95 protein-coding genes (2 of these 95 cut by a window edge) are annotated in these 115,343 nt (G+C 40.4%); 49 read left to right on the forward strand and 46 right to left on the reverse strand.

Annotation, left to right across the window (positions count from 1 at the left end; all coding sequences use genetic code 11):
- The 4 genes in view from IPZ59_RS05055 to IPZ59_RS05070 are tightly spaced (at most 19 nt apart) and all read left to right on the forward strand, a layout consistent with a single transcriptional unit that may run on beyond the window.
- Positions 1 to 479 carry the final stretch of a glycosyltransferase family 4 protein gene (locus IPZ59_RS05055; protein ID WP_236138794.1) on the forward strand. 643 nt of this gene lie to the left of the window's left edge, so 479 of the gene's 1,122 nt are visible here — the last part of the coding sequence; the start codon falls outside the window, past its left edge; its stop codon occupies positions 477 to 479.
- Between the two features lie 4 nt (positions 480 to 483).
- A complete protein-coding gene (locus IPZ59_RS05060) occupies positions 484 to 1,386 on the forward strand; it encodes a class I SAM-dependent methyltransferase (protein WP_236138795.1) in 903 nt (300 codons plus the stop codon).
- A 19-nt stretch (positions 1,387 to 1,405) separates the two neighbouring features.
- On the forward strand, positions 1,406 to 2,533 hold the full coding sequence (locus IPZ59_RS05065; protein WP_236138796.1) for a glycosyltransferase family 4 protein: 1,128 nt from the start codon (positions 1,406 to 1,408) through the stop codon (positions 2,531 to 2,533).
- On the forward strand, positions 2,515 to 3,639 hold the full coding sequence (locus tag IPZ59_RS05070) for a DUF1972 domain-containing protein (protein WP_236138797.1): 1,125 nt from the start codon (positions 2,515 to 2,517) through the stop codon (positions 3,637 to 3,639). Before IPZ59_RS05065 ends, IPZ59_RS05070 begins: the two co-directional genes overlap by 19 nt.
- Here IPZ59_RS05070 and IPZ59_RS05075 read toward each other — a convergent pair.
- Genes IPZ59_RS05075 through IPZ59_RS05085 form a run of 3 tightly spaced genes read right to left on the reverse strand, consistent with a single transcriptional unit; the run spans position 3,636 to position 6,153 of the window.
- Positions 3,636 to 4,424 carry an FkbM family methyltransferase gene (locus IPZ59_RS05075; protein WP_236138798.1) on the reverse strand — a complete coding sequence of 263 codons (789 nt, stop codon included), beginning with the start codon at positions 4,422 to 4,424 and terminating at the stop codon, positions 3,636 to 3,638. The two genes, IPZ59_RS05070 and IPZ59_RS05075, sit on opposite strands and share 4 nt — an antisense overlap.
- A gap of 5 nt (positions 4,425 to 4,429) precedes the next feature.
- Entirely contained in the window at positions 4,430 to 5,587 is a 1,158-nt protein-coding gene (locus tag IPZ59_RS05080) for a glycosyltransferase family 4 protein (protein ID WP_236138799.1), read from the reverse strand.
- The gene (locus tag IPZ59_RS05085; RefSeq protein ID WP_236138800.1) at positions 5,584 to 6,153 is read right to left on the reverse strand and encodes a 2'-5' RNA ligase family protein; all 570 of its coding nucleotides are present in this window, start codon (positions 6,151 to 6,153) and stop codon (positions 5,584 to 5,586) included. Before IPZ59_RS05085 ends, IPZ59_RS05080 begins: the two co-directional genes overlap by 4 nt.
- A gap of 127 nt (positions 6,154 to 6,280) precedes the next feature.
- Between IPZ59_RS05085 and IPZ59_RS05090 the strand changes: the two genes are divergently transcribed.
- Complete coding sequence (locus IPZ59_RS05090; RefSeq protein WP_236138801.1) at positions 6,281 to 7,192, forward strand: universal stress protein; 912 nt, start codon at positions 6,281 to 6,283, stop codon at positions 7,190 to 7,192.
- Positions 7,193 to 7,199: 7 nt separating this feature from the next.
- Here the strand turns inward: IPZ59_RS05090 and IPZ59_RS05095 are convergent, their stop codons facing one another.
- Positions 7,200 to 7,376: a hypothetical protein gene (locus tag IPZ59_RS05095; RefSeq protein WP_236138802.1), complete on the reverse strand. Its 177-nt coding sequence runs from the start codon at positions 7,374 to 7,376 to the stop codon at positions 7,200 to 7,202.
- 415 nt (positions 7,377 to 7,791) lie between these two features.
- The gene (locus IPZ59_RS05100) at positions 7,792 to 9,162 is read right to left on the reverse strand and encodes an exopolysaccharide biosynthesis polyprenyl glycosylphosphotransferase (protein ID WP_236138803.1); all 1,371 of its coding nucleotides are present in this window, start codon (positions 9,160 to 9,162) and stop codon (positions 7,792 to 7,794) included.
- 187 nt (positions 9,163 to 9,349) lie between these two features.
- Here IPZ59_RS05100 and IPZ59_RS05105 point away from each other — a divergent pair, with 187 nt between their 5' ends.
- From IPZ59_RS05105 to IPZ59_RS05125, 5 genes are all read left to right on the forward strand, one after another.
- On the forward strand, positions 9,350 to 10,021 hold the full coding sequence (locus tag IPZ59_RS05105) for a class I SAM-dependent methyltransferase (RefSeq protein WP_317208039.1): 672 nt from the start codon (positions 9,350 to 9,352) through the stop codon (positions 10,019 to 10,021).
- An 83-nt stretch (positions 10,022 to 10,104) separates the two neighbouring features.
- Complete coding sequence (locus IPZ59_RS05110) at positions 10,105 to 10,695, forward strand: YceI family protein (RefSeq protein ID WP_236138804.1); 591 nt, start codon at positions 10,105 to 10,107, stop codon at positions 10,693 to 10,695.
- Between the two features lie 136 nt (positions 10,696 to 10,831).
- Entirely contained in the window at positions 10,832 to 12,556 is a 1,725-nt protein-coding gene (gene recJ / locus IPZ59_RS05115) for a single-stranded-DNA-specific exonuclease RecJ (RefSeq protein WP_236138805.1), read from the forward strand.
- A 1-nt stretch (position 12,557) separates the two neighbouring features.
- Complete coding sequence (gene lptB, locus IPZ59_RS05120; RefSeq protein WP_236138806.1) at positions 12,558 to 13,295, forward strand: LPS export ABC transporter ATP-binding protein; 738 nt, start codon at positions 12,558 to 12,560, stop codon at positions 13,293 to 13,295.
- Complete coding sequence (locus tag IPZ59_RS05125) at positions 13,295 to 14,830, forward strand: GH3 auxin-responsive promoter family protein (protein ID WP_236138807.1); 1,536 nt, start codon at positions 13,295 to 13,297, stop codon at positions 14,828 to 14,830. The genes lptB and IPZ59_RS05125 overlap by 1 nt, the downstream gene beginning before the upstream one ends.
- A 165-nt stretch (positions 14,831 to 14,995) precedes the next feature.
- Here IPZ59_RS05125 and IPZ59_RS05130 read toward each other — a convergent pair whose 3' ends face one another.
- From IPZ59_RS05130 to IPZ59_RS05145, 4 genes are all read right to left on the reverse strand, one after another.
- Positions 14,996 to 16,819 (reverse strand): phosphoenolpyruvate carboxykinase (GTP), encoded by a 1,824-nt coding sequence (locus IPZ59_RS05130; RefSeq protein WP_236138808.1) that lies wholly within the window; start codon positions 16,817 to 16,819, stop codon positions 14,996 to 14,998.
- A gap of 196 nt (positions 16,820 to 17,015) precedes the next feature.
- Positions 17,016 to 18,188 carry an N-methyl-L-tryptophan oxidase gene (solA, locus tag IPZ59_RS05135; RefSeq protein WP_236138809.1) on the reverse strand — a complete coding sequence of 391 codons (1,173 nt, stop codon included), beginning with the start codon at positions 18,186 to 18,188 and terminating at the stop codon, positions 17,016 to 17,018.
- Between the two features lie 236 nt (positions 18,189 to 18,424).
- Positions 18,425 to 21,460: a histidine kinase gene (locus tag IPZ59_RS05140; protein WP_236138810.1), complete on the reverse strand. Its 3,036-nt coding sequence runs from the start codon at positions 21,458 to 21,460 to the stop codon at positions 18,425 to 18,427.
- Positions 21,453 to 22,163: a LytR/AlgR family response regulator transcription factor gene (locus IPZ59_RS05145; protein ID WP_236138811.1), complete on the reverse strand. Its 711-nt coding sequence runs from the start codon at positions 22,161 to 22,163 to the stop codon at positions 21,453 to 21,455. Before IPZ59_RS05145 ends, IPZ59_RS05140 begins: the two co-directional genes overlap by 8 nt.
- 394 nt (positions 22,164 to 22,557) lie before the next feature.
- On the opposite strand from IPZ59_RS05145, the gene IPZ59_RS05150 reads away from it, so the two are divergent.
- Complete coding sequence (locus IPZ59_RS05150) at positions 22,558 to 23,694, forward strand: DUF4221 family protein (protein ID WP_236138812.1); 1,137 nt, start codon at positions 22,558 to 22,560, stop codon at positions 23,692 to 23,694.
- A gap of 133 nt (positions 23,695 to 23,827) precedes the next feature.
- Entirely contained in the window at positions 23,828 to 24,985 is a 1,158-nt protein-coding gene (locus tag IPZ59_RS05155; RefSeq protein ID WP_236138813.1) for a DUF4221 family protein, read from the forward strand.
- Between the two features lie 163 nt (positions 24,986 to 25,148).
- On the opposite strand, the gene IPZ59_RS05160 is transcribed toward IPZ59_RS05155, so the two are convergent.
- Positions 25,149 to 26,162 carry a dipeptide epimerase gene (locus IPZ59_RS05160; protein WP_236138814.1) on the reverse strand — a complete coding sequence of 338 codons (1,014 nt, stop codon included), beginning with the start codon at positions 26,160 to 26,162 and terminating at the stop codon, positions 25,149 to 25,151.
- 43 nt (positions 26,163 to 26,205) lie between these two features.
- On the opposite strand from IPZ59_RS05160, the gene IPZ59_RS05165 reads away from it, so the two are divergent.
- Entirely contained in the window at positions 26,206 to 27,714 is a 1,509-nt protein-coding gene (locus IPZ59_RS05165; RefSeq protein WP_236138815.1) for a M14 family metallopeptidase, read from the forward strand.
- 50 nt (positions 27,715 to 27,764) lie between these two features.
- On the opposite strand, the gene IPZ59_RS05170 is transcribed toward IPZ59_RS05165, so the two are convergent.
- The 3 genes from IPZ59_RS05170 to IPZ59_RS05180 all read right to left on the reverse strand — a co-directional run bounded on the left by IPZ59_RS05170 (position 27,765) and on the right by IPZ59_RS05180 (position 31,552).
- Positions 27,765 to 29,939, reverse strand: a complete 2,175-nt coding sequence (locus IPZ59_RS05170) for a TonB-dependent receptor (RefSeq protein ID WP_236138816.1) — start codon at positions 29,937 to 29,939, stop codon at positions 27,765 to 27,767.
- Between the two features lie 112 nt (positions 29,940 to 30,051).
- A complete protein-coding gene (locus tag IPZ59_RS05175; RefSeq protein ID WP_236138817.1) occupies positions 30,052 to 30,372 on the reverse strand; it encodes a hypothetical protein in 321 nt (106 codons plus the stop codon).
- A 43-nt stretch (positions 30,373 to 30,415) separates the two neighbouring features.
- A complete protein-coding gene (locus IPZ59_RS05180; protein WP_236138818.1) occupies positions 30,416 to 31,552 on the reverse strand; it encodes an amidohydrolase in 1,137 nt (378 codons plus the stop codon).
- Between the two features lie 103 nt (positions 31,553 to 31,655).
- Here IPZ59_RS05180 and IPZ59_RS05185 point away from each other — a divergent pair, with 103 nt between their 5' ends.
- From IPZ59_RS05185 to IPZ59_RS05210, 6 genes are all read left to right on the forward strand, one after another.
- Positions 31,656 to 31,832, forward strand: coding sequence for a hypothetical protein (locus IPZ59_RS05185; protein ID WP_189582195.1), 177 nt, complete (start codon positions 31,656 to 31,658; stop codon positions 31,830 to 31,832).
- Positions 31,833 to 31,843: 11 nt separating this feature from the next.
- A complete protein-coding gene (locus IPZ59_RS05190; RefSeq protein ID WP_236138819.1) occupies positions 31,844 to 32,320 on the forward strand; it encodes a nucleotidyltransferase substrate binding protein in 477 nt (158 codons plus the stop codon).
- Positions 32,321 to 32,355: 35 nt separating this feature from the next.
- On the forward strand, positions 32,356 to 32,673 hold the full coding sequence (locus tag IPZ59_RS05195; RefSeq protein ID WP_236138820.1) for a nucleotidyltransferase domain-containing protein: 318 nt from the start codon (positions 32,356 to 32,358) through the stop codon (positions 32,671 to 32,673).
- A gap of 105 nt (positions 32,674 to 32,778) precedes the next feature.
- The gene (locus IPZ59_RS05200) at positions 32,779 to 34,971 is read left to right on the forward strand and encodes a TonB-dependent receptor (protein ID WP_236138821.1); all 2,193 of its coding nucleotides are present in this window, start codon (positions 32,779 to 32,781) and stop codon (positions 34,969 to 34,971) included.
- A gap of 72 nt (positions 34,972 to 35,043) precedes the next feature.
- A complete protein-coding gene (locus IPZ59_RS05205; RefSeq protein ID WP_236138822.1) occupies positions 35,044 to 37,230 on the forward strand; it encodes a TonB-dependent receptor in 2,187 nt (728 codons plus the stop codon).
- Positions 37,227 to 38,357, forward strand: a complete 1,131-nt coding sequence (locus IPZ59_RS05210) for a carboxypeptidase-like regulatory domain-containing protein (protein ID WP_236138823.1) — start codon at positions 37,227 to 37,229, stop codon at positions 38,355 to 38,357. Before IPZ59_RS05205 ends, IPZ59_RS05210 begins: the two co-directional genes overlap by 4 nt.
- 36 nt (positions 38,358 to 38,393) lie before the next feature.
- Here the strand turns inward: IPZ59_RS05210 and IPZ59_RS05215 are convergent, their stop codons facing one another.
- A complete protein-coding gene (locus IPZ59_RS05215; protein WP_236138824.1) occupies positions 38,394 to 40,727 on the reverse strand; it encodes a M1 family metallopeptidase in 2,334 nt (777 codons plus the stop codon).
- 93 nt (positions 40,728 to 40,820) lie between these two features.
- A complete protein-coding gene (locus tag IPZ59_RS05220) occupies positions 40,821 to 41,402 on the reverse strand; it encodes a HupE/UreJ family protein (protein WP_236138825.1) in 582 nt (193 codons plus the stop codon).
- A gap of 78 nt (positions 41,403 to 41,480) precedes the next feature.
- On the opposite strand from IPZ59_RS05220, the gene IPZ59_RS05225 reads away from it, so the two are divergent.
- Positions 41,481 to 41,969, forward strand: coding sequence for a DUF6702 family protein (locus IPZ59_RS05225; protein ID WP_236138826.1), 489 nt, complete (start codon positions 41,481 to 41,483; stop codon positions 41,967 to 41,969).
- Positions 41,970 to 42,803: 834 nt separating this feature from the next.
- Here the strand turns inward: IPZ59_RS05225 and IPZ59_RS05230 are convergent.
- The gene (locus IPZ59_RS05230; protein ID WP_236138827.1) at positions 42,804 to 43,316 is read right to left on the reverse strand and encodes a 3-hydroxyanthranilate 3,4-dioxygenase; all 513 of its coding nucleotides are present in this window, start codon (positions 43,314 to 43,316) and stop codon (positions 42,804 to 42,806) included.
- 103 nt (positions 43,317 to 43,419) lie between these two features.
- On the opposite strand from IPZ59_RS05230, the gene IPZ59_RS05235 reads away from it, so the two are divergent.
- Together IPZ59_RS05235 and IPZ59_RS05240 are read left to right on the forward strand one after the other, a co-directional pair.
- The gene (locus IPZ59_RS05235) at positions 43,420 to 44,409 is read left to right on the forward strand and encodes a dipeptidase (protein WP_236138828.1); all 990 of its coding nucleotides are present in this window, start codon (positions 43,420 to 43,422) and stop codon (positions 44,407 to 44,409) included.
- A gap of 10 nt (positions 44,410 to 44,419) precedes the next feature.
- On the forward strand, positions 44,420 to 45,031 hold the full coding sequence (locus tag IPZ59_RS05240; protein WP_236138829.1) for a thiamine pyrophosphokinase: 612 nt from the start codon (positions 44,420 to 44,422) through the stop codon (positions 45,029 to 45,031).
- A gap of 82 nt (positions 45,032 to 45,113) precedes the next feature.
- On the opposite strand, the gene prmC is transcribed toward IPZ59_RS05240, so the two are convergent.
- From prmC to IPZ59_RS05255, 3 genes are read right to left on the reverse strand one after another with little or no spacing between them, the layout of a single operon-like run.
- Positions 45,114 to 45,959, reverse strand: a complete 846-nt coding sequence (gene prmC, locus IPZ59_RS05245) for a peptide chain release factor N(5)-glutamine methyltransferase (RefSeq protein ID WP_236138830.1) — start codon at positions 45,957 to 45,959, stop codon at positions 45,114 to 45,116.
- The gene (locus IPZ59_RS05250) at positions 45,956 to 46,318 is read right to left on the reverse strand and encodes a magnesium citrate secondary transporter (RefSeq protein ID WP_236138831.1); all 363 of its coding nucleotides are present in this window, start codon (positions 46,316 to 46,318) and stop codon (positions 45,956 to 45,958) included. Before IPZ59_RS05250 ends, prmC begins: the two co-directional genes overlap by 4 nt.
- The gene (locus IPZ59_RS05255) at positions 46,318 to 46,602 is read right to left on the reverse strand and encodes a hypothetical protein (protein ID WP_236138832.1); all 285 of its coding nucleotides are present in this window, start codon (positions 46,600 to 46,602) and stop codon (positions 46,318 to 46,320) included. Before IPZ59_RS05255 ends, IPZ59_RS05250 begins: the two co-directional genes overlap by 1 nt.
- 75 nt (positions 46,603 to 46,677) lie before the next feature.
- On the opposite strand from IPZ59_RS05255, the gene IPZ59_RS05260 reads away from it, so the two are divergent.
- A complete protein-coding gene (locus IPZ59_RS05260; RefSeq protein ID WP_236139773.1) occupies positions 46,678 to 47,871 on the forward strand; it encodes an RsmB/NOP family class I SAM-dependent RNA methyltransferase in 1,194 nt (397 codons plus the stop codon).
- Here the strand turns inward: IPZ59_RS05260 and IPZ59_RS05265 are convergent.
- Complete coding sequence (locus IPZ59_RS05265) at positions 47,863 to 49,638, reverse strand: sodium:solute symporter family protein (RefSeq protein WP_236138833.1); 1,776 nt, start codon at positions 49,636 to 49,638, stop codon at positions 47,863 to 47,865. The two genes, IPZ59_RS05260 and IPZ59_RS05265, sit on opposite strands and share 9 nt — an antisense overlap.
- Positions 49,639 to 49,839: 201 nt before the next feature.
- Between IPZ59_RS05265 and IPZ59_RS05270 the strand changes: the two genes are divergently transcribed.
- Positions 49,840 to 50,871, forward strand: coding sequence for a phosphotransferase enzyme family protein (locus IPZ59_RS05270; RefSeq protein WP_236138834.1), 1,032 nt, complete (start codon positions 49,840 to 49,842; stop codon positions 50,869 to 50,871).
- Here IPZ59_RS05270 and IPZ59_RS05275 read toward each other — a convergent pair.
- Complete coding sequence (locus tag IPZ59_RS05275; RefSeq protein WP_236138835.1) at positions 50,855 to 51,232, reverse strand: nuclear transport factor 2 family protein; 378 nt, start codon at positions 51,230 to 51,232, stop codon at positions 50,855 to 50,857. The two genes, IPZ59_RS05270 and IPZ59_RS05275, sit on opposite strands and share 17 nt — an antisense overlap.
- A gap of 1,394 nt (positions 51,233 to 52,626) precedes the next feature.
- Here IPZ59_RS05275 and hflK point away from each other — a divergent pair.
- The gene (gene hflK / locus IPZ59_RS05280; RefSeq protein WP_236138836.1) at positions 52,627 to 53,604 is read left to right on the forward strand and encodes an FtsH protease activity modulator HflK; all 978 of its coding nucleotides are present in this window, start codon (positions 52,627 to 52,629) and stop codon (positions 53,602 to 53,604) included.
- Complete coding sequence (gene hflC, locus IPZ59_RS05285; RefSeq protein ID WP_236138837.1) at positions 53,601 to 54,539, forward strand: protease modulator HflC; 939 nt, start codon at positions 53,601 to 53,603, stop codon at positions 54,537 to 54,539. The genes hflK and hflC overlap by 4 nt, the downstream gene beginning before the upstream one ends.
- Before the next feature lie 39 nt (positions 54,540 to 54,578).
- Here hflC and guaB read toward each other — a convergent pair whose 3' ends face one another.
- From guaB to gldD, 3 genes are all read right to left on the reverse strand, one after another.
- The gene (guaB, locus tag IPZ59_RS05290) at positions 54,579 to 56,057 is read right to left on the reverse strand and encodes an IMP dehydrogenase (RefSeq protein WP_236138838.1); all 1,479 of its coding nucleotides are present in this window, start codon (positions 56,055 to 56,057) and stop codon (positions 54,579 to 54,581) included.
- 141 nt (positions 56,058 to 56,198) lie between these two features.
- Positions 56,199 to 56,642: an ABA4-like family protein gene (locus tag IPZ59_RS05295; protein WP_236138839.1), complete on the reverse strand. Its 444-nt coding sequence runs from the start codon at positions 56,640 to 56,642 to the stop codon at positions 56,199 to 56,201.
- A 130-nt stretch (positions 56,643 to 56,772) separates the two neighbouring features.
- The gene (gene gldD / locus IPZ59_RS05300; protein WP_236138840.1) at positions 56,773 to 57,354 is read right to left on the reverse strand and encodes a gliding motility lipoprotein GldD; all 582 of its coding nucleotides are present in this window, start codon (positions 57,352 to 57,354) and stop codon (positions 56,773 to 56,775) included.
- A 74-nt stretch (positions 57,355 to 57,428) separates the two neighbouring features.
- On the opposite strand from gldD, the gene IPZ59_RS05305 reads away from it, so the two are divergent.
- Complete coding sequence (locus IPZ59_RS05305; protein WP_236138841.1) at positions 57,429 to 57,956, forward strand: DinB family protein; 528 nt, start codon at positions 57,429 to 57,431, stop codon at positions 57,954 to 57,956.
- A gap of 475 nt (positions 57,957 to 58,431) precedes the next feature.
- On the opposite strand, the gene IPZ59_RS05310 is transcribed toward IPZ59_RS05305, so the two are convergent.
- On the reverse strand, positions 58,432 to 59,034 hold the full coding sequence (locus IPZ59_RS05310; protein ID WP_236138842.1) for a nitroreductase family protein: 603 nt from the start codon (positions 59,032 to 59,034) through the stop codon (positions 58,432 to 58,434).
- Between the two features lie 151 nt (positions 59,035 to 59,185).
- Positions 59,186 to 60,976 carry an ABC transporter ATP-binding protein gene (locus tag IPZ59_RS05315; RefSeq protein ID WP_236138843.1) on the reverse strand — a complete coding sequence of 597 codons (1,791 nt, stop codon included), beginning with the start codon at positions 60,974 to 60,976 and terminating at the stop codon, positions 59,186 to 59,188.
- A 106-nt stretch (positions 60,977 to 61,082) separates the two neighbouring features.
- Here IPZ59_RS05315 and IPZ59_RS05320 point away from each other — a divergent pair, with 106 nt between their 5' ends.
- Together IPZ59_RS05320 and IPZ59_RS05325 are read left to right on the forward strand one after the other, a co-directional pair.
- Positions 61,083 to 63,206: a prolyl oligopeptidase family serine peptidase gene (locus IPZ59_RS05320; protein ID WP_236138844.1), complete on the forward strand. Its 2,124-nt coding sequence runs from the start codon at positions 61,083 to 61,085 to the stop codon at positions 63,204 to 63,206.
- Positions 63,207 to 63,625: 419 nt separating this feature from the next.
- Positions 63,626 to 64,054 carry a nuclear transport factor 2 family protein gene (locus IPZ59_RS05325; RefSeq protein ID WP_236138845.1) on the forward strand — a complete coding sequence of 143 codons (429 nt, stop codon included), beginning with the start codon at positions 63,626 to 63,628 and terminating at the stop codon, positions 64,052 to 64,054.
- Positions 64,055 to 64,079: 25 nt separating this feature from the next.
- On the opposite strand, the gene IPZ59_RS05330 is transcribed toward IPZ59_RS05325, so the two are convergent.
- From IPZ59_RS05330 to IPZ59_RS05365, 8 genes are all read right to left on the reverse strand, one after another.
- Complete coding sequence (locus tag IPZ59_RS05330) at positions 64,080 to 65,741, reverse strand: fibronectin type III domain-containing protein (protein ID WP_236138846.1); 1,662 nt, start codon at positions 65,739 to 65,741, stop codon at positions 64,080 to 64,082.
- Between the two features lie 181 nt (positions 65,742 to 65,922).
- On the reverse strand, positions 65,923 to 67,191 hold the full coding sequence (locus tag IPZ59_RS05335) for a T9SS type A sorting domain-containing protein (RefSeq protein ID WP_236138847.1): 1,269 nt from the start codon (positions 67,189 to 67,191) through the stop codon (positions 65,923 to 65,925).
- A 116-nt stretch (positions 67,192 to 67,307) separates the two neighbouring features.
- The gene (locus IPZ59_RS20255) at positions 67,308 to 69,656 is read right to left on the reverse strand and encodes a T9SS type A sorting domain-containing protein (protein ID WP_262912256.1); all 2,349 of its coding nucleotides are present in this window, start codon (positions 69,654 to 69,656) and stop codon (positions 67,308 to 67,310) included.
- 522 nt (positions 69,657 to 70,178) lie between these two features.
- Positions 70,179 to 73,169: a T9SS type A sorting domain-containing protein gene (locus tag IPZ59_RS05345; RefSeq protein WP_236138848.1), complete on the reverse strand. Its 2,991-nt coding sequence runs from the start codon at positions 73,167 to 73,169 to the stop codon at positions 70,179 to 70,181.
- 160 nt (positions 73,170 to 73,329) lie between these two features.
- Positions 73,330 to 75,144: a transcription termination factor Rho gene (rho, locus tag IPZ59_RS05350; RefSeq protein WP_236138849.1), complete on the reverse strand. Its 1,815-nt coding sequence runs from the start codon at positions 75,142 to 75,144 to the stop codon at positions 73,330 to 73,332.
- A gap of 201 nt (positions 75,145 to 75,345) precedes the next feature.
- Entirely contained in the window at positions 75,346 to 76,041 is a 696-nt protein-coding gene (gene recO, locus IPZ59_RS05355; protein ID WP_236138850.1) for a DNA repair protein RecO, read from the reverse strand.
- Complete coding sequence (locus IPZ59_RS05360) at positions 76,041 to 76,625, reverse strand: thymidine kinase (protein WP_236138851.1); 585 nt, start codon at positions 76,623 to 76,625, stop codon at positions 76,041 to 76,043. The genes recO and IPZ59_RS05360 overlap by 1 nt, the downstream gene beginning before the upstream one ends.
- Positions 76,626 to 76,628: 3 nt before the next feature.
- Complete coding sequence (locus IPZ59_RS05365) at positions 76,629 to 76,955, reverse strand: 2Fe-2S iron-sulfur cluster-binding protein (RefSeq protein WP_236138852.1); 327 nt, start codon at positions 76,953 to 76,955, stop codon at positions 76,629 to 76,631.
- Between the two features lie 42 nt (positions 76,956 to 76,997).
- On the opposite strand from IPZ59_RS05365, the gene IPZ59_RS05370 reads away from it, so the two are divergent.
- Positions 76,998 to 78,137, forward strand: coding sequence for a hypothetical protein (locus IPZ59_RS05370; RefSeq protein WP_236138853.1), 1,140 nt, complete (start codon positions 76,998 to 77,000; stop codon positions 78,135 to 78,137).
- 104 nt (positions 78,138 to 78,241) lie between these two features.
- Positions 78,242 to 80,968, forward strand: a complete 2,727-nt coding sequence (locus tag IPZ59_RS05375; RefSeq protein WP_236138854.1) for a M14 family metallopeptidase — start codon at positions 78,242 to 78,244, stop codon at positions 80,966 to 80,968.
- Positions 80,969 to 81,057: 89 nt separating this feature from the next.
- On the opposite strand, the gene IPZ59_RS05380 is transcribed toward IPZ59_RS05375, so the two are convergent.
- Positions 81,058 to 81,690, reverse strand: coding sequence for a helix-turn-helix domain-containing protein (locus IPZ59_RS05380; protein WP_236138855.1), 633 nt, complete (start codon positions 81,688 to 81,690; stop codon positions 81,058 to 81,060).
- Positions 81,691 to 81,834: 144 nt separating this feature from the next.
- On the opposite strand from IPZ59_RS05380, the gene IPZ59_RS05385 reads away from it, so the two are divergent.
- The 5 genes from IPZ59_RS05385 to IPZ59_RS05405 all read left to right on the forward strand — a co-directional run bounded on the left by IPZ59_RS05385 (position 81,835) and on the right by IPZ59_RS05405 (position 90,721).
- Positions 81,835 to 82,224, forward strand: coding sequence for a YbjN domain-containing protein (locus tag IPZ59_RS05385; RefSeq protein WP_236138856.1), 390 nt, complete (start codon positions 81,835 to 81,837; stop codon positions 82,222 to 82,224).
- A 12-nt stretch (positions 82,225 to 82,236) separates the two neighbouring features.
- Positions 82,237 to 82,959, forward strand: coding sequence for a PspA/IM30 family protein (locus tag IPZ59_RS05390; RefSeq protein WP_236138857.1), 723 nt, complete (start codon positions 82,237 to 82,239; stop codon positions 82,957 to 82,959).
- A 68-nt stretch (positions 82,960 to 83,027) separates the two neighbouring features.
- Entirely contained in the window at positions 83,028 to 83,660 is a 633-nt protein-coding gene (locus IPZ59_RS05395; protein ID WP_236138858.1) for an OB-fold-containig protein, read from the forward strand.
- Positions 83,661 to 83,676: 16 nt separating this feature from the next.
- Positions 83,677 to 85,704 (forward strand): flotillin family protein, encoded by a 2,028-nt coding sequence (locus IPZ59_RS05400; protein ID WP_236138859.1) that lies wholly within the window; start codon positions 83,677 to 83,679, stop codon positions 85,702 to 85,704.
- 163 nt (positions 85,705 to 85,867) lie between these two features.
- On the forward strand, positions 85,868 to 90,721 hold the full coding sequence (locus tag IPZ59_RS05405) for a DNA repair ATPase (protein ID WP_236138860.1): 4,854 nt from the start codon (positions 85,868 to 85,870) through the stop codon (positions 90,719 to 90,721).
- Positions 90,722 to 90,780: 59 nt separating this feature from the next.
- Here IPZ59_RS05405 and IPZ59_RS05410 read toward each other — a convergent pair whose 3' ends face one another.
- Positions 90,781 to 91,158: an RDD family protein gene (locus IPZ59_RS05410; protein WP_236138861.1), complete on the reverse strand. Its 378-nt coding sequence runs from the start codon at positions 91,156 to 91,158 to the stop codon at positions 90,781 to 90,783.
- A 220-nt stretch (positions 91,159 to 91,378) separates the two neighbouring features.
- Between IPZ59_RS05410 and IPZ59_RS05415 the strand changes: the two genes are divergently transcribed.
- Positions 91,379 to 92,116, forward strand: coding sequence for a DUF58 domain-containing protein (locus IPZ59_RS05415; RefSeq protein ID WP_236138862.1), 738 nt, complete (start codon positions 91,379 to 91,381; stop codon positions 92,114 to 92,116).
- Between the two features lie 43 nt (positions 92,117 to 92,159).
- On the opposite strand, the gene rodA is transcribed toward IPZ59_RS05415, so the two are convergent.
- From rodA to IPZ59_RS05445, 6 genes are read right to left on the reverse strand one after another with little or no spacing between them, the layout of a single operon-like run.
- Positions 92,160 to 93,437 (reverse strand): rod shape-determining protein RodA, encoded by a 1,278-nt coding sequence (rodA, locus tag IPZ59_RS05420; RefSeq protein WP_236138863.1) that lies wholly within the window; start codon positions 93,435 to 93,437, stop codon positions 92,160 to 92,162.
- Between the two features lies 1 nt (position 93,438).
- Positions 93,439 to 95,238, reverse strand: coding sequence for a penicillin-binding protein 2 (gene mrdA, locus IPZ59_RS05425; protein WP_236138864.1), 1,800 nt, complete (start codon positions 95,236 to 95,238; stop codon positions 93,439 to 93,441).
- Complete coding sequence (locus IPZ59_RS05430) at positions 95,238 to 95,759, reverse strand: rod shape-determining protein MreD (RefSeq protein ID WP_236138865.1); 522 nt, start codon at positions 95,757 to 95,759, stop codon at positions 95,238 to 95,240. The genes mrdA and IPZ59_RS05430 overlap by 1 nt, the downstream gene beginning before the upstream one ends.
- A complete protein-coding gene (gene mreC / locus IPZ59_RS05435) occupies positions 95,752 to 96,585 on the reverse strand; it encodes a rod shape-determining protein MreC (RefSeq protein ID WP_236138866.1) in 834 nt (277 codons plus the stop codon). The genes IPZ59_RS05430 and mreC overlap by 8 nt, the downstream gene beginning before the upstream one ends.
- Positions 96,586 to 96,591: 6 nt before the next feature.
- Positions 96,592 to 97,620 (reverse strand): rod shape-determining protein, encoded by a 1,029-nt coding sequence (locus IPZ59_RS05440; RefSeq protein WP_236138867.1) that lies wholly within the window; start codon positions 97,618 to 97,620, stop codon positions 96,592 to 96,594.
- Positions 97,620 to 97,814 carry a hypothetical protein gene (locus IPZ59_RS05445; RefSeq protein ID WP_236138868.1) on the reverse strand — a complete coding sequence of 65 codons (195 nt, stop codon included), beginning with the start codon at positions 97,812 to 97,814 and terminating at the stop codon, positions 97,620 to 97,622. Before IPZ59_RS05445 ends, IPZ59_RS05440 begins: the two co-directional genes overlap by 1 nt.
- A 20-nt stretch (positions 97,815 to 97,834) precedes the next feature.
- Here IPZ59_RS05445 and IPZ59_RS05450 point away from each other — a divergent pair, with 20 nt between their 5' ends.
- From IPZ59_RS05450 to IPZ59_RS05465, 4 genes are all read left to right on the forward strand, one after another.
- A complete protein-coding gene (locus IPZ59_RS05450; RefSeq protein ID WP_236138869.1) occupies positions 97,835 to 98,305 on the forward strand; it encodes a ribosome maturation factor RimP in 471 nt (156 codons plus the stop codon).
- A gap of 5 nt (positions 98,306 to 98,310) precedes the next feature.
- Positions 98,311 to 99,555: a transcription termination factor NusA gene (gene nusA, locus IPZ59_RS05455; protein WP_236138870.1), complete on the forward strand. Its 1,245-nt coding sequence runs from the start codon at positions 98,311 to 98,313 to the stop codon at positions 99,553 to 99,555.
- 65 nt (positions 99,556 to 99,620) lie between these two features.
- Positions 99,621 to 102,683 (forward strand): translation initiation factor IF-2, encoded by a 3,063-nt coding sequence (infB, locus tag IPZ59_RS05460; protein WP_236138871.1) that lies wholly within the window; start codon positions 99,621 to 99,623, stop codon positions 102,681 to 102,683.
- Between the two features lie 58 nt (positions 102,684 to 102,741).
- Complete coding sequence (locus IPZ59_RS05465) at positions 102,742 to 102,933, forward strand: hypothetical protein (RefSeq protein WP_236138872.1); 192 nt, start codon at positions 102,742 to 102,744, stop codon at positions 102,931 to 102,933.
- 169 nt (positions 102,934 to 103,102) lie between these two features.
- On the opposite strand, the gene IPZ59_RS05470 is transcribed toward IPZ59_RS05465, so the two are convergent.
- From IPZ59_RS05470 to IPZ59_RS05480, 3 genes are all read right to left on the reverse strand, one after another.
- On the reverse strand, positions 103,103 to 104,059 hold the full coding sequence (locus tag IPZ59_RS05470) for a fatty acid desaturase family protein (protein WP_236138873.1): 957 nt from the start codon (positions 104,057 to 104,059) through the stop codon (positions 103,103 to 103,105).
- Between the two features lie 268 nt (positions 104,060 to 104,327).
- Complete coding sequence (locus tag IPZ59_RS05475) at positions 104,328 to 104,513, reverse strand: hypothetical protein (protein WP_236138874.1); 186 nt, start codon at positions 104,511 to 104,513, stop codon at positions 104,328 to 104,330.
- A gap of 160 nt (positions 104,514 to 104,673) precedes the next feature.
- On the reverse strand, positions 104,674 to 105,843 hold the full coding sequence (locus IPZ59_RS05480; protein WP_236138875.1) for a DUF4221 family protein: 1,170 nt from the start codon (positions 105,841 to 105,843) through the stop codon (positions 104,674 to 104,676).
- Between the two features lie 339 nt (positions 105,844 to 106,182).
- Between IPZ59_RS05480 and IPZ59_RS05485 the strand changes: the two genes are divergently transcribed.
- The 3 genes from IPZ59_RS05485 to IPZ59_RS05495 all read left to right on the forward strand — a co-directional run bounded on the left by IPZ59_RS05485 (position 106,183) and on the right by IPZ59_RS05495 (position 109,483).
- A complete protein-coding gene (locus IPZ59_RS05485) occupies positions 106,183 to 106,728 on the forward strand; it encodes a hypothetical protein (protein WP_236138876.1) in 546 nt (181 codons plus the stop codon).
- Between the two features lie 277 nt (positions 106,729 to 107,005).
- Positions 107,006 to 107,929: a transporter gene (locus IPZ59_RS05490; protein ID WP_236138877.1), complete on the forward strand. Its 924-nt coding sequence runs from the start codon at positions 107,006 to 107,008 to the stop codon at positions 107,927 to 107,929.
- Positions 107,930 to 107,941: 12 nt separating this feature from the next.
- Positions 107,942 to 109,483 carry a phosphatase PAP2 family protein gene (locus IPZ59_RS05495; protein WP_236138878.1) on the forward strand — a complete coding sequence of 514 codons (1,542 nt, stop codon included), beginning with the start codon at positions 107,942 to 107,944 and terminating at the stop codon, positions 109,481 to 109,483.
- A gap of 55 nt (positions 109,484 to 109,538) precedes the next feature.
- Here the strand turns inward: IPZ59_RS05495 and IPZ59_RS05500 are convergent, their stop codons facing one another.
- Entirely contained in the window at positions 109,539 to 111,173 is a 1,635-nt protein-coding gene (locus IPZ59_RS05500; RefSeq protein ID WP_236138879.1) for a carbon starvation CstA family protein, read from the reverse strand.
- Positions 111,174 to 111,487: 314 nt separating this feature from the next.
- Here IPZ59_RS05500 and accD point away from each other — a divergent pair, with 314 nt between their 5' ends.
- The 5 genes from accD to IPZ59_RS05525 form a co-directional block, all read left to right on the forward strand.
- Complete coding sequence (accD, locus tag IPZ59_RS05505; RefSeq protein WP_236138880.1) at positions 111,488 to 112,330, forward strand: acetyl-CoA carboxylase, carboxyltransferase subunit beta; 843 nt, start codon at positions 111,488 to 111,490, stop codon at positions 112,328 to 112,330.
- A gap of 140 nt (positions 112,331 to 112,470) precedes the next feature.
- Positions 112,471 to 113,766 carry an NADH:ubiquinone reductase (Na(+)-transporting) subunit F gene (gene nqrF, locus IPZ59_RS05510; protein ID WP_236138881.1) on the forward strand — a complete coding sequence of 432 codons (1,296 nt, stop codon included), beginning with the start codon at positions 112,471 to 112,473 and terminating at the stop codon, positions 113,764 to 113,766.
- Between the two features lie 81 nt (positions 113,767 to 113,847).
- Positions 113,848 to 114,999, forward strand: coding sequence for a formimidoylglutamase (locus IPZ59_RS05515; RefSeq protein ID WP_236138882.1), 1,152 nt, complete (start codon positions 113,848 to 113,850; stop codon positions 114,997 to 114,999).
- Positions 114,999 to 115,226, forward strand: a complete 228-nt coding sequence (locus tag IPZ59_RS05520; RefSeq protein ID WP_236138883.1) for a cytochrome b5 domain-containing protein — start codon at positions 114,999 to 115,001, stop codon at positions 115,224 to 115,226. The genes IPZ59_RS05515 and IPZ59_RS05520 overlap by 1 nt, the downstream gene beginning before the upstream one ends.
- A protein-coding gene (locus tag IPZ59_RS05525) for an N-acetylglucosamine kinase (RefSeq protein ID WP_236138884.1) crosses the window boundary here: on the forward strand, positions 115,223 to 115,343 show its 5' end (the start). It continues 722 nt past the right edge of the window; only the first 121 of its 843 coding nucleotides appear in the window; the start codon lies at positions 115,223 to 115,225; its stop codon lies beyond the right edge, outside the window. Before IPZ59_RS05520 ends, IPZ59_RS05525 begins: the two co-directional genes overlap by 4 nt.

A 115,343-nucleotide genomic window follows, 5' to 3' on the forward strand; every position in this document is an offset into this window, starting at 1 on the left:
CATTGTTTTTGAAGGACAACCCCTCATCTATGAGCTTGGTGTTGGCAGGTGAACGTGGATTAGGAAAAACCGTGGATGACTGGTCGATGGTTGAAGAAAAGATAAAAGAGTTCAATCTCCATGATCGGGTATTGCTTACAGGTTTTGTCAGTAATAATGAAGCGAAAAGCTTGTATCAAGGTGCTTTAGCTTACGTTTTCCCTTCCCAGAATGAGGGTTTTGGAATACCTGTCATAGAGGCGATGCGGGCGGGAATACCGGTAATTATCTCTGATCAAGAAGCGCTCGTAGAAATAGCGGATGGGGCTGCACTCATACATCAGACAGGAAATGTTGTGGATTTAAAAGAAAAAATGGAATCTTTGTATCGAAACCCTGAACTTCGTGCCCAATTAGTCCAAAAAGGCTCGGTGCGAAAAGAATTATTCACAAGAGCAGCTTTTGCTGAGGCTTACCACAACTTGATTTTAAATTTTTGATGCTATGAGGCAGCAGCAATGCCCAAACTGTGCGACTACTACCAACTCCGGAACACATGTAGCATTGATCCAATGTTCCACTTGTGGTATTCAATGGACGTATTTGAAAGAAGACATTCAAGCAGAGGCCTTGTATGAAGATGAAGTATATGCTGTGGTGGATAATCGAAAGTCTATATTTGAACGCATTATTTTTTCAGAAGCTACAAAAGTTATCCACACGGCCCAATCACTTCTAACTGCTAGCAATGACTTATCGGTATTAGACTTTGGGTGTGGAAAAGGGCAGTTTTTGATGCAGGCAAAATCCTTGGGTTGGAAAACACTGGGTGTAGAGACTGCAACTGCACGGGCGGAGTTTGCCCAACAAAAATATGGCTTGGATGTGCTTAACCGGTATTACGAAGGTGGAAAACTTGCCTCACAAGGATTTGATGTGATTTCGCTCTTGCATGTATTGGAACATTTACCGCAGCCCATGCAGTTGTTGCAGTCGCTTGTGGATAATAACCTCAAGCAAGGGGGAGTTCTTGTCATAGAAGTTCCAAACGCTCATAGCTTACAGGCTAAAATCGCGGGTAAAGATTGGATGCATTGGGATATTCCCAAACATTTGAGCCATTGGAACGAAAAAAGCTTGGAGGCATCACTTCAAAAAATCGGTTTTTATAAAAAGAAAGTACAATACTACTCCGTTCACTTGGGTGTATTAGGAATGTTGCGGGCATTGATGGGGAAATTTGGATACCAAGGAAATATCATTGTAGACTTAAAAGGTAAAAAGCACTGGAAGACCTTAATTTTGCTAGGACTATTGTTGCCTGCTTCATGGTTATTGGAGCTTTTTGCCGTCGGTACCAAGCAAGGAGGAGTTTTAAGGGTTTATTTTCAGCGTGGGTATGAGTGAAAAGGGTAAAATAGTTTTTTTGCATAGTTCCTCAGAGTTATACGGGGCTTCCAAGATTTTGATCTTTGTTATAGAGATTGTGCAAAAGATGGGTTTCCCCATTTTGGTGATATTACCCGGAGAAGGTCCATTAGCAAAGGAAATGATGCGTTTGGGTTTTGATGTGCGTATCATGAATTTGGGCATCCTTCGGAGGAAATATTTTTCTCCTTTGGGAATTATCAACAGAGGCAAGCGACTGGTTCAGGCTTATCAGTTTCTGAAAGATTTGCATCAGCAAGAGAAAATTGCGCTCATTTATTCCAATACGTTGGCGGTAATCATAGGTGCGGTTTTTGCCCGACGCAAGAAAATCCCACACGTATGGCATATTCATGAAATTCTTCATAGCCCTGAGTTTCTAATTAAATTTTTGGCAAGACAATTGGATCAAACTACCCCTAATCCCCTCGTGGTATCAGAGGCTGTGGCGAATCACTGGAGAAAGTATTTGCAAATAGCCATCCCATCAGTTATCCACAACGGGATGGACTACAGTCCATTCTTACACGCGAAGTCTGATCTAAGACAATCCCTGGGTGTAAAGAATGATCAACCCGTCATCACCATGATTGGTCGTATCAACCCGGGGAAAGGGCAGCAATTCTTTCTTCAAATGGCCAAGGAGCTGATTCAACTGTATCCAAATGCTGTTTTTTGGATGGTAGGGGATCCTTACCCTGGGTATGAACCTATTCATGGGCAGCTCAAGGAGTACATCCGAACGCACCACTTGGAGGCTTCCGTCATGGATTTAGGCTTTAGGATGGATGTACCAGAGGTTTTGGCATCTTCTGATATTTTTGTCTTACCATCTATTTTACCTGATTCTTTTCCAACGGTAATTTTGGAAGCGATGGCTAGTGGCTTACCGGTAGTTGCTACAGATTCAGGTGGTGCTTCGGAAATGATTGAAGACGAAGTTACCGGATATTTGATTCCTATGGGAGATGTGAAGTTGGGTGTGTCCCGTATTGCTAGCTTATTGAAGGATAGGAAAGCTGCCAAAACGATGGGACTAGCAGGGCAGCAACGTGTTCAAGAGTTATTTTCCTTTCAAAAGTTTTCCACAAAGATAGAGCAGTTTTTATGGCAACAAATCAACTGAAAGTTGCGATACTTGGAGCAAAAGGATATCCCTATGTTTATGGTGGCTATGACACCATGATCAAAGAACTAGGTGAGCGACTTCAAAAGCGTGGAGTGGAGGTGACGGTGTATTGCCATCGTGCACTGTTTGAGGAAAAGCCACCCGTAGTCAATGGTATCCGATTGGTGTACATGCCTGCCATTGAAAAGAAGAGCCTTACCCAACTGACACATTCTTTTCTTTCCATGATTCATGCCTGTTTTTCGGATGTGGATGTCATTTTTGTGGTCAATAGTGGCAATGGGCCTTTCGGTATTATTTCTACTCTTTTGCGCAAGCCAACCGTGATCAATGTGGATGGTTTGGAATGGTTGCGTCCTAAGTGGAAAGGGTTTGGCTCCAAGTACTTCAAGTGGTCCTCTCGCATGGCGACTCGTTGGTATGATCGGATTATCAATGATTCCGATGAAATGCGGCGGGTATATTTGGAGGAGTTTGCTACGGACTCCACCGTGATAGCCTACGGGGCAAATCCCTCTGATGGTGCGGATGAGCAACTTTTGGATCGATGGATGTTGGCTCCAAGGTCTTATTTTTTGATTGTAGGAAGGTTAGTCCCCGACAACAATGCTGATTTGATCATTTCAGGTTTTTTGAAGTCTAATTCACAAAGAAGATTAGTGGTTGTTGGTGATGTACCATTTCAGGATGCCTATGCAGAAAGATTGAAAAATCTAAAAGACCCTCGTCTCTTATTTACAGGGTATGTGACCAACTCTGAGGAGCTCAAGTCTTTATATCATCACTGCTATGCATACTTCCATGGGCATGAATATGGAGGAACCAATCCTGCCATGTTAAAGGCTTTGGGATATGGGTGTGCGATTTTGGCTTTGGATACGCCATTTAATCAAGAAATGCTGCAACAAGGAAAGCATGGCTGGTATTTTGGCAAAAACGCTGCATCTGTCGCAAGTCTTGTGGACAAAGCTGAGAGAAGCGTTGAAGAAATGGAGCATTTGAGACAGACAGCACCTTCGGGCCTTACTCAGCGCTATAATTGGGATTACGTGACAGAGCAGTATTTGCAGGTATTTTTGGAATTGAAGGAGCGGAAGCGTTAGTCCATCGTAGCTTTTAAGCCAATAACCAACTCACCTGATTCCCACACAATAAATCCAAAGGCTTTTAACTGTTCGTAGACCACAGATTTGCTGATAAACTCTTCGTGTACTTCTACTGCAATCAACTTCACGATCGATAAAAAGCTCAGGTCTCCTTGTTCGAATATAAACTTTTCATATCCCTCGATATCCATTTTGAGTAAAGCGATCTCTGTCAGTCCATATTGTTGAATCAATTGTGGAATGGTGATTCCTAAGATGCTTCCTTCAGCACTTGCTTTGACTGTTTTAGACCAATCTTTTCCGTCCCTAAAATCATCGCTGATAGCAAATCGCATGTTTTCTTCATGGGAAATTGAACAATTGATTCCGTGAATATGTGGATAACTTTGGATGTTTTTGGTTAGAATGTTGAAATTTTCAGGATCAGGCTCTACAGCAAAAATTGGGGAGTTATCCACATGAGTACTGTAGTAAATCGAAGAAAGGCCGATATTGGCGCCTAAGTCCAAAATAGGCCCAGCAATATTGTTTGCTGATAGAAGTGTACAAATAGCAGCATATTCTTGGAAGTTGAAGATCTGTTCAAAGACCTCAACATCACTTGATGAACCGCCTCTCAGAAAAACAGGATGCTGACTTATAGAGGATTGCATTTGGTAAACCCCCTCTTTTTCCTGAAAAGATTTTATCAATGCTGAAGTTTTTATCCTTCGCATAAAAATCTGCTGTGGAGAGCCTAAAGTGAAGACAAATTTATCAATCAAATCTTTTAAAAATGGCATGAATATCAATGGTTTGCAGTGTGGATAAGTATTTCTTTTAGACGTTCGGCCCATGTATTCCAATTGAGCTCCTCTTCGTATTTTTTGCGTGCTTGCTTGGATAATTTTTCGAGATGTTCAGGATTTTCGATCAATGATTCTAGGACATCAGCATAAGCAACATGTGGAGCATGGTAGTCCAACAGTATTCCGTTTACGTGATTTTCTATCATATCAGATACACCGCCAGTATGCGTGCTGATTACAGGCACACCATAGGCATTGGCCTCACCAAACGCTATTGGTGTACAATCCGCTCGCGTAGGCATAAACAAAACGTCTGCTTCTTTCAAGTGCATCTCTAGTCTCTCGGCATCTGCTGCATTGTTTTTGTCCAAAAAAGGAATGACATGCATATAGGAGCGTTGAACGTCTGGAATACAACCGATGATAGTCAACTGAAAAGAGAATCCCCTTTGTTCTAGAATATCTAAGCTTTCTAGCACAATAGGCCCACCTTTTCTTTTCCAATCCACACCTATAAATAGCAGGGAAAAGATTTTTGAGCTATTTCGTTCTTTCACTTGGTAGCTAGAGCTTCGATCCAAGTTAGCTCCCATTTTTACCAAATAGGTGTTTTTTGCCTGATATACTTGGATAGCGGAGTTAATTGCCCATTGAGAAGAAAAAACCTGAGTGGTGGATTGTTGAATTGCCATCGCTTCTATCTCGTTGCTTTCTTGTATGGATTTAGAAGATAAATTTTTAAATGCATCGTAATACTGGCATACCAATTCGAATGTAGCATCTGAGAAGTAGCAGATGGGTACAGAAGTTTGGAGATGGGCAATTTCGACAGAACCTGTTGGAGCAAAAATTACATCCAATTCATATTGCTGGAGTATGTCAGAAAAGTATGCTCCATGCATTTTACTGAGGGTATGGTTGTGGGCCACATTATACTTTTTTCCATAAAATAGTCGGTGTTTGACTTTTGAAAAGAAAAACCGAAGATCCAAGAGTTTGCGCTGATGAAAGCTAAGCTTAACAGGGCCTAATACAATAACTGTTTGGAATTTCTCTTGCAAGGTCTGCAACATTCGAAAGTAGATTCCAGACCAAGAGCGTTTATCAAGAGGATCTAAGGCTGTCAAAAAACCAACTTTCAATTGGGACTTACTCATGGCATAGAGGTTTTATCAAAATCTAAAGGAAATGTTTGAATCACACTCCATCTACCATCTAAGCGTTTTAGCAAAGCCACATGAGTTACTTGATATTGCTGATCAAATGTTTGTTGCTTGATAAATTGCCAGTATTCATCAAATTTTGCAGGCTTAATATCCTTAAATGCTATCGTCATATGTGGATGAAAAGCTTTATCACTGAGTTCAATTGGTTGCTTGAGTACAGTCTTTGTAAAATAACCCAACGCTTCCTGCAGTGCTTTCAGGTCTTGAGATGGTTTTAGAGCAATAAATATCACTCGTTTTCCAAATCGATCGAAACCATTGAAGGCTAAGTCAAATGACTTCCAATTTTTGAAAAAACCACCTAACTGAGCAATGAGTTTATCTTCTTTAGCTTCATTCCAATGAAAAGGCATTTTGATTGTGACATGTGCAGGAGATTTTAAAGCATATTTTAAATGAAAGTTTTGCTTTAATAATTCCTTCAATCGGGTTGCCTCTTCTTGGATTTTCCCTTCCGGTACAAGTGCAATAAAATACTTAGCGATTGATTTTGCCATTTGACACAAATATATTGGTTTTTCATTGTTGAAATGCTTTTCTTGGTCCTTAGATAAACAAATTGGCGGTTGCTTTTACCGTTAATTTTTAATTTGTAAATTGAAACAGCATTCAGATCAAACAGCTATGAAGAATTTTGAAAGGGCCATGATAGGCCTGGATTTATCAGAAATGGATAACTTGATTTTACCGAAGGTATTTGCATTGTCAAGTTTATTGGGACTCAAAAAATTATATTTCATACATATCACCAAGGATTTAAGTATTCCTGACGAAATCCGAAAGAATTATCCTGATTTAGCAGTACCTGTGGATGAGACGCTTGACAAGGAAATTCGTGAGAGTTTAAAAGATTTGGAAATCCCCGCTGATCTGGAATATGAAATCATAGTGGAAGAGGGAAAGGCCATGGAAAATGTTTTGCGATGGGCCAAACTTAAAGATGTTGACCTCTTGATCATGGGCAGAAAGAAAAAATTAGAAGGTTCTGGTTCACTGGCTAAGAAAATGGCACAAAAGGCGCCATGCTCTGTTTTGTTTTTGACTGAAAATACCGATGTAAAGGTTCCGCATAAAATCCTTATTCCCATGGATTTTTCAGACCACTCCATCTTGACTTTACAATTTGCGGAAAGAGTTTCCGAGGATTTGGGTGCTGAAGTTGTTGGCCTACACATTTATGAGGTACCGATTGGGTATTACAAAACTGGAAAATCCTATGGAGAATTTGCAGAAATCATGAAAAAGCATGCAGAGAAGGATTATCAAAATTTTTTAAAGAAAAACAATCATGATGCTATTGATTGTATTTTTGAATTAAAGAAGACAGATCCTCGGGCTGAGATGATCATCGACTTGGGCCGTAAGCATGGAGCAGAAATGATTATCATGGGAAGTAGAGGTAGAACAGGTTCTGCCGCGGTTTTATTAGGAAGTGTAGCGGAAAGTTTGGTCCATAAAAACAATGAAATTCCCATGCTGATTGTAAAAAAGAAGGGAGAAACAATGGGTTTCTTAGAGGCTTTTTCAAAAATTTAAAAGGATTTCATAAAATAGAGAAGCATGCCTGATCACCTTTGCCCTCCATATTCCATTGGAGGGCTTTTTCATTTTCTAATGTTTCTTTATCAAAAACGAGGGTAGTTTCTGTTTTGTGGAGGGGTAAGTTTCGTTTGTATAGCTCTGTACCCCAGAATTGAAATGAGGTACTGTCAAATTCCATATGCAAAAATTATAAGCCTATGGAAGCGGTAAGGTTTTCTAAACCTACTCTGCTAGAAATATCAAGATGTCTCGGGGCATCCAATTGTACCCCAAATCGATCTGATTTTTGGGTTTTAAAACCTTCCACCAAGGTGCATATACAGGAGGTCAGTAAGGAGTGTTTCAATAAGGCATTCCAGGACCTGCTTGAGGACTCGGGCAGTTTAAAAAACTCTTGACCAAAGGCAGATAACTGTAGTAATTTCCTTGATAGTATTCCCTAGGTTATGTGGAGCTTCGTTGATGTATAAATTTCCGCAGGTATCACAAGAGGTATAAGTAAATGATTCTTTGCTACCAAACATCAACTGTTTCACCTGTTAATCAGAAGTATTGGATGTATGCAAACAATAAGGACAAGCGGGGGATGATGATCAGTAGGCATTTTCCCGGTTTAGTACTAACTCATACATGGTGCGCACACAAATTCCAAAGTCCATCCATATCGACCAGTTTTGGATGTAAAAGTAATCAAGTTTAACTCTAGATCGTATTTGATAGGGATTTTCAATTTCACCTCTAAATCCTTTTACTTGTGCCAAACCAGTGATGCCTGGTTTGATTTTGTGCCTAGAATTATATTTTTCTATTTGGGATTTAAAAATTTTGTTCATAGGAATGGTATGTGGTCTAGGACCCACAATCGACATGTCACCCATCAATACATTTAAGAATTGAGGCATTTCATCCAGTGATGTGTTTCGCAAGAATGAACCTATTTTTGTTACCCTAGGATCATTTTTAGTGGCTTGGTGTGTGTCTGCATAGTCATTGGGGGTCATAGACCTAAATTTTAAGCATCTAAACACGTTATTATTGACACCATTCCTTTCTTGAATAAAGAAAATCGGGCCTTTTGATTCTAATTTAATTAATAAGCCTACCAAAGGAATTAGCCAACTCAATATAAAAACGGTAACTAATAACGAAAACGCTAAGTCAAATGAACGCTTAAAAAACCTATTCACTATGCTATCCAGCGGGATTTCGTTGACATTGATAACAAAAAAATCCCCATACTTTGAAAAGGATAGGTTCTTCTCCAACTGTAGGCTTCCACCAGGAATAATTTTTACTTTGATATAATGCTCATCAGCATAATTGATGATTTTCCTCACCAACTTATCTTTCAAGTTTTCATTGATGTAAATGACATCTACTTGTAAATTGGGAGCATCTTCGAAAAATTTTTCAATAGTACCTTTCGTTAGATCACAAGGGGATTCATCGTCATAATAGCCTAAAAACTGTATTCCGAAATCTCGTCGACGATTGAAAACATGCTCTAATTTGGAGCTACTGCCACCTTTTCCTAGAATTATCGCTCTCCGTCGATTAAATCCAAAGGCACGGGTTTTTCTTAAAATTAAATGTATTCCTATACGGTATGAACCTACCAATAAAAATAGAGCGCTTGCCAGAATTACGAAGTACATTAACCGCAACTTCTCTGAATATACTGGCATCCAAACAATGGCAACTATCGCGAGGAACCAAGCCAAGGAACCTAAAAGCTTACTGAGTGATGACTGAGCTTCACTAGTTCTTCCGAACCTGTAATCTTTTCTTAAAATGGTAATTACAAGCCAAACCATAATAAAAATAGAAAAAGTAGAAACCTCCGGTTGTGCTATTGATCCCCAACCTTGAATGAGTAAGCCAGTCAAAAAGAAAGAAAGAATGACGGCTATGACATCACCAACTATAAAGAACCAAGGGAAGTATTTATCAAATCGTTTTTCCATAAAAATAAAATTCAACTGATATACGCAAAAACTATCTGTTTGAGATGCTTAATGGTATATTTTTTTTCGATAAAACAGCTTATTTTTAATTTATTGGTAAAATTAAGAAAGAATCCCATTGCTCTATTAATTTTGTTCTAAATTATTTGAGTTTAAACCAACGCTGCGTTTACATCAGTAAATCTACATGATAAATTACTTTAAGGCCTTATTAGCCTCCTCTGATCAACCACATTCTTTGGGATATCGTCTTCGCAATAAGCGTTTTGTAGACTTCGAAAATCTATTGAACAAACACTTTGCCAAAAATGAAAAAATCACTATTCTAGACGTGGGTGGAACGGCGTATTTTTGGGAAGATAAGGAACTGTTCAAGTCAGGTCGTCTATCGATTACCCTTTTGAATCTGACCATAGAAGAAAATCTTCCAAAGGGGATGAAGAGTGTATCCGGAGATGCTACTCACATGCCAGAATTTGACGAAGATAGTTTTGATTTGGTATTTTCTAATTCTGTGATTGAACATTTATATACCTGGGAAAATCAGGTAAAAATGGCTCATGAATGCATGCGGGTAGGTAAATTTTTCTTTATTCAAACACCCAATAAGTACTTTCCTGTAGAAGCTCACTATGTACTACCATTCGTGCAATTTTTGCCAAAATCCTGGACCTTTACCGTTTTGACTAAAACAAAATTGAGTAGAGGTATGCGCTGGACTACAAGAGATGCACAGCAATACTTGGATGAAATACGACTACTTTCTTTATCCGAAATGAAAGATCTCTTTCCGGGAAGTGTCATTTATCTGGAAAAATTTTCCGGTTTGAATAAGTCTCTAACCGCCCATAACCTGTGATCGCCATTTTAAAAATTTAGCCTCTAAATTTAAACGTTTGGAGAGCTTTGTTGGTCTAATGGTATCATAAACCTCTACTACATATGAAAACTTTATTGACAACTATTCTCATGCTTTTTGCTGCTTTGTTTTCGATCGAGGATGCAGCCGAAACAATGATCGTTTCTAAATCTGAAAGTACTGTAACTTGGAAGGGTAAAAAAGTAACCGGTGAACATTTTGGAAAGGTAACCATTTCCAAAGCTGACCTACAGGTAGTGAATAACCGCATTATTGGTGGTTCATTTGAAATGGATATGACGAGCATCACGGTAGAAGATATTAAGGATGCTAATTCCAACAAGCGCCTAACAGACCATTTGAAATCAGATGATTTCTTTTCAGTGGATACGTTTAATAAGGCAAGTATGGTCATCAAAGATGCCAAAACCAGTAATGGTAAAGATTATCAAATGACAGCAGACTTGACAATTAAAGGAATCACACAACCTGTTACCTTTACTGCAAAAGCAGAAACGCAAGGCAATAAAATGATCGCCACTTCAAAAATTGTATTTGACCGTACAAAGTATGACATCAAATATAGGTCTGGAAATTATTTTGAGAATTTGGCAGACCGATTGATTTACGATGATGTTGAATTAGAAGTAAGGTTAGTTGCTACGGCTTCTTAAAAAGCATAAAATCTTTTTCGAGTTCAAAAATCATTTATTTGAGTCCCCTTCGTTAAAATAGGAACGAAGGGGACTCTTTTTTTAAAATATTGTTAACTATACACGAAAAAGACTCATTGTTTAGTAATTTAGCCTTATGGAGTATAAATGGATGATTCGCGAAAAGGCCGATGAGTCGGCCGTTCAATCATTGAGCAGGGAAATCAATGTTAATCCCACATTGGCTAATATGTTGGTCAATAGAGGTGTACATAATTTTCAGATAGCGAAGGAATTTTTTAGACCTGATTTGGATAAACTCCATGATCCTTTTTTGATGAAGGATATGGACCGTGCGGTGGAGCGATTGAAACTAGCCATCAACCGTAAGGAAAAGATTTTGGTGTACGGAGATTATGATGTAGATGGGACTACTTCAGTGGCGTTGATGTATGGATTTCTCAATCGGTTTTATTCAAGATTGGAGTTTTATATACCCGACAGGTACAAAGAAGGATATGGTATCAGTGAGCGTGGCGTTCGTTATGCTGCTGAAAATGGTTTTACTTTGATTGTTTCCTTAGATTGTGGGATTAAGGCCATTCAAAAAGTAGCGTTGGGCAAAGAGCTAGGTGTTGATTTCATTATCTGTGACCACCATACTCCAGGAGATGAGCTTCCTGATGCAGTAGCCATTCTTGACCCCAAAAGAAAAGATTGCCCTTATCCTTACAAAGAGCTGAGTGGCTGTGGTGTTGGATTCAAATTAATTCAGGCATTCAGCATAGCCAATGACCTTGAAATGTCAGATGTCATGAGTTATTTGGATTTGTTAGCGATTAGTATTGCAGCAGATATCGTTCCGATTACGGGTGAGAATAGAATTTTGGCATATTACGGACTCGAACGACTCAATAATAACCCTAGGCCAGGTATTAGGGCTTTGATGATCAAGAGTAATATTGAGAAAGAAATGGGTATTGGGGACATTGTCTTCAAAATAGGCCCGAGAATCAATGCCTCCGGAAGACTGGAACATGCCAAAGCTTCCGTTGAATTGCTGCTGTCTAGAAGTCTTGACGATGCCATGCAACGGGCTGAATTGGTAGATACGGTGAACGCAGCCCGTAAGAATTTCGACGAAAATATTACAAAAGAGGCGATTTCCATGATAGAAGAAATGGAGACTGTGAGAGAAATGAAATCCACGGTGCTCTTTAAGGAAGATTGGCACAAAGGTGTCATCGGAATCGTTGCTTCTAGGTGCATTGAAAAGTATTATCGTCCAACCATCATTTTAACTGAGTCCAATAGTAAAGCAACGGGCTCGGCTCGGTCGGTGTATGATTTCGATATATACGAGGCCATTTCCGAGTGTAGCGATCTGTTGGAGCAGTTTGGAGGGCACAAGTATGCAGCAGGGCTGACTTTGTCAGTAGACAATGTGATTGCATTCCAAGCACGTTTTGAAGAAGTGGTATCGAGAAGAATCACCGACATACATTTAAAACCTGTGTTAGAAATCGATGATGAAATTCTCTTAGATCAAATCAATTATAAATTTTATAACATCTTAAAGCAAATGACGCCTTTTGGACCGGGTAACCCGGAACCCATCTTTAGCGTTTCTCAGGTTTATGCGGAAGATGTGCGAATTTTGAAAGATAAACACTTGCGGTTTAACGTTGTCCAAGATGGACAAGAGACCAAGCCTGTTTGCATTGCTTTTGGTATGGCTGATAAAAAGGTTTATCCTGATGAGATTATTTATAAAATGCTCAACAGGAAAATGAGGTTTGATCTGGCTTTTGAAATACGGGAAAACACTTTTAGAAACAACAGCAGCTTACAGCTGTATGTCAAAGACATCAAATTTGATTAGCATGAAATTACGAGCGGAACATTTGGTAAAAATATACAAAGGAAGAAAAGTGGTCAATGATATCTCTGTTGAAGTGGAGCAAGGAGAAATCGTCGGATTGTTAGGCCCTAATGGGGCAGGTAAGACTACTTCTTTTTATATGATCGTCGGGTTGATCCAGCCTAACGAGGGAGAGATTTACCTAGAAGATCAACAAATCACCAAGCTTCCCATGTACAAGCGTGCCAAGTTGGGTTTGGGCTATTTGGCACAGGAAGCTTCTGTATTTAGGAAACTTTCCGTGGAGGAAAACATCATGGCCGTATTGGAAATGACCAACCAAAACAAAGCTCAACGGAAGGAAAAGGTAGAAAGCCTTTTGGAGGAGTTTAGCTTAACGCATGTTCGAAAGAATCTTGGCATGGTACTTTCTGGAGGAGAACGCAGGAGGACAGAAATAGCGAGAGCCCTCGCTGTGGATCCGAAGTTTGTCTTATTGGATGAGCCATTTGCAGGTGTAGATCCAATCGCCGTAGAAGAAATACAGACCATCGTTGCCAAATTGAAAAATAAGAATATTGGAATTTTGATTACGGATCACAATGTCAATGAGACGTTATCAATTACAGATAGAGCATACTTGATGTTTGAGGGGAAATTATTGAAGGCAGGTACAGCAGAGGAGTTAGCAGCGGATGAGCAAGTGCGAAGGGTCTATCTAGGACAACATTTTGAGCTCAAACGTAAAATTTTTAGCTAATGGAAGTCATCAACTCATTTATGACTTGGGTTTTAAAAAACCGGATTGGTCAGATCGAAAATTTTAAGAAAAACCCCATTGCTGTTCAAGAAGCTCTTTTGGAAGAGCTTTTAGATACAGCGAAGCGGACGGTATTTGGCAAAAAATATGGATTTGCGGAAATCTCCACCTATCAGGAATTTGCTCAGCGTGTACCCGTTGCTGATTATGAAAAATACCAACCAACATTTGAAAGAATTTTAAAAGGAGAACAGGACCTTTTGTGGCCAACCGAAATAGAGTGGTTTTCCAAGTCCTCCGGCACCACTTCGAGTAGAAGCAAATTTATTCCCGTTTCTCAAGAGGCATTGGAAGAATGCCATTTCAAGGCTGGAAAGGACATGCTTTCTTTGTACATTAATAAGTACCCCGACACCAAACTTTTTACGGGAAAAAGTCTAAGTATAGGCGGTAGTCTAAGCAATAACCCCATCGATCCAACGAGTCCTATTCAGGTAGGGGACATTTCTGCAGTTATCATGGAAAACTTGCCATTGTGGGTTCAATTTGCCCGGACCCCTGGACTGGAAGTAGCCTTGATGCCGGAATGGGAGTCAAAGATTGAAGCCATGGCCCGAGAATGTATGGAGGAAAATGTGACTAGTATCGCTGGGGTGCCTACTTGGACGATTGTCTTGATTAAAAAGATTTTGGAGCTTTCTGGTAAGGATAATATCCTTCAAGTCTGGCCAAATCTTGAAGTCTTTTTTCATGGGGCTGTCGCTTTCGGCCCTTATAGAAAGCTTTTTGAGTCCCTTATTCCTTCTCCCAAGATGCGGTATATGGAAACGTACAATGCTTCTGAAGGTTTTTTTGCTATTCAAGATCAAAAGAATTCAGATGAGCTTTTACTTATGTTGGATTATGGAATCTTCTATGAGTTTATCCCGATGGAAGAGTGGGAAAAAGAAGATCCGATCGTAGTTCCGTTAGCAGGAGTCGAGGTTGGTAAAAATTATGCCGTGGTAATCAGTACCAATGCGGGTTTATGGCGATATAAAATCGGTGATACAGTTAAGTTTACGAGTGCTAGCCCCTATCGGTTAAAAATATCCGGACGAACCAAGCATTTTATCAATGCTTTTGGGGAAGAAGTAATTGTGGAAAATGCCGAACAGGCCATTGCCAAAGCAGCGGATTTGACAGATGCTATCATCAAAAACTTCTCGGCAGCCCCAGTCTATTTTGGAGAATCTCAAGACCGTGCAGCGCATGAGTGGATTGTCGAGTTTGAAAAAATGCCTGATTCCCACGAGCGTTTTACCCAAATTTTAGATCAGACACTTCGGGAAATTAATTCAGATTACGATGCTAAAAGACATAAAGACTTGGCACTTGTAAGCCCGAAAGTTCATTTTGTTGGTGAAGGACTATTTGAAAAATGGTTGAAATCTAAAGGTAAATTAGGGGGACAAAACAAAGTTCCTAGATTGTCAAATACAAGGGAACATTTGGAAGAGCTATTGAGACTAATTCCTGAGGGAAAAGGTTTGTAAAATTCTCTTGAATAAGTCTTCTATGGAGAGTAAATGCTTTTTAGGAGCAATAGACTCTGTTTTTTCAGTATTCTTGACAGCATAAAAAAATGTCTTTGGAAACACTTTTCCCAAGAACCGATTAAGATTCAAGTAAAGATTGTTTCCAAAGACAAACTTAACACTTTATCCTACTTCTGGAGCTAATCCTACCGTCTCTGGAGATCTCCAAAGTGCAGAAAGAATCAGTTCTCTCATGAATAAGAATTCTTTTGGAATTTTATCATAGGACTGTTCAAATAGTTCACTGTGCCCGAGCAATTCCTTTTTCCAAGGTTCACGCTCGATGACCATGATGCTGTCGAAATCTTCTTTGGAGAAATCCAATCCAGACCAATCCATATCTTTATAACGTGGTCTCCAGCCTACAGGACACTCAACGGCTGATATTTTACCTTTGCATCGTCCGATGATCCACTTCAAGACTCTCATATTATCTCCAAATCCTGGCCAAATAAAGTTACCATCCTTATCTTTTCTAAACCAGTTGACGCCAAAGATTCTTGGAGCATTTTGAAGGTCTCTACCAAATTGTAACCAATGATTGAAGTAATCGCCCATGTGGTATCCCATGAATGGAAGCATAGCAAATGGATCTCTTCTAACTTTACCAACCTCTCCGAAGGCAGCAGCTGTCATTTCTGAACCCATCGTTGCCGCCATATAGACGCCAAAGTTCCAGTTGAAAGCCTGGTATACAAGTGGTACAGCAGTACTTCTTCTTCCGCCAAATATAAATGCTAAAATAGGAACGCCTTCTGGGTTTTGCCATTCGGAGTCAATCACCGGGTTTTGTTCCGCCGGAGCCGTAAATCTTGAGTTTGGATGAGCAGCGGGTTTTCCAGAGTTCTTATCGTAGGTTTTTCCATGCCAATCGATCAAGCCTTCGGGAACTTCCTTAGTCATTCCTTCCCACCATACATCTCCATCAGGTGTGATAGCCACATTGGTAAAGATGGTGTTTTCTTTCACACTTTCCATCGCAGATGGATTGGTGTGGTAGTTCGTACCAGGTGCTACCCCAAAGTAGCCTGCTTCAGGATTGATAGCATGTAGCTTGCCATCTTTTCCTTTATGGATCCAAGCAATGTCATCTCCAATAGTGGTTATTTTCCATCCTTCCATTTCTTTTGGTGGAAGCATCATGGCAAAGTTGGTTTTTCCACAAGCACTTGGGAATGCCGCAGCTACATAATTTTTATCCCCTTCTGGGCTTTCTACTCCCATGATAAGCATGTGTTCTGCCAGCCAGCCTTCTTCACGTGCCATAGAGGATGCGATTCTCAGGGCGAAACATTTTTTACCTAACAAGGCATTGCCACCGTATCCAGAACCATAAGAAATTATCAATTTATCTTCCGGGAAGTGTGAAATGTACTTGACAGTAGGGTTACATGGCCATTTGACATCTTCTTGCCCTTCTTCCAGTGGAGCACCAAGCGTATGAATACACTTGACGGTTTCATCATCCAAATATGGAAGCACTTGATTTCCTATGCGGGTCATGATTTTCATGTTTACCACCACATATTCAGAATCAGTAATTTCTATTCCATATCGAGATAAAGGAGAGCCTACAGGACCCATGCAGAAAGGGATTACGTACATTGTACGTCCTTTCATACTACCGGCGGTAAGTCCATCCAGGATTTCTTTCATTTCAGTGGGTGCCATCCAATTATTGGTAGGCCCCGCATCTTCCTTTCTTCTACTGCAAATGAATGTCTTATCTTCTACCCTTGCTACATCCGACGGATCAGAAAAGCAAGCAAAGCTATTGGGTCTTTTTGCGGGGTTTAATTTGATAAAGGTGCCTTTGTCTACAAGCATTTGACATAAGCGATCGTACTCTTCTTGAGTGCCATCACACCAGTGTACATTGGTTGGTTGGAAGTGAGCGGCCATTGAGTCAACCCAGGCCTTTAATTCAGTTTTTACTTCAGCGATCATGGCTATCAGTTTTTAATAATGAAACAAAAATTTATTTTGTAGTTTATTTTAGCGAGTTCATCAGCAGGTAATCCAATGGTTTACATGCTCTTCATCATCAAAATTAACTCTTTAATATAAGAAAATAGGTTTAGGCTTGATGATATAAATTTGATCAAAAGATGATTATTCTCATAGGATTTTTGGAAAAAGGTTGTTAAAAATCTATAGATGGCCAATGAAACGCTTTTATTGATAGCATTGAGTCTATTCCAAGCAAGTTGTTCGCAATGGCTTCCCCTAGTCCTGCCGAGTGCTTGAAACCATGCCCACTGCACGCAGAACTCACTAATACCTCTGGAAAGTCAGGTAATCGGTCTACAACAAAATTGGAATCAGGGGTTACTGTATAGAGACATGTCTTGGATCGCAATATGCTAGGGTCGATTCCATTAAATTTTCCTGTTAACTTTTTACTTAAGAAATTTTCTTTTTCCTCCTCACTAACGCTCCTTTGTATGGTATCTGCGTGATGGCTCGCAATAAAAGATTCCGAGGCCATTTTTACCGATACTCCATCTAACGAGGGGAAACCATAGATAAAGTCTTCTGCATTTGGCCCAAATCCCCACATGTATACAGGACAAGTGGTATTTTTGAAATATCCCGGCTTAATGGGCAACCAGTGGAGTACTTGTCTACAAATTTTAAAGTGGCTTCTGTAAAACGCCGGCACAAAATCTTTGACCCATGCTCCTACACTAATGCTGACTTGTCCCGCTTCAATGACTCCCTGGTTAGTTTCGATGATTACTCCTCCTCCTGATATTGGCTTGAGTCCAAGAACTTTTGTATGAGTTTTGATGGCAGCTCCTTGCTTAGTAGCCAAAGACAGTTGACTGGCTACAGCTAACTCTGGGACAACATAGCCCGCACTGGGTTCAAAGTAAACTTGACCTGTATCTTCTAAGTTAAATTCCCTAAATCTTTTTTTAAGCTCTTTATTATCAAAAACCTCATAGGGGATATCTGCTCGACGTGCAAAATTTACCGTACGTTCAAAAAAACCTTCGGATCCATGTTTCGCCCATGCTTGGTTTCCTGAATCCATTAAGATACCTCCAATTTGATAGAATAGTTTTTCATCAGTTGCTTGCTGTATCTCCTGCCAAATTTCATGAGAGCGTTGTACCAAAGGAATAAAATCAAAACCTTCTCCTACAGCAAGTCTACTGATTCTGGTTTCCCCATGGGTGGATCCAAGTTCATGGGGAGGAGCAAATTGATCAACCCCTAGTATCTTTTTTCCATGTTTGCTTAATTGATATAAAGTAGCTGCTCCAACAGCTCCAAGACCGATGACGGCAATATCCACGGTTGTTATATTCATAGATCAAAAGTTACTAAAAAATGTGTTTGCTTATTTAAAACAAAAAAATAAAAAAACCGGCTTCGTCTTCACCCTGAACCCAGCCGGTTTTAAAAAATAAAAGAAATAAAGAATAACCTTATTTCTTTCCAAATATAAAAACAAAAAAAATACGAAAATGGCAAATTGAGTAAGTGTCGAAAATTAGAGCAAAAGTGTCGATTTTTGTAAATATTCGTTGAAGGTATGACCTGATATTACCCTATTTTCTCCATCGGTCCATGAGTATTCACCGGAATTTTCACCCTAATTTCTGTACCAAACTGTTCTTTACTGACGATTGAAATTGCTTCGGGAAGCGCCTTGGGAAGTAAGCCGATTCTTTCTGAAACTAGCTCTAATCCCCGGCTTCTATGAGACTTTTGAGATTTAGGAGCGATCCCTATTCCGTTATCCCAAATGATACATGTGATATTTCCCATACTCACTTTTTCAAATGACACGCGAATAATGGGCTGCTCAATTGCCGGAGGAAATGCATGAACAAAAGCATTTTCAATAAATGGTTGAATCAACATTGGCGGGATATCGATAAATTCAGGGTCCAAACTTTCGTCAAGCGACACTTCCCACTGTATTCTGTTGCCCATCCGCTCATTTTCTACTGACATGTAGCTTCTTAAATAATCAATTTCGGAGCTCAACCTGATTTGATTGTTTTTAGTGTTATCGAGGGTCTTACGAATCAGCAGAGAAAATTTACTCAAAAAGTCCATCGCTTTTTCGGTATCATTTTTCAAAATGAAATATTGAATGGAGTTAATTGCATTGAAAATAAAATGAGGATTCATCTGACTTCGAAGTGCCTCTATTTTTGTTTCTGCAATCTTCCTTTGTATAGCCTCAGCTTCCCTGATTTGAGCGACTCTGATTTGGAAAATCCCAAGAATCAACAGGCTTAGTAGGAGGATCACCAGTAAAATAAACCAGGCCTCTAAGTATATTGGAGGCATAATTCGAATTGTAAACAAGGAGAAGTATTCACTTTTTCCCGAATGAAGATCGAAAACCTCGATTTCAATGGAGTAATTTCCATGGTTCAGGTTTGTAAGGAAAATTTCATTACTCCTGCTGAAGGGAGTCCACTCCTGTTCGCTAGTTATTCTGTATCGGTATTGGAGCTTTTCTGGATAGAGTAATGTATGTGGCTGTACTTGTATACTAATAGAAACTGGTGGATTTTTTAAGCTGATATTACCAGGATGATAATTAAACCATCGGTTTTCTACTGATTTTATTTTCTCATAATTCACCAATAGTTTGGTGACTTTAAGTTCGTAAGATTGGTACGTGTCTTTTAACAAAGAGGGTAGATGAATGCTAACATAGGCGTCTTCATAGCCCAAGTACAAAGTTTCATGGATAATTTTAAAACTCTTGATAAGTGTTTTTCTCAATCCCTGTTCTTCATCAATGAGTTTGACCACTCCATTTTGGTAGACATTTACTCCCTTTTCAGTTAGAATAAAGAGTGCATCAGCATAGGTTTTTACTCCTACAATCGAATTTCCGTAAATTTTTGATTTTGGAATGTGAAGCAGCTCTTTAAACTCTTTTCCATCCTCGATTACAAAAATATCTCCAAATTCCGCCCCAACAATCAGCTGATTAGCCGTAGTAGCGTAAATGCTTTTGATTTTTTCTACATCCCATACGCCGTTTTCTTTTAATGAGAACAATCCATTTTTGTCCAGTCTGAACAATCCTGCAAACACCGATGCAAAATAAGTTCGATCTTCTTTTCCAATGATTTGAGAAAGCATATTGGGAGTGTTGGGATCACTGGTCGAATAATGGGTATACCTGTCAGGTGAATTGAGGTCAGGGTAGATGCGCATACCTCCAAAGGGGTTGCTTTCTATGAGATAACCCTCCGGCGTAAATCCAAACACAAAGGTGTGTAGGGGAAGGTAACGGACAATACTGCCTTTTTTTGACACTTCGTATAGACCAATATTGCTATTAATCCAGTAAGATTCTTGATTGACTTTTAGTCCATAAAAAATAATTTCTCTCGACGTTAGCTGTTCATTCAATTCATAAAAATCATCCTCAATGGAAGGGATCCAAGATCTAGCATTCTTGAAATACCTAGCTTGAGCACGTTTGAACTCATTTTTAGATACTAGCATCTTGTTTGCCTGAATAAAAAGACCATTACTTTGAAGTATCACGTCCAGTGTATCGATCCCGGCAAATCCCAAAATCTCATGGTTATTGGATTCAAATAAAAGTAACCGTTTAGATAAATTGATTTCATACAACCCCTTATCCAAGCTTCCTACATATAAAATATCTGAACGTGGATTATAAGCCATAGACCAAAGATTGGAACTCTTAATATTCAATGGTTGATTTAAGGGGTTTAAATTTTCACTGCCTATACCAAAGACTCCACCATTTGGACTATAGAGTCCCATTCCAGCCGCTAGGAGTCCAAAGTTCTCGGTTTGGTGAAATTTATAAAAATTGGTGCTACTCTGAGTATAGTTCGGAGTTGGATTGGTAGATAGAAAAGACGTGAGGGGATATTGGCTGATTTGTTCTCTACCCGCAATATATAGTAGTGAATCATCGTGATGGATGCTGTAAATATATTCTAATGAGTTAATTAATTCAGCGCGATATGCACCAGCTGATGATGGTACTACTTCATATACGCCATTGCGATAGGTAGTGTAAAAAAAGCGATTTTCGTATTCAAAAAAACCTGAAATGAAGTTGAGCGCTTCATCTCCTTGACTATCGGATACACGAATTACTTCTAAGGTTTTTGTATGGATAAGATTAAGTCCGTTGGTTGTGCCAACCCATACATGGTCACCAAATACATGCATGCTTCGTATGAAAGGGGTATAGAGGCCTTCTTTTATTTGATGAAATGTATTTCCGTCAAACATGCTAACCCCACCACCATAACTACCAAACCACACCTGTCCATGATGGTCTTCTGTGATGTCCCAACAGCTATTGAATGCAAGCCCATCCTCCATGAAGAAGGAAAGAAATTCATTGTTTTGTTTGACAGAAACACCGTTTTCTGTACCTATCCAAAGCATTTCGCGTGAATCAAGGAAGAGTGAGCGGATAGCATTGTTTGGTAAGCCCTCTGCTATAGAAAAATTTTTGGTAATCTGCTGCTGAGCCTCAACTTGAGGAAGTAGTCCCCAGATAAGTCCAATCACCCAAATAGTTTTTGCTTGTGTCAGCCAGATTCTAATATGCTTATTCAAAGTTAAATAGTAGGGTTTTTCTACGGATAGATACACTAATCTCTTTACCTGAACGCATCACAATCTTACTTTCGGAGCGAATAAATCGTTGGATTTCCTTCATATTGACCAAATAGGATTGGTGAACCCTGACAAATTGTTCATTCGGAAGCAGTTCTTCAATAGCTCCTAGAGTTTTCGTTAGGGTGATGTACTCTCCGTTAGTCTTGTAAATGATTGTGTAGTTTTTTTGAGCTTCGCAGTAGCTAATCTCATCATGCTTGATAAATTCCAGTCCATAAATGGTACTAAAAGCACTGATATTAAGAACTTCTGATTTTTTAGTTTTTTTCTTTTCAGAGGATTGCTTGGAAAGGTATCGAAAGATGGTTTTTTGAAATTCTTGAGCGTCCAAAGGTTTGAGTAAATAATCGAAAGCATCTTTTTTGATAGCTTGAAGTACATGTTCTTCATGTGCTGTCAAAAAAATCACATCAAAGTTTCTTGGCTCCACAATATCCAACAAATCTAAGCCACTCTGATTTGGCATTTGAATATCTAATAACACCAAGTCGGGTTCTTGATTGTGAATAGCTACTAACGCATCCTTTACATCGCTACATTTTCCAATCACCTTTAATAGCCCTGAAAAATATTTTTGAATAAATATTTCTGTATTTTCTTGCGCATGAAATTCATCATCGACTATTAATACATTTAACATAATTGGGTGGGAGAATACTGGGTGACTTTTCAATAGTAAAATTATTGAAAAGAAGATTTTCAAAAAATACCCGATTATGGGTATTTTTTGCCTTTTTTAGACTAAAAAGTTGGGTTGAAATTGATAAAATATAACATTTTTAATATCATTGCCTCATCGGTGTCAAAATATTCATATTTTAAAAAGTTGATGTTAGTTTGTAATATTTCTAAATCAAACTGGAAATAATGGGCCTTTGATTCGCAAATATTTGTTTTCAGGAGGATTCGTGTGCGTTAAAACAAAAATTAAAAGTAGCATGAACATGAATCTTGATTTAACTTTTTTTCCTGAATAGTTTATTTTAGTTGATTACTTAATATCTTTAGCTATCCTATAGGCACGTGTTTATTTCATGAAAAAAATAATTTGTATTCTGCTTAGTGGCTACCTATTTGCTTGTCAATCATCTGAAAAAGATACTATAGATAGCTTTGCATCTTTTGAACTCACGATAGACACCGTCATGGTGGATTCCAAAGATGAAATTCTGATGGCAGCCGTCAATTCATTTTCTCATAGCTACACATTGGATTCCAAGACCTTAATCAATTGGTCTTTTGATGCATCTGAATTGGAAATGGTGGATTTGGAGAAGTTTGAACTCGTAAAAAAAGTTCGTATTGAAAAAGAAGGACCTGATGGGGTGGGACCAAATGCGTATCAGTTTCAGCTTTTGTCCAATGACCGGTATGCATTTATCGGTTGGGATGATAAAATTGTGATCACAGATTCGGATGGAAAAGTCGTTGATAGGTTAAGCTTGGATAAGCCTTGGATGTTGGAACAAAAAGGGGAAAAAGAATCGCTATCATTTTTAGGTTTTTCCGAGGATGGAAATACCATTTTTTGCAAGTTTTTAAACTTTGAAACATTAAACCCAGACGTGCTTGCGTTGGATTTGGTCAATGAAAGCAGCCGCATCATCCCAATGCCAGTCTTTCAATTGATGGATAAATATAAAGTGAAGTGGACTTCTGATGATGGCCGAAGTATGTCTATGTGGCATCCCTCTCATGACATGCTTCCTTGGAAAAGCGAGCTATTATTTTTTACTAACGCCTTGAATAGCATCTACAAGTACTCAATGGCAACTGACTCGTTAAGTTTATGGACTTATGAAAACCAGCTAACAGCCAGCAGCAAAACTGGAACTTACAAAAATGAAACCTCAAGCATGGAAGAAATGAGGGCTGAAACAGCTAAAATCTACCAAGAGGTGACCTTTACACTGCCCTTATGGGACGAACAAAAGCAGGTATTCTATAGAATTAGCTACCTAGACCTACCAAAAGTAGGGGAAGATCCAGTGAAAAAGCGGGTCTTTTTAAGTGTTTTGAGTCCCAACTTCGAATTACTAGGGGAAAAGGAATTGACCATGCTGTCTTTTGATAAGACCCCATCACCCAAGTTTGTAAAAGATGGAAAGCTATATTTATATCTAAACCTAGAAGATGAATTGGCTTATATACGGGTATCTATTAATGATTAATTACATAAACCAATGATATGCTATGCGTTGGATAATCAACAGAAACCGCTTGTGTTTTTCAGTTTGATTCTAGCCGTGCTTGTGGATGATCATCAAGTATTTCAGTTGTTTCTGCACCAAAACTAAAAAATGTATGAAAATTTCTTTCAAAACCTTTTCCTCACTTTTAGTGATAGCTATCCTAGCTTTTGCCTGTAATAAAAGTGATCAACAAAGTGGGTATGGGTATGCTGAATTGACATTTAGCATGGATACGGTCATGATCGATGCTGGGGAAGATGTGATTTATTTGAATGATAATCTGTTCATGTCAGATGCCACAGCTGATGGAAAGCTTTTGTACAATTTCAACCGGCGGGAAAATATCATGGAAACCATTGATTTGGATAATCTTCAACTTATTGGTAAAACCACCTTTGAAAAGGAGGGTCCCAATAGTATCGGTACTTTTTTAAGTGGTTTTTCTGCTTCAGAAAATAATAATTTATTGATGTGGAGCTATGGACTGACAGCAGAGTTTTCGAGTGATGCCATCAAGTTGAAAGATTTTCCTGTACTTCAGTCCATAGGTATTCCCAAAGATGATAGTTCTGTGTATCCATCTAGGTTGCTTAAAGTAAGCGGTACAGAGGATAGAGTGGTTGCTTTGTTTATAGAATGGAGTACTCGACGGTACTTTTTGGTGGATGTAGAAGGAGAAGAAGCAGAGGTAATCGAGTTACCAGCTTTCGAAAAATTGAAAGAGGCTTCTACAGATATTCTCTATGATGGACAATGGGCAGGAAGTTTTGGGTCCGGGGTGAGTTCTTCAGTGCATGGTGATAAATTGCTCATTAGCAATTCAGTTTTTAATGAATTGTATACCTACGATCCAGCTACTCGTACGCTAGCCGAAAAATCATGGGATGGACCTTTGGTGGGCAAGCAGCGTACCTACATGGGTCCCAAAAGCGTAGAGGGTGAAAGCCCGCAACAATATGAAGAGATGAAAAAAGTAGAAGAGGATTTTACGTTTACAAGTTTCCTTTGGGACGCGCAACACGAACGATATTATCGTTTTTCATACCAAAAGACCTTTGGAGAAGAAAAGGAAGAATGGGGATTTTATAAAGCCACGGGGATAAAGCTTTACCTGAGTGTTTTTGATAAGAATTTAGACCTATTAGGAGAATCGCAAGTGCCAATTTCCATGGATAGGTTCAGTAAGGTATTTGTCAAGGATGGTAAAATCTGGATTTACCAAAATATGGATGATGAGCTGGGGTTTGTGAGGTTGAAGCTGGGGTTATAATAAATCTTACTCTGGGCTATTTTCGAAAATTTCATTGAACAACTCATTCATGTTTACTAATTGGTTGAACTTTTTCGCTTTTAGTCCATTTGTGAGTTTTTTATCATCTGTCCATTATTTTGCATCTAATTCAATGGTAAGTGCTACGAATGGAGTATCATTTTCAAACCAATAACTCCGCACCTATCCCAGGCCCATCAGGGAAGGTGATGGAAGTAGGGGTGATCTGAACTCCTTGGGCGATGTCCTGCGCTAGCAACATGGCCCCATCCATATCTACATAATCCAATAGTGGAGCTATGTGAGCAATAGCAGTTATCCCTACCGAAGATTCTGTCATGCAGCCGACCATCGTCTTCATTCCCAAACTTTTTGCCTCATGGATCATACGTAACCCCGGGGTAATTCCTCCCGCTTTCACCAGTTTGACGTTGATCCCGTGAAACAGGCCATGGCATTTTTTCACATCCGCCTCTACGATGCAACTTTCATCAGCCATGACAGGTAACTTTGAGTATTTGAATACCTCAGCCATACCTTCTAAGTCATCCTTCCCAAGGGGTTGCTCCATAAATTCCACACCCAACGCAGCCAATTCCTTCGAATAGCGAATAGCCTGATCAGCCGTCCAAGCACAATTGGCGTCGATACGGAATGTTGAATTTGTATGCTTGCGCAACTCACGGATAATTTCCAAATCTTGATCGGTTCCCAACTTGATTTTATACAAAGGCCAATCCACCTCCTTCATTTTGGAAACCATCTTGTCTAGGGTATCTATCCCGATGGTAAAATTTGTCAAGGGGATATTCCCGGGATTTAATCCCAAGTACTCGTACAGTTTTTTTCCTTCTTTCTTGGTAAAAATATCCCAAGCAGCTAAGTCCAAAGCACATTGTGCAAATGGATTATCTTTGAAAATGTCTTTCCCCAATTCCCACAGATGCTCCGGGCTGCTCCAATTTCCCTGTTCTACTAACTGACGTGCCGATTCTAATCGCTCACATATATTGGCTGAGGTCATCCCGTAAAAAGGATTGGTGGTCGTTTCTCCCAGCCCATAACAATCACCATCGCTAATTTTGACAATGATGGTGTCTTGCACATCCCTGCTTTGATGGGCAATGGTAAAGGTATGTTTCAAGGGAAGGTCGCGTACAAAGAATTCGAGTTTCATGGAGAATTTTTTGGGTTTTAGACAAAAGTAAATTTATTTTTTTATGAAAGTTTCTACCTTGGTACAAAATATTATGGCTGCTATGAAAATCAATGTTCAATCCTTCTTCCTTTTCCTTGTTGCATGCTTGACTTTACTTGCCTGTAACCCTAAATCGTCTCAACCAGTAATAGACGCTTCCATATACGAACAGGCCTTTGAGCAATACAAAGAACCAAGCGTGGACTATCGACGATTCAAATATGCGGATGTCATTCACTTAGTCACTGGAAGAAGCGATTCATTTGAAGTGGAGGAGGTAGGTAAGTCTATTTTAGGCAAGTCTATTTACCAAATGAGCATGGGTAATGGACCAACCAAAGTTCTCCTATGGTCTCAGATGCATGGAAATGAAGCGACGGCAACCATGGCCCTATTTGATTTATTCAATTTTTTAGAGGGTTCTGATGATGGTTTTGATGACTTAAGGTCCAAACTCAAGTCCCAACTGACCCTACGCTTTATCCCTATGCTCAATCCTGATGGGATGGATCTATGGATCCGAAGAAATGCCTACGATATTGATCTGAATAGAGATGCTCTAGCGCTGACTTCTCCGGAAGCGGTAATTTTGAAACACGCGCGTGATAGCTTCGAACCGATGTTTGGCTTCAACCTGCATGATCAGCAGACCTATTACACAGTTGGAGAGACGGGCAAACCTGCTACAATTTCAGTATTAGCTCCTGCTTACAATTATGCCACGGAAGTAAATGATGTTCGCAAAAGAGCCATGCAGGTCATTGTGGGGATGAATTCCTTAATGGAGCAAATTGAGCCGGGACATGTGGGTAAATATGATGATGCATTTGAACCACGAGCTTTTGGGGATAATATCCAAAAATGGGGTACGAGTACAATTCTAATCGAATCCGGTGGCTATCCCAACGATCCCGAAAAACAAATAATCCGCAAATACAATTTTATGATTATGCTGCATGCGCTGGAGCAAATTGCAGACAAAACCTATGAAGCGTACTCCTTGGATGACTATTATGCCATACCTGATAATACACTTCGCCTCATGGATTTGGTGATTCGAAATCTACCCTTAACCTTAGATGAGCAATCGTACACAGTGGATTTGGGTATTCGCAGAAGAGAAGCCGATGCACATGGGGATTATTATGTCAACGCTGTTGTCGATGATTTAGGAGACCTGTCCATATTTTATGGATACGATGAATTGGATGCTACAGGTATGCATGTTGTGGAAGGGAAAACTTTTGAGACCCCTTTCAAAGAACTTTCGGAAATTTCCAAAGAGAAGGCATTTGAACTTTTAAAAGAAGGTTATCTAGCGGTACGTGTACAAAATGCACTGGATAGGGAGTTGCACCAATTACCGATACAAGTGTTGAAAAATGGAAGTCTTAGCAATGCGTTTAAAACCGGGGCTAATTCCAATTTTTACCTGGAGCAATCCGGAAAGCTTCGATATGCAATTGTCAATGGATACTTGATTGATCTAGAAACTTCTGTTGATGGTTTGTACAAAATGAGAGTGCTTTAATTAAGGAAGTATGCAGATAAGGCTTATCCAAATCTGCATACTTTGCTAAGTTACAGTCTGATTTTTATCCCTCCATTGATTACAAATCCATCCAAAGGAGCATAAATTTCCCTAAACATAGGGTTATTGATACTGCCAGTAAAGATGCTGTCAAATCGTGTTTGTCTCGCATCGAGGAAGTTTTCAAAGTTGATATACACTGAAAAGCGTTCCCACATTTTTTCTGCCATGAATCCCATAATCCAATAGGACTGTCCTACCGAACCATCGGAAAGCTGTTGTGGGCTAAAGTAATAAGACTCCCAACCCACGCGTATTTCATCGTGGACTTCATAAAATAGAACGGAGTTGAGTCTATGCTTGGGGGTCAATGGGTATGTATTGCTTGTTCCTTGGCGGATGATCCGTGCATCTGTATACGAATAACCCATCAACCATTTGAAATCTCTCCATTCCCATTTCACATTGGTCTCCATTCCTCTGGTGTCCACATATCCGTCAATATTTTGTAACTGAAATGTATTGACACTCCCCCCTACTGTTTCCAAAAATAAAGGACGGTCCAAATAGGTGTAGAAAAACAGATGGTTGATGCTTACAAAAAGCGCATCATCCAATAGTCCCGTTTTGTAATTTACATCCCAATTAAGTCCATAGGAGCGTTCCAGGACATTGCTAGCAGGTTGAATTGGAAGGACGTTTTGGTACTGCAACCGTTCGGTTTCCTCCGTGAAAATAGTTGGTGCTTTGTACCCCAAGCCCCCACCAAATCGACTACTGAAATTAGCATTGGCTTTCCATAGCATGGCTACTCTAGGCAATACGGCCCAACCATAATCCGGTACATAATCCGTACGTAACCCACTTTCCAAAATCCACTGTGGCTGTATGGTCCAAGTGTTTTGTGCGAAAAGCCCATAGGTTTGTAAATGATAGCTTCTATCCAGCACTTGGTCCTGATCGATAAATTGTTCGGTGTACACGTTGGCACCCATCACCCAATCACTTTTGGTTTTATCAACTTGGTAATTTACTTCACTAAAGCTTGACCATTGTTGTCCCTGAAAGAGATAATTGTTGGTGGTCAGGCTTCTATCAAAGAAATTCACGGCATTTTTTACTTGCAAGCGTTTATTTTCATCTAGTTCATGATTCAATTGAAATTGGGAATTAATCCGAAAGCTCCTATTCTCCTCAAAGAATGCATTCGCAGGAGCATCTTGATTACGCAAAAGGGCCATGTTGCCACCTTTTCTATCCTCCTGGTTCATGTTGATTCCAAATTCAACGCTTGTTTGATTGCTTGGGTAGTAAAATAGGCGAGGATTAAAGGTGTAGCGTTGAAACTTTGGGATAGCTGAAAGCCCAATATCCGCTGGGTCAAAAGGACTATTGGCATTGTACGCAGCGAAGATGGTGCTGCCCCATTTGCCATTTCGCTTTCCATGAAATCCCGAAATATCAAATCCTCCTGCATTGGTGCCATTTAGTAAGAAGGAAGTTTCTCCTTCCTCCGTAGGCCGTTTGGAGATTAAATTGACCAAACCAGCGATGGCTCCTCCTCCATAGAGGGTGGAAGCAGAACCCTTCAATACTTCCACCTGCTGCAAATCCAGCGGGGGTATTTGGAGCAAGGAAAGTCCAGAAGCTGCTCCAGAGTACAAGGGAAAGCCATCTTTTAGTAATTGAGTGTAGCGACCATCTAACCCTTGGATTCGGATAGCGGCATTGGCAGAAGTAGGGGAAGTCACTTGAACCATAATGCCTGTGCTTTCACTCAAGAGTAAGCGGATATCACCAGGCTTCATGTTGGCTTTTTCCTCCAATTCTTCCCCGGCTATCAGTTCGATTCTCGTTGGAATATCAGCGATTGTTCGAGAGGAGCGGGTAGATTGCACCACTACCTCATCCATATCCCCATGTTCTTCATGCATGTGGATAATGGTCATTGCTGTCTCGGTCGGCAATGTCAACGTTACCCGTTTTCGTTCATAGCCTATCAATGATAGTTGAAGTTGATAGGTACCCATGGTTAAGTTTTCGAAAGAAACCATCCCATCGGCATCTGTCACCCCTCCGCTGTTGGTTCCTGTAATTTTGACAATGACTCCTGGAATGGGAGTTTCGTCGTGTTCATCAATTATTTGAAGCTTAAGGCTTGCTGTTTGTGCCGATACAAGAGAGCAAAGCATGGCAAGCCACAAGCTGAATACTAGTTTTTTCATGCTTGTTTGACGTTATACTGGAAAATTTTTGAGCTTATATACAGGCACACAACATCCTACTGATCATTTACTCAGTGGGAGAAAATGGGCATGCACCTGTTTGGTTAAAAAATCAAGCAAACTTCGGGGGGTGCCAAAAATGATGAATCCTATCGGTGATAGTAAAAGATGGGATGATTGGGTGGTTTTCTATTAAGAATGCGCTTGTGGCAATGGTCCAACTTGGGTGAATAGATAGGGGAGCAAATGTTGAGCAATGCTTACAATTAGAAAAAGGCGGACAGCAGTTTCCATCCGGGTGATCGTGGGAATCATGCTCATGGTGAGTCAATTCAATACTTGTCTCCTCATGTTCACAATGGTCCATCCCATGGGGAGGAAAAGCCATGATGGTAATCAGGTATAGTAAAAAGAGTTGACTAAGTATTTTCACACGAGAAAGTTAAGAAAAGTCTGGTAAAAAATTACCCAAAGTTTTATTCATGAATCAAATCAATGATTTTTTTAAACATGGAAATTCCTGTTTCGATGATTTCATCGGGAAAATCAAAGGTTGGTTCGTGGAGTTGGGGCTGTTGAAGTCCCGAACCCAATCCAAATAACAAGGTTTTGGTATGGGAGGAGAACAGGCCAAAGTCTTCAGACCAGCGGAAAGGTTGCTTGGCTTCGAGGATATCCAAGGCTAATTCATGGGCAGCTTTTATTCCGATAGCTGTAGCCTCGGGATCATTATGCGTTGCAGCAAAACTTTCGGTCAGCGTAATTTCTAAGCCGAGACCGGATTGAGCGGCGAGTTCTTCCGCTAATCTTCGAGCTTGTTCTACCAAGAGATCCCTTACTTCATTTGTAAATCCCCGCAGAGTAGCCATGACTACAGCTTCTCCGGGTGTGGTACCAAAAGCCACCTCGCCCAATTTGGCATGAATGACCGTGACCAGGCTAAAATCTTCTATGGATGCTGGCAACTTTTCTAATCCCAAGACTAGTTCTGCCATCGCTTTTGCAGGTGATTTGCCAGCTTCCGGATGTGCGGAATGGGAATTCCACCCTTTCAAATGAATACTGATTCCTACAGAGGCAGCTGCAAAAGCCCCCTCTTTTAATACAATTTGATGCAATTCGTAGCCTGGGAGGTTGTGCAATGCAAACGCATAATCTGGATAGACTTCGGCAAACCGGGGGTCAGCAATGACAGCTTCTGCACCTTCTCCTGTTTCTTCAGCAGGTTGAAATAAAAGTACCACCCGGCCTTTGCTGGGTTTGTTTGCTGACAAATGCATCCCAAGTCCTGTAATTATTGCCATATGTCCATCATGACCACAAACATGGGATGTGCCTGAAATTTTACTGCTGTGGGAAATGTTTGGATTATTTTCTTGGATTGGCAAGCCATCCAATTCACAACGAAAAAGGCTGGTCGGACCAAGTTGAGGCCCTTCAAACACATACGCTAAACCTGTTTTTCCCAAGGCAGTGTAATACCGGTCTATCTCTAATTCTTGAAATAACTCGTGGATTTTTTGAGCAGTTTTGGATTCATTGCCGGAGATTTCTGGGTATTGATGCAGGTATCTACGGAGCTGAATGAGCGATTGTATCGTTGGGGTGTTCATGATTTGCTTGGGATAAAATTAAAATCTTCTGGCTCAAGGGTATTGAAAGTTGCGAGAACTTTTTAAATTCGAATGTCCTTGATAGGTTAAAATAGCAATAAAAATGACAGAAGAACAAAAAATCAGCCTAGAACAAGAAATTGAGCAATTGAAAGCAAGTCTTACAGGTGACATGTTTGCAGATATGGATATCCGAGACAAAATCCACAACTTGGAGATGGTAGTCAAAGGCATCAAACCTATGGATAGCTCTATTGATTGTATTGGGTGTGGGAGTTAAACTAGATCAGTATGAGTTCACAGGATATCCGTTGGCAGCAGCGATTTGAAAATTACCTTAAAGCTTTGGGCAAGCTTGAGATGAGTATTGAGTATATCAAGAATGCTGCTAATTCAAAAAATGTTCATACTCCAAGTAAGTTGGCGACTGATCAGTCGGATATTTTGGATGACTTAATTAAACAAGGGTTAATCCAAAGTTTTGAATTTACCCATGAACTTGGGTGGAATGTAATCAAAGATTATGCTGCATACCAAGGAAATCCAGAGATTAGAGGATCGAGGGATGCCATTCGGGTTGGTTTTAATATGAACCTTATTGAAAACCCTGAGGTATGGATGGAAATGATTATAAGCAGAAATAAGACTTCTCATACATACGACGCAAATACAGCTGAGGAAATTTTCACTAGAATAATAAGAGATTTTTTTCCAGCATTCATATCCCTTAGGGAAAAAATGAGACAAATGATAGAAAAGAATCATTGATTCTACTACTTAGATAATTTATACACCTAGCCATTATGGATTTTGGTTTATCACCAAATACTATCAAGCAAATTAAATCTATTCTGAAACAGTTTCCAGAAGTAGAAGAAGCTATTATGTACGGAAGTAGGGCTAAAGGCAATTACCGTCCCAATTCTGATATCGATTTAACATTGATTGGGGAGAAGCTTGACTTTTCATTGTTGTTGAAAATAGAAGTTGCGTTAGATGACTTGTTGCTACCCTATAAAATCGATCTTTCTTTATTCAGCAAGCTAAATAGTGAAGCATTAATTGACCATATTCAAAGAGTCGGGATAAAATTTTACGAGAAATTGGAGGTACAAACATGAATAACCTAACAATTTTTTTCCTTAAGGAAGTTGCCTATACTGCGTACTAAAAACCCCCCACCCAATTTTTTCGTGAATTACCAATACACCATTAATTTCTAGATTATGAGGCGATTGGTTTTTCTTATGTTCATTCCCTTTTTTCTCCCATTGCTCACACTAGGGCAAGAAGAGGAATTTTCAAGGGGTACCGATGAGATAGCATTTGATAAAGTCTATTTGCATACGGACAGGCCGCATTACTTTTTAAAAGATACCATTTGGATCAAAGCATACGCTTGGTCTGCTGTAGCTGCTGAAGGCTTAAGGCCTTCGAGGAGTCAGACCTTGTACTTGGCATTGAAAAATCAACAGACCGGTGAGTCCGTATTTCAATCGCCAATTTTATTGGATGCAGGGATGGGTTCTGCTCAAACCGCATTGGGGGACATCCCTGTTGGGGATTATGTATTGCTCGCCCAAAGCAAGGACATGAGTGACTGGGATCCCGACTATACATTCCAACGTCCCATCCGGGTGTCAGAAGTGGGGGCTGTACGTCTGGTCCAGCCAAGCACTGCTTCCAAAGAGACTGCCCCTCTAGCTTATCAAAATGGGATACGAGTAGGCCTGAATCCATCCGAGGGAAATTATCAGCTGATCATCGAGCGGAGCAAGGATCAGGCCGATAGCGTGTTTCAGTTGATTGGCTTGCAGCACGGAAAACTCGCTTATGAGCGAATATTGGCATTGCAGCAGGGGAGAAACGTATACATGTTGGATTCAAAAGCTTTTTTGCCCGGTTTGGCAGATTTTGCTTTCGTCAACAGTCAAGGGGATATCGTCGCGGAAAGACCAATTTATTTTCATCCCCAATCTATTCCCACGCTCAAGATAACCACAGACCGACAAAATTACCGACCACGGGAGCGTGTGGAGGTATTGTTGCAGGTGTTGGATGAATTTGGGGAGGGTCTGGAAGCTGATTTTTCAGTTTCAGTAGTGGATTCCAAACAAGTAAGTTGGCCGCCGGATATAAGTAACATTGTCACAGAAATGAAATTGGGTGCTGTCTTGGGGAAGGGTTTTGAGCTAAGTCCACAGCACTTGAAACATGCTAATGCAATAAAGGAACTCAATGATCTGATAGCCCACGAAAAAAGCCGTACTGCACTTTCAAATTTCACTAGCTTATCAGAAAAACAACCAAAACAAAGTTATGGTATCAAAATCAAAGGAAGAGCTACAGATAAAGAAGGGGAATCGTTAGCTCCTGGGGTTGAACTGGAGCTTTTAGTATTTCCCGAAAAAGGTATTCCCATGATGGCATCAGTCGAAATTGGAGAAAAGGGTACTTTTGAGCTGGATAATCTGTATTTTCAAGGCACTGCTTCCATTGTGGCAAGAAGAATAGAGAACAAAAGGAAGCGTACCTTTTCAGAAGTTTTGGAGGGGCATCAACTGCAATTTGAACAGCCGGATTTACCACAGCCTACACTACAAACCCGATTTGAGGATATCCACGAAGGATTCGATTTGGATGATATTCGCCGTTATTCGGTTATCCGAAATAGCAGATTGAGTGAACGTATAATTGATTTGGATCCCGTTACAGTAACATTACCGGCTTGGACACTTGGTCGGCCGAAAGATACTAATGAATTTACCGTTTGGGCAAATTACGTACTGGAAACTCCAGAAAAAGGATTTGATCATTTTAATATCCTTCAATATTTGAGGGGTAGAGTTCCTGGAATCATTATCTCGGACAGTCCTCCAGGAATTTTTTTGAGGTCGAGTCATCTTCAAACTGCCAGCTTCGCTCAGCTGAATAGCATTGATGGAGGAGGGAATTCAGCAGGTGGTGCTGTTATCTTATTGGATGGAATTCTTGTTGATGCAGGTTTGATTGCTACAATTCCCATGTCGCTTGTAAAACGGGTTGAAATTTTTAGTTCCGTTGCCTCTACTAGTGCGATTCTGGGTCCAAGAGGAAGTATGGGAGCTATCAATGTAGTATCTAGACTAGTTAACCCTCACCAAGCCATGTTTGATAGAAATAATGTTGCCTTGGCAAAAGGGTATAATGAATCCATTAATTTTCCACAAAGAGAGCCGGGTGACCGGCAAATAGACATGTTCAAAACGAATTTGGATGCCACAGTTTATTGGAATCCTTATTTGAGTACAAACTCCAAGGGGAAAGGTGAGTTCGAGTTTGTTTTAAATGATCTGACATCTGAGCTTACAATTATCGTGGAAGGGATGAGCAAATCAGGCCGCCCAGTAATGGGTGTACAAAGAATAATTGTAGAATAAAGCTAGATTTTAGGGGCTAGATATCCTCTTAATTTCTTCGGCAAACAAATATTTATTCCTAATTTTAAGATTATGAGACAATTGGTAATGCTTTTTTTTATTTCATTCCTTTTTCCATGGAGGGTAATAGGACAAGAAATTACGGAAGCATCAGGAACATCAGCGATTGCTTTTGATAAAGTTTATCTTCATACCGACAGGCCCCACTACTTTTTAAAAGATACTATTTGGATTAAGGCTTATGCTTGGTCGGCGGTTGCTGGTGAAGGATTGCGACCTTCAACTAGTCAAACATTGTACCTAGCGCTTAAGAATCAACAGACTGGCGAGTCCTTAGTTCAAACGGCTGTATTATTGGATGAGGGTATGGGTTCTGCCCAGATAGCCTTGGCGGACGTTCCGGTGGGGGATTATGTTTTGCTGGCGCAAAGTGAGTCCATGCGTGCATGGGAATCGGACTATACGTTTCAACGTCCCATTCGAGTATCAGAAGTGGGAGCTGTCAGCCTAGTCCGGGGATCCACTGCCTCCAAACAGACTATTCCCTTACCTTATCAAAATGGTTTGAGGATCGGTCTGACTTCTTCTGAGGGAAATTATCAGCTAATCATTGATCGGACCAAAGAACAAGCGGAAAGCGTCTTTCAGTTGATAGGCTTGCAGCATGGGAAACCTATGTACGAGCAAATTTTATCCTTACAGGAGGGAAAAAACGTCCATAGCTTGGACTCAGAAATGTTCTTACCCGGATTAGCAGATTTTGCATTAGTCAATGAACAGGGAGACATTGTTGCGGAAAGACCAGTTTATTTTCATCCCCAAGCGATTCCAACCTTGAAGATTTCCACAGATAGGGAAAACTATCGTCCACGTGAACGTGTGCAGGTATTGTTACACATACTAGATGAATTCGGTGAAGGATTGGAGGCTGATTTTTCAGTTACTGTGGTGGATTCCAAACAAGTGAGTTGGCCAGATGATATGAGCACAATCGTTACAGAGATGGAGCTTGGATCAACCCTCAATGTACCGTACATTTTTTCTCCACACGTATTTGAAAAAGATCTAGATAATGCTACCAAAGAAATAAATAATCTAATTGCTTCTAGTCAAAGTTTGACAGCCTTGTCGAGGTATACAGCTCAAGAAGGGGGAACATTTGTAGAATATTCCGGTATCAAGCTCAGCGGTGTAGTCAAAGAAAAAGATGGGAAATTTTTTGAAAAAGGGACAAATTTGGATTTTCTTATTTTTCCCAATCAGGGCAGTCCTATTATGGCCTCATCAATGGTAGGTGATGACGGAAGGTTTTTGGTAGAGGATGTCATGTTTCAAGGAAATGCAGCGGTGCTAACTAGTCGGTCAGGAAAAGAGGGTAAGAAGAATTTTTCTGAATTTTTAGAAGCAACGCAGGTCACTTTCGAACCTATATCTTTACCTGCTCCCAACTTACTTACTCACTACAAAGCGGTGAAAGAGGTGAATAGTTTGGATGATATCCGTCGGTATTCGGTTATTCGGAATTCCCGGATGGAGGAGCGCGTGATTGATTTGGATACGCTGACCATTGAAAGACAATCTATGACCTTTGGGTTTACAGATCGCACATCACTTTATCTAAATCAACCCGATATTCGGTTAGAAATACCTGAGAAAGGATTTGAAAATCTTAATTTCTTCCAATATATCAGAGGAAGAGTTCCTGGATTGAACATGGTCGGAGATGTGAATGATATAGGGAACCCTCCGCTCTTATTTTTTAGAAACTCACAGTTTACCAATAGAAACCCAGGAAATAATCCGGGGGCCCTTTTTTTAATTGATGGAGTTGTGGCGAATAGATTTATGGTTGCTCCCTTAATGATGAGAGATATTGAGCAAGTAGATATTTTAAATTCTGTCGCCAGTCAAACAGCGGTGGGCATTCAAACAAAAGGTGCAGGGGTGATCAATATTTTGACCAGGAGAGCTAGTCCAATGAATAGCTTCAGCAAAGAAAATGTGGCACTTGCCAGGGGTTATCAAGAATCAGTCAGATTCCCAATCAATCAAGAAGGGAGCCTTGAAAAAGATATTTTCAAGGCCAATTGGAATGCAACAGTTTTTTGGAATCCCTATTTAGAAACGGATTTCGAAGGGATAGGAAACTTCGAATTTGTATTAAATGATTTACAGTCTGAATTGAAGATCATCGTTGAAGGAATGAGTAAAACGGGTCAACCAATTTTTGGGAGTTATACTATTCAAGTAAAGGAATGAAACGACTGATCATTTTTCTTTTTTGGATTACATTGGGCTATTCGGCAACTTGTGCACAAGGTTTGGTAAGAGGACTTGTTTTGGACCATGATACGCAAGAACCATTACCATTTGCTACTGTCTTTTTATCCAATACCACCTTTGGACAAGTTACCGACAAGGATGGGAAATTCAGTATTGCCTCTGTGCCTGCTGGCGAATACGAGATCATTGTAAGTTTCATGGGTTATCAAACCTTCCAGCAATTGATTGAGATAAAAAATGACATACCCTTGCAGCTCGAACTTCGTGTAAAACCCACGGTGGTGGATCTGCAGGAAAAGCTAGTTGAGGAGAAAAGAGACAAATCCTGGTACAAGAATTTGAAGATTTTTGAACAGTATTTTTTGGGCACGAGTATGAATGCAAAAAAGAGTGTGATTCTTAATCCCAACGTACTGATTATGGATGATCAGCAAAAACCAGGCTACCTGTTGGTCTCTGCAAAAGAACCGATCATGATTGAAAATCCAAACCTCGGATATCAGATTAGCTTTGTACTAAAATCCTTTGAGTGCAATCCAAAAGAGGAGCGTTGGAGCTACTACGGCTATCCTTATTTTGAAGAATTGGAAGTTCCCGTCCGGAGAAAGAGCCGTATTTCCAAAAATCGAGACAGGGCATACTATGGCAGTTTGACTCATTTTTTGCAAGCGGTCTACCAGGATAGCCTTGAGAAGGAAGGCTTCGAAGTGTACTTGGTCAATCGGATAAAAGGAGAAGATCAGCTCTATCAAGAAGTGGTGTCAGATGTACAAGTAAATCCCATGGATATGGTACTCCGAGATGAAGAAGGAAACACATTCTTCCATTACAGAAAACCCATTTTTGTGCGATACAATCATGAAACAGAAGAGATCGCTTTCAGTATGCGCTACAATCAGGATAGGGCTCCCATACAAACCAGCAAGTTTATCTTGTTGGTGCACAGGATTCGATTGGAGTCGGATGGAAGATATTTCCCTGCTTCTGGAATTTATACGGAAGGATACATGGCTTGGGAGCGGGTTGCTGATTTAATGCCATACGGCTATACAGCATCCATGCAACGGGAGAACAATAGCACAGAAAAAGGCCTTGGAAATTGAGTACCAAGGCCTTTTTTATTCACAAAATTTCAGCAATTATCTTCTATTACGTGCGCGTTTCATGGGGTTGTCTCCGGAGGACACACCTCTTGCACCACCTGCACCTTTGAACATTTCAAATCTGCTTGGTACAAATTGTCTTGGCCAATAATTGTTACTTTCATCGATATCGGCAGTTTCACGCAAAGGATCTAACACGATATGGCTGACTTCTTTTTTCTTTGCAAAAACCTTAGTTACCTGCGTTTCATTCAATCTCCAGATTTGTGCAGGAATGTGCTCAATTTCTGAAGTACCATCGGTGTAGTTGAATTGAATAATCAATGGCATCACCAAGCCTCCTTCATTTCGGAATGTCATCTCATAGAAGTTCATCCCAGAATTGAGCAATTCTTTTTCTTTCGTGCTGAGGCGATCCATAAAGTCTTTGTATGCTTTCTCATCATCTGGTGTTACTGTGAACGGGTTATAACTGTTATAGAAATCCCGCGTAGCAGGGTCTCTTTCTAACACTGTTTGCGGAATATCTTTCATATTTCGCTCCACACCCACATGATACGCCTCACGTTCGGCATCTTTTTGCTGGTCCGCTTTCTTTTGAGCAGGTGTGCGGTTATCCAATTTAAACCAACGAACTTGGTCAATGGAAATATCGACAGCTTCTGTTCCAAAGAACCAACCTCTCCAAAACCAATCCAAGTCAATACCAGAGGCGTCTTCCATGGTTCGGAAGAAATCATCTGGAGTAGGGTGCTTAAACATCCAACGCTGTGAGTACTCTTTGAAAGCAAAGTCAAATAACTCTCTGCCCATAACAGTTTCTCGTAGAATATTCAACGCAGTAGCAGGTTTTGCATAAGCATTGGGTCCAAATTGGATGATGTTTTCAGAGTTGGTCATGATAGGTTCCAACAATCTTTTTTCCGAAGCCATGTAAGGGGCAATTTTGTGTGCTGGTCCTCTTCGGGAAGGATAGTTTCTGTCCCACTCCTGCTCTGCTAAATATTGCAAAAAGGTATTTAAACCCTCATCCATCCAAGACCACTGTCTTTCGTCAGAGTTGACAATCATCGGGAAATAATTGTGCCCTACTTCGTGAATAATAACTGATATCATCCCATACTTTACCGCATCTGAGTAGGTGCCATCTTCGTCCGGTCTTCCATAGTTGAAGCAAATCATCGGGTACTCCATACCATTGGACCCTTCTACAGAGATGGCCACTGGATAGGGATAATCAAAGGTACGAGCAGAGTAAGATTGGAGTGTATGTGCGACTACACGAGTAGAATATTGCTCCCATAATGGATTGCCTTCTTTACCATAGTAAGACATGGCCATTACGTCTTTTCCGCCTTGTTTCACAGCCATGGCATCCCAGATGAATTTTCTAGAGGAAGTCCAAGCAAAATCACGGACATTTTCAGCGTGGAAAACCCATGTTTTTTTGTCTTTTGCTTTTTGCTTTTCCAAACGTTCTGCCTCCGCTTGGGTACGGATGACGACGGGTTTGTCGTAGGTTTTTTGTGCCTGATTCCAACGCTGCATTTCTGTGGAGGACAAAACCTCTGATGCATTTTGGAGAACACCCGTGGCACCTACCATGTGGTCCGCAGGAACGGTGATTTTTACTTTATAATCTCCAAAAACCAAGGCAAATTCTCCTCTGCCAACAAATTCCTTATGCTGCCAACCTTCAAAATCGGAGTAAACAGCCATTCTTGGGAACCATTCTGCCATGGTGTAGAGGTAGTTACCATCTTTAGGGAAAAACTCGTAACCTGGACGTCCACCGATGAAGCTCATTCTATCATGGATATTAAAACTCCAATCCATGGTAAATTCTGTAGTTTCACCTGGCTTTAGAGGCTCCGGTAAATCCACACGCATCATCGTTTTGACAATGGTAACTGGGATATCTTGACCTGCAAGGTTTTTGACGTTGCTGATTTTAAGCCCTAAATCCATATCATGCCACAGAATGCTTTCCAATTGACGCAAGTTCATGCGTGGATTGATGCGGCTTTCAGCAATTTTAGGGGTATTGGAATCTTTGTCCCGCTCATTTTGGTCCAACTGAATCCAGAGGTATTTCAATTCGTCGGGTGAATTGTTGATGTAGGTGATTTTTTGCCAGCCTTTGATGGATTGATTATCGTCATTGAGTTCAACCTCAATCTCATGATTAGCCTGTTGCTGCCAGTACATATGCCCCGGAGCACCGGATGCGGTGCGGTAGACATTGGGAGAGCGAAGAACAGTCCCTAACTGTTCGAATCGTTCTGCATGGTTTTGTTCAGTTCTTTGGGCTTGAGAAGGCATTGCAAAAATAGCCGATGCCATAGCCGCTAGAAGTAAATGTTTCTTCATATAGGTTAGTGATTGCTTCGTTGATGGAAACAGCAAGATACTACATGAATTTTAATTCATGTAGAATTTTACAGTAAAGGCGGATTTTTTTGATTACCAGAATTTTGTTTCCAGAATCATCATGATGGCCATCCCCAACACAACGGAAGAAATTACCAAAGTCCAATCCTTGCGATTAATACCAATCACTCCCACCAAAATCATGGAGCTCAATAAAAAAAGCCCAACTATGACTAATTGGCCCACTTCCAAACCAAGGTTAAATGCCAATAGCGGTTGGAAAATGGAGGCTTCTTTTCCTAGCAAAGAGCGTAAATAATTACTAAATCCTAATCCATGAATTAAGCCAAAAATCAGCGCAAAGAAGTAATTCAATTGTACACCTCTGCCATTGCTGGGCTTGGGTTTGAATATGTTGCTGAGAGCTGTAATTGCGATGGTTACTGGGATCAAAAATTCGATCAGATCAGCATTTACCTTTAGTACATTCAAAGTAGCCAAAGCTAAGGTAATGGAGTGACCAACGGTAAATGCAGTCACTAAAATGATGATTTTTTTCCAATCTCTTCCAAGGTAAATTGCACAGAGAGCGATTACAAATAGGATATGGTCAAAGCCATCCAAGTCCAAAATATGTTGGATTCCTAATTGAAAATATAACTGAAATTGATTCATTTGCTGAAATGTAGGGTTTCTAAGTCGAAGCTTCCGATTATTAATTAACTTGCAAAGAAAATAAATAAAGCCATTCCAATGCCACTAAATTTGATTTTCGTTCTCTTTATTTCCTTCAAGATTGCATTGCATCCCTTCTATATCAGCTTGACTGAAATACGGTACAATGAACAAACTAAGTCCTTGGAAATCGCTCAAAAGATTTTTTGGGATGATTTGGAAGTAGCTCTTGGCGAATTGAATCAAACGAAGATTAACTTCTTGAAGCCTGAAAATCAGGAGCATTTGGACCAAATGATCGAGGCTTATTTGCTGAAGCATAATCAAATCATTGTCAACAATCAAAAAGTAAAGTTGGCGTATTTGGGTTATGAAGTGGAGGAAGATGCGGCTTGGTTTTACCTAGAGGCTCCACGGATCAATTCCCCAAAAAGAGTAGAAATTCAATCCGATATTTTGATCGAGCAATTTCCTGGACAGCAGAATATCATCAACTTCTTTGTTGGCAACAAACCAAAAAGCTTGATTTTGCAAAAAGGGAAAGAACGGGGGACACTTAGTTTCTAAATCCAACTTCGGAAGTGTTCACGCAAAGGGGAAGCTAAGCCGCAGTGTTTGAGTTTGTCATAAAATCTAAATTTGAAAAGTCCACGAATGGCACGAATGACACGAAAGAATATTCGCTAGACTTTTGGGATTTAAATTGAATTTATTCGTTTAATCAAGTTTTTAAATTTTTGCGCATGGCTTACGATTACACGAATCCCTAAAATCTAAAATCTACCCTCTAAAATTTAAAATTGAAAAGGTCCACAGATTTCTCAGAATAGCACAGATGGATTTTTTCACGCAACGATCGCCAAGACTTATCGCAACGCTCGCAACATAGGAATTTACGCCTAAACCAAATCTAAAATCTACCTTCTTAAATTTTAAATAAAAAAGGTCCACGAATGACACAAAAGGACATTTGCTAGACTTTTAAGATTTCAATGGAATTTATGCGTTTGAACAGATTTTTAAATTTTTGCGCAGAGCTTACGATTACACGAATCCCTAAAATCTAAACTCTACCCTCTAAAATCTAAAATTGAAAAGTCCACGAATGACACGAAAGTATATGTTCCTGGGATTTTGGGTTGACGTTCCATAGAAGCGGGTTCAAACCTGCGGAAATGAATTGTGCCCTTCTCATATTTCACGGATTAAAACCGGGGTAATTGATGGAGTTAACTAGTTGAATCGTAATTTCTCTCCTTAGGCACAAATTTTTCAATACTGATTTTTCTGCGCTTTCCGTGTATTCTGCGAACTGTCTTGGTTCTTGATTCTTGGCTCTTGTTTCCAGCTAGCTTCTCGTCTCTCGCTCCTGCTTGCAGCAGGCAAGTCTAAACTCTCCTCTCATCTCTTCATCACCGTCCCGCATTTTCCACACCTCGTATTTGCTGGATTGGACCAGAAGCGCTCCATGATGGGGGGAAGTTGAGATACGATATCCGTGATTTCCTGGTATTCTTCGTAGAGTTTATTTCCGCAGTTTTCACAATGCCAAATAAAACCATCTTTTTCACCGGGTTTTCGGTAGCGCTCCATGACCAACCCGATGGTATTCGCTGGACGGCGTGGAGAATGAGGAGTTCGTGCAGGTAACAAAAACATCTCTCCTGCCTTGATTTCAATATCACGGACCTGTTCGTCTTCCACGATTTTGAGGGTAATATTCCCTTCCACTTGGTAAAAAAACTCTTCCCCTTCATTGTAATGGAAGTCTTTCCTTGAATTGGGGCCTCCTACGACCATCACAATGAAATCATCGTTGCCTTTATACATGACCTGATTCCCAATAGGTGGCTTCAATAAATGGCGGTTGTCTTCAATCCATTGATGAAAGTTGATAGGTTTAGCGATTGGCATAGTGAATTCGTTTTTCCGTTAAACAAAGAAAAGCCCCGAATTTGTTTAAACCAATTTTTTATCTGTGTAAAATGACGGAACTTTGAAGTCAAATAATCACCCTATGAACCATCCCATTATTGACTTGCATTGTGATATGTTGTCCTACTTGGCCAATGTGCCGCATGCAAACCCGGCCAACTCCTCGGATATTGCCTGTGCCATTCCTTTATTGAAGGAAGGAAATGTTCGGATGCAAGTATGTGCTATCTATACCGATGTTCGAAAAGGCAGCATGGATTTGGGAATCAAACAGGCTTTCAAATACCGAGAGATGCAGATGTTCTTTGCCAAAGACTTGCAGCGGGCTGATGTGGATTTTATTCAAAACTTTACCAGTCAAGAAAAAATTGGGACAGTAGTTGCCATTGAAAATGCCGCAGGCTTGGCAGATGAGTTTGTACCACTTTCTAAGGCCTTTGAGACCTTGGACTATATCTTGAAGTTAACAGGAAGAATAGCCTATATTAGTTTGACACACCATACAGAAAATCGCTTTGGTGGAGGAAATTATACAGAGGGGGTTGGCTTGAAAGAAGATGGAAAGCGATTACTCGATTATATTGCGGGCAAAACAATTGCGATCGATTTATCCCATACATCTGACTTATTAGCAGAGGGAATTTTAACCTACATCGATGCGCAAGGATTAGACATTCCTGTGATTGCTTCTCATTCCAACATTCGATCAATATGGAATCATAAACGGAATTTAACAGATGAATTCATAAAGGAAATTATCCACAGAAAAGGCTTGATTGGGATTAACTTTTTGAGAGCCTTCTTGGATACTGACAATCCTGATAGAGTTTATGAACATTTGGTTTATGGTTTTCAAAATGGTGCAGAGGAGCAAATGGCTTTTGGTGCAGATTTTTTCTACACCAAGGATTGGCCGTATCAGATGCGATTACCTTTTTATTTCCCGAATGTGGAGAACGCAAGTAAATATCCAGCTATTTTGGAGCGACTGAAAGCTGACTTATCCACAGAACAGTTGGAGAAACTTGCTTATGGGAATGCTCAGCGATTTTTTAGTAATTTGTGGAAATAATTGATACGCTATGTCCTCTCATCATTTTGTCAAAGAACAACAAGAGCCTGCTTTGCTCATCCTTTCCACGGAAGGTCTGAGCTTTGAACAAGTAGCTCCTTTGTTGGAATGGGTACCTACGGTATTGGTTGCCCAATCAGAAGTTGACCAAGTCATTTCCTGGGGGATAAAAATTGATTTAATTCTTGCAGAGATGAGTTATCAACAAGCCAATTTCCACTTGTTGGAAGAGCAATATCCAGTAAAATTTGTTGGAGTCAGTCAGCAGGATTTTCTTCAGGAAGGTCTACAATATCTGATAGCAACCAAACACGGGGCTGTGAATATCATTGGTTATCCACATTCGGAGGTGGAGTATTTACTACCATTCATGGAGTTTTTGGATATCGTGATTTGGGATGCACCCTTGCGTTATTTCCCTATCAAATCTGGCCAATTCAAAAAATGGTTTTCAGAAGGTACTCAAATACAATTACATGCACCCGAAGGAACATTTATTGAAGTGAAAAGTCCCGACTCGAACGAATTAATTTCTATCAAGCATGCCACCATAATGGAATTACCTGAAGGCAGTACAGCATTTAAATCTAATGGCTTGTTTTGGGTTGGTGAGTTTGTTTGAAACACTGTTTTTTCTTCGATTGAGGGGTGTGGATAAGTTAATTTTAACAGGATGCAAATTGGGCTAACATAACGTATTGTTTTTATTCATTTCTGTTGGATGTGGCCGATATCATTCTATCTTTACCATTCAAATCTTGATGGATTTGTACCTGTTGATAACCTATAGTAGCAAGTAAGTTCGCTGTTTCTTTTCCTAATCCTTCATTGATCTCAAGGTAAAGTTTTCCTCCAGTTTTTAAGGAAATTTTTGCTTTGATGGCAATCTCTCGGTAAAAAATGAGTGGGTCTTCATCGTATACGAATAGAGCTAAATGAGGTTCATGTTCCAAGACATTGGGCTGCATCAACTCTTTTTCTGAGTACTTGACATACGGTGGATTGCTGACGATGATATCTAAATTATCCACAGGGATTGCATCCTTTAAAATATCAGTTTGATAGAAATCTATGTTTGCTCGAAGGTCTTTTGCATTTTCCTTAGCTACCTCAAGTGCTTCTTCTGAAATATCCAAAGCAGCTACTCTTGCTTCCGGAATTTCCAAGGCTAAAGAAATGGGAATACAACCTGAACCGGTTCCTATGTCTAATATGCTTGGATTTGGAATGGTATTCTCTTTGATAATCAAATGAACGAGTTCCTCTGTTTCATTGCGAGGGATTAACACAGCAGGGCTGACACGAAACTCTCGCCCGTAAAAGGGTGCTTTTCCCAAAATGTACTGAATAGGTTCTTGTCTCATCAGTGCTTCTAGTGCTTGTTTCATCCCAAGAGGAATTTCCCCTATTTTCTTATTTTGGAGCAGGTCTATACGCCTGATACCCAAAAAATGCTCCATCAACCACAGGCTTAATTCTCCTGCTTCATGGGATGAATAAATAGTGGACAATTGATTTGTGTACCGTTGATAAAGTTCACGAATACTCATGTGTTGGCTGCTTTGTTGATGAAATGATAAAATGCAAGCGTTCCAATACCATAACACAACACATCCAAAAGGTCAGCCGTGTAGGTGTTGGAAAACCGAGGTAAAAACCACTCAAAGATAAATGCTATGTAAGCAAAGCCTACAAAAGTTTGCATGGGTGTCAATACAAAAGCATCTTTTTGTGGATGAATCCACCGATACACCTGAAGAGTTATGCCTAAGATAACTGGCATGGCTAGCAAATCATCCAAGTAGGCATGTACATAGGGGATAAATACACCTAAGACCCGTTCGATGAGTTGATTGCCAACGAATAGCAAGACTGGTATCCAGAAAAATGGATTTTTAACTACTGTCATTATCCTGGCAATACTGCCACCAACCACGCTAAAAAGGTGATGATGGCCATGTATATGGTATAAAAGAAATTTCCGACTTTTTTAAGGATGACTACAGCTTCACTGTCAGACTCTTTGATATGAAAAATCCATTGTTCCTGATTGGCTTTGGTATCTGCTTCTCTTCTTTCATGGTATTCCAAATCTCTACCTCCCAAAGGTTTTCCACAATGTTCGCAGGCATCGTTCATATTGACGGTCCACGAAGACCATTCTCCGCAATGCGGGCATTTTTTCTGTCCCATAGTCAAAAATACGGAAGATTTAACAAATGGATGACATTATTCCAACAAGCATGTACATTTACCTATCTTTGTACCATGAAATTATTCCCAAATCTATTGAGGGCGGTGGTAGCTGCCTTAGACGAAATTTACTATCAACAGCGATATGCAGATAAAGTAATCGAGCGTGTATTAAAATCCAATCCAAAGTGGGGGGCGAGAGACCGTGGTTTTATTGCGGAGACCGTCTATGAAATGGTGCGTTGGAAGCGTTTGATAGAAACCTTATCCCCATCCAAGGACTTGAATCATATGTTTGGGACCTATTGGTTGCTCCAAGGAAACCAATTACCTGATTGGGAAGAGTTTGAGGGAATTAATCCGTCTAAAATTAAGGAAGCATTTGCCAGCATAGAATCTAGAGCTGTGAAGCAATCCATTCCGGATTGGTTGGATGAGTTGGGAGCTTCTTTGTTGGGAGATAAATGGGACGAGGAAATAGATACCCTCAATCAGCAGGCAGAGGTTGTTTTACGGGTAAATACCTTGAAAATTACGCGAGAGCAACTGATGAAGCGTTTGCGCGAAGAAGGTATAGAAACCTATGCGCCTAAGGGTTATAAAGATGCTTTGGTATTGGCCAAGCGACAAAATATTTTTAAAAATCCCGCCTTCAAAGAAGGGTTGTTTGAAGTTCAGGATGCGTCCTCTCAACTCGTTGCCACGGCATTGGAAGTAGAACCGGGAATGCGGGTCATCGATGCCTGTGCTGGAGCAGGAGGGAAATCCCTTCATCTAGCCGCATTAATGGAAAATAAAGGGCGTATCCTTTCCATGGATATTCATGGATGGAAGCTGCAAAACACCAAACTGAGGGCAAGAAGGAATGGCATTTCCATCATTGAGCCACGGGTAATCGAAGGAAGCAAAACCATTAAGCGCTTAAAGGCATCTGCGGATCGCGTACTTTTGGATGTGCCTTGCACTGGTTTGGGAGTCTTGAAGCGAAACCCTGATACTAAGTGGAAGTTAAGCCCCGAGTCTGTGGCCGATGTTCAAGTGGTGCAACAGGATATTCTTCAAAGTTATGCGGATATGCTCAAGCCAGGAGGCCTGATGGTTTATGCTACTTGCAGTATCCTGCCTCTCGAAAATCAAGTGCAAGTGGAAAAATTCTTGGCATCGGAAAAGGGCAAGGACTTCGAATTGGTAGTAGACCAAAAAGTCCTTGCGCAAGAATCTGGTTTTGATGGATTTTATATCGCCAAGTTGCGAAGAAAATTAGCGTAGGTTCTTCCAACTTTTGATGACAATAAAGCCTCCTGTCATTGCTACCATTGTAGCCAAAGTTGCGTAAGTGGTCATCCCATAAATCCAAAAGCCTACTCCAAATAACGCAGCATAGACCATGATGGAGCCTACGAGCATCAAGCCAATCTCGGTTGGCAACCTGCCCGCCCCTTGTTCTTCTTGAGGATATTTATTCAATAACGTTTTCCAGCCAAATGCAGCGGGCTTCACTTTTCTATAAAAGGCAAGTAGAATGGTATCATCTTCTGGTTTGGTGAGTAGTGTAACGGATACCCATACCACCGTCGTAATGCCGACTCCGAATAGAATCTTTAAATACTCTTGGTCGGCTGGAATATCTATCCAGCCGACTTTGGGGTTGACAAATTCGAAAAACAGGGCGATGGCAAAAGAAATCACCATGGCTGAAATTTCTGTATAGGCATTGATTCTCCACCAAAACCAACGAAGAATAAAAATCAAGCCGGTACCTGCCCCAATTTGAAGAAGTACCTGAAATGCTTGCAACGCATTGGAAAGAGCCAATGCAAAAATTGCTGCCATTACCATCAATAAAACAGTAGATATCCTCCCTACCAATACCAATTCTTTGTCTGTGGCTTCGGGCTTCCAAAAACGTAGGTAGAAGTCATTCACAATGTAAGAGGAACCCCAGTTGAGATGTGTGGATAAGGTAGACATCACTGCAGCAATCAGAGATGCCAAGACTACACCAATCAAGCCAGTAGGTAAGAATGTCAACATGGCTGAGTACGCCAAATCATCGCCTAACTTATCATCGGCTATTGCAGGAAAAGCAGCTTTCAAATCTGAAATTTGTGGAAAAATAATTAAAGAAGCCAAGGCTATGATGATCCAAGGCCAAGGTCTCAAGGCATAATGGGCAATGTTGAAAAAGAGGGTTGCTCCAATGGCATTTTTTTCATCCTTAGCGGAAAGCATTCGTTGCGCAATGTACCCACCACCTCCGGGTTCTGCACCGGGATACCAAGTAGCCCACCATTGGATGGCTAAAGGCATGATAAGCAGCGGAATAACCAGGTTCATATCACTGAAATCCGGTAAAATATTCAGTTTGTCCGAAACGTTGGGATGGCTGAGTAATGCATCGAGGCTTCCGATCTCAGGCAAGTCGATGATGTAGTAGGCAGCTCCAATGGCACCTGCCATGGCAATGAAAAATTGGAAAAAATCAGTCAGCAATACTCCTTTGAGTCCTCCTAAAGAGCTGTAAATGACAGTTACTATAGAAGCAAGTAATAAGGTTTCCCAAGCTTCCAGTCCCAGCATGACGCCACCGATTTTTATTGCTGCCAAAGATACAGTAGCCATAATGGCAACATTGAAGAAAACTCCCAGGTAGATGGCCCGGAAGGCTCTCAAAAATGCCGCAGCTTTACCGCCATAGCGCATTTCGTAAAATTCCAAGTCGGTCGTCACTTCTGATCGTCTCCACAATTTTGCATAAACGAAGACCGTCAGCATTCCCGTTAACAAAAATGCCCACCAAACCCAGTTGCCGGAAACGCCATTTTTGCGCACAATGTCGGTTACCAAGTTGGGAGTGTCAGCAGAAAATGTAGTAGCCACCATGGATACACCCAAGAGCCACCAAGGCATATTTCGTCCAGATAGAAAAAACTCTTTGGCAGACTTTCCCGCTTGTTTGGAGGTGAAGACCCCAATCAGCATGGATATCACAAAAAAGACGCCGATAATCGTCCAATCAATCAATGAAATGTTCATAAGTGCTGTTGGTATGATATCAAAGTTTGTTGAAAATTTTATAATTCACAACCAAACTTTTGTAATAAATTCTACTAATGTAAGGAATTTACGAGTTCAAGCAAATCAAAAGAGCTCACTTGACAAAAATAATTTTTTAGCAAATTCAAAAGTGAGGGTTTTTATTGGACAATCCATAATTTTGAGATTAAAATACACTCTATGCAAGCATATCCGTGGATTACGGCACTTCAAGAAGCGTATGGTATGACCTTAGGTTCCATTGAAAGATTAGGTACAGGCCATATTCATCAAACGTTCAAGTTTTTTTGGAATGAGTCTGCGTATGTTTTGCAGCAATTCAACGCAAAGGTTTTTACTCAGCCTGATAGAATTTCTTCCAACCATGCTTTGCTAATTGTTAAGTTAAAAAGCCAACAGCTTCCATTTCAATTACCACTACCAATTCCCAATCTTTCAGGACAGCTATTTACACAAGAGGGCCAAGCACTTTTCAGAATCAGTCCTTTTGTGGAGGGGCTGTGTTTGGACGAAGTAGAAGGATTGGCTGAGGCAAGACTTGCAGCAGAAGCCTTTGCTAGATTTATAGAGGCTTGTACAGACGTAGATGCGCTTCAATTTCAGGAAACAATCCCCGCTTTTCATGATTTGGACCTGCGTTTTCAGCAGTTGAAAGAAGCGTATGCACAAACCCAACGAGAGATAACGGATGAATTACAGGCTTTGCTTACATTTTATTTGGGTCAGGAGAAATTAGTGGAAGAATATAATTCTTGGATCCAAAAACTACCTCTCAGGGTTACGCACAACGACACCAAGGTCAATAATCTAATTTTTTCCTTGGATAAAAAGGAGGTATCAGCTGTAATCGATTTGGATACCATCATGGGGGGGTATGCTATGTATGATTTTGGGGATTTGGTGAGGACGGTTGCCTGTACGCAGCCTGAATCATCCATTGCTTGGGATAAAATAAGCCTAGACCCACAAAAATATGCTGCTTTGTGGGAGGGTTTTGTAGAAGGAGGGAAAAACTTTTTGACTACAGATGAAATTGCCTCATTAGCGTTTGGAGGTAAAATGATGACCTGCATCATGGGCTTCCGGTTTTTGGCGGATTATCTCCATGGGAATATTTATTATTCCATTCATTATGAAAATCAAAATCTGCATCGCGCTAAAAATCAAATGCTTTTATTACAGGCCTTGGAAGACTTCAGCTTTCATCCTTGATGTAGCTGATGAGACCATCTTTGAACTGAAAGGTGGAGGTACCAGACAATTTCAATAGATCTCCTGCTTTCATGCTGTTTGAAAAATCCATTGCCAATTCCGCTTGGTAATCAATCGTAATCATGATTTTATCATCGGAGATCTGCCAATCTTTGATGGTTTGTTTCCTCCAAGTGAAGAAGGTACAAGCTTTTTCCGATTGGATTTCAAATGCTTGGATTCCTTCCAAGCGAAGCATCAATACGCCCTTGGAATAATTTTCAAATACAATGTCATGGTGTAAACTCATGAGCATGCTTGTAATATCCATCGAATTGTAGGCCTTTACATAATTTTCGATTAACGTTTGTAGCTGATCCATGTACTTCAAAGATAGGCTTTTTTAACAGCTAAGATTCAAAGGCCACGCAAAGGATCCATAGTTTTTACATCCCCCATTTTTATTTCACGCCACGGACGCTACGATTATCGCAACGAGCGCAAAGGTTTTTTTTGATACGCTCCCCTAATATCCATTCAATCCCGAGGTCTCGGGACAAGTTATCCAAGTATCAATCAATATCCTTTTTCAGCCACTGATTTTCACAGATGATCACAGATCTTTTGCTGACGCAAATTGGACTTGAACAACACCAACCAATATTTCAATTTATTTCTACTTTATTTCCACCTTATTTCAAAATGCTAGTTCACGCCACGTCCGCTACGATTATCGCAACGAGCGCAAAGGTTTTTTTTGATACGCCCCGCTAATATCCATTCAATCCCGAGGTCTCGGGACAAGTTATCCAAGTATCAATCAATATCCTTTTTCAGCCACTGATTTTCACAGATGATCACAGATCTTTTGCTGACGCAAATTGGCTTTGAACAACAGCATCCAATATTTCAATTTATTTCTACTTTATTACCACCTTATTTCAAAATGCTAGTTCACGCCACGCCCGCTACGAGTATTGCCACGAGCGCAAAGGTTTTTTTTGATACGCCCCCCTAATATCCATTCAATCCCGAGGTCTCGGGACAAGTTATCCAAGTATCAATCAATATCCTTTTTCAGCCACTGATTTTCACAGATAATCACAGATCTTTTGCTGACGCAAATTGGTGGTTGAAGTCACTATCTAATATTTCCATTTATTTCAACATTATTTCCACCTTATTTCAAAAAATAAGTTCACGCCACGCCCGCTACGAGTATCGCAACGAGCGCAAAGGTTTTTTTTGATACGCCCCCCTAATATCCATTCAATCCCGAGGTCTCGGGACAAGTTATCCAAGTATCAATCAATATCCTTTTTCAGCCACTGATTTTCACAGATGATCACAGATCTTTTGCTGACGCAAATTGGCTTTGAACAACAGCATCCAATATTTCAGTTTATTTCTACTTTATTACCACCTTATTTCAAAATACTAGTTCACGCCACGTCCGCTACGATTATCGCCACGAGCGCAAAGGTTTTTTTTTGATACGCACCCCTAATATCCATTCAATCCCAAGGTCTCGGGACAAGTTATCCAAGTATCAATCAATATCCTTTTTCAGCCACTGATTTTCACAGATGATCACAGATCTTTTGCTGACGCAAATTGGTCTTGAAGAACAGCATCCAATATTTCAATTTATTTCTACTTTATTTCCACCATATTTCAATACCAGATCTCACCAGTATCTCAATATCGATTAATATCCCCAAATCCCAACTTTCTCAAGTTAAAGCCGTAAATTAGGAGTCGAAACAAGATGTACTAATGGAAGATAAAAATTACGAGATTAATATTGATCCAGATTGGATCAAAAAATTTGCACCAAAAATCATTGTTGGCTTCATTTTGTTGGCAGCAATTGTAACAGGTATCAAAACTGTGGGCCCTGAAGAGGAAGGAGTAGTCATTCAATTAGGTAAGTACAACAGAACAGTTGATCCTGGATTGAGTTTCATTATTCCTTTTGGAGTGGAAACTATGTACAAGATCCCTGTACAGCGACAATTGAAGCAAGAGTTTGGTTTCCGTACAACCAATGCAGGGGCACAGACTCAATATTCTAAGAGTTCTTTTGGGGATGAAAGCATGATGCTCACGGGAGATTTGAACCTGTCTGATGTAGAATGGGTAGTTCAATATAGAATTGTAGATTCTTACCGATATCTTTTCCGTGTACGGAATGCGGAAAAAACACTGAGAGATATGTCTGAAGCGGCTATGCGTAAAATCGTTGGTGACCGCACAGTGAATGAGGTGTTAACTGTTGGGAGACAAGAAGTGGCGAGTTCGGTTGAGGCACTGCTGCAGAAAATGTGTGATGAATATGAAAATGGTATCCGGATTGATCAAGTTGTATTGCAAGATGTCAATCCTCCAGAGCCAGTAAAACCATCTTTCAATGCAGTAAACCAAGCACAACAAGAGCGAGAGACCTTGATCAACCAAGCAGAGGCCGAATATAACAGAGTCATTCCGCGCGCAAGAGGTGAAGCAGAAGAAACTGTTCAGTTAGCCGAAGCGTATGCATTGAATCGTGTAAATAGAGCCAAAGGGGAGGCGGAACGTTTCAATGCTTTATTTGATGCGTATATCAAATCTCCAGAGGTCACCAAGCAACGGATTTATTTAGAGACCATGGAACGTGTATTGCCAAAAATCGGTAACAAAATTATAGTGGATGAAAAGGGTAACAACGTGTTGCCATTATTAAATATTGACAAAGTAAAATCCAATACACCATGAAAACAAAAAGCACAGTTTTAATTACTATTGGAGTGTTGGCTGCTATTTTATTGTGGAGCAGTGTGTATATACTGGATGAAACCAAGCAGGCCATTGTAACACAATTTGGAAAGCCTGTTGGGGAACCAAGAACAGAGCCAGGGGTTAATTTTAAAATTCCATTTCTTCACAAGGTTCAATTCTTTGATAAGCGATATTTAGAATGGGATGGAGACAGAAATCAAGTTCCTACAAAAGATAAGAAATTTATATTTGTGGATTCTTATGCCCGTTGGGAGATAACCAATCCTTTACAGTTTTTCATCCGATTGCGCGATGAGCGTTCGGCACAATCCCGATTGGATGATATTTTGGATGGTGAAACGCGGAATGCAGTAGCCAGTCATGACCTACTAGATTTGGTGCGTTCCTCTAACAGAAATCCAGAAATCACAGAAGATTTTATGGAGGAAATAGAAGTTTTAGAAGACATTTCTGTGGGTAAAGCTGAGATTGAAAAGATTGTATTGGAAAAAGCAAATGAGCGTACCGTAGATTTAGGTGTTCGGATTCTTGATTTTCGATTCAAACGTATGAATTACGTAGATGAGGTTAGGGATCGAGTATATGATCGAATGATTTCCGAGAGGGTTCGAATTGCGGATCAGTTTAAATCAGAGGGTCAAGGAGAAGCCAGAAAAATTGAGGGAAATAAGGAGAGGGATCTTGCACAAATCCAATCTGAAGCGTTTAAATTGGCTGAGGAAATCAAAGGTAGAGCTGATGCAGAGGCGACTAATATTTATGCTTCGGCTTACAATCGCAATAGACAATCAATTGATCTATATAAATTTGTCCGTTCTATGGAAAGCTTTGAAAAAGCAATGGATGAAAATACCAGCTTGGTCTTATCCACGGATAGTGAGTTCTTCCGTTATCTGAGAAGATTGAATTAAAAAGGAATAAAAAAAGGGGGTCAAAATGACCCCCTTTTTTTATAGTTTCGCTGAGTAATTTGGAGCTTCTCTGGTAATGCTTACATCGTGAGGATGCGATTCTTTTACACCCGCTGCGGTGATCTTGACAAATTTTCCATCGCGTTGTAGATCTTCAATGGTTTTGGTACCACAATAGCCCATGCCTGCTTGCAGTCCACCTACCAATTGGTACAATACTTCAGCTACCTGACCTTTGTAGGCAACTCTACCAACAATACCTTCCGGTACTAGTTTTTTGATATTATCTTCCGCATCTTGGAAGTAGCGGTCTTTGGAACCTGATTCCATGGCTTCCAAGGATCCCATTCCGCGATAGGTTTTGAATTTTCTTCCTTCGTAAATAATCATTTCGCCGGGAGCTTCTTCTGTACCTGCTAGGAGGGAACCTATCATGATCGAACCAGCACCTGCTGCAATGGCCTTTACCAAGTCACCTGAATAACGGATGCCACCGTCAGCAATTACCGGTACATTTCTGCCTTTTAATACTTCTGCACATTCAAACACAGCTGAAAGTTGTGGTACACCTACACCTGCGATCACACGGGTGGTACAGATAGAGCCAGGTCCAACACCCACTTTCACCCCATCAGCTCCTGCATCTGCTAAAGCAGTCGCTGCTTCAGGCGTTGCAATATTGCCCACAATGACATCTAGGTCAGGGAAAGCATCTTTGATTTTTTTGCAGGTTTCAATGACACCTTTGGAATGTCCGTGTGCAGTATCGATGGATACTACATCTACACCTGCATTTTTCAAAGCTTCTACACGCTCGACAATATCAGCTGTCACACCTACTGCTGCGCCTACCCGTAAGCGGCCATATTCATCTTTGCAGGCATGTGGTTTATCTTTTCTCTTTAGAATATCCTTGTAGGTGATCAATCCTGTCAATCGGTTTTCTTCATCAACAATCGGCAGTTTTTCGATTTTGTATTCTTGGAGGATTTCCTCTGCTTGCTCTAACGAAACCCCTGCTTTGGCAGTAATCAGGCCATCTATTGTCATGATGTCCTTGATGTTTACGTTTGGATCTTTGATGAATCGGAGATCACGATTGGTGATGATTCCTTTCAGTGTTCTGTTTTCATCTACAACAGGGATACCCCCTATGGAGTATTCACGCATGATGGCTTCTGCATGCTTTACTTTTGCATCAATATCTAAGGTGATGGGATCCAAAATCATTCCAGCCTGAGAACGCTTTACCTTTCGCACTTGCGCGGCCTGTTTCTCAATAGACATGTTTTTGTGGATGAATCCAAGTCCTCCTTCCAATGCGATGGCAATGGCCAATTCGGATTCCGTAACGGTGTCCATAGCAGCGGATACCAGTGGTATGTTTAACCGAATGTTTTTGGTGAGTTGGGTGGAAGTGTGGGTGTCTCTCGGCAATACTTCTGAGTAACCGGGCACCAGAAGCACATCATCGTAAGTAAGTGCTTCGTAGAGGAATTTATCTGAATTTCTGTTCATGGCAAATGTGGTTAGGTAACCCTATTTGCCCGTCAAAGATACAAACATTTTCCATTGTGGCTCAAGGCCAATTCAAAATAATTTAAAGTTTAGCTAAAAAAACAGGAAAGAATTAAAATAAAATTTGGTTTCAGGGATCGCTTAGGCTATGGTAGATTGTGAAAGCGTCCCAGTTTTTGTAGCTCGGATAATGAAATATAGCATCAGCCCAAAAGGACCGGCCATGAATGTCCCGAGTAGTGCAGGCAACAACAGCCACCTGCTGATATCTTTTTTCCAAGCATCGTTGGCAATCCACATGCCTACGAAGAGGTCAAATGCCAAGTAATGAATCCAACCAGCGAGTAATGCCTCATCTGAACTCATCAGAGCCTTTACCTCGCTCAAACTCCCAAATCCGGCGCCTTCCATATCCCCTGTGCTAATGCCATAGATGAGGTAAAACACGTAGGTTCCGCCCAACAACATCAATACTCCAGAAAACAGGGTGGTATATATCCACGGTTGGGAATAAAAGATAAACAAGCCTATCCAAGCAAAAAACGCTAAGGTGCTCGCCATTCCAAATACAGCTTCTAAGGTCATAGGGGTAGGGTTTATGTCTATGTACCAAGATAGCAATTATTTTGTCTATCCACACATTGCATAGGCAAATCACCTGTGAATACCATCCACTTAACCAATTTTCCGTGAATAGGTAGCCCTGTATTCACCTTTACAACTTTTTAAATTCCAACGTGTTGATTAAGTGGACCAAATCTACCTTGATGTACTCTATGACTGGAGAAAGAGAGTCATTTTTCATAGCGGTGTTGAAATACAATGCTCCGCGGAGAAAGTTTTCTGTTGAGTCGGTGACAAAAAACTGAAATTGGGTAGGCACTTCGCCAGTTAACTCCGCAACTACTCCTGTGTACCCTTTGGGCGTGAGCAGGACAGATTCTTCTATGCCATAGGCTTTAATCTGATGTTTGGCCGTGAGGTTGATAGCATCGTTGAGCACTGCTTTGAGGTCTTTTCCTTTGGTATCCAGGGGCAAGTAGGTTAAATGAACTTTGGCTCCAAGTGTTTTATAATTCAGATTGATCCAAGTTTTTTGAGCTAAATTGAAGGAATCTGACTCAATAAACGCGTGGGTAGAATGTTGAAAAACATAGGGTTGGGACATGGAAAGCATTTCAAATGCCCGCTCGGGTAGATCGATGCGGTTGTAACCATTGGGTTTGGGTAAATAATCCTGTCCGCAGGAGAAAAGGAAGCAAATGGAAACAAGCGTGCAAAATATTCTGTTATGCATAAGTCAAAGGTAGTAGTATCTATTGGTTTTGACAGAATAGATTTATCATTTAAACGTACAAAACAATACAAACAATGAAAAAGACCCCAATAATTTTTGCAAGTCTTCTGGGTGCAATGATGCTTTTTTCTGCATTTTCTGCATCAGCACAAACAACCATTGAAGAATTTGTTGCCAAGTGGGATAATGGCAAGCAGTTTACACTCGATGTTGTAGACAAGATGCCGGATAATCTCTTGGATTATAAGCCTCATGCTTCTGCGATGAGCTTCAATGAGCAGGTGACACACCTATCGGGTGCGATGGTGATGATTGCTAAGAACTTTCTAAATGGGTCGGATCCTTCATTTGACCCTAGCGTGAAGCCTACTACAAAAGCAGAATTGAAGGCGTTGGTATCTGCTAGCTACGATTATGTGAAGCTTACTGCCAGTGGACTGACTGCCGCTCAGTTCGCGGAGAATGTAGAAATTTTCGGAAGTACAGCTAGTCGCAGACAGGTATTGGCCTTGATCGATGACCATACTACCCACCACAGAGGTGCTGCTATTTCCTATATCCGTGCAAACGGCATCGAGCCTCCGAGATTCAGTGGAATGTAATATCGGTCAACGGTTGGACGGTCCACTGTCCACGGTTTGGTTCAAGTCTTCAGAATTGCGAAAAGAGGCAGTTTTTTTTCACGCCACGAGCGCAGCGTTTCTCCGCCACGGTCGCCAAGGGATTGATGGAGTGCTTGAAGGATTTTTGCTATGTGGACGTTACTTCTACATCGAAAATCCAGACCCGGCAGGTTTTAAAAACCTGCCGGGTCTTTCACTAAAAATGTAATAGTTAGATTTTAAGGGTATCTTTTTTTGTCACTGTTCACTGTTCACTGCTCACTTCCCGCTGCTCACTGTCCCCTCTCCACTGGCTTCGACTCCGCTCAACCACCGTGGCACTAGTCTCGTTCTGAAATTGCTTGACGCTTTTTTAAAGAATAATTTCCTTATTTACACGCCACCAATATATCGCCGATCCTGTCTACCAAAGGTAGGAGGCTTATTTCAACTTATATCGCGCTAGCATATATCATTACCTAACCCAATTCACCTTCTCCTCAATTGGCTTTCTTCTCCCCGTCGGCCATCTGTCGGTAGCGGGTTTGGCTACGTAGAAAAAGCCCATCAGCATATCTTCTTCACCCAAACCAAACCATTCTTTGGCTTCCGGCCAGAAAGTTGGTCCGCCTGTTCCCCAATAGGCTGCAAGTCCATGTGCAGATGCCGTTAAGTACATGTTCTGAACAGCCATGGCAACAGCAGCGATTTCTTCCATGACAGGTAAGTTTGCACGAAGGTCACGCTTGAGTTGAATGGCAATGATGTGAGAGGCTTTGAGTGGGTTTTCTTTGAGCTTTTGGTAGGTAGCTTCTATGAAATTACCGGCTTTTTCAGCCCGCTCTTTGTATAGGCCCGATTGAAATTCCGAAAAGCGCTTCAATCCTTCTCCTGAAAACACGGTAAATTCCCAAGGTTCAGTCAATTTATGTGTTGGTGCCCAAGTGGCATTGGTGAGCATTTCCTCAATGATGGCATCGTCCACAGGATCATTTTCCTTAAACTGTGCCACAAACATGGATCTCCGTCCACGAATAATTTTATTTACTTCAGCTATATTGAAATCAGGTCTTTCCATGATCGTTTTGTGAGTTTGATTCGTTTTAAGAATGCAAATCCAGCAAAAAAAGTTTGTACATGGTTAGATTTCTCCACGGTTAAACACCAACAAATTTTCAGATCTAAGCTGGGTCAGTCTGTGACATCTGTTATTTTATCTGGGTCAAAAATTACTCAGCAAATTGCAATCGCACAAGATTGGCATAGAACCCTTCTTCTTGGGAGGCCAATGATTCATGAGAACCTTGTTCCACAATTTTGCCCTCTGATAGCACATAGATTTTATCCACCTTACGGATGGTCGCTAGTCGATGGGCGATGATGATGGTGGTTCTGTTTTTCATCAACTCATCTAAAGCTTCCTGTACTAAAGACTCTGATTCCGCATCTAATGAAGATGTAGCCTCATCTAAAATTAAGATTGCTGGATCTTTCAAAATTGCCCGTGCAATAGCGACCCGCTGACGCTGACCTCCTGAGAGTTTGATTCCCCGCTCACCAACTAGGGTGTCTAGGCCTTCTGGAAGTTTGGTGATGAACTGCCAGGCATTGGCTTTTCGGGCAGCTTCGATGATTTCCTCCTCTGTAGCATCGGGTTTGGCATAGGCAATGTTTTCCCGGATACTTCCTCCAAATAATAAGACTTCTTGAGGCACAATCCCGATATTGGAGCGCAATTGCTTCAAATTCCAATCTTGTATAGGCTTGCCATCCACTCGTATTTCTCCTTTGCTGACTTCGTAAAACTTTAGCAATAGCTGAATAATGGTCGATTTACCAGCTCCGCTGTGTCCTGCCAAAGCGATTTTCTGGCCTGCATCCACTTCAAAGTTGAGTTGTTGTAAGACATCTACTTCAGATCGGGTGGGATATGCAAAAGATACCTGATCAAAAACGATGTTGCCATAAACGGGCACTTGCTGAAAATCGGCTGTAGATACTTCTGCTTCTTCGTCTAAGATTTCCAATACACGCTCGGACGAACCAATTGCTTTTTGGATTTGACCATAAATATCTCCCAATCCAGCTATGGAACCACCAATAAAGGTAGTATAGAGTACGAATGACACCAAATCCCCTACACTCATCTCTCCAGAAGCTACCAAGGTTGCTCCGTACCACATGACAGCTACAATGCCACCAAATAAAGCAAAGATGATAAAGGAAATAAAGGCTCCTCGGAAACCAGCAGCTTTCAAGGCCACTTTGACTACCTTATTGAGGCTATTTTCGTAACGTCTTGATTCAAAGTCTTCCCCAACAAAGGACTTAACTGTCATGATCGACTGCATGGTTTCTTCCACGATTACATTGGCGGCAGCCAATTCATCTTGAGTTTGCTTGGAGAGTTTGCGGATAAATTTTCCAAATACCATTGCAAAAATCACTAGTATCGGAAAAGTAGCCACCATAAAGATGGTTAGCTTGGGTGTGGTAAAAAATAGAAATGCAACACCCGCCAAGAGCGTAATGAGCTGACGGAAGAGTTCTGCCAAGGTAGTAGAAAAGGCTTCTTGCAACATACTCACATCAGATGTGATACGACTGATCAATTCTCCTGTTCTTCGCTTGTCAAAGAAGGTCATCGGTAGCTGCACCAATTTGGAATACAAGGCTTTGCGGATGTCTCGCATGCTGCGCTCATTGACTTTAGCAAAAAGCCAGACGCGGAAAAAAGAAAATACACTTTGGATAAGTAAGATGCCTACAAGCATTAAAGCAATCCAATTGACGTCTTCCACAATCCAGGATTCTCCAGAAGCAGTGTCGATAAGTTTACCAGCGACAAATGGGAATGTCAATAGGGTCAAACTTGAAAAGAGTAAGAAGACCATTCCCATAAAAAAAGAGAACCGATATGGCCATACAAACTTAAATATCCCCCCTAGCTTACTCAGATTCTGTTTGTTGAGCTGTCGTTTTTCGTGTTCTTCAAGGGCTGTGCCTCTCTTTTTTGCCATTGTTTAGCTACCTACGTGATAATCAATTTTGCAAATTTAAGGAATACATCGCTAAAGATTCTTAAATTCCAAGCGCTTTTGCATATTAACCCAAAAACTTACACCTATGAACAACAAAAGTATCCTGTATGTTGCAGTGATGGGCCTAATTACGATGGCCTGCCAATCTCAAGAAAAATTCCTTACAATCGACGTGACTTATCCAGAATCCCATAAATCCGACCAAGTAGACATCTATTGGGGAGCATCCGTAGCGGATCCTTACCGATGGATGGAAGACGATTATGCCGAAGAAACCAAAGCTTGGGTGCAAGCCCAAAACGAGGTGACTTTTGGCTACCTCTCACAAATCCCATTCAGAGAAGCCATTCGGCAACGCTTGGAAGAAGTCTGGAATTATGAGCGTATTTCTGCCCCTTCTAAAAATGGAGATTTTGAATATTTCTACAAAAATGATGGGTTACAAAATCAGTCTATCCTTTTCCGAAGACCGTATGGAGGTGGAGGGGAAGAACTCTTTTTAGATCCAAATAACCTATCCGAAGATGGTACAAGCTCTTTGGGAGGTGCTGCATTTACTGCTGATGGTTCCTTATTTGCCTATGCGGTTTCTGTTGCGGGTTCGGATTGGAGAGATATCTATGTGATGGATGCGAAGACCAAGGAGCCTTTGGAAGACAAGGTTTTGGATGCCAAGTTTACGGGGATTGCTTGGAAGGAAAATGAAGGATTTTTCTATTCGACCTATGATAAACCAGGAGGCTCTAAATTATCAGCGTTCATCAACAACCATAAGCTTTATTATCACAAACTCGGTACAGACCAAAGTCAGGATGTATTGGTATTTGGTGATGATAACAATCCTCGAAGGTATGTGGGTGCGAGCGTGACAGAGGATGGCAAGTACCTGATCATCACAGCAGCAAATAGCACCACGGGTAATGAGCTTTATTTTCAGGATTTGCAGAAGGTAAACGCTCCTATTGTCCCCATCGTTCGTACTATGGACAATACCCATTATGTGGTAGACCATGCGGATGGTAATTTGTATATTTTTACCAATTTGGGAGCTCCTAACAATAAACTTGTAAAGGCTTCGGTTAGCCAATTTGATCCATCCAGTTGGGTGGATGTCATTCCGGAGACGGAGAATGTCTTAGATATTTCAAAAGCTGGAGGAAAGTTTTTTGCTTCTTATCTAAAAGATGCCATCTCTGAAGTGCGTCAATTTGATTATCAAGGGAATGAGGAGCGCTTGATTGAATTACCAGGAGTAGGTTCAGCTGGTGGATTTTCAGGAAAAAATGATGCATCTTACATCTATTATTCCTTCACTTCATACATCAATCCGAGTTCGTCTTACCGTTACGACATTGCTTCCGGTGCTTCCATGTTGTACAATGCCCCAAAAATTCAGTTTGATCCTACGCAATACGAAAGCAATCAGGTATTTTACACGTCCAAAGATGGCACCCGTGTTCCGATGATTGTCACGCACAAAAAGGGGTTGGAATTGAATGGAAAAAACCCAACGATTTTGTATGGCTATGGAGGTTTTGGAGTGAGTTTGACTCCGTATTTTAGCATTGCCAATACTGTGTGGTTGGAAAATGGGGGTGTGTATGCTGTGCCTAATCTTCGTGGGGGAGGAGAGTATGGAGAAAACTGGCATTTGGCTGGTACTAAAATGAACAAGCAGAATGTCTTTGATGATTTCATTGCAGCAGCGGAGTATTTGATCGAAAAAGGCTATACCTCATCCGATTACCTGGCTCTGCGTGGAGGAAGCAATGGAGGCTTATTGGTGGGTGCGGTGATGACGCAACGACCGGATTTGGCGAAAGTTGCTTTTCCTGCGGTGGGTGTGTTGGATATGTTGCGGTACCATCAGTTTACTGCTGGTGCAGGTTGGGCGTATGATTATGGGACGGCTGATGATAGTGAAGAAATGTACCAGTATTTGAAAGGCTATTCTCCCTTGCATAATTTGAGACCGGCGGCTTATCCTGCCACCTTGGTCACTACTGCTGACCATGACGATCGGGTAGTTCCGGCCCATTCCTTCAAATTTGCAGCCACCCTACAAGCTGCCCACCAAGGCAAAAATCCAGTTTTGATCCGTATCGAAACCAACGCAGGCCATGGTGCTGGTAAACCAACGGCCATGCAAATAGCGGAGATAGCAGATATTTTTGCGTTTGGCTTGTATAATATGGGGGTGGGATATTAGGTGATACTGATGGATATTTGTGGATATTGATTGATATTGGTTAGTCCTTTGACTGAAATAAGGGTGAAATAATGTAGAAATAATTTGAAATAAGGAGGGTAAGGATATTGATTGATATTGGATACTTAGATATTGGGGGGAAAAAAAACCTTTGCGCTCGTGGCGATACTCGTAGCGGACGTGGCGTGAACTAGTATTTTGAAATAAAGTGGAAATAAAGTAGAAATAAATTGAAATATTGGATGGTGTTCTTCAAGACCAATTTGCGTCAGCAAAGTATCTGTGATCATCACTTGCTAAAAAAGGATATTGATTGATACTTGGATATTGGTGGCGTATCAAAAAAAACCTTTGCGCTCGTGGCGAAAGTCGTTGCGGCCGTTGCGTGAACCCTTTTCGGACAAGAAAAATAGAAATTTATGAAAAAAATTGGAAGCTTGGTTTTGGTGATGTTCTTGTTTGCTTCGGCTGTAGTTGGGCAAACGGAAGCGGAGGAGCGAGAGGCGATTGCGGCGACAGTGCAGTTGTATTTTGATGGAATGGTGCAGCGGGATAGAAATAAACTGGATCAGGCTTTTGATGCCAATGCTCGATTGATAGGTTTCCGGGGAGAAAACTTTACTGTTACTCCTTATGAACAATGGGCCTCCGGTACTGCCCAAGGAACGCCTCGCAATCCTGCTGATTTCGATAATCGCTTGATCAACATTGAATTCAAAGGCTACATGGCCTCAGCCACTACCGAACTCTTTTGGCCGGGGGTGTATTACTACGATTATCTGACCTTACTCAAAATCGATGGGCAATGGAAGATTGTGCATAAGTCTTGGATTGAGGAAAAACGATAAAAGGGGCCTTTTAAGCCCCTTTTTTTTAGTTTTTCAATACTTTTATATGTTCTATTTTTCGTTCCCATTGGATTTCAACGACGAAAATACCTTTTGGAACGCGGGAAATCTGAAGTGCTAGTTGATTGTTCATTTCTATTTCTGTATTCACCGTGATGGGGGCTGTTTGAAAGAGTGGATGTACCAATCTAAAGGTAATTGGTTCATCCCCATAATTTGAACGATCCAATAAACCCACTTTGAATGTCGATCCATTTGTAGGATTAGGGAATGCTCTCCAGACGCCTTGGGTGGTTTCCATTCTTGGAACCTGACGAACTGATAACACTTCAGAATACTCGGATTTCCCATTGAAATCCACTTGTTTCAAACGGTAAAGCAGATTCCCACCTGTGAGTGGTAGATTTTTATCCTCGAAGTTGTAGTGAGTTAACTCATCAGACCATCCTCTAGCATCCACTTCACCAATTTTGTGGAATTTATTCCCCCTATCTGCTCTTTCTATTTCAAAATGTGAAGCCTCCCATTCCTTAGTTGTAGACCAACGGAAATTTATCGCACGTTGCTCAGGATTAAATGTAAGGGTAAGGTCAGCGTATATTACTGGTAAAATTGTAAAATCAATCAATAACGTAAAGCATCTAGAAATCCCATTTTCATCAATGATAATCAATTCATAATCTCCTTCACCCAATCCTGAAAAATCTAGTTCTGTAATTGTTGTTGCTGTGTTATCGGATAAATTAATTAAAATTATTCTGTAATCTTCAACGTCACCCGGTAAATCTTCGATGACGAAACCACCGATAAAAGGATTTTGACTTGTCAGAATTGGTGTTACTTTAGCGCTAAATGCTTCGGTGTTCCAAATTAGGTTTTCAGGTGGAACCTGCATTACTAAACTTGGGTTATTTCTGTCTATTACACGTAATTGTACATCGATAGCATCCCCTGGTTGAAATGGCACCCTAATTGCGAAATCAGTTAGATTTTCAGATCTATTTTCACCATTTACTGTCCAAATGAAGTCAAAATTCCCGCTTCCTCCTGCTAAATCTGTAAGACTAAAAATGATTTCAGTGTCACCATTTTCATCAAAACAATCAGCAACAGCCCCGAAATCATAAAAAAAGCCATCAATTGAAACCCTCCTCACATCAGGGTACCTAATACAAATACCAGTATTACCTTGATAGTTTTCACAAATAGGGGCTAAATTATTCCTGTTTAACCAAACTGCGTTTATTTCACGTAGTTCAAGTCTTTGATTTAAACAATTGAAGTTGGCTGGTCTTGGGATTGTTCTTGTTACAGAGACAAGTCCAGATCCATTAGGGAGTGTTCCCATGTTAAAGAGTACGTCTTGTGCAAATTGTTCCGAACCATCAATTGTAGAAACTAGAAAAAGAGCAGCTCCTATAAATGTGTTATGTTTTTCACCACCTGACACACTATTGTATTGAAAAGAAATAGTTATGAAATCCTCATTGTTATCACAGTTATCTACAGTTATAGGCGATCCCGATTCATCTTGAATTCTAAAATTGAGTAATAAAAGCTGGTCTGCATTTCTATTACCTCCACATATTAGACAATCTCTTGTAACATCCCCAAACCCCTCTACTACCACGCCCAAAAGCAGAAAAAAAAGAAAAAGCGTTCCGAGTTTTGTACGAAAAGTTGCCATGGTTTCTATCTGTTAAAAACTAGTCAATTATTTGCATTACAAATGTACTTTTTCGCGGTTGATAAAAAAAGTAATGTCTATAAAATTTTGTATTTCATGGCTAAAAATTTGCAGATGATAGTGTTTTGGCAAAAAAAAGACAGCCATTTAGCTGTCCTTTCTTTATTGAATTTAGTCCCTTTTATTGTTTCATCACTTTTATCTGTTCTTTTTGATTGCCCCAAGCAACTTCTACGATGTATAAGCCATTGGTTGATTTTTGAAATGCTTGGCTGATGGTATCCGAGAGTTGTCTAACGTCTTTTCCAGAGAACACTTCTTGCTTTCCTACTGGGGATACTAATTTTACAATCACCAATTCATCTGCATAAGCTGCACGGTTGGCCAATTCCAAGTTGAAGCGCTCTCCTCCTTTGTTAGGATTAGGGAAGGCTTTCCATACATTACTTACATTGGCAGCACCCGGGATTCTTACGGCCACTACTTCGCTGTATGCGTATGTTCCATCAAAATCCACTTGCTTTAATCTGTAGTAAGCCATGCCACCTGAAAGTGGAAGTTTAGCATCTTCAAATGAATAGGTTACGACCTCATCTGAGAAACCAACACCGTCTACTTCGCCCATGGTTTCGAAAGAATTTACCTGATCGATAGCACGCTCGATTTCGAAGTGAGAGTTTTCCCATTCTTTGGCTGTTGCCCAAGTAAGCGATACTGAACGGTTTTTAAGATTTAAATTTCCTTTAACGTATACAAACTCTACTGGAAGACCAATACCCAATCCAAATGCACAAATGCCTGTGGTACTAGAAGTCCATGAAATATTTGTCGTACTGCTTGAAGTTACAGGGCTATTGTTTACACAGTCTATAGGTCCAGTTGCACCTGTAATGTTTACTTCGCCATTTATCTGGATAGTTGCGTTATCAAAATTTAGTTTCGCATTCGGTCCATTTAATACGATATCTACACCGTCAAAAATGAATCTATTTCTAGTATTTGAGCCACTAGAATTAAAGTTGACAGTTCCTCCATCCTCAACGCATATTATTGTATTGCGGAGATCGGAAATCCAAGCCAAGTTTAGGGTTGCACCATTTCTTACAATTATACGTCCTTTTTGGCTAGCAGTTCCTTCTATTGAAAATGCTGCTCTGTTTGCATTATTGTTTGCTGTTCCAAGAGCTACGTTTGCACCTGACTCAACGATTATTCCTCTAATTGTTGTGGAGTTAGATGTTTCCCAAACGTGAAAACCACTACCGCTTACCTTTACAACAGAGCTTGAAGATATAGCGTTATTTGCAAAACTAATTTGATTTGGCCTTGCCTCAGTACCAGTAGAATTTGTTACTTGATTTGTGAATGGTACTTCAGAACAGCTGTTCGCTTGAACTTGAAGCGCAACCAAAATTAATGTAAAGGCGAAGAAACTAATTTTACGAAGCATATTTATTAGGGATGTGTCGGGTGTATAAGACAACGACACAAAAATATATACAAAAATGTATTTCACAAAATAAAAAACGAATTTTAAACAAAAAATTTTGCAGTTGGTAACAAGTGTCACATTTTGTAAATTTTGTGTATTTCGATCTTATTTCCCCACCTTACCTCTAAAATATAGACTCCACGCTCTAGTATTTGTAGGTTTTGACCTATTTCTCTGCTTATTTCAGTTAGATTTCTCCCACTAATGGTAAATTTCTTTCCTGTTGTAGCAATCAAATGAATTTGTAAAGATTCATCTTGATAGGAATCGGTGTTCAATAAATCCAAGGTAAATGCATGGCCAGTAGTAGGGTTAGGGTAGGTAACCCATACTTTTCCATCTGTTTGTTGTGGGAAGGTGCGAACTCCCACCACATCGCTGTATGCATAGGTTCCATCAAAATCCACTTGTCTTAAGCGATAATAGGCCATTCCTCCCGCCATGGGCAGACGGTCGTCTACAAATGTGTAGGAAACTGGAACATCTGAGAAGCCAGCTCCTTCCACTTCTCCGATTGTTTGGAAATCCTGAACCTGATTGATCGCTCGTTCGATTTCAAAGTGTGAGTTTTCCCATTCTTTGCCCGTAGCCCATTGCAGAGTCACTGCTCGCTGTGAGGAATTAAATGAGCCATTGAAGTAAAGGTATTCTACAGGTGTGATTACAAATCGCTTTCTAATAATGACTATTCCATCGGTACCGTTTCCACCACCTAATGAGCCAGCCCCGCCTCCTGATCCTGGAGTTCTGCCATTTCCTCCATTTCCTGAATTATTCCCATTTCCTCCAACTCCGGAGCCACCATCCCCAGGTGTATTTTGCCCAGTTCCACCGCCACCTCCCGAGTAAATAACAAGTTCACCACTAATACTCTGAGCAGACCCATCTCCTCCGGGTCCTCCAGGGTTGCCATTGCCATTGGCAACATTTGGAGCAGCCCCTCCAGCCCCTCCGCCTCCAGCTCCAGATCTATTTCCTCCCCCTGAATTATTTGCTTGTCCCCCTCTGTTTCCTTGTCCTGCTTGATTATTTCCTCCGCTACCTCCAGCGTTTGCACCTCCGCCCCCAGACCCACCAGGGTTTCCACTTAATACCCCATTACTGTTTGAACCACCTCCACCACCTCCGACAGCTACAAAATTTAAAAAACTAGAATTGGTTCCATTTCCTCCGCGAGAATTAATAGAAGTAGATCCAAGACCACCTGTTCCAACGATAACGGGTAGTACATCTCCAGGATTTAAATTGACAGAAGAATTATAAATCAGTCCTCCCGCACCGCCACCGCCAGCACTTGTTCCTCTACCACCACCACCGCCTCCCGCGACTACAAGGATCTCCGCTTCATCAAAGGGTTCTTCATCTTCAGATAATGCAGGGACTGTCCAACCTGTGCTACATCTGAAAATGTAAATCCTTTCAAACACCTGTTCGGAACCTGAGGCAATGGCAGGTAATTCAATAATTTCCAAGCAACCAGTTCTTTGCCCAATAAAAACTTGCCCATTGCGGCAAATTCCACCTGAAGTTTGAAACTTATTGGTAAAGAGTATACCGTTATTTCCATTTAAACACCCTGCTCCAGTTATATCCCCACCCACGTTTAGGTAATTGGGCTGATTGTTATCTCCTGCGGAAACATTGGCGCCCCCATTCATGGTAAGGTTACCAGCAATATCCAAAAAGCCATGTATAGCGATGTTTCCGTCATTTTGAACATTCCCACCTATATTACCACCACTCACACTGAATGATCCGCTACCATTATTGGTAAGGTTGCCCCCTATGTTGATGGTGCCAGCGGATGAATTGGTCTGCCCATTGCTTTGATAGTTGCCGCCTACGCCTAATGTGCCTGAATTAGAAACCTGTGCCCCACCATTGACCGTAAAGTTTCCTGAAACTGATGAGGTACCGGAAAGATTGAGTGAGCCATTGATTGTAAAGTCTCCATTGCGGATAAAAGTCCCTGTACTGTTGATCGTTCGTCCGGAATTGAGGTTAGCAAAATTGACGGTCAATGTCCCCGAGTTGTTAATGGTCCAGTTACCATTGTAATCGTTGCGTGCCGTAAATATTCCAAAATTATTGATGGTAGCTAAGCTGCTTAGACTATTGAAATCAGCATTTACTGTCACTCCTTGTTCGATACAGATAATTACATTTTGCGCATTATTGAAATTAATTGCTGTTGTTCTATTGGCAGCAATACATACCCGTATCCCATTGGCATTATTGGGTATAGTAGGTCCTCCTGTGGAATTGAACGTAAAATCACAGGTGTTGCAAGATTGTGCCTCAGCATTGATGAACATTCCTGGAACTAGGGCCAAGAATAAGGAAATCATCAAATAACTAAACTCCAATTTTTTTGCACTCTTTTTGTACTTTTTTAATAACAGCTTTTCGATAGGTGACGGCATCTTTGGTGTTATTTGCATTTATTAATGTTGATTGAAGTTGAATCTAAAAATAATGCAAAACAAAAAATTAGGTGATAAAATAACTTTATTGATGTATTCAGTTTTTTTGACTTTACAAAATGCAATTTAAAATGTTTGAAAAAACGACAAAACTAAAAAAATCGTAGAAAATTTTTGAGATAAGAATAATCATTGACCGATTAAATGCAATAAAACACCAATAATGGAAGTGATGGGAGTATGTATTTTCATTTTTGAGGCTGCTTTTTAACTCAGCTCAATTTGAACTTTTTGAAGTGGTTTTTGACCTTTATGAAGTTTTGAAAAATAGATAGTTACCTGAATAGTGCTTAAGTTTTTGATGAAGTTTAGATACTTCAATGGTATCAATAAATGCTGGGAAAAGAGGATAGGAAAATCAAGCTAACAAAAAAGCCCCTTAGAATACCAATAGTCTAAGGGGCTGCATAAGATTTGATATTTCCTATTATGGTAGGTATACGTTGGTTTGTTGTGTCTTTCTTAGGTACCTTTTACCAGCTTGCGAACTTTCAAGAATCCTGCACTACTGATGCGAAGAAAGTAAATGCCTTTGGGTAAGTTTTCGGTACCGATTTTGGCGGCATGTTGCTGATGGTCGATAAATTGAATGTTCACAGGTTTGCCCATGGCATCGAGTAAACTGATATCATATTGGGCTAAATCAGAGAATTCCACAGTAAAGCTATATGCATGAGGATTGGGATACACAGATAAATTATCTTCTGCCGCAAAGTCAACGCGAATTACTTGAGTATAGCTGATCTTGCCATCATAATCCTGCTGTCGGATGCGGTAGAAGTTTATTCCTCGAAGTGGGTTTTCATCCCATGTTTGGTAAAGAGAAATGTCTTGACTATTTCCAACGGCTTTTATTCTGGAAATTTCTTGCCAGTCCCGGCCATTAGAAGAGCGCATAATGCCAAAGAATTCATTGTTCTTCTCCTGTACCGTAGCCCACTCCAAGGCTACCCGTTTTTCTTGTGCTCTGCCATGGAAGTAAAGCCAAGTCACTGGTAATTGGATGATGGTTTCTTCATCTGCCTCGTTATTATGAGGATTGCTATCGGGTATACCACTGTTACTGTAAGCTTCTACTACGTTTCTAAATTCCCCAGCTCCAAGCACCTCCACAATGATTCTTAACTCCACAATTTCATTACTTGCCATGGTGCCGATATTCCATAACATAGGCCAAACTGTCGGATCAAAGCTCCCTTTAGTTGTTGTATGGCTGATGTATCGATAACCACTTGGCATTTCCTCATCTAGGAAAACTTGGTTTATAGGACTTCTGCCACGGTTTTCGACGACAATCAAAAATTCAATTTCATCACCTACTTCAGGACGATTGTTATCTACTGATTTGAGGGAAATTAGGTCATACTCTATTGGCCGAATACCAAAGTTGGCATCGGTCAGGGAAGCATTGTTGACGACAATATTTGTAAGTATGCTATTGTGCGTTCCGTCATCGCCGGAGCCTGTACCCAAAAACTCTTCTGTACTTTCATAAAAGTTTGGCAAGATAACTGGTGGTGCCAACATACCATTAACCGGGATTGTTGTTGTTAGTAATATACTGAACTCTCCATTGGGTACATCGATAATCGTGAAAGTTCCGTCTGATTGAACCGTAGCAAAACTGACCACATTGCCAAACTCATCCACTAACACCGCATATAAGCCTGCAATATTTACCCCAACACCTTCTACAACGCCATTCCTAAGCTCGTCTTCAAAGACATTTCCGGATATGGAGAGGAACGTAAATCCACTAATACGTCGTACAATTGAGAAAGAGGAGGCAGTCCAGGTGTTGATGGTAACATTATTTCCAAAACCATTGTCTCCAGTTGCTGTCCAAATATGTTCAGGGCTCAACAGCCCTGTTAAATTAATGGAAGTAGATTGTGGGCTTCCTGTAATTCCAGTACCTGTTCTTGGAACTAATGAATCATCCCAAAAAATGAAATCAGCCCCCACTTCTCCTGGACGAATATTGTCTACATAAACTCCATTACTAAGTTCTAGATCATAAATTGGGAAATGAACTGGGAAAAAGACAACAGTAGCTATGAAATTTACTTCACCACCGCTTGGCAATTCTACACCTTGTGCATCCTCTCCATTCCAATAAATTGAATAGTTTCCAGGTTCGCCATATATTTCTGATATTATTAAATCTGTTGCCGGATCGTAAAGCCCATTACCATTAATATCAATCAGAATATCTACAATTGCAGGTAAACTAATTGAAATATTTACATTAGCTTCGCCTCCTGTTAATGGGGCCGATTTCTCCCTGTATACTATATCCAAAGTAGCAGTTGGAGCAATGGTGGTTTGCCAAATTGATGGGTCAGGGTCATTTAAAAATAGCGGATAAAGTATATTTGGTGGAGGCGGCCTGTTAGAACCAGATTCATTAGGTAGTGACTTTCTGTTTTCGACAAATCCTAAACCAGATCTTGGACCTTCATCGTTTGCAAAGAAATTTGTCCATCCTCCTGAAGAGCCGGGAAACGTTATATTTTTTACAAAATAATCATTGGAAGTGGCTGTGTAGGTATTATCAATTGGAACAAAGAATCCAAAATTTTCATGAAAGCTGAAATTTTCTCCTACACTAAATGTAGGATTACTAGCGTATGCTGCTTTATTACTTCGAGAATTGGAAATACTCCAAAACTTACAATATAAACGACCGTTAATGCGAGTATAATTACCAGGTGTACCTGAGGCGACTGTTACATCCCAAAAATCAATATTTGCACCGTCCCAAATGGGCTCATTCCATACATCCGTTATTTCTACCCAAAATGCCCGATCTTGGCCGGTGTTATTAGTAAATGAAAATCCTGTATAGCCTGTGTTGGTTACTTGACTTGGACCATTGGCTGCAGCTAAAGCATTAGCGGGCCGACCAATTTCTCCTTCAGCGCTTACAGCATCATATTGATTATCAGAAGCGTCTCTTCTTCCATTATCAAATGTCCTAGCTGATGGATAAAAACCTGTATCATTGAGATCATAATACCATCTAACTCGGATATTGTTGCTGGTAGTACTTGTGTTAGACCTTCTTCTGGTTGCAGCTGTCAATCTGAAACCCCAAAATACGGTTTCTCCATTTCTTACATAAACAAATACCCTATGTTGAGGGTCATAGTTAGTGTTATAATTTGGATAATTTGAAGCGTTAGCCGTCGAAGGTAGCATCATGAATCCTCTATAATTATATCCTGATGTAAACCAACCTTCTCCAATAGGTTCACTGGTTACTCGTCTTCCTGCACTTGGCACCCACAACATACTCTGTCTATTAGTGGCTGTCCCCCAAGTTCCGGAACCTTCGGCCATCACTTTGGGTGGATGCGAAAGCATCATCATCAACAAAAAAAACAAAAAACTCAACCCTCTCAACCAGTTAGTTGAGAGCGCAATAGCCGAGCTATTTAGTTGAGTTTTCATGCCTATTTACCCCTTAAATGAGAGTGATATTACAAAAAAATAGGCATTTTACCAAATAAAATTCTGTAAAACAGATAATTACATACCATATGCAAATTTCTGTTTACAAAAAAACTCCAGCTGTTTGCAACTGGAGTTTGTCTATTTTGAAGCTTTTTTCTTAGCTGTTCATGCTGATCAAGAATTCAATGTTATCCCGCGTGCCTCGCATACGCTGCAAGAGGAATTCCATGGCTTCCTGAGAGGTCATATCGGACATCAACTTGCGCAAAATCCACACACGTTGCATCTCTTCTTTGTCCATCAACAAATCCTCTCTTCGTGTACCAGAACTTGGTACATCGATCGCAGGATAGATTCTTCTGTTGGATAGTTTTCTGTCCAAGGCCAATTCCATGTTACCGGTACCTTTGAATTCCTCAAAGATGACCTCGTCCATTTTGGAACCTGTTTCTACTAAGGCGGTAGCGATGATGGTCAAGGAACCTCCATTTTCCACATTTCTAGCAGCTCCGAAGAATCGCTTCGGCTTGTGAAGTGCGTTGGCATCCACACCACCGGAAAGGATTTTTCCTGAGGAAGGGACCACCGTATTGTAAGCTCTTGCCAATCGGGTAATGGAATCCAATAAGATGACTACATCATGACCACATTCTACCATTCGCTTGGCTTTTTCCAATACGATGGTAGCAACTTTTACGTGTCTTTCTGCCTGCTCATCGAAGGTAGAAGAGATCACCTCACCTTTTACAGAACGGGCCATATCTGTCACTTCTTCTGGACGCTCATCGATCAACAAGACCATCAAGTGTACTTCTGGGTGATTTTCAGCAATAGCATTGGCTATCTGCTGCAACAATACAGTCTTACCGGTCTTTGGCTGTGCCACAATCATCCCACGCTGACCTTTCCCGATCGGAGCAAAAAGATCCAAGATCCGAGTAGAGTAATTGTCATGTTTGGTAGAAAGATTCAACCGCTCCTCAGGGAAGAGTGGCGTCAAATATTCAAAGGGAATACGATCTCTGATTTCTTCGGTAGTCTTGCCATTGACAGAAATGACTTTCAGTAATGCAAAGTATTTTTCTCCTTCTTTGGGAGGACGGATGGTGCCCTTGATATGGTCACCTGTTTTTAGTCCAAAAAGTTTGATTTGAGAAGGGGAAACATAGATGTCATCCGGGGAAGCGAGGTAATTGTAATCCAACGAGCGTAGAAATCCATATCCTTCGGACATAATTTCCAAAACACCTTCGTTTTCGATGATTCCTTCGAATTCCCGTGGACTTACATATGGTTTTTTCTTAGTAGAAATTACTTCTGCTGTTGGAATATGTGCTTCTTCAATATCTCTGAAGTTTTTTCTTCTTGGCAATTCTACCTCAGCTTCTGCTTTTGGTTCAGCTTTTTCAACAGATTTCTTTTCGACCTGAGGAGCGGCTTTTTCTTCTACAAAATCTGAAGCGGTAAATTGCTCGGGGGATGGCTCGATTTCGACTACTTTTTTTCGAGGTCTGATAAACTTAGGTTTTTCTTCCTCAGGAGTAGCTACTGTTGGAGTAGTTGGTTTTGGAGCAGGGGCTTCTTTTTTTTCTTCTTTGCGCTCTTCCTTTCGCTCTTCCTTCCGTGGTTCTCGGGATTTTTGAGGCGCCTTGCTTTCTACCTTAGCATCTTCTTTAGGAGTTTCGCCGACGTTCTCTCGTTTAAATTTTGGTTTTGCAGGAGTCTCAGCGGTTTTTTCTTCTTTTTGGGGAGCTTTTTCAGCAGCTGGTTCGGGTGATTTTTTCTCTTCTACTTCTACGATGGAAGGTTTCTTTTTAGGGAGAGCAGCTTCTGGGGTGATCGCTTGTTGGTCCAAAATGGCGTAGACAAGATCGTCTTTTTTGAGTGTCTTAAAATTTTTGACACCCAACTCCTCAGCAATCTCCTTTAATTCAGAGAGAAGTCTGATTCTTAGTTCTTCTATGTTATACATAAAAAGCTTACGAAATTAGATAATGATGTAAATGATAATTGAATGTGTATTGAGTATTACTGAACTGAATGAAAAAGGTATTCAGGCTAGTATAAAATCCACGGGGAGAGGATTTTGGGATACTGTAACGCCACAATAATAAGCCAAGACTTTTGAAATCGCAAACATTTGACCTAAATCTGAGGCTAAAGTGTAAAAAAACTAGGTTTCTTGCATGATTTGTCGCAATATTTTAATGGATTTCCATTCTTTAGACTCTTCTAAGTGGGCTGAGTAATAGCTCAGACAGAGGTCTAGCAGGTTGCGTCGAGCAATGCTTGGTACGTTCTGATCAAAGGCAAAAGAATGCTGTAACAGTCCATCCAGATAGGTAGCTTCTACTTGAAAATCCCTAGAGGATGCCCATGCTTGATTGAGTTCTTCAAAGAATTCCTCAGCGGACACCGGAGCAAATCCTAGGTACTTGGAAGTTTCCATCAAAAACGTGATTGGGAAATGGGTCAGGTTACAATGCGGACTGTCCAACAGGGTAATAGCCTCTTCGAGGAAATCAAACATAGACTCATTTTGGTATCCATCGTAAAGACAGCGAGACAAAACCTCTGCCATAAACATGGCAATACCGGAGCGCTTAAATTCAAACGGGATTCTTTGAAAGGCTTGCAACAACTTTACTTCGCTGACGCGATTAAGATTACTCGTCTCTTTATGATAGACTACCAAATCGAGTAACATCATAGGTTGATAAAAGCCCATTTTACTTTTGGCAGTGGAGCTTCTCACTCCGTTGATAATGTAGCTTTTCAGGCCAAGTTCCTTGGTGAAAATCTTGACGATGATCGATGTATCCTTGTACCGGATGTAGGATAGAACCAAGCCTGAGGTTTTGACTAACATTAGCTTTTACCTTCATTGAAACATTTTCTACAACGTGCTTCGTAGCTTTCCTTTTCTCCCAACACTACTTTATCTTTCTTTTCAATCAGTCTGTAAGAGTAGGAAGCAAGGTCTCCACATTTCATACAGATGGCGTGTACTTTGGTAACATATTCTGCGATCGCCATCAGATGAGGCATGGGCTCAAAAGGCTTTCCTTCAAAGTCCATATCCAACCCTGCCATAATCACGCGTTTGCCTGCATTGGCAAGTACGGTGGCCACATGGACAATCCGTGCATCGAAAAATTGCACCTCATCAATGCCTACTACGTCACAGTCTCCAGCCAATAGGAGGATATCCTCTGCAAAGTTTACAGGAGTGGACCGAATGGCATTTTCATTGTGTGAGACTACATCCACCTCGTGGTATCTCTTATCGATGGAAGGCTTGAAAATCTCTACTTTTTGCTTGGCGATCAGTGCGCGGTTGAGCCTACGAATCAATTCTTCCGTTTTTCCGGAAAACATAGATCCGCAAATGACCTCAATTTGTCCTTTTTTTTCTTTTGAGTGGAATTTACCTAAGGAAGGCTCAATAAACATAGCTTATTCAGAATATGATACGTGTGGAAACTTATTTTCATCGGCCACCCGAATCACCAAAGTTCCTTGTTTGATTTTAGCTTGGCAAGTTAAGCGTTCGTTGGCTTTTAATCGTCCTTTGGATTTGAAAAATTCTTCCCGGTCGGTGAGTTCCTCTAAGTTTTCCATTCCTTCGATTACAATCATTTTACAAGTGGTGCATCTTCCCTTTTTTCCACAGGCATGCATCCAATCAATGTAGTTTTCATGAATTAATTCGATAACTTTACGGTTAGATTCTGTAGAAATGATTGAATGATTATCGATATTTTGTATGATAATTTTCATCATAAAGATTGTATGGTCTCGTTAAATAAATTGTCTTCAAATAGTATGCACGTGAAAATAAACCAAAAATATATTGAAAGTTATGTGAAAGATTTTGCAGCAAAGGTAAGTAAGCAACACTTTCATGAGAATAAATACATTACTGGTCCTCAAATTGTTCAATTAACACCTGCTGAGCAGGTAAATTTTTTTGTGATTAAAGCCCTTTTTGAAGCCTGGCAGGTGGAATTGGAAAAGTTAAAATCCAACCCTTATTTTGATTACCGAGATAAAGCGGTGCATGATGCATTGAAGCAATTTATGAATGTATTGTCACGCACCATCAAAATAGATCGGGAAAACTTTGAACCTTTACTGATCTCCGCATTGACAGACGCCATTTCCTTAGCAGTGGATCCTTTGACATTTTTTATGGAAGAAATTGAAAAAACACCGGAGCGGCAGTTGAATACATATTTCAAAGAAAATAAGCGCTATTATAAGTGGCATCGGTCATTGATGGAGAACTTGATTGATCGAGCGGCATTGGGTGCATCCCATGTAGCCTATGTAGCTGCTTTGCAAGCGAATTACGAACAACAAGCTAGTGAGCTGCGGTCCGGTCAGGAGCTTTTGGAATCACTGTCTGCTGTCTTGGCCATTGATTTTGGTGCACTCCTAGAGGAACAGTCTCTATCCCCAAACACTGAAAGTGCTCAAGAAGAGCCTTTTCCATCCGATGTTTCGGTCGAGGAAGTGAAAAGGTCTGCTTTGTTTACTCCTATTTTTGAGTCTAAGCAAGAAGATGTCTCTGATACACGTGTAGTGGTAGAGGTAAAAGAGGTGGCAGCAGCAACACCAAGTGCAGCGGCAGTAACGATTGAAAATAAAGAGGGCCAATTGGACCCGCATGCTATTTGGGCTCGTTTTGAATCAGAAGAGTATAGTGTTATGAAGATCAGTATTCAGGAATTGAGCGAAAGTATAGGAATCAATCAACGCTTCATGTTTACCAAAGAACTTTTTGAGGGCAATTCGGATCTGTTGAGATATGCATTGAAATCAATCGATCAATGTCAAAACTTTACGGAAGCAATCAACATGCTGAATTTACGCTACGTAGATGAACTGAAGTGGAATTTACAATCGGAGGCCTTGGATGAATTTTTGCAGTTGATTTTCAGGAAATTTGAGCATAGGGGTTAAAAACCCCTTTTTTTGTGGCAATAAATAAACCGCTTCTGTAATTCTCCCCGATTTTTTGATAAATTTTGAGTAGCATCGAGTGTTAATTCTTACCCAATCAACTTATGAACAAAATCAAATACGCTGCCACGATAGCTTTGTGCTTAGTGGTTTTGATGTCATTTGCACAGACAATACCCACACCCCAGTCCCACTTCGGTTTTGGGATGGGAGATAATTACATGTTGAGTAATTATACCCAGACAGAGGCCTATTTCAAAAAGCTAGCAGATGCGAGCGATAAAGCTAAACTGGTCTCCATTGGGAAAACAGAGGAAGGCAGAGAGCAATACATGATGATTGTCACTTCCCCTGAAAATCACAGCCGATTGGATCAATTACGGGAAATTTCCGTGAAGATGGCCCGAGCAGAAGGGATTTCTGATGAACAGGCTAAGGCCTTTGCCAAAGAAGGCAAAGCAGTGGTCTGGATTGATGGAGGCCTTCACTCCACGGAAACTGTAGGTATCCACCAGTTGACGGAAACCTTGTATCAGGTGCTTACAAGGGAGGATGATGAAACCAAGCGTATCCTGGAAAACGTGGTTATCCTATTTGTTCATGCCAATCCAGATGGTCATGAAAAAATCGGGGATTGGTACATGCGGGAGTCGGAACCAGAAAAGCGTAGCCTTTCCGGACTTCCTGTTCTGTATCAAAAATATATAGGGCATGATAATAACCGGGATTTCTATATCCAAAATATGCAAGAGTCTACCAATATGGGACATCAGCTGTTTGTGGAATGGATTCCTCAGGTGATGTACAATCATCATCAGCGAGGACCAGCAGGTTCTGTTTTGGCGGGCCCCCCATACCGAGACCCTTTCAACCATGTGTTTGACCCCATGATGGTAACAGGAATTGATGCAGTGGGTGCTGCCATGTACAACCGCTTGAATGCGGAAAACAAACCAGGATTTACCCGTATGAATGGCTCTGTTTTTTCTACCTGGTACAATGGAGGCTTGCGCACAACGACTCATTTCCACAATATTATCGGTATCTTGACTGAGATTATCGGTGGACCTAATCCAGAAGAAATACCTTTGGTTCCGGATCGATTATTACCGAATAGCAATACACCATTTCCAGTCACACCTCAGAAAACGTGGTATTTCCAGCAATCGATCGATTATTCAGTTTCCATGAACTTTGCTGTATTAGATTATGCAGCACGAAATAGCGACCACTTGCTGTACAATATGTATAGCATGGGTAAAGGCTCAATAGCAAGGGGTTCTTCTGATTATTGGACACCTTATCCACGTAAGATTGATGCTATCAAAGAGGCCTACGAAAAAAACAAGGATAAATACCAGCTTTCTTCCAATCCTTTTGCCAGAAGAGGAGGTGCGATTCCTTCAGAATTCTATGAGGAAGTTTATCAAGCCCCTGATCAACGGGATCCTAGAGGATTTATCATTCCAGCTAATCAGGAAGACATGGCCACGGTCGTTAAATTTATCAACGCGTTGGTAAAAACAGGTATACGAATCGAGCGAACGACAGCAGCCTTTACCTTAGAGGGTACATCTTATCCCATAGGTTCTTTTGTTGTAAAAACTGATCAGGCATTTAGACCACATGTGCTAGACATGTTTGAGCCACAAGATTATCCCAATGATTTTCAGTATCCAGGAGGTCCTCCGATCCGTCCGTACGATGCAGCAGGCTGGACTTTGGCGTATCAAATGGGTATTCAGTTTGACAGAGTGTTGGATGCTTTTGATGGACCATTTGAAACCTTGCCTTACGGGGAACTAGTCGCAGCACCTTCAAAGTCTTTGGCTTCTTCAAGTAATGGATACTTGATCAGCGCTGCGCAAAATGATGCCTTTCCAGTGGTCAATCAATTGCTTAAGCAAGGCGTAAAAGTCTCTCGTATACAGAATGACGAAGGAGCAATTCCTGCTGGATCATTTTACATTCCATCTAGTGCGGAACGTAGATTGACTCCTTTGGTCCAACAATACGGCATTACGGTTGCTCCAGCACGCAGACAGCCAACCCAAGCGACGACAATTCAACCTACACGCATTGCATTATTTGACCAGTATGGAGGTTCCATGCCTAGTGGATGGGTTCGATGGATGTTGGAGCAGTATAATTTTGATTTTCAATTGATATTCCCGAAAGAAATTGATGCAGGAGATCTGAATAAAAAGTATGATGTAATTCTTTTTATATCAGGAGGGATTCCCCCTGCTGGGAGTAGAGGTGGAGGTTTCGGTATGGATGTAGCATCGATTCCTGCGGAGTATCAGCACATGATTGGGAGCATTTCCGTTGATAAATCAATTCCACAATTGAAGAAGTTTATGGAGCAAGGTGGGAAGGTGCTGACTGTTGGCTCGGCAACTGCATTGGCCTATCATTTAGATTTACCTGTAAGAAACGCTCTGGCTGAAATTCAACCGGATGGTTCCGAACGGATGCTTCCAAGTGGAAAATATTTTGTACCAGGTTCGGTTTTGGTAACTAGAGTCGACACTTCTCTGCCGCTCAATTGGGGATTGAAAACACATGCGGATGTTTTGTTTAATAACAGCCCTGTATTCAAACTGAAGCCAGAGGCTAAGCTGCAAGGGTTCCAAATTTTATCCTGGTTTGACACTAAGACCCCCCTAAAGTCAGGTTGGGCTTGGGGACAGTCTTACTTGGAAGATGGCATTACAGCTTTTTCTGCTCCTGTTGGGAAAGGTAGTTTAGTGGCTTATGGTCCTGAGATTACTTACAGAGCCCAGTCTCATGGGACCTTTAAGATGTTGTTTAATAATTTGTATAAATAATAGGAATAGTTAAAAAAAATAATTTGAATCCGCAGAAAACGCCAGCTTTCTGCGGATTTTTTTGTGGCAGGCTAGCTTTGCAATTATTATTAGCTTTTTTGCAAATCTTCTAAATTTTTAATTCTTTTTTCCAGATTGGTTATTCGGTCTTCCAAAGGAGAATATTCTTTAAACGGGGAGTATATACCAATCACTTCGTAAATCCCCGCGTTTTCTGAGAGTGAAATAGTTTGATTATTTAAAATAATTTGTCCCTCTAATACTTTTGTTAATTTACCTATTTGAAATCCCTCTTTTGATATAGTCAAATAAACTTTTCCTAAAACCGGTACATTTGGGATACCACATACAATTTCATCTTGTTGGATATAAGCGTTTGGTGGGAGCTCATTTCCTGAAATAAATACAGTGTTATTAGGGAATATACTTGGAAAATCCTTTGTTTCTGTGAATTGTCTAGTAGCAGATGGAAGTGACTGAGTTAGGGAAGGTAAAGTGAAGCCACTGAGTTGGTTAACAGTGATATTGCTGGTAAGAAGTGCATCAATTGTAAGGTTGAATACTTCTGCTGTTTTCATGATTGTTTCGATTTTGGGCTCCGCCCTTCCTTCTTCATAGGAACTAATGACGCCCCTGCTTACATCAAGCATATCTGCAAGTTGTGCTTGTGTAAGTCCACGTACATTCCTTATTTTTTTTATGTTTTTACCAAATTTTGACATAGGTGCAATTTAAATTAGATAAAAGTCAAATAATATTAGCAAAAAATAGCTAATAGTATTTGCAAACTTAGAAATTTTATTTAATATTGTGGAACAGTCAGTTTAAAAAATTCATTTTTAAAATAAACCTTAAAACAACAGATGATGGACAAGTATTTTAAAATTGTAAAAGATTATATTCTTGAACTTGGTTCTGTAATTCAATATGAGAGCGAATTAGATAATTTGCTTGTCATAGAAAATGAAGATTTTGGTGTCAAGAACATGGTGATTGGTGTTGCGACACCGATCATAATTATTGAGCAATATCTCTTTAACGTCAAAGATGAAGGGGAAATATTCAAGCAGCTTTTAATTAAAAACAGAGATATTGTGCATGGTGCTTTTGTATTGGATGAAACTGGCGAGAAGGTCATATTCAGAAATACATTGCAGGCGGAGACTTTGGACTTAAAGGAATTGGAAAGTACCATCAATTCATTAGGCTTATTGCTCTCAGAATATTCAAATGAAATACTATCATTCTCTAAATAAATCCTTATCGTTATGAACGTTTTAAAAAGATTATTCAAAATTGGACAAGCAGAAACTCATTCGGCTATAGACAAATTAGAGGACCCAATCAAAATGATCGAACAGGGTCTGAGAGATATGCGAGAAGATCAGGATCGTGCATTGAAAGCTTTAGCTGAAGTAAAGGCCATGCATATTAAGCGGATGAGAGAGTTAAAAGATTCCATCAGTCAAGAAGAGGATTTACAGAATAAATCTGTTTTACTTTTGAAAAAAGCCCATTCTGGAGAAATGGATACAATTGAAGCAGAGGGCTTTGTCAAAGAAAACCTAAGGAGAAAATCAAAATTGAGTCAGGATATTAAGATTCAAACAGAGGATGTCAACAATTTGGAAAAGCAGGTGGCGACCTTAGAGCAAAATGTTAACCGGATCAAAGCGGGGATTAAGCAATGGGAAAATGAGCTCGCTACCTTGAAAGCGAGAATTAAAGTGAGCAGTGCTACGCAAAAGATAAATAAGCAGATGACCAATATGGACAGTACTAGTGTGGTATCTATGCTTGAGCGCATGAAAGACCGAGTGGTTCAGGATGAGGCATTGGCACAGGCTTACGGAGAAATGGCAGAAAGTTCTATAAGCCATGATGAGAAAGTCAAAAAAGCATTGGAAGATATATCTGTGGAAGATGAATTAGCGCGGATGAAAAAGAATTTAGGACTTTCAGGAACAGATGTCTCTGATGATAAAGTTTGATAATTTAATTCCGCTGAAATACCTTTTTGCAATAGTTTCACGATAGATTTATCTCTTAGATCCCCATTATGGAAAGACTACTGGAAATCTCTTTTGCTCCGGCCAATTTTATTCTGACTGTACTGAGTCTCTTGGTGCTGCTCTACTGGCTAATTGTCATATTCACAGGATTTGATATTGACGTCGCTGATATGGATGCAGATACCGATGTTAGTAATCCAGAGGTAGGCAACGCTGGAAGTCAAGGATTTTGGAATGCCTTTTTGGAATTCTTTTATATTGGTGAGTTGCCAGTTATGTTTATCATATCCATTGTGGTGTTTTCCATGTGGTTAATCAATGTGAATGTCACTGCAATTTTTGGGATTGCAGATAGTCTACTGGGATTGCTGATCTATATACCTGGCTTGATAGTCAGTATGCTTATAACAAAAGTAGTGGCTAGGCCATTTATAAAAATTTATGCTCAGTTCAATCATAAAGGAGAAAAGGCTATAGATTTTATAGGAAAAACCGGTAAAGTGATAGCCCCCATTGGAAAAGATAAAATCGGCCAAATCGAAATTCAACTAGAAGGAGATGTGATAAAGGTTTATGCCAAATCAATAGATGATGAATTGATTAAGTTCAATGAGACAGTAATCATTTTGGAAGAATCACTAGACAAAAAATACTATTTAGCTCAAAAATTTCAACTCTAAAAAAACCAATAAACTTATGATGGAATCTTTTTATGTCGTAGCGGGCATGAGTATAGTCGTGCTACTAGGGCTCTTTGTGTGGCTCATTTCAATGTACAAAAAAGTAAGTCAAGGTCGGGTACTCGTACGTACCGGTCAGGGCGGTGTAAAGATCTTCTTTAATGCGGGATTAGTAGTTCCAATCCTTCACAAAGAAGAAGTCATGGATATCTCTGTTAAGAAATTGGAAATTTCAAGAATGTCGAAAGATGGTTTGATTTGTAAGGATAATATGCGTGCAGATATTAAAGTAGCATTTTTCGTGAGGGTAAACAAGTCTGTACAAGATATTATCAACGTTGCTCAGACCATTGGCTGTGCCCGTGCTTCTGATCATGAAACCTTGGAAAGCTTGTTTGAAGCGAAATTCTCTGAGGCCTTAAAAACAGTCGGAAAGAAGTTTGAATTCATTGAGTTGTATGAGGCACGTAGGGAGTTTAGAGATGAAATCATTGATATTATTGGTACCGATCTTAACGGATATGTTTTGGATGACTGTGCCATAGATTATCTGGAACAGACCAAAATGGATAATCTCGATAGAGATAATATTCTTGATGCTGAGGGTATCAAAAAAATTACGGAGCTGACCGCCGCCCAAAATATTAAAGCTAACCAAATCCGCAGGGATGAAGAAAAAATCATCAAAAAACAAGATGTAGAAGCACGGGAGGCGATTTTGGAGCTTGAAAAGCAACTCAAGGAAAAGGAAGAGTCCCAAAGAAGAGAGATAGAAACAATCAAAGCACGTGAACAGGCTGAAATCGATAAAGTAACGTCCCAAGAAAGACTCAAATCAGAGGAAGTTCGTATCCGAACGGAGGAACAATTGGAAATCCAGGAGGAAAACAAACTAAGGCAAGTCATCATTGCTGCCAAGAATAAGGAACGGGCTGAGGCTGTGGAAACCGAACGGGTGAAAAAAGATAGAGATATTGAAGCCACCGAGCGTGAGCGAATCGTGGCATTGGCTCAGATTGAAAAGGAAAAAGCAGTAGAGATTGAGAAGAAAAATATCCAAGATGCGATCAGAGAAAGAGTAGCCATGGAAAAAACCGTGGTAGAGGAACAGGAGAAAATCAAGGATGTCGAAGCATTTAAGGGAGCTAATCGGCAAAAAGAGGTTGCTTTGATCATTGCCGCCAAAGAAGCTGAAATCAATTTGATTGAAGAAGTGAAAGCTGCTGAATCCAAGGAGAAGTCCGCTAAACACGAAGCTGCAAAAATCATTATTGAAGCCAACGCTCGCAAAGATGCTGCTGATAAGGAAGCTGAAGCCAGAAAAATTATTGCTGAGGCCAAAGCCAAAGAGGAAGCTACCATCGGTATGTCAGAGGCACAGGTGATGCATGCAAAAGCAGATGCACTTGAGCGTCAAGGAATGGTAGATGCGGTCATCATTGAAAAAGTAGCAGAAGCCAAAAGAAAAGAAGGATTGGCTGAGGCAGAAGTCATTCAGGAAAAAGCTATTGCTGAGGCCAAAGGTATTCAGGAGAAAGCAGGCGCTATGAAGCAATTGAATGATGCTGGCAAGGAGCATGAGGAGTTCAGATTGAAGCTTCAAAAGGAGAAAGAAGTGGAATTGGCACAGATCAGTATACAGAAAGACATCGCTGATGCACAGGCAAAAGTGCTTGCCGAGGCCTTTAAAACAGCTAAAATTGATATCGTTGGCGGAGATAATACATTCTTCAATAATTTGATTAAGCAAATTTCTACCGCCCGAGGAATAGATAAGTTGGTGGAAAATTCTCAAACTATCTCCCAAGTGAAAGATTCATTAATGGGGGTTTCCGAAACAGGAGACACTCCTAATGACCTAATTGAAAAAATCAGGGGTATAGCAAATAAATACGGGGTTACTACTGAAGATCTGAAAAACATATCCATCGCAGCACTGATTACACAAATACAATTGAAAGCAAGCGAAGAAGACAAAGGATTCTTAGCCAATATGTTATCGATTGCCAAAACTATGGGCGTCGAAAACAGGAGAATATTGTAAGGGTCAATCGGCCTTGCAAACCGTGTATCCTTGAGGTTCTGACATCCAATTTCAGAGCCTCTATGGTATACCTTGGTATTGATGAGTTCTTCAATTCCCATTTCTGTAAACAGGTTCTTAACCTCATTTTTAAACCAATGCATTCTCAAGGATCCTCTGATATATGGAAACTAACATAGAAAAAGGTACATACGACATCATTCAGGCGAGGCTTCAGCAACAGCGGTCTTCCTTGGTTGAAAACCTTCAGAAGCTCAATCAGGAAAGACAGCAGATTTTTGGAGCAGTCGAATTCAAATTACTTTCCAATGTCCGCATCAATACCCAGCATAATTGCATCGCTAGGGATATCGTGTCCATTGGAGATGCTTGTCTTTTTGGCTATAATGTCCGCTTAGGTCTGAAAACCGTCTTGGAAGTCGGAGATGTATTCAGTGTGTATCGCTTTTCAGACCACGAATTTCATCCCATGTCATTGGAGTTGATTCAGGATAAAAGCTTTGCTGATGAACTGCAAAACCTTTATAAGTTTTATAGACATACGCAATTTTCAAGATTTTTTGTGCAAGGGAGTTTCCTCTATATGGTGTTTCAACTATCAGACAGTCCCACTGATATCAAGGCCTTTAAATGGTTGATTGAGGAAAATAAGCTTCAATTTGTGGATTCACGCAGTGCAGCTGAGGTCAAATTCCCTTTACAGTATGAATTTGAATGGATCAGAGCAACTAGGGATATGCAAAGAACCGGTAAGAATCCACATATCTCGATAGTTGATAAGGTCTTTGTGGAAACTACCAAAGGTAATCTGACCATCAAAGTTGAAGATAATACAGATGATGGATTAGGCATTTATTCTGAAGATGTCTTGCATTCAGATCAATCTTTGGATGATGGAGAAATACACTTTTGTGATTTAGGAAATTTAGTCTTGTTAAAAATCAAACCTTATCTGGAAAGCGAACGATACTTTATTTTTAATCATCGAGTAAAGAATGTTGTGAGAGTTGATACCTTAAAGGATGCTGGTATTCTGCTGCCTGATGATCAAGGAATCCTCCTTTCCAACGGCTATTACTTACAGACAGGAGAAAATAAAATTTTTGACAGAAAAATTGAAGGGGTGAAATTTCTGAGGAAAATTCAATCTCCCAATGGAGAGGATTATCTCTTCATTTTTTATGAGGAAAAGAACCACGATTTTGTAATCCTTTCTTACAATGTCATTGAGCAAACTGTAAAAACACCGATTTTTTGTAATGGGTATACATTGTTTACTGAAGGTGAACTTTGCTATTTCAATACTGAAAAAGAGCCTGGTAAACATCACAATATTCAAGTTTGGCAAACGCCATACACCAAAGAAATTCTACCGAATGAAGCATTCAAAAATCATGAATTATACAAAATAGGTAATCGCTCTATTGTAAAAGCGATGGCAGAAGTTCAAGAGCTGATAGTACTTCTTGCCAAAGAAGATAGTTACAACGGGTTATACCTGGACATTGAAAAAAGGAGTCAAAGCATTTTAGATGGGTATTTTTGGTTGAGGAGCTCCCAACTTCAAGCGCTTAGCCAAGCTTTACAGGAAACTAAAGAAATTGCACTTGCTGCTATCGGTGAGTTTGAAAAGGTATTGCAGATCAAACAGCATACACTTTCAACTTACACAAATGTAAAAGAGAAAGTTGATAAAGTACTTTTTGAAACGAGGAGTTCCAACTTTGAAAGCTTAGATCAATATGTTTCTCTTCTTTCTCAGATGAGAGGCATTCGTGGTGAAATCATTGGTCTTAAAAACCTTCGCTACATAGATTTGGAACAAGTGGAGCTGCTTGAAGTTGGCGTAGCTAAAAGAGCGGAAGAACTTTCACAGGCTTGCGTGCAGTTTTTGCTGCAGGATAATGCTTTAGACTATTACAAAGTAAAAATGGACTTTCTGACGAATGATGTCAGCAAATTAGAGAAGGTCATTGATGCAAAATCTTTGGAAAAGTCCTTTGACCAATTGTCCAAGGAATTGGAATTATTGATTGAGATCGTTAATAATCTGAATGTGGAAGATACAGCGCATGCTACTCAAATTATTGAGAGTATTTCACTGATTTTCGCCCAATTGAACCAGCAACGAGTAGCGCTCAATAACCGACGGAAACAGATCGGAGAGCGAGAAGCAAGGGCTGATTTTCAAGCTCAGATGACCTTGTTTGAGCAGTCAATTGTCAATTTTCTGGAATTGGCCAATGACACGGCCAAATGCGATGAATACTTGTCCAAACTTTCAATTCAACTGGAGGAACTGGAGGGAAGATTTGTCGACTTCGATGATTTTATTGATAAAATTAGTGAGAAAAGAGAGTCTGTATATGCTGCATTTGAATCAAAAAAAGGCAACTTAACAGAAGCCAGAAACAAACGGACAAATTCTTTATTTGCATCAGCTACGAGAATTTTGAACAGTATTAAATCCAGAGCAGCAACTTTTGGAACAGAGGTGGAAATCAACGGATATTTCGCTTCGGATCTTATGATCGATAAAGTAAGGGATGTTGCATCCCAATTACAATCCTTGGGAGATTCAGCCAAATCGGAAGATTTGCTTAATCAATTGCAAGTATTGCAGCAGGAAGCTATTCGGGCTCTAAAGGATAAAAATGAACTATTTGAGGATGGCAATCAAGTCATCAAATTGGGAGAATATCGATTTGCTGTCAATCAGCAAAAGTTAGATCTTACCATGCTTGTAAAAAATAATACATATCATTTTCATCTGACAGGTACTTCTTATTATGAGGCTGTACATGCTCCTGAAATGGAAGAGTTAAAGGATGTTTGGGATCAGGAACTGCCTTCAGAAAATAGAACGGTGCACCGTACAGAATACCTGGCATGGCAGGTTTTTCAGAGCTTGGATAAAAATAAAGTATGGATTGATTCTGATTTAGCTAATCAAATTGCACAATATACGGCCACACATTATGGAGAAGGTTATGTGAAAGGAGTTCATGACCAAGATGCACTGTTGATTCTTCAGGCATTGCTGGAAAAAGAGCGAGACCTGGGACTTTTAAGATTTGAATCAACCACACGGGCTCTAGCCCAACTTTTTTGGTATTTCCTTCCAGAAGACCAAAAAGTGTTTTTTAAAAAACAGTTTATCTTCATTAACCTAATCAAGCAGGCCTTTGCCCATACAAAAGAAATTGAGCATCTCCTGCATACCTTAAGTACTGAAATCTCACAATTTAAAAATACCTATCAATTATTTTCAGATGTAAACTCTTATCAGGCATCCATTTACCTTTCGGAACAGCAAGCCAATGACAGTTTCATTATGGAAGCTCAAGCCAATGAATTGTTGATTGCATTCAAAAAATCACTGAAGGAAAAAAACCTTGATATAAGCTTTGCTGAAGCACAACAGGAATTGAAGGCCTTTCCTGCGGCAATTTGGCACCTTTCTAACCATTGGATCAAAACATATATTTCCACACTTCAAGTAGAATTTCCTAGGTCTATTGTGGAGGAGGCTACTGCTTTTATTATTACAGGTGCTTATCATGGTCAGGATATTCATCATGTTTCTGGAAAAGTTAGGCTTGAGGGCTTGAAGACAGCTATCGGGTCTCAAGAAACAGATTCAGTTGTTTACGACTTTGATTATCATGATTTCCATAGACGCTTACGGTATTTTTCTGACCAAGTTCGTCCCAGATTTCAGCAGTTACAAGAGTTGAAGCATCACTTGATTTTGGAAAAGAAAAAAGCACTCCGTTTGCATGAGTTCCAAACACAGGTATTAACGAGTTTCGTTCGAAATAAATTAATCAACCAAGTATATTTTCCATTGATTGGACAAAATTTCTCCAAACAATTAGGGGTTTCTGGGCAAGATAAACGTACCGATCGCTCTGGAATGCTGTTATTGATTTCTCCTCCTGGGTATGGAAAGACTACCTTGATGGAATATGTCGCTGATCGTTTAGGTTTGATTTTTATGAAAATCAATGGTCCATCCATAGGTCATGAAATAACATCTGTGGATCCTGCCGAGGCCAAAAATGCTGCAACTAGGCAAGAATTACAAAAACTCAATTTGGCTTTTGAGATGAGAGATAATGTGATGCTTTATTTGGATGACATTCAGCATTGCAATCCAGAGTTCTTACAGAAATTCATTTCCTTAGCAGATGGGCAACGAAAGATTGAGGGAGTTTATAACGGGGTTTCCAAAACCTATGATTTCAGAGGGAAGCGCTTCTGTATTGTAATGGCAGGTAATCCTTATACTGAAAGTGGAGAAAAATTCCAGATTCCAGATATGTTATCCAACCGAGCGGATATCTACAATTTAGGTGATACGGCATCCAATAGAGTAGATTTGTTCAAGTTAAGTTTGATTGAAAATGGCCTTACATCCAATATGTACCTAAAGTCTATCACCCAGTATGGCTTGGAAAATTTATACAAACTAGTGGAATTCATTGAAAATGGAGAGCAGCAATTGCCAGATTTGGAGGGGAATATTACGAGTATGGAAATTCAGGATTGTATCCAAGTATTGCAAAAGACCATGAAGATAAGGGATGTTGTCTTAAAAGTAAATGCTGCTTACATAGCATCAGCTGCCATGGCTGATGATTACCGGGAAGAACCACCATTTAAGTTACAAGGTTCTTATCGTGATATGAATAAATTGATGGGACAAATTGTGCCTATTTTGAATGAAAAAGAGGTCACACAACTACTGCTTGATCATTATCAAAACGAGTCCCAAACCTTGACATCAGATGCTGAGTCCAATTTGTTGAAGTTAGCAGAAATGATGAACATGCTAGATCCAATCAAAAAAGAGCGTTGGGATGCCATCAAAGCCACATTTGTAAGAAACAATAGAGTCAGAGGATTTGGTGACAATGACCGAATGTCTCAAATTATTGGTCAGATGAATTTATTTGTGGAAGGTCTAGAAGGAATCAAACAAGTCTTGGATTATCGAAATTCGAAGAAGCAGTAAATTTAGCTTTGAAGGGCATAATTGTATGCAAAATCTAAATGAAGATTGCAAAGGAATAACTACCCCCTCTGCCCATAATAATTGTAATCCTTGATGATATGCTCAATAAAAGCTAAGTTTTTTTCCTCAGGGTTTAGCTGCAGCAGGGAGGCAGTTTTCTCGGCTAATTGTTTGATGAGCAAGAAATCCCCTGATTTTAGGGCTTCACTTTTGATCTGCTTGATTTGTTGATCGCTGAGGTTCATTACCTGTGGGTATTTGGGAACATAGTCTTCGGGAATTTCTTGTAATAAAGTTTCATGCAGGCCAATCCTGAATTTTTCTGATACTACAGTCGTCCCTGCGGCTACATCACCTACCCGCTGTCCCTTTCCGGTAATCAAAATAGTGATAATGGCCACCCCACCACTGGTCAATGAAATATCTACAAAGCGCATCAGCTGACTCCCTTGGAGAGAGGGGAGTATTATTTTGGGGATTTACATGTATTTGTTCAAAGTAAGCTTGGTTTAGCCAAGCGAAGGTTGAGTTTCCAGCGGGGGCAATTGGTCAAGGTGTATCCTTCCTTTATTCAAATGCAGCAGTATGATTTTTTGGCAACCAATACTCGAAGGATGGCACAAGAGCTAAAAAAAAATCAGGAGAATTGGCCACACCTTGGAGTTTGAGCAAATTAAGGAGTATACGGTGGGGGACGATGTGCGATCGATTAATTGGAAAGCCACTGCCAAAGCTGCTGATTTGATGGTCAATCAATTTCAAGATGAAAAGTCCCAGCACATCTATTCCATTTTGGACATGGGTAGGGTCATGCAGATGCCATTTGAAGGTTTGAGTCTCTTGGATTATGCAATCAATAGTTGTCTAGCATTTTCCAATATTGCCATCAAAAAGGGAGATAAAGCTGGAGTAGTCACTTTTTCTCATGTTATCCATAAATCGCCAGCAGCGAGTAATCGGAAAACCCATTTGTTGGGTATTTTGGAAATGCTCTATGGTCTAAAGACGGATTATTTGGATACGGATTTTGGGCTATTGTATACTTGGTTGAAGCGAAAAGTTAATCAGAGAAGTATGGTCATGCTTTTTACCAATTTCGAATATCATTCGGCATTGGAGCGTCAATTACCTTATTTACAGGCTATTGCCAAGCAACACTTACTAGTCGTTGTAATGTTTGAGAACACGCTGCTTGAATCTGTCGCTGAAAGCCAATCGGAGCGTCTTTCGGATGTGTTCAACCAAACCATTGCGGGGAAATTTATTTATGATAAAAGATGGATGGCCAAGGAGCTCAACCGTCATGGAATCCAAACTATCCTTACCAAACCGAAGAAATTGAGCATTCATACCATCAACAAATACTTGGAGTTAAAGGCTAGGGGCTTGATTTAGTGCTTGGATAGACACATAAATAGCCCGAATTTATCTCATTATATCAATTCATCCTTCCCAACAACTGAATTCTGTGAGAGTCTAGTTTGATGAAAATAAACAGTAAAATCGTAAAGGACCACAGAGAAGACCCTCCATAGCTAAAGAATGGCAAAGGAATTCCAACTACGGGGAATAAACCAATCGTCATTGAGATATTGATCATCACATGAAAAAGCAAGATGGAAACCACACAATATCCATAGATTCTGGAGAATCTATTTTTCTGGCGTTCGGCTAGGTATATTAATCGAATAAGTAAAGTACAGAAAAGAATGATGACCACTGTACTTCCAACCCATCCAAACTCCTCGCCCAAGGTGCAAAAGATAAAGTCAGTATGCTGTTCGGGCACGAAGTCAAACTTGGTTTGGGTTCCCTCCAGGTAGCCTTTGCCCCAAAATCCACCAGAACCGATGGCAATTTTCGATTGAGTAACATTCCAACCAACTCCCAAAGGGTCCAAATCGGGGTTGAATAGGACCATGATTCGGTTTTGCTGATGTTCTGGCAATTTGGAGACCACATAGTCTAAGCTGTATATGTAAACTACCGCGAGTACGCCGATACCAAGCAGTGTTAAAATTCTTCCAAGCCTTTTTTTACCCATCAAGATCAGAAGCCCAATTACAGCGAAAACTCCAATTACCAAATACAAATTATTTTCTATCCCTAAAGCCAGCAAAGAAACCGCAACAAGGGCCAATCCTAAAGCATAATAATATTGAGGCATGCCCTCTCTATAAAGCATGATAAAAAATGCAAAATACACCATGGCAGTTCCCGTATCGGGCTGAAGCATGATCAAAATCACAGGTATCATGATGATGATTACTGCCTGAAATTGGTGTTTGATCTGAGAGAGATCAAAACTTGGCCTTTCCATGTACTTAGCAAGAGCCAAAGCTGTAGTAAATTTTGCAAACTCAGAGGGTTGGATCCTAAAAGAGCCAACACCAATGGAAAGAATTTGCCCATTGACTTCTTTTCCAATAAATGGAGTAATGATCAATAAAACCAAAAATACAATGTATAGAATCCATGCAAGGTTATCAAAGACTCTGTAATCTGCCACCATGATCAGAAGAATAATGATAAATGCGGCTCCAATACGAATAAGCTGTTGTCCAGAATTGATAGATAAGTCAAAAATACTCTTAGGAAATTGCTCATCATAGACCGCTGCATAGATATTGAACCAGCCAAAAATAACAAGGCACACGTATATGCCAACTGTTAGCCAATCGATCTTATTTAAATATAATTCATCCTTATTTCTCACCTTACATAAATTTTCCAATCAGCACATATTCTTCCAATGCTTCTCGGGTAATATAGCCGCGGATGTATTTTTCAATCATCAAACTTGCTGTACTTGCAGCTGCACGACCACCCCAACCAGCATTTTCTACATATACTGCAATCGCTATTTTCGGATCTTCTTTGGGGGCAAATGCCACGAAAACAGAGTGATCCTCTCCTTGTGGATTTTGGGCAGTTCCTGTTTTACCAGCTACTGCAATATCTTTGATGGCGGCTCTGGCTGCTGTCCCATAGATAGCCTCTGCCATCGCATCTTGGACCATATCAAAATGATGGGCGTCCACGCCCACATCGATTTTTGTGCGGTACTTGATGTCGATTTTTTTCGGATCTCCATCGATCGCTTTGATCAAGTGAGGAGTGTAATAGTATCCCTTATTTGCAAAAACCGCCGCTAAGTTTGCCATCTGAAGTGGTGTGACAAGCATTTCTCCCTGACCTATGGAAAGGGAATAAATGGTAGAGTACTTCCAACGGTTGGGTCCATACACTCGGTCGTATAGTTTACTGGAAGGAATATCTCCACCTTTTTCATTGTATAAATCAATACCCAGTGGACCACCAAGACCAAATTTCAATACTTTTTCTCTCCATTCATTCAAGCCAATTTCTGTGTCCTTAAAGGTGTTTTTAGAAACTTCCCGGTTGATCATCATGCGGTAGGCTTGATGATAATATGGATTACAGGAATATTTGATAGCCCCAAATAGATTGACTGGGTTGGGATGATTATGACATGCCACTAAGGATCTGTTACAGGAAAGCGTAGTATTTGGAGTCAATACTCCCATTTGTAAACCTATCAGTGATTGTACAACTTTGAAGATGGATCCCGGAGGATACATAGCCATGATGGGTCTGTTAAACAACGGCTTACTTTCATCCCGGTTGAGCAACATATAATTTGCACCAAATTTGGCACCTGTCAAGACATTGGGATCATAAGTAGGAGCTGATATCATAGCAAGGATTTCTCCTGTCTTTGGCTCAATAGCCACCACCGAGCCTCTTTTGCCGGCCATGAGTAGTTCTCCATATTCTTGAAGAGCAAGATCAATTGTCGAGGTAATGTTATTGCCTGCTACTGAAGCCGTGTCATATTCTCCAGACTTGAAAGGACCCTTATCCACCCCGCGGACGTTAACCATTTTATATTTGACACCTTTGACACCTCGAAGGGTTTTTTCATAAAACCCTTCAATTCCACTGAGGCCCACATAATCACCTTGTCTGTAATAGCGCACGGTGTCACGCTCAAGCTGTGTGGCAGAGATTTCACCTATGTACCCCAAAGCGTTGGCAGCAGATGGCTGAGGGTAGGATCTCACCGATCGAGTCATTACAAATAGGCCCGGATAATCAATCAAGTAATCCTGAATTCGTGCAAAATCCGTCGTTGAAATCTGCTTGACAAGGGGAGAGGGCTTGACAGAGGAGTATTTTCTTGCTGCAGTATAGTTTTCGATCAGTTGCTCTTTGCTGATTTGAAAAATCTCACAGAAGCGTGTAGTATCTTTTACATTAAATTCCCGAGGAATTACCATCAGATCAAAAATGGGATTATTATATACCATAATTTTCCCTGTTCGATCATACACCAACCCCCTGTACGGATGGTCTACCACTCGTTGAATAGCATTCCGTTCAGCTCTTTTCAAAAAGCTGTCATCCATGACTTGTATTGAAAACAGTCTTATTACGATTATCAACCCCACCAATACGACGACGATGCTGAGGATGATAGGTCTCTGATCATTCATTAAACACCCCTTCTTCTCCTGTAGAATAACAGTTGAACAATTATACTGATTATAAATACAAAAATAGCACTAGAAGCTGTTTTTTGAATAACTGGGATAAACAAATCTGTGCCCCAGCTTTCAATTGAAAAGAAAATGAAATGATGAATAAAAAACAGGGGTAGACTATATGTTAAAAACCAGCCAAAACCCATGTTTAAGAAGGTAGGTTGTAAGTCTTCATCATAACCTCCAGTAGGTGTAAGTAATTTGATCCACTGCTCTCGTATAAATCCGATTACCAACAAGCTTGCTGTGTGAATACCCATGGTATCGTAAAAAATGTCCACGCTGATACCCAATACAAAGGAAATGAGTAACATGGTGACAATCTTCATTTCTAAGGGCAATAAAAGCAGGTAAAGAACATATAAAAAACAAAAAATCATTCCAAAGATGACCATGTTTTTTAAAAGTAGTACCTGTACTATTAAGTAGATAAAGAAACCCAAGATTAGGTAAAAAATTTTTTGACTATTCATCTAGGATATCGCTTGATTTATACAACTCTTCCAATTCTTCTTCTCGATTGTTTTCTACTAGATACACATAGGATACCCTAGTAAAATCAGTAGAAAGTTCGAGGGTGATATCCAAATAATTAGTCTCTTTGCCAGGACTTACATCGATGACTTTCCCAATAGAAATGCCCTCTGGGAAAACGGCATTATATCCTGAAGTAACAATTTCATCACCAACAGCAATGTTGACATGTCTCGGTACATAAAGCATTTTGGCACGCTTAGGGTCTTTGGCGTCCCATTTGGTCGAACCAAATACTTCGGAAGACTTTACTTTGGATGAAACCAACAACTCTGTGTGTAGCAATGAAATAACTGAAGCAAAATTTTTGGTTACCGCCCTCACTCTTCCTACGACGCCTTCTTCATTAAACACCCCCATGCCTTCTTTGATTCCATGGTTTGATCCACGGTTAATAGTGAGGTAGTTTTGACTGTGATGAATTGAATTGTTAATGATTTTGGCACCTTTAAATTGGAAGCTAGCACTGAGTACGCTATCTAATTCGATGTATACAGAATCAGCAGGTTTTTTAAACTTTTCTAATTCTGCGAGCAAATTTGCATTCTTGTCTACGAGGGCTTTGTTAACCGAAGCCAATGAGAAGTAATCCAACACATTTGCCTGCGTATTCAGTATATTTCCTGTAATTTGATTGGCACTGTTGAACACAGCGGAGCCTTGCTGAGAGTTATTGGAAACAATCAGAAAAACAGCAATAGCCTCCAATGCTATAAATAGCAAGAAGGCTCGGATTCGATATAGAAATAAGAATATCCGCTGCATTCTTCATCAAGTCATCAAAACTGTTTTAAAGTTATAGATATTTTTTAAGGCAGTTCCTGTGCCCCTCACCACTGCTCTCAGTGGATCTTCAGCGATATGGATCGGCAATTTTGTTTTTTGATGTAATCGTTTGTCTAGACCCTTCAAAAGTGCGCCACCACCAGTCAGGTGGATTCCATTATCATAAATATCAGCTGATAACTCTGGAGGTGCAATTTCTAGAGCTTTCAATACAGCTTCTTCTATTTTGGACACAGACTTATCGAGTGCAAAGGCGATTTCGGAGTATGATACCTTAATTACTTTAGGGATACCTGTCATCAAATCACGTCCCCTGATTTCATAGTCTTCAGGGGCATCGTCCAATTCCGTTAGTGCAGAACCGATAGCGATTTTGACTTTTTCGGCAGAGCGCTCTCCAATTAAGAGGTTGTGTTGTCTACGCATGTAATCTAATATGTCCTTGGTGAAGGTATCTCCAGCTACTCGTATGGATTGATCAGCGACGATACCTGAAAGTGCAATCAAGGCAATTTCAGTCGTACCCCCACCAATATCAACGATCATGGATCCCATCGGCTTCTCAATATCGATACCAATACCTATTGCCGCAGCAATCGGTTCATAGATCATGTACACTTCTTTTGCACCGGCATGCTCGGCAGAATCCCGAACAGCTCTCTTTTCAACTTCTGTAATTCCTGAAGGTATACAGATAACCATGCGATGAGATTTTGGAAACATGCCTTTGTTATGACCAGGAATCATTTTGATCATTCCTCTGATCATTTGTTCGGCAGCGTAGAAGTCAGCAATCACTCCATCTTTCAATGGACGGATAGTTTTGATGTTTTCATGCGTTTTCTCGTGCATGTTCATCGCATCTCTTCCAACAGCCAGAACCCGATTGGTGGATCGGTCGATGGCAATGATGGAAGGCTCGTCTACAACTATTTTGTCTTTATGTATAATCAACGTATTGGCTGTACCTAAATCTATGGCTATGTCGCTTGAAAAAAAGTCAAATAAACCCATTATGTTTCTAAATTTTGAATTGTTGTCGGCACTAATTTAGCACTTAAAATACCAAATATTCCCTGTGGGTCGGCAAAATTATTATCTAATTCCCAATTTCTTACAAGAATGCTGTTTTTTTTTGTGGGAATATTTTTCTTACCTTTGTGGAGTAATATCCGAATGCGTGAGGGGACAAGAGTCCCCTCTTTCATTTGATAGGATTATAGCAAGTATGAATGTTAAGCAAAGTATAGAAGAAATCGTATTGAAGCATCTACCCGATGACACACACTTTATTGTAGATGTGCAAGTTGTAGAAAAATCTTCTAAAACGGCCGTTAAAATCTTGATTGATGCTGATCAGGGATTGAATATAGATACCTGTGCGATTGTCAGTAGGGCTGTGGGTGAGGAGATAGAAGCTAAAGAGTTGCTAAGCGACGCTTACATATTGGAAGTTTCCTCTCCGGGATTGGATTTCCCTTTGAACTCCAAACGTCAGTATGTGAAGAATGTCGGACGGTCACTCAAGATAACCTTACAGGACGACAAAGAAATCCAAGGCGAATTGCTGTCTGTTGATTCATATGGCCTCCAGTTGATGGTCAAACAAAAAGAGAAAGGCAAAAAAGCAGTGGAAGAGGAAAAGAATCTTCCATTTGAGCAAATAAAAAAATCAATTGTATTAGTCTCATTTAAATAAGAAAGATGGATGCTAAAGTTCTAATAGATTCCTTTGCAGAGTTTGCAAGATCTAAAAATGTGGATCGACCTACCATGATCCGTATTCTGGAAGATGTCTTCAGAGCGATGATTCGCAAGAAGTATGAGAACGATGAAAACTTTGATGTTACCATCAATGCTGACAAAGGAGACTTGGAAATTCTAAGGATTCGTGAAATAGTCGATGATAACTCGGAAGATATCTGGGATTTGGATAAAATTTCACTCACGGAGGCTAGACAAATTGAGCCTGATTTTGAAGTAGGTGAAGAAGTTTACGAAAAAATTGAGCTGGAAGCTTTCGGAAGAAGAGCTGTTCAGATGGCTAGACAGACCCTGATTCAAAGAATCAAAGACTTAGAGAAGGATTTGTTGTTCAATCAATATGAAGAATTGGTAGGAGAAATCATTTCTGCCGAGGTTTATCAAGTATTAGGCCGTGAGGTCTTATTGATCGATGGCGAAGGGAATGAATTAATTCTCCCAAAATCAGAGCAAATATCCAAAGACAGATTTAGAAAAGGAGATAGTGCCCGTGCCATTGTACACAAAGTGGAGATGGTCAACGGTAATCCTAAGATTATTCTTTCCAGAACTTCTCCGATTTTCTTAGAGCGTTTGTTTGAAAACGAAGTCCCAGAAGTGTTTGACGGGTTGATTACCATCAAAAAGATTGTACGGGAGCCTGGCGAAAGAGCCAAGGTAGCTGTAGAGTCTTATGATGATAGAATTGATCCGGTAGGTGCTTGCGTGGGTATGAAAGGAAGCAGAATTCACGCAATTGTCCGTGAACTGCAGAATGAAAATATCGATGTAATCAACTATACTGAAAACCTGGATTTGTATGTGCAACGTGCATTGAGTCCAGCTAAAGTCACTTCAATTACAGTTGACAAGGACAAGCAACGAATCTCTGTTTACTTGAAACCAGATCAAGTATCCATGGCTATTGGCAAGGGAGGATTCAATATTCGACTAGCTTCAAGGTTGGTGGGTTATGAAATTGATGTCTTCAGAGAATTAAACGAGCAAGAAGACGAGGATGTAGATTTGGAAGAATTTGCAGATGAAATTGAGCACTGGATCATTGACGAATTTAAGAAAACAGGTTTAGACACTGCAAAGAGTGTATTGACCTTGACAAAAGAAGATTTGTTGAGAAGAACTGAGCTTGAAGAGGAGACTATTGAGGAGGTCTTTAGAATCCTCAGACAGGAATTTGAACAGTAATAAAAAAATATTACCCAATTATTGGGTTATATTTGTCAAAAATTAAGAGAGAGAGTTTTTAGCGTATGTCAGAAGATAAAACTATGCGATTGGGCCAAGTAGCCAGAAAACTCAATGTGGGAATATCCACATTGGTAGATTCTTTGGCTAAAAAGGGCTTCGATGTAGAAAACAACCCGAATTCTAAAATCAACGTGGAGCAGTTTAGCATGTTGGCCAAGGAATTCAAATCTTCCGCGATGGAGAAGGAAGAAGCTTCTCATTTACACATTGGTAAGCGTCATCACGAGAATTTTACCATTGAAGCGGAATCAGAGGCTAAGGAAGAGAAAAAACCTGATCCCATCCCTGAACCAAAACCAGCGTCTCAGCCGGTTCCTGTTGCCAGTGCGCCAAAAGAGGCAAAAGCCGAAGAGCCTGAAAAGGAAAAAGTGAGCGCTGAAGCGCCCAAACTTCAAGGCATTAAGGTATTGGGCAAAATTGATTTGAATCCAAAAAAAGAGCCAGCTCCTGCGCCAAAAGCAGAGAAGCCTCAGGAAAAAAAGCCAGAACCGCCAAAACCGGTTCCTGCACCTGAAGCGGTAAAGCCGGCACCTGCTCCTGTACAACAACCAAAACCAAGCCCAGCTCCTGAAGAAAAAACTGCTCCTTCAGAAGCGAAATCGGCACCTCAACCTCAGGCTGTGAAGCCTCAGACCCCTGACACACACGCAAAAGAAACTCCTTCGAAACCTGCTGCTGTTCCCCCTAAAAGCCCGACCCCTGCCAAGGCAGAGCAAGCTGCTCCAAAGGGACCAGTAAAACCGGTTATTGAACAGAAAACAGCTCCCGAGGCACCTGCAGCGGAAGAAGTTGTGCCGACTGAGCTCATTTCAGCAAAAGCAGATGCTTTGAAAGGTCTGACCGTTTTAGGTAAAATTCAATTACCTGACGATCGTTCCAAGAAAAAAGGTGGGAAACCTGTAGCGTCTTCTGATGAGAGGAACAAAGACAATAAGAAAAAAAGACCTCGTAAGAGAATAGATAATAAAAAACCAGGACAAGGAGACCGTCCGGCTACTGCTGGAGGAGATGCTACTAAGCCTGCTCAAGGTCCTGGACAAAGACCAGCTCAAGGATCAGGCCCAAGACCTGGCCAAGGCGGTGGAGGCTCAAGACCTGGGGACCGTAGACCTGCCCAAGGAGGTAGAGGGGGGCAAAGACCTGCGCAAAATACTAACCGTGTTCAAAAAGCAGAGCCTACCCAAAAAGAAATCCAAGATCAGATCAAGCAAACCCTTGCAAGATTGCAAGGTGGAGGTAAATCTGGAGGTAAATCCAAGAGAAGAGATAAGCGTGCCGAGCGTCAACGCGAGGAGATGGAGGGAGAAGAGGAAAGTAAAATCTTAAGAGTAACCGAATTTATCTCTGCCAATGACTTAGCATCTTTTATGGATGTCTCTGTTAATGAGGTGATTTCTACTTGTTTATCTCTTGGAATGTTTATTTCTATTAATCAACGTTTGGATGCGGAAGCAATCACTATCATCTCTGATGAATTTGGATATGAAGTCGAGTTTGCCAAGCCTGACGAAGAGAATGACGAAGTTGAGCATATCGATACAGAAGACCAACTGGTTCACAGAGCCCCTATCGTTACGATCATGGGTCACGTGGATCATGGTAAAACTTCCTTGCTTGATTATATCAGACGATCAAAAGTTACAGCTGATGAAGCAGGGGGAATTACCCAGCATATCGGTGCTTACGATGTAACAACTACCAATGGTGATAAAATCGCCTTCTTGGATACGCCTGGTCACGAAGCCTTTACGGCGATGCGTGCCCGTGGTGCTAAAATCACAGACGTTGCAATTATTGTAATTGCCGCAGATGATAGCATCATGCCTCAAACCAAGGAAGCCATCAACCACGCGCAAGTAGCGGGTGTTCCGATGATCTTCGCCATCAATAAAGTAGATAAGCCAAATGCCAATCCTGAAAAAATTAAGGAAGAGTTAGCCAACATGAACTTGTTGGTGGAAGATTGGGGTGGTAAATACCAGTCTCAAGATATCTCCGCCAAAACGGGATTGGGTGTAGATGAATTACTAGAAAAAGTATTATTGGAAGCAGAAATTCTTGAATTGACTGCAAATCCTGATAAAAATGCATCCGGTACAGTGATTGAAGCCTCTCTAGATAAAGGTAGAGGATATGTGGCCACTGTAATGGTTCAAGCCGGTACACTCAAAATCGGAGATGTATTATTGGCAGGTCCTCACTATGGTAAAGTAAAGGCCATGTTTGATCACAAAGGTAAACGCATGAAGGAAGCTGGCCCATCTACACCTGTCCAGGTGCTTGGATTGGGTGGTGCACCTCAGGCGGGTGATACTTTCAAGGTTTATGATAATGAACGTGAAGCAAGAGATATCGCCAACTCGAGAGAACAAATCTTAAGAGAACAGTCTCTACGTACCAAGAAACACATTACGTTGGATGAAATTGGTCGTCGTTTGGCTATCGGATCGTTCAAAGAATTGAATATTATCATCAAAGGTGATGTGGATGGTTCTGTTGAAGCACTTTCAGACTCCTTGCTTAAGCTTTCCAAAGCAGAAGTTTCTGTAAATATCATCCATAAAGCAGTGGGTCAAATTTCAGAATCTGACGTCTTGTTGGCTTCCGCATCGGATGCGATCATCATTGGTTTCAACGTTCGTCCTTCTTCTAATGCGAAGAAACTAGCCGAAAATGAGGAAATTGAAATCAGACACTACTCTATCATCTATGATGCTATCAACCAAATTAAGGATGCTATCGAAGGTATGTTAGAGCCTGAATTTGAGGAAATCATCACAGGTAACGTACAAGTTAGAGAGGTATTCAAAATATCAAAGATTGGTACAGTAGCTGGTTCCTACGTGACGGATGGATATGTAACTCGTAAAAATAAAATCAGAATCATTCGTGATGGTATTGTAATTCATGATGGTGAGATTGATCAGCTAAAACGATTCAAAGACGATGTCTCCGAAGTGAAAGCTGGCTACGAATGCGGTATCTCTATTAAAAACTTCAACAATATTCAGATTGATGATATCATTGAAGGCTACATGATGCAGGAAATCAAAAAGAAAAAATAAAGATTAGTATAAAAGGAGCCTTGGGGCTCCTTTTTTTATGTTCTTTTTTACTTCAGTAATGGCAGAAGCAATCAGATGGTTTTGTTTGTTAATTGTTGGATGGAGTCTAGCATCCATTATTGCAGGACTATATAAGCCTGTTTTGGTACTCTGGTTTTTGGATCGGATGAATAGGCTCAAGGTTCTCAAAGTCTATGGCACCGTTTCTTTGTTGGCTTTGATAGCTTGGCTTTTGTTTGGATTGCTATAACCGATGAAATCTTGCTAACCGAAGCCCTCACAGTTTAGCGGTATAGTATATAGGCTCCGAAATGCAGACAAGGTAAGGGGTAGTCAAATGGTGGACGTGAAAAAACGGTGTGGTTCATTTCTAAAACACACCGGAGTATTAGAGAAGTCTTTTTTGGAGAAGACTTGATTTAACTGCCCATTTTTTTCAAAAAGCCTGCATGTGATTTCAATGCAGAAGCAAAAGATTTATTTTCAATGTAAGGTACATTGAATTCTTCAGCGGTCTCTTTGACTATAGACGAAATTGCAGGATAATGTACGTGGCAGATATTTGGGAACAGGTGGTGTTCGATCTGAAAATTTAAGCCACCGAATAAAAATCCTGCAAGCCAGCTTTCCCTTGCAAAATTTGCGGTAGTACGCATTTGGTGTACTGCCCAAGAGTCGTGAATCTCCGTTTCATTTTCTGGTTTAGGCATATCAGTTTCATTCACCAAATGAGCTAATTGAAATACATTTCCAATCAAGGTGCCTTCGGCCAAGTGCATGACCAATAGCAATAATAATACTAGGTACCATGGAAGATTAATTACTACTAGTGGAATAACTAGGAAAAAAATATAGTAAATCGCCTTGTATGCAAATAGCTCAATGTACTCAGCTCGAGATGGTTTTTCGTCTTCTCTTCTGAGAGATGCATCAAAAAACTTCATATAATCTTTCCTGTAAAACCAAGAAACAGAAGCTAAGGAATAGAGAAAAAAAGCATAGATATGCTGGTACTTGTGGATCCGCTTTTTAGGTTCATCTTCGTGTATTCGGATTATTCCAGGAGCTACTTGAAGATCGGCGTCGTGACCGATAATGTTGGTATAGGTATGGTGGATTTTGTTGTGGGTCATTTTCCACACATATACATTTGCTCCTATCAAATTAAAGAGAATACCCAGTGCTTTATTCGTTTCGGAAGATTTGGAATAAGCTCCATGTAGAGCGTCATGGCAGATATTGAAGCCAATCAGTCCCATGGTTAATCCCAAGCCTATCGCGATCATCATGTGATATATCAGAGATACTTCGGCAAATAATAATGCAACATAAAGACCAACCCAAAGAGTCAAAATTCCTATTGTTTTGGCTATCATACGCCAATCAGCTTTCTTGGAAATTTTGTTTTGTTCGAAGTATACGTTTGTTCTTACTCGCACTGTCTCGAGAAACTTTGAATTGTCATGATCCTCAAATTTTATTGCTTTGCTCATAATGACTTTTTGCCTTAAATGCAGGCTTTAATGATTAACACTAAAAAAATTATCAAATTACAGATCCTAATTCCGTACGTATTTAGCAACCGCAAATAACAATATCCCCCATAATGTAGGTTGGCGTATTTATAAAGGGGAGAAGTTTTATTTAATATAATTGGAGTTCAGCCAATAAGGAGTCCATTGCTTGCCTATTGATATTCAATTTGGTAGCAAGTTTTTGGAACATAGTTTCTTTTTCTCCCTCCTCGAATACAAAATCAGCATCATTTAAAACAGGAAATCTCCACTTTAACATGATTTTTTGCTCTCTCCAACTTCTGACAATATTCATAGACTAGTTATTTGTTTGTTGTAAACTGAGATTTTTATTTATCTCAGGACACCAGTTTGAAAATGTCATGGATATGTTAAAAAGTGTAAATTCAGGCCCAAAATCATCCTTGTGAAAAGCTTTGGAGATCCTACATACTATAAACGTGGAAAGGTTCTTTTTAATTCATTTTGAGCGATTTAAATCCAGAGCTTGAAAATAATGGCCCATAGTTAATTCGGATAAAGCCTAGATCATCTTCTAGATTTATATACATCCAAAGCATACCATCTCTAGTAAAATGCTTGGGTATGCCTGTTTTCGAGAGTTCTGGGATTTCCTGATCCAGTAAATGGTTGAAATCTTTATCAAAAATTGAAATGTACACTATACTTGTCTCGATCTCTGGTAATAAATACCTTTCCCGCTCTTTTTCTCCATACTGAATAGATGCAGCTAATCGTATGTAGTGCTTATTCTTTGAATCAAAAATGAGCGGGCCATAAGTCATCTGATTCCGATAATTTTTCAATGCTTTTTTCCGGTCTTCTATAGAATTTATCAAATCTCCCGCTGTCGTAGGAGTGACTTTTGAAGGTAAGAGAGGAGAGTCATAATAAATGGATACCAATGAATCGTTTGCAGGATATAGCACATGAAATTCATTAGCATATTCATGGGAAACGATGATGTGGTCCTCGGTACTGTTGATGTGAACTCTCGGGTCCCATTTGTTATAGTTTGTTAAGTCACCTAGCGTATAAGTTTTGTAATTTTCTTGAGGGTCTATGTTGTAGGATTTGATGGTTTTACTAGCGCTATCAAGCTGCCGTAAGGTGACTGAATTGGCAAAATCATGGACGACGATAGCAAAAACTTGTTGAGGGAAGTTGGGGTTGACTACTTGATAAAACACACGTTCTTCTGGAAGAATCTTGCCATTTTCTATGGTGCTAGCGTTCCAATCGAATCTATGCTGCAATTTGCCATGCAGATTGTAGATTCCAGCACGTTCACCACCTAGGAAGAGCGCTTGATTGGAAGCAACTTTGATATCGGAAGTCCAAAATCCTGTGCCATCGGGGCCTTCCACTTCAAAAGGGATGATGTTTTCAAGTGTTAAGTTGCTGAGGTTGATTCTTTCGACTTGATTGGTTCTATCGTTGAAGTTATACAACATCCCGTCGTATTCAGAGTAATCCGAGACATATAAATCCCGCTGTAAAAATAAAATTTTATCCTTGGAGTCAATTAGTACGGTGTCTATGGTATAGGAAAGGCTTTTTTCTAGAACAGCATCTGAATTATTGGTGCAAGAAATAAGCAGTAAAATTCCCGTGAAGCAGGCCATGATACAACGTTTGACGACTTGTGGTTGTAGTTGCATTCGTGTAAGATACGGAAAAGGTCGAGGCAATGGTCTGGTTTAACTAATGTTAACGAGGGATAAGGTTGGTTTTAAATGATTACCCAAGATTTTTAATCCTTTGAGACACGAAGGGTTGAAAGTTATTCATTTCCAATAGGACTCCTCTTACTTGGGCAATGAATAATCTCAAGGCTACTTAACTATATACCTGCATTTGTTAGCCATTCAAGTTCTTGATGCTAATTGTTTGTTTGTTAAAATCCATGGCGAAATTGTGGTTTTACAAAATTTTTCCTACTTTTCATATCTACGTTCAAAATTTTGAAAAAACTCAGCGCCATATTGCTTCTTTGTTGTTTTGCATTGTATCATTTTGGGTACTATGTGGCGTATTATTCTTTCAATATTCAGATTGAAAAAAATTGGGTAGAGACCATCTATGGTGAGCAGCAGGGATATTTGCAGGAGCAAATGATGGAAATCCCTCTTTCTTTGCCTTACATGGCGGATGAGGAGCAGTTTAGATCAACCAATACCGTATTTGAAAAAGATGGGCAACTCTATCGAGCGATCAAACAACGGTATACCAAAGATACCCTTCAGGTAATCTATGTGCCCGATACAGCTAAATCTAATCTGCAATCCACCATCAAACAGTGGGTAAATTCATTGGTTCAGGATGATTTGCCGGATGGAAGTTCAAATTCGCTGCTTTCCAAATCCTTTGTGAAAGACTATCAGCCAACTGAAATATATAAGTTGACAGCACCTGTTCAACTGAAAGAGTTAATATCAACAATAGGGTTCATTTTTTCGACTTACGACGTTCAATTTCTCAATATCCATACGCCACCTCCGGAAGAATAATTTTTTGTTCCGACGCTTTGATAATTTTATACATGGCCAGTAGGCCTATGTCTATCCTCGTATGCGGGTATTTAGACGATGATTTCAAAGCAAGCATTTTCTTTTAGAGGTATTTCAAACCAACAGATTTTCGAAAAGACTAATCAGAGGCTTTCGCCAGATGTTCTTGCAATTTCCTAATTGCTCATGAATTCATCTATCACTGAGACCTCATAGCTGCTTTGTTGGAAAAGGTTTTGATCATTCTCTAGCATCTTATTAACTAAACCTATGTATCATGAATCAATTTTACCGGTCGGTCTTCATACTGACATGTTTATATATGAGTTGTATTTCCCCTTCATTTGCTCAAATGCCCTTCGACGAAATCATGATGCCCAAAGGGGAATTATGTGTAGCGGTAGTGGGTGAACACAGTACCTGGAACCGCTATTGGGAAGGAGATTATTTCCGTGGAAATGCTAATATCGGCACATTTACCAGAAAAATGTTGATGCCTATGGTCGCCATGGGCATTTCAAAAAAGGTGAACATCATTGCCAGTCTTCCCTACATTCACACGGAAGCATCCGGTGGTACTCAAGTAGGACAAAATGGGCTGCAAGACTTGAGTGTGTCCATCAAAGTGGACTGGCTGCAACATCAATTGGGATCTGGAAGAATACTTTTTCTTAGCAATACCCATGTGAGCACGCCTGTAGGTTCATATTTGTCAGATTATATGCCTTTTAGCATCGGTGCAGGAGCCCCTGAAATAGGAATGCGTGCGATCACAGGCTATAAAATGGACAATGGACTGGTGGTTCGCTTGGCTGCTGCCTATCTCTGGAGAGGTCAAACCGAAATCGAACGGAATTTTTACTACCAAGATGGAGCAGTGTATTCCTCATTTATGAAGGTGCCCAATGCTGTGAATATTCATGCAGCCATTGGGTACTGGACCCTTGATAACCGATTGCGGTTGGAAGCCACTTTTATGAGTATGGATTGTCTGACAGGTGATGATATTCGGTCTTACAACCGTCCACAGCCCACCAATAAAATGGAAGTTAGTCAGGTGGGTTTTTGGGCTCAATATTACATCAAAGCTGATCGCGGTTTTGGGGCAATTGCTTATGTCAACCAGACTATTTCTGGAAGAAATGTGGGAAAAGCCGGCACCATAGGATTGGGACTAACCTATCAATTTAAAGCATTTTAATTTTGCATCTCCATGAAAAAATCTATAAAAAAATGTACCCTATTATTGATGGTTGTAGGGTGTCTTTCATCATGCCTTGAAGAAACTCCCCGTCACTTGGATTTTGAGTCCTATGAATTTAGCAGCATCGATGAAGATGGAGGCACATGGTCAACTATTTTGGTAACCGATCCTTCTCAAATCCAACTGGAGGCTCCTGAACCCACGAGTGCTACTTCTTATCAGCGGGAACTAATTGAAGTGAAAAATCTTATAAGCAGCTTATCGAGTGCTGATAGGCGAGCTATTTCGTATTGGACGAGCAATCCTGTTATTCGTTGGAATGAGATCGCCTTGGAGATGGCTGCTAAATATAACCTCATACCTGGCCCTAATGCAGATGGTACCTACACCTTGCCAACTCCAGCGAATCCGGTTGGTCCCCCTGCCTTTCCCTTTGCGCATCCCCCTTACACCAGTAGGATGCTGGCATACTTAAGTGCAGCTCAATACGATGGGTTGATTCTCGCATGGAAATACAAGTTTCAGTACAATCGCATGGGCCCATCTCATCAAGATGTATCCATTAGACTAGCTTATCCTGAAAATGGCTTGCCAGCATACCCTTCGCATGGAGCAGTTGTGGCTAAGGTTTCTAAAGAGATTTTAACCCTTATGTTTCCTTTAGAGGCTCAGGTCTTGGAAAATCACTTTCAGGAGCATATGCAGAGTATGCTTCAGGCAGGAATTAATGTCGCAAGTGATCTGGAAGCTGGAGTGTATTTGGGTGATGAAGTAGTCAAATTAGCGAAAATGCGGGCTTCAACAGATGGCATGGCACGCGCTCAAGCACCCAAGCCAGTATCTGATTCAATCGCCAATGCCGCTTTTGAGCGTTTTGGATGGAATTGGCAAAACACCGAAGTGCCTCAGCGCCCTGTTGGTCTTACGCCATTGTTTGGCCAAGTAAAGATGTGGCATATTCCAACGGTGGAAGAAGTAAGGTCTCCGCCACCTCCAGCGATTGGCTCACCTGAGTTTGAAGCAGATGCCCGCGAGTTGGAGCGATTTGCCAGACACATGACCTTAGATCAACGAAGAATTGCCAACTGGTGGGAAGATGGCCTTGGCTCCTATACTCCACCGGGCCACTGGAATAAATTTGCCAAGCTTTCCATAGTCCAAGAAAAATTGAATCCACTTCGAGCGGCTCGTGTTTTTGCTTACATGAATACAGCCATCATGGATGCAGGGGTTGCTTGTTGGGATACCAAGTATTATTATCACTACCCAAGACCTGTAGAAACGATCAAAAACTTTCGAACTATTCTGGGAACGCCTAATTTTCCTGCATATACCTCTGGTCATAGTACATTTTCAGCTGCTGGGGCTGAGGTCTTAGCTTATTTTTTCCCAACGCAAGCTAACCAATTTAGGGTTTGGGCGGAAGAAGCTGCCATGTCACGCTTGTACGGTGGGATTCATTACAGATTTGATGCCGTAGAAGGGACTATTCAAGGAAAGAATGTAGGAAAATATGCCGTCAACAGGGCGAAATCAGATGGAGTGGACTAACTATTTTATCAATTATAGGGATTTTTGGTAGCCTGAGAGTATTCTCAGGCTTTTTTTACTTTACCAATTCCGTTGTTTTCAACTCTTTTCTTAGACTCCTCGACGCCAAGGTAATCAGGGCAATGGAGAGCAAAAAAAGCAAACTCGCAATGATAGCCAAGACATACACCTCTGCCTGAAAATTCTTCCACGCAAATAATCCTAAGGAAGTCAGTGTGACCGTAAACATAAAAAACATGGGAATGGTCACAAAGGTAGCGTTTACTTTTTGGCGGATTAGCCATACTGCGATGGTTAATAAGGCAAGTGCCGCCAATAACTGATTGGCAGAACCAAAGATCGGCCATAAAGTGCTGAAACTGCCCGATGCCAAGAGCATGATCGACAAAATCACCACAATGGAGGTAGATAGGTACCTATTTTGAGAAATTTTTAGTGCCGTGGGGCTTTTGATATCATCAAAATACTCTTGTAAGGTAAACCGTGCCAATCGGGTACAGGTATCCAAGGTAGTTAAAGCGAAGGCAGAAACCGTTAAGGCTACAAAGCCTACTGCAAAACTTTCAGGAATCCCCATAGAGGCAATCATAGCCCCTAACCCACTCGCAAACAGAGGGACTGGGCCTTCCTGACCCAAGCGCTCCAAGTATTCTGAGCGACTCAATACAATTACCGCACCTACCGAAATAATGGCTAGGAAGGATTCAATCAGCATTCCACCAAACCCTACCACTTTTGCATCACTTTCCTTATCCAATTGCTTGGAGGTAGTACCTGAGGCTACTAGGGAATGAAAGCCCGAAATGGCTCCGCAGGCGATCGTCACAAATAACACTGGAAAAAGATACCCAAGGTTGTCCGCAGTGACATACACTTCGGTACTCATAGTGATTGTTGGATTGGCGATGAACACACCCACCACAGCTGCTAGAATCAATCCATACAACAAAAAGCTGTTCAAATAATCTCTGGGTTGGAGTAGCATAGATACCGGCGTGACAGAAGCGATGAATGCATAGCCTAAAAGAATATACACCCAAGTTTGATAGCTCAATTCAAAGGGTAGCTGCATCCCTAGATACACAAAATAATACATCAAGATGACTCCAATTACGGAAATTACAACAAAGGCCTGTTTGCTGTTGCCGAAAAGTCGGTTGACAAAACCAAAACTGACGGCTAATACGATAAACAAGATGGAAGCTGAAGCCACCCCAGCATTGCTGACGAAGGTCTTGGCTATGATATCTGCAAATACTCCGATGATCAGAATCAGTGTAGAAAAGCTAAAAAGAATAAAGAGTTGTTTCCCTTTTTTCCCGATGTTATTTTGAATGATGACTCCAATTGATTTCCCTTGATTGCGTAAGGAGGCTGCCAAACTACCCAAATCATGTACTGCCCCAAAGAAAATTCCACCGACTAATATCCAGATAACTGCAGGTACCCAGCCAAACGTAACTGCAATGATTGGACCTACGATAGGGCCAGCACCAGCAATTGACGCAAAATGATGTCCAAGGACTACAATGGGTTTACTTGGCACATAGTCAATCCCATCTTCGTAAGTATGTGCTGGAGAGGGTCTATCATCGTTGAGTTTAAATTTTTTATAGACATATTTCCCGTAGGTAAAATAAGCAATGAGTAAGATGATTCCAGAAATCACTAGTAAGGTGCTGAGAGCCATATGGATCAAAGGGGTTGATTTTCAGCTAAAATTGTGAAAATAATAATCAAAATCCCTCACAAATCCAGAATTTTTTTCGTGAGTAGATCAAAGGAAGATGTTCAATTTATTTCATGAAATAATTCATTCACGATCAAAGTCAGGACTGTGAATGTCTGGATTTTGATTTCTCTTTTTTTGAAGAAAAGAGGACATTTTTTAAAGCGACCTGAGGAATGAATTGCCTCCATATTCTGGCAGTAATTTTATTTAATGGAATATACCTTTAAATTTGTAGTCCCTGAAGTTAAAATTTCAGTTCAAAAAGACAAATTATGGCTTGGTTTAAAAGAACAGATAAAGGCATCAAAACTTCCACGGAAGATAAAAAAGATGCTCCTGATGGACTTTGGTTCAAAACACCACAAGGAAATATTATCCATACCCGGGAATTAAAGAATAACTCCTATGTGTGTCCAGATGATGATTTCCATGTGAAAATTGGATCCAAAGAGTACTTTGAAATAATTTTTGATGGCAATAAGTTTAAGGAGTTAGACACCCATATGAAGTCTGGTGATCCTCTGAAGTTTGTCGATACCAAACCTTACAGTGCTAGAGTAGAGGCTAGCATTAAAAAGTCTGAATTGAACGATGCCGTCCGTTCTGCTCATGGGAAAATGAATGGCTTGGATCTCGTAGTTGCCTGTATGGATTTTGGCTTCATTGGAGGGTCTATGGGTTCAGTAGTTGGAGAGAAGATTGCTAGAGCGATTGATTATTCACTTAAAAATAAAATTCCTTTTTTGATGATCTCCAAGTCAGGTGGTGCCCGTATGATGGAGGCAGGCTTTAGTTTGATGCAGATGGCCAAGACTTCAGCCAAATTAGCATTGCTTGATAAGGCGGGTATTCCTTACATTTCTTTACTAACAGATCCTACTACTGGAGGTGTCACGGCATCGTATGCAATGTTGGGTGATTTCAATATTGCGGAGCCGGAGGCATTGATTGGATTTGCTGGCCCTAGAGTTATTAGAGAGACAATCGGGAAAGATTTACCAAAAGGCTTTCAAAGTTCTGAGTTTGTATTAGAACATGGGTTCTTAGATTTCATCATCGATAGAAGGCAGTTGAAAAACAGATTGACAACTTTGCTCAATTTACTCAACAATTAATCGATATATTCGTTAAGACTGTAAAATCTATAAAATCACAAAATTAACCTTGAAAAGGTCGATTAAATGGATTTAGTAAATATATTTGTGTTCCCAAAGTTGGGTATGTACTGAAAATAAAAAAGTTAAATTAACATTAAATGGGTTCAGTAATTATTACTTCGATTGTAGCGTTTACGATTATTATCCTGCTACTCGTTTTCCTTTTGTTGTTTGCGCAGTCCAAGCTGGTTGCTTCTGGTGATGTTAAAATTCTTATCAATGGTGAGAGAGAAATTGTAACAGCTGCTGGATCCACTTTGCTAAACACGTTGAGTAACAATAAGGTATTTCTTCCTTCTGCTTGTGGAGGGGGTGGTACATGTGCCATGTGTAAGTGTGTAATTGAAGAAGGTGGAGGAGAAGTACTTCCGACCGAAGAAGGGCACTTAAGTAGAGCTGAGAAGCAAGAAAAAGTGAGACTTACCTGTCAGGTAAAAGTGAAGCAGGATATGAAAATTCGTATTCCTGATGAAATCTTTGGTATCAAGAAGTGGGAGTGTGAGGTTGTTTCCAATTACAACGTTTCTACCTTCATTAAAGAATTTGTGGTTAAGTTACCAGAAGGTGAAGTGTTGGATTTTGAGTCAGGAGGTTACATCCAAGTAGATGTTCCCCCTGTAGTAGTAAACTTTAAGGATATGGATATTGCGCCGCATCCTGATTTGGGTCACCCGGCGGACGTTTATAAATCTGATTGGGATAAATTCCAAATGTGGGATTTAGTGATGAAAAATGATGAGGAGCTATTCAGAGCATACTCCATGGCCAATCACCCAGCAGAAGGTAATATTGTGATGTTGACGATTCGTATTGCGACGCCACCATGGGATAGAGCTAATAACAAGTGGATGGATGTGAATCCTGGTGTTTGTTCCTCCTATGTGTTTGCTCAGAAGCCTGGTGATAAAGTTACGATATCAGGTCCTTATGGTGAATTCCATATCAATCCTACTCAAAGAGAAATGATTTATATCGGAGGTGGTGCTGGTATGGCTCCACTCAGATCACATATCTTCCATTTATTCCACACAGAAAAAACAGATAGAAAGGTTTCTTACTGGTATGGTGGTAGATCCAAAAAAGAGTTGTTCTACGTCCCTCAATTTAGAGAGATTGAGAAGGATTTCCCGAATTTCCAATTCCATATCGGTTTGTCAGAACCACTACCGGAAGATAATTGGAAAGTAAAAACATCTTTAGAGGGAGAAGGTGATGGTTATGTTGGATTTATCCACCAAGTATTGTGGGATAATTACTTAAAGAACCATTCTGATCCAGATGAGATTGAATTTTACCTTTGTGGACCTCCTTTGATGAACGCTGCAGTATTAAAGCTGTTGGATGACTTAGGAATTCCGCAAGAAAATATTCGATTTGACGACTTCGGTGGTTGATCAAACAAAAAGTCCCGTTTCGACGGGACTTTTTTATTTCACTACATTTTTTACTTATTTTGGGATTACGTTTATTTACCTATGAACCTATCCGAATATTTCGATCCCATATCCGAATCTTTTTTTAACACTCGTTATCCAAATAATGCATTTGTAACATCTATACAAGTACACACAGAAAACTTTCCAGATCTTCGAGGATTGCAAATTGCACTTATTGGACTCACAGAAAAAAGAGGTATTCCCTCCAATGAAAGCGTGGAGCGTGCCGTTTTAGAAATCAGAGAAAAACTGTACAATCTTAAGAAGGGTGATGGGATTTATAAAGTTGCAGATTTAGGTAATTTGAAGAATGGGGAAGCGTATGAAGACACCATTCGTGCTATCAAGGAGGTTGGTCATTATTTAATGAGCCAACAGATACTTCCTGTGTTTTTTGGAGGTTCACATGATTTGGATCTTGGTCAGTACCTTGCTTATGAAAATTTGGAAAAGCTGGTAAGTGTAGTGACAATCGATGCTAAAATAGACATGGAGGATGAAGGCCCAAAGGCTGATTCACATTCACAGAGTATCATTTTGCATCACCCTAATTATTTATTCAATTACAGTCATTTGGCTTATCAAAGTTTTTTAGTAGACAAAGATTTGACCAATGCCTTGGAGAAATTAAATTTTGAACACATCCGTCTTGGCCTTTTGAAAGGAAGTTTGAGAGAAGTAGAACCTGTTGTTAGAAATGCTGATTTGGTTAGTTTTGACATCTGCGCCATCCAATCTTCAGATGCTCCTGGAGCGTATGAGGCCCAACCTTTTGGTTTATCAGGAGAAGAAGCATGTCAACTCTGTAGATTTGCAGGGCTGAATGAAAAGCTCTCTTCTTTTGGGATTTATGGCTATCAGCCGTATTATGATGATGCTCGGAATAAGACAGCTGCCATTGTAGCGACTATGATCTGGTATTTTATCGATGGATTTTATGAACGTAGAGATTCCCTTTCTTTTACTGGGAACGATTACTTTAAATACACAGTTTCCTTTGATCAAAGTCCTTCATTCATTGTTTTTTACAAAAGCAAACGAAGTGAAAAATGGTGGATGGAAGTGCCTTATCATACCGAAAATAAATTTGATCGAAATCATATTGTGCCTTGTAGTTACTTAGATTACCAAACAGCCCAGAAAGGAGAAATTCCTGAACGATGGGTCAATGCTCAGTTGAAATTATATTAATGAAGGCATATACAAAACAACAACTTGCCTTAAGAAATGGGCAAGATAAACCTGAGATTTGGGTTGCATACAAGGGAGTGATCTACGATGTGAGTGCTTCTAGGTTGTGGAAAAATGGCAAGCATTATGAGCATTGGGCTGGTCAGGATTTAACGGATGAATTGGCAAGTGCACCACATACTGAAAATGTTTTTCTTAAATTTGAACCTATTGGACAGTTGATATGATATTAATCGCAGATAGTGGTGCTAGTAAAACTGATTGGAGGTTGATAACCAAGGATAAGGAGATCGCTCAATTTCGGGGCATAGGATTTAATCCCAATTACCAAACCTCTGAGGAAA

The sequence above is a fragment of the Mongoliitalea daihaiensis genome, assembly GCF_021596945.1.
Classification (GTDB): Bacteria; Bacteroidota; Bacteroidia; order Cytophagales; family Cyclobacteriaceae; genus Mongoliitalea; species Mongoliitalea daihaiensis.

What these genes read in the sequence shown, in the direction of transcription:
- IPZ59_RS05060 (WP_236138795.1), top strand. Translation starts at nt 484, where the DNA reads ATGAGGCAGCAGCAATGCCCAAACTGTGCGACTACTACCAACTCCGGA.
- IPZ59_RS05070 (WP_236138797.1), top strand. Translation starts at nt 2,515, where the DNA reads ATGGCAACAAATCAACTGAAAGTTGCGATACTTGGAGCAAAAGGATAT.
- IPZ59_RS05075 (WP_236138798.1), bottom strand. Translation starts at nt 4,424, where the DNA reads ATGCCATTTTTAAAAGATTTGATTGATAAATTTGTCTTCACTTTAGGC.
- IPZ59_RS05080 (WP_236138799.1), bottom strand. Translation starts at nt 5,587, where the DNA reads ATGAGTAAGTCCCAATTGAAAGTTGGTTTTTTGACAGCCTTAGATCCT.
- IPZ59_RS05085 (WP_236138800.1), bottom strand. Translation starts at nt 6,153, where the DNA reads ATGGCAAAATCAATCGCTAAGTATTTTATTGCACTTGTACCGGAAGGG.
- IPZ59_RS05090 (WP_236138801.1), top strand. Translation starts at nt 6,281, where the DNA reads ATGAAGAATTTTGAAAGGGCCATGATAGGCCTGGATTTATCAGAAATG.
- IPZ59_RS05095 (WP_236138802.1), bottom strand. Translation starts at nt 7,376, where the DNA reads ATGGAATTTGACAGTACCTCATTTCAATTCTGGGGTACAGAGCTATAC.
- IPZ59_RS05100 (WP_236138803.1), bottom strand. Translation starts at nt 9,162, where the DNA reads ATGGAAAAACGATTTGATAAATACTTCCCTTGGTTCTTTATAGTTGGT.
- IPZ59_RS05105 (WP_317208039.1), top strand. Translation starts at nt 9,350, where the DNA reads ATGATAAATTACTTTAAGGCCTTATTAGCCTCCTCTGATCAACCACAT.
- IPZ59_RS05110 (WP_236138804.1), top strand. Translation starts at nt 10,105, where the DNA reads ATGAAAACTTTATTGACAACTATTCTCATGCTTTTTGCTGCTTTGTTT.
- recJ (WP_236138805.1), top strand. Translation starts at nt 10,832, where the DNA reads ATGGAGTATAAATGGATGATTCGCGAAAAGGCCGATGAGTCGGCCGTT.
- lptB (WP_236138806.1), top strand. Translation starts at nt 12,558, where the DNA reads ATGAAATTACGAGCGGAACATTTGGTAAAAATATACAAAGGAAGAAAA.
- IPZ59_RS05125 (WP_236138807.1), top strand. Translation starts at nt 13,295, where the DNA reads ATGGAAGTCATCAACTCATTTATGACTTGGGTTTTAAAAAACCGGATT.
- IPZ59_RS05130 (WP_236138808.1), bottom strand. Translation starts at nt 16,819, where the DNA reads ATGATCGCTGAAGTAAAAACTGAATTAAAGGCCTGGGTTGACTCAATG.
- solA (WP_236138809.1), bottom strand. Translation starts at nt 18,188, where the DNA reads ATGAATATAACAACCGTGGATATTGCCGTCATCGGTCTTGGAGCTGTT.
- IPZ59_RS05145 (WP_236138811.1), bottom strand. Translation starts at nt 22,163, where the DNA reads ATGTTAAATGTATTAATAGTCGATGATGAATTTCATGCGCAAGAAAAT.
- IPZ59_RS05150 (WP_236138812.1), top strand. Translation starts at nt 22,558, where the DNA reads ATGAAAAAAATAATTTGTATTCTGCTTAGTGGCTACCTATTTGCTTGT.
- IPZ59_RS05155 (WP_236138813.1), top strand. Translation starts at nt 23,828, where the DNA reads ATGAAAATTTCTTTCAAAACCTTTTCCTCACTTTTAGTGATAGCTATC.
- IPZ59_RS05160 (WP_236138814.1), bottom strand. Translation starts at nt 26,162, where the DNA reads ATGAAACTCGAATTCTTTGTACGCGACCTTCCCTTGAAACATACCTTT.
- IPZ59_RS05165 (WP_236138815.1), top strand. Translation starts at nt 26,206, where the DNA reads ATGAAAGTTTCTACCTTGGTACAAAATATTATGGCTGCTATGAAAATC.
- IPZ59_RS05170 (WP_236138816.1), bottom strand. Translation starts at nt 29,939, where the DNA reads ATGAAAAAACTAGTATTCAGCTTGTGGCTTGCCATGCTTTGCTCTCTT.
- IPZ59_RS05180 (WP_236138818.1), bottom strand. Translation starts at nt 31,552, where the DNA reads ATGAACACCCCAACGATACAATCGCTCATTCAGCTCCGTAGATACCTG.
- IPZ59_RS05185 (WP_189582195.1), top strand. Translation starts at nt 31,656, where the DNA reads ATGACAGAAGAACAAAAAATCAGCCTAGAACAAGAAATTGAGCAATTG.
- IPZ59_RS05190 (WP_236138819.1), top strand. Translation starts at nt 31,844, where the DNA reads ATGAGTTCACAGGATATCCGTTGGCAGCAGCGATTTGAAAATTACCTT.
- IPZ59_RS05195 (WP_236138820.1), top strand. Translation starts at nt 32,356, where the DNA reads ATGGATTTTGGTTTATCACCAAATACTATCAAGCAAATTAAATCTATT.
- IPZ59_RS05200 (WP_236138821.1), top strand. Translation starts at nt 32,779, where the DNA reads ATGAGGCGATTGGTTTTTCTTATGTTCATTCCCTTTTTTCTCCCATTG.
- IPZ59_RS05205 (WP_236138822.1), top strand. Translation starts at nt 35,044, where the DNA reads ATGAGACAATTGGTAATGCTTTTTTTTATTTCATTCCTTTTTCCATGG.
- IPZ59_RS05210 (WP_236138823.1), top strand. Translation starts at nt 37,227, where the DNA reads ATGAAACGACTGATCATTTTTCTTTTTTGGATTACATTGGGCTATTCG.
- IPZ59_RS05215 (WP_236138824.1), bottom strand. Translation starts at nt 40,727, where the DNA reads ATGAAGAAACATTTACTTCTAGCGGCTATGGCATCGGCTATTTTTGCA.
- IPZ59_RS05220 (WP_236138825.1), bottom strand. Translation starts at nt 41,402, where the DNA reads ATGAATCAATTTCAGTTATATTTTCAATTAGGAATCCAACATATTTTG.
- IPZ59_RS05225 (WP_236138826.1), top strand. Translation starts at nt 41,481, where the DNA reads ATGCCACTAAATTTGATTTTCGTTCTCTTTATTTCCTTCAAGATTGCA.
- IPZ59_RS05230 (WP_236138827.1), bottom strand. Translation starts at nt 43,316, where the DNA reads ATGCCAATCGCTAAACCTATCAACTTTCATCAATGGATTGAAGACAAC.
- IPZ59_RS05235 (WP_236138828.1), top strand. Translation starts at nt 43,420, where the DNA reads ATGAACCATCCCATTATTGACTTGCATTGTGATATGTTGTCCTACTTG.
- IPZ59_RS05240 (WP_236138829.1), top strand. Translation starts at nt 44,420, where the DNA reads ATGTCCTCTCATCATTTTGTCAAAGAACAACAAGAGCCTGCTTTGCTC.
- prmC (WP_236138830.1), bottom strand. Translation starts at nt 45,959, where the DNA reads ATGAGTATTCGTGAACTTTATCAACGGTACACAAATCAATTGTCCACT.
- IPZ59_RS05250 (WP_236138831.1), bottom strand. Translation starts at nt 46,318, where the DNA reads ATGACAGTAGTTAAAAATCCATTTTTCTGGATACCAGTCTTGCTATTC.
- IPZ59_RS05255 (WP_236138832.1), bottom strand. Translation starts at nt 46,602, where the DNA reads ATGGGACAGAAAAAATGCCCGCATTGCGGAGAATGGTCTTCGTGGACC.
- IPZ59_RS05260 (WP_236139773.1), top strand. Translation starts at nt 46,678, where the DNA reads ATGAAATTATTCCCAAATCTATTGAGGGCGGTGGTAGCTGCCTTAGAC.
- IPZ59_RS05265 (WP_236138833.1), bottom strand. Translation starts at nt 49,638, where the DNA reads ATGAACATTTCATTGATTGATTGGACGATTATCGGCGTCTTTTTTGTG.
- IPZ59_RS05270 (WP_236138834.1), top strand. Translation starts at nt 49,840, where the DNA reads ATGCAAGCATATCCGTGGATTACGGCACTTCAAGAAGCGTATGGTATG.
- IPZ59_RS05275 (WP_236138835.1), bottom strand. Translation starts at nt 51,232, where the DNA reads ATGGATCAGCTACAAACGTTAATCGAAAATTATGTAAAGGCCTACAAT.
- hflK (WP_236138836.1), top strand. Translation starts at nt 52,627, where the DNA reads ATGGAAGATAAAAATTACGAGATTAATATTGATCCAGATTGGATCAAA.
- hflC (WP_236138837.1), top strand. Translation starts at nt 53,601, where the DNA reads ATGAAAACAAAAAGCACAGTTTTAATTACTATTGGAGTGTTGGCTGCT.
- guaB (WP_236138838.1), bottom strand. Translation starts at nt 56,057, where the DNA reads ATGAACAGAAATTCAGATAAATTCCTCTACGAAGCACTTACTTACGAT.
- IPZ59_RS05295 (WP_236138839.1), bottom strand. Translation starts at nt 56,642, where the DNA reads ATGACCTTAGAAGCTGTATTTGGAATGGCGAGCACCTTAGCGTTTTTT.
- gldD (WP_236138840.1), bottom strand. Translation starts at nt 57,354, where the DNA reads ATGCATAACAGAATATTTTGCACGCTTGTTTCCATTTGCTTCCTTTTC.
- IPZ59_RS05305 (WP_236138841.1), top strand. Translation starts at nt 57,429, where the DNA reads ATGAAAAAGACCCCAATAATTTTTGCAAGTCTTCTGGGTGCAATGATG.
- IPZ59_RS05310 (WP_236138842.1), bottom strand. Translation starts at nt 59,034, where the DNA reads ATGGAAAGACCTGATTTCAATATAGCTGAAGTAAATAAAATTATTCGT.
- IPZ59_RS05315 (WP_236138843.1), bottom strand. Translation starts at nt 60,976, where the DNA reads ATGGCAAAAAAGAGAGGCACAGCCCTTGAAGAACACGAAAAACGACAG.
- IPZ59_RS05320 (WP_236138844.1), top strand. Translation starts at nt 61,083, where the DNA reads ATGAACAACAAAAGTATCCTGTATGTTGCAGTGATGGGCCTAATTACG.
- IPZ59_RS05325 (WP_236138845.1), top strand. Translation starts at nt 63,626, where the DNA reads ATGAAAAAAATTGGAAGCTTGGTTTTGGTGATGTTCTTGTTTGCTTCG.
- IPZ59_RS05330 (WP_236138846.1), bottom strand. Translation starts at nt 65,741, where the DNA reads ATGGCAACTTTTCGTACAAAACTCGGAACGCTTTTTCTTTTTTTTCTG.
- IPZ59_RS05335 (WP_236138847.1), bottom strand. Translation starts at nt 67,191, where the DNA reads ATGCTTCGTAAAATTAGTTTCTTCGCCTTTACATTAATTTTGGTTGCG.
- IPZ59_RS20255 (WP_262912256.1), bottom strand. Translation starts at nt 69,656, where the DNA reads ATGCCGTCACCTATCGAAAAGCTGTTATTAAAAAAGTACAAAAAGAGT.
- IPZ59_RS05345 (WP_236138848.1), bottom strand. Translation starts at nt 73,169, where the DNA reads ATGAAAACTCAACTAAATAGCTCGGCTATTGCGCTCTCAACTAACTGG.
- rho (WP_236138849.1), bottom strand. Translation starts at nt 75,144, where the DNA reads ATGTATAACATAGAAGAACTAAGAATCAGACTTCTCTCTGAATTAAAG.
- recO (WP_236138850.1), bottom strand. Translation starts at nt 76,041, where the DNA reads ATGTTAGTCAAAACCTCAGGCTTGGTTCTATCCTACATCCGGTACAAG.
- IPZ59_RS05360 (WP_236138851.1), bottom strand. Translation starts at nt 76,625, where the DNA reads ATGTTTATTGAGCCTTCCTTAGGTAAATTCCACTCAAAAGAAAAAAAA.
- IPZ59_RS05365 (WP_236138852.1), bottom strand. Translation starts at nt 76,955, where the DNA reads ATGATGAAAATTATCATACAAAATATCGATAATCATTCAATCATTTCT.
- IPZ59_RS05370 (WP_236138853.1), top strand. Translation starts at nt 76,998, where the DNA reads ATGCACGTGAAAATAAACCAAAAATATATTGAAAGTTATGTGAAAGAT.
- IPZ59_RS05375 (WP_236138854.1), top strand. Translation starts at nt 78,242, where the DNA reads ATGAACAAAATCAAATACGCTGCCACGATAGCTTTGTGCTTAGTGGTT.
- IPZ59_RS05380 (WP_236138855.1), bottom strand. Translation starts at nt 81,690, where the DNA reads ATGTCAAAATTTGGTAAAAACATAAAAAAAATAAGGAATGTACGTGGA.
- IPZ59_RS05385 (WP_236138856.1), top strand. Translation starts at nt 81,835, where the DNA reads ATGGACAAGTATTTTAAAATTGTAAAAGATTATATTCTTGAACTTGGT.
- IPZ59_RS05390 (WP_236138857.1), top strand. Translation starts at nt 82,237, where the DNA reads ATGAACGTTTTAAAAAGATTATTCAAAATTGGACAAGCAGAAACTCAT.
- IPZ59_RS05395 (WP_236138858.1), top strand. Translation starts at nt 83,028, where the DNA reads ATGGAAAGACTACTGGAAATCTCTTTTGCTCCGGCCAATTTTATTCTG.
- IPZ59_RS05400 (WP_236138859.1), top strand. Translation starts at nt 83,677, where the DNA reads ATGATGGAATCTTTTTATGTCGTAGCGGGCATGAGTATAGTCGTGCTA.
- IPZ59_RS05405 (WP_236138860.1), top strand. Translation starts at nt 85,868, where the DNA reads ATGGAAACTAACATAGAAAAAGGTACATACGACATCATTCAGGCGAGG.
- IPZ59_RS05410 (WP_236138861.1), bottom strand. Translation starts at nt 91,158, where the DNA reads ATGCGCTTTGTAGATATTTCATTGACCAGTGGTGGGGTGGCCATTATC.
- mrdA (WP_236138864.1), bottom strand. Translation starts at nt 95,238, where the DNA reads ATGAATGATCAGAGACCTATCATCCTCAGCATCGTCGTCGTATTGGTG.
- IPZ59_RS05430 (WP_236138865.1), bottom strand. Translation starts at nt 95,759, where the DNA reads ATGAATAGTCAAAAAATTTTTTACCTAATCTTGGGTTTCTTTATCTAC.
- mreC (WP_236138866.1), bottom strand. Translation starts at nt 96,585, where the DNA reads ATGCAGCGGATATTCTTATTTCTATATCGAATCCGAGCCTTCTTGCTA.
- IPZ59_RS05440 (WP_236138867.1), bottom strand. Translation starts at nt 97,620, where the DNA reads ATGGGTTTATTTGACTTTTTTTCAAGCGACATAGCCATAGATTTAGGT.
- IPZ59_RS05445 (WP_236138868.1), bottom strand. Translation starts at nt 97,814, where the DNA reads ATGAAAGAGGGGACTCTTGTCCCCTCACGCATTCGGATATTACTCCAC.
- IPZ59_RS05450 (WP_236138869.1), top strand. Translation starts at nt 97,835, where the DNA reads ATGAATGTTAAGCAAAGTATAGAAGAAATCGTATTGAAGCATCTACCC.
- nusA (WP_236138870.1), top strand. Translation starts at nt 98,311, where the DNA reads ATGGATGCTAAAGTTCTAATAGATTCCTTTGCAGAGTTTGCAAGATCT.
- infB (WP_236138871.1), top strand. Translation starts at nt 99,621, where the DNA reads ATGTCAGAAGATAAAACTATGCGATTGGGCCAAGTAGCCAGAAAACTC.
- IPZ59_RS05465 (WP_236138872.1), top strand. Translation starts at nt 102,742, where the DNA reads ATGGCAGAAGCAATCAGATGGTTTTGTTTGTTAATTGTTGGATGGAGT.
- IPZ59_RS05470 (WP_236138873.1), bottom strand. Translation starts at nt 104,059, where the DNA reads ATGATAGCCAAAACAATAGGAATTTTGACTCTTTGGGTTGGTCTTTAT.
- IPZ59_RS05475 (WP_236138874.1), bottom strand. Translation starts at nt 104,513, where the DNA reads ATGAATATTGTCAGAAGTTGGAGAGAGCAAAAAATCATGTTAAAGTGG.
- IPZ59_RS05480 (WP_236138875.1), bottom strand. Translation starts at nt 105,843, where the DNA reads ATGGCCTGCTTCACGGGAATTTTACTGCTTATTTCTTGCACCAATAAT.
- IPZ59_RS05490 (WP_236138877.1), top strand. Translation starts at nt 107,006, where the DNA reads ATGAATCAATTTTACCGGTCGGTCTTCATACTGACATGTTTATATATG.
- IPZ59_RS05495 (WP_236138878.1), top strand. Translation starts at nt 107,942, where the DNA reads ATGAAAAAATCTATAAAAAAATGTACCCTATTATTGATGGTTGTAGGG.
- IPZ59_RS05500 (WP_236138879.1), bottom strand. Translation starts at nt 111,173, where the DNA reads ATGGCTCTCAGCACCTTACTAGTGATTTCTGGAATCATCTTACTCATT.
- accD (WP_236138880.1), top strand. Translation starts at nt 111,488, where the DNA reads ATGGCTTGGTTTAAAAGAACAGATAAAGGCATCAAAACTTCCACGGAA.
- nqrF (WP_236138881.1), top strand. Translation starts at nt 112,471, where the DNA reads ATGGGTTCAGTAATTATTACTTCGATTGTAGCGTTTACGATTATTATC.
- IPZ59_RS05515 (WP_236138882.1), top strand. Translation starts at nt 113,848, where the DNA reads ATGAACCTATCCGAATATTTCGATCCCATATCCGAATCTTTTTTTAAC.
- IPZ59_RS05520 (WP_236138883.1), top strand. Translation starts at nt 114,999, where the DNA reads ATGAAGGCATATACAAAACAACAACTTGCCTTAAGAAATGGGCAAGAT.